The following is a 113502-nucleotide window of genomic DNA, read 5'->3' as shown; positions in this document are numbered from 1 at the left end:
GGACTGCGTCACCCTGGTCACGGTTGAACCTCGTCATTCCGGGGCCACCCTCGCCCAGCATCCAGGGACGCGGCATCCGGTCACCGCGGGTGCGCCCGGAATAGCTATCCAGTCCTCCATGACACCCAAGGAATGGTCCGAGCTCGCGCCTAAGCTCCCCTACCGGCCGGAGGCCGCGGAGGCGCGGCGGCTCGGCTATGCGGCGAGCCATGACGAGGTCATTGCAGGCCTGTCGTCCCTGGCCGCCCCCATCCGGGTTCCGGGCGGCAAGCCGGCGGCGATCGCCGTCGTCTACATCCGCCTGGACCAGGATCCCGATACGGTAGGCGCAGCACTGGCGGCCAGCGCTGCACGAATCGAAGCCCAGCTGGGCTAGGAGTCTTACTCAGCCAGGCGCCTTCGACCTGGCTGCCTGGCTGGGGTGCAGCGGCCACCTGCCCTAGCGACGTTCACGCAGCAACGGTAAGGATGCCGCGCCCAATAGGAACAGAGCACCGGCCGCTGAGACAGACACCATGAAGGCTGCTGCGTAGCCGTGATCCTGTGCCAACTGCCCTGCAAGCGCGGATCCGACGGCCGTCCCGGCCACGATTCCGCTGGCCAGGGCGGTCATGACAGTGGACAGGCGTCCCTCGGGTGCCACGATCCCCCCGATGGCGAAAACGGTAACCATAACGGGCCCGACCGGGACGCCGAGAAGGAGCAGCACCCCAATCATCGTCCCGAGCCCTCCCTGCCACAGGAGCAGCAAGGCAATGCACGCCATGGCTCCGGCAGCAAACAGCCAACGGGCGCCCAGGCCAAAGCGCTGCGGCCAGAAGGCCACAGAGAGCGCGGCCACCGCGCTGCTCAATCCCATCACCGCGTACAGCAGCCCCGCAGCTTCAGCAGTAGCGAACACGGAGGCAAATGCTGTCAGCGCGGTCTGCGTGGCGCCGAAGAAGGATCCCATGAACAGCATGGCCAGGACCGGCAGAGCCACGGCGAGCAAAGCTCTCGATCGGCGAGGACGCTGTTTCCGGGACGCTCCGGCCCCCGGCCCGGACTGCTCGACGGAGGCACGCGCCTTGGGAGGCGTAAGGGTGACGGCTCCTTGTGTGGGATGCACAGCGAACAGGGGAACGAGCGTGATCGTCAGCAGCACGGCGATTGCGAGCGGAAGCCAGGGAGCGACCATGCTTGCCAGAATTCCCACGAGGGCGGGTCCCAGGACGAAGGTAATTTCGTCCGCCGTCCCTTCATAGGCGAGGGCGGTGTCGAGGTCGGCGCGGTTCGAGGCCACGCTGGTCCGCTTGGTCCCCGATGTGAGATTTCTTGTTATCAGGGCCATCCACCGGACGCGCGCCATGGGGCCTACTTGGGGACAGCTGGCGCCGGCAGCGAAAGCCGCTGTCAGCACGAGCCACCAGTCCACCAGGGACGCCGGACCCTGATCCAGGTACGAAATAACCAGAAGGAGAGTAACGGCGAGCGAATTTGCCGCGGCGGACCAAAGCAGCACCGTGCGTTGGCCGGAGCGGTCCGCTAGCGAGCCCAGGACCGGGGCGCCCAGGGCCGACCCAATCCCGACAGCACCGGCAGCCGCGCCTCCAATGGCATAGGATCCGCTGGCTGAGGTAACCAGCGTCAACGTGCCTACCGTGAGCATTGCGAGCGGCAAGCGGGCAAACAGCCCGAGGGGAAGGAAGGTTCGCCCGGCCAGTTCCGGAAGGCGGGCGAAGCGGCCCGGTACGCGTTGCGGCCCGGGCTTCCGGGCTGATTGAGGGGTCTCAGTGCCTGTCGGCGCGAGGGTGGTCCGGGAATCAGCAGGGGAATCAAGGTCCGACGGCGCAGCGCTGGCCGGGGAGGAAGGGTTTGTCATAAATCCGGGCTCGTTCAGTCATGCGCACCGTCCCTCCTCCCGGTGCGCGATACCCGGTAACCATTCCATGGTACCGGAGCAGGACGACTGCCTTGATCGCTACGCGGGGACGGCCTCTGAGACGCGCACGCTGGAACCATGGCGTCCCTTGATGACCTGCAGCTGGGCGCCGATCCGCTGCTTCATTTCGCCCACATGGCTGACCAGCCCCACCACACGACCACCATCCCGAAGGCCCTCGAGGGCATCCATGACCTGTTCGAGCGCTTGTTCGTCCAGGCTTCCGAAGCCTTCGTCCACAAAGAGGGTTTCGATGTCTATCCCTCCGGCCTCCTGCTGCACGACGTCGGCAAGCCCCAACGCCAGGGACAGGGAGGCCATGAAGGATTCGCCACCGGAAAGGGTGGAGGTATCGCGCAGCTGTCCAGTCCACCCGTCCAGCACTTGAAGGCCAAGACCGGACCTGGCCCCTCGGGCGGCTTTGGCATCCGAATGCTGCAATGTGTACCGTCCGTCACTCATGGCTACCAGTCGCTCTGACGCCGCCAGCGCGACCTGTTCGAGCCGCGCTGCCAGGACATAGCTGTTCAGGCTCATGCGGTAGGAATTCTCCCCCGACCCGCGGGCCGTTTCTGCCAGCTGGGATAGCAGTTCCGCCCGCTCCCTTGGTTTCCGGCCCTCCTCCGCGGTTGCCACATACTTGTCCATAATCTCGGCCAGCCGTGAGCCGGCCTTGTCGGCCAATGCAGTGGCGACGTAGAGTCGGCGGCTCTCATCTTCCTTGGCCGATACGGATCGGCGGAGGTCTTCCAGCTCCTGTGCTGCCAGGGGTAACTCGCCGACTTCCACCTCCTTGGCGGCCAGCCCAAGGTCTTCGGAAGAGAACAGCTCCTCGACCCTGGCGGCCTCGGAAGCGTGCGACGCTATGTCATGTTCAAGGGCTCGAGCCTCGTCCTCTGGCAACAGCACGGCCCGCGCCTCCTCGACGGAGGCAAACCCGGCGGCGGGCAGGGATTCCAGAAGTCCCGACTCTGCTTCGGCAAGGGAATCCGCAGCCCGTTGGACGTTCTCGGCGGCCTGAACTGTTTCCTGGAGCAGGAGTTTGTCCACGTGCAGCGCGCCAACCCGGTGTCGAAGGCTTGGATACCCGCACCGCAATGCCGACAGCTGGGCATCCAGGGCATCGCGCTGCTCTGAGAGGGCAGCCAGCAGCGAGGACGTTTGGAGTGATTCGGCCTCAAGCCGGATGAGCTGCTCGTTAAGCGAAGCCGCTTCTTCGGCAAGGCGCGTGCGTTCAGTGAGGATCCTTGCCAGTTCCTCCGACGCGAACCGTGCTGCCTCAACAGCCGCCTGCGCACGCCGTCCGGCCTCGCTGGCTTCCGCGGCATCTGCGGAGCCGCCCTTGCCGGCGAGCAGGGCCACTAGCTGTCGCGCTTCGGAAAGTTCACGGGCCAGCTGCTCAACTTCGTCGCTAGAGGCGTCGAATGCTTCCCGCGCGCGCTGCTCCTCCTCGGCTATGGCCAGGCCATCACCGGCGGCTCCGGCGGGCTGCGGGTGCTCGGCGCTTCCGCAAACGGGGCAGGGCATGCCCTCTTCCAGCAGGGCGGCCAAATCTGCGGCAGCGTTGGCAAGACGCGCCTCGCGGAAGTCCAGCCACTCCTGGCGCAGGGATTGCGAATGCTCTTTGGCCTCAAGATGCCCGAGTTCAACCGCTTTCTCAGCCTCCCTGGCCTGCCCGTAACGGGCGACGGCATCGATGATCAGGCGGGCGTCTGCTGCTGCCCTCTCGGCTTCAGCAAGGCCGCCCGCGCGTCCTTCCAGGGAGTTGATCACTGTTGCAAGCCGGTTTTCCGACAGCTGGATTTCCTTAAGCGCAGCGGCCGACCGTTCCCGGTGTGCCGAGTTGCGGACAGCTTCCGCCTCCAGCTTTCCGATCCTGGCAACGAGATCTTCGAGCTTCCGTTCATCGGGAATCCTGGCCTCCAGGACAGCGATGTCTTCCGTCACCGCCGTCAAGAGAACGGCGGGCTCCGCTGCACCGGGGATCTTCCCGGCAAGCGCGAAGGCTGCGGCCTTGAGCCGCGCCTCAGCCGCTGCACTCTTCTCGCCCGCCGCATCGACTGCGGCAAGCTGGCCGCGGAGCATCAGCGCCTGGCGGTGGCGGTCCAGTCGACGGCGAGAGCTGGCAACAGCGGGTTCGGCCGCTGTCAATGCGGCCCGGCGGTCAGTTGCTGCCGCCAGTTTGAGATGGCGGCCGGCCTTCTCCTGCTCGGACTGGAACCGGCGTGCAAGCCGCTGCGTGTCCGAGGCCACGTCTTCGGCTTCAGCGCGTCGTCGCTCCGCTTCGGCGGCAGCGGCGTCGCGGAATGTCTTGAGCAGTTCTTCGGTGGAATCAGGGCCGGCGCCGGACAGTGTGGAAAGGCCGCCGGACAGTGTAGGGAGATCGTGCTGGGTAGGGAGATCGTGCTCGGCTGACTCGGCTTTCGCCAAGTCGAGCGCAGCGAATTCGGCCTCCGCCTGGTTGGCCAGGAGGCGCAACCTTGCCTCATGGTCCGCAACATCGTTCCTGGCTTCCGCCGCCTCCCGGGAAAGCTGCTGCTCAATCGACTCGAAGCGCTGGGTTCCGAACAGTTTCTGCAGCAGGTCCAGCCGGTCAGCCGCCTTGGCCCGAAGGAATGCAGCGAAGTCGCCCTGCGGAAGCATGACGACCCTGGTAAATTGCTCGCGGTCCATGCCAAGCAGCGCGGTGATTTCACCCCCGGCCTCGTCGTTGCGGCCGGACTTTTCGATCCAGGCGCCGTCCACGCGTTCGCGCAGCAGGGTCTTGGCCTTCTGGGTTGTGAAGCCGCTGCTTCCGCGGGCGCTCGGACGCTCCCAGGCGGGCGAGCGTGTTACCTCGAAGCGGCGCCCCCTCGCCGAAAACTCGCACAGCACGCGGGGTTCTGCGGAGGGGGCGGCGTGATCGCTCCTGAGTCGCTTCCCGTCCTGGCGGGCCCCCGGAACGGAGCCATACAAAGCGAAGCAAATGGCGTCCAGCACGCTGGTTTTTCCTGCTCCAGTTGGGCCGTTCAACAGGAAAAGACCATGGGAGCCAAGTTGATCGAAGTCAATGGCCTCCAGCCCCGCGAACGGCCCGAAGGCCTCGATCTCAAGGCGATGAATCCTCATCGCTCAGCCCCTTCCAGCCGAACAGCGTCCAGTGCCGCACGGAGGGCTGATTCTTCGGCCTCGTTGGCAGGGCGTCCACGGACATGCTCCACGAAGCCGCAGCATATCCCGAGGTCATCCCGCGCCTCGGCCAGTTTGCTGCTGTAGCTCGTCCGGACCCCCTCCACAGCGCCCTCCGGTTCGAATCCCAGGACAAGGGTGTCAGGAAAACGAGCCCGGATGCGGTCCATCGCCCGCACGGGACGCTCCACGTCAGTCAGCGTGACGTGGCAATAGGCCGATTCCGCCCAGCCGTAATCCTCCGCTGCAAGCAGTGTCTCCAGAGGTCCCCGCAGTATCGCGAGCCGGCGCTGCGCCTCCCAGTCAACCTCCCTCACCTCGCGTACGCCTCCGGCGTCGAGATCTATGAGCCAGGCCCCCTTGCTGTGCCTTGCCTCGGAGAAGGAATAGGCAATGGGAGATCCGGAGTACCGCACAGTGGGCGACAAGCTCTGCCGTCCATGGAGATGTCCCAGGGCTGTGTAGTCAAAGCCGTCAAAGAGGTCCAGGGGCACTGCGCCCAGGCCGCCGATGCTGAGCTCCCGCTCGCTGTCCGAGGTGATTCCGCCGCTGGCGAAGGTATGGGCCAGAACAACGGAGCGTACGATGCCCTGCCCGGTCCGTTGCTCGAGATCGGCACGTATGCGTTCGACGGCGGCGGCTGTGACGTCGAAGTGTCCCGGAGCGGTGCCTAAGCGGTCGGCTACCAGGCGGGGCTCGAGAAAGGGGATTCCGTAGACAGCAAGCTGGGCTCCACCGTTGTCCTTCCCATCGGGAATGGACCCGTCGAGGGGCAGCAGGATGGGGCGATCGAGCTCTTCAATGCTGGTCCGCAGATGGACTCCCCCGCGCTCCAGCAAACGGGACGCAAAACCCAGGCGTATGGCGGAGTCGTGATTGCCGCTGGTCATGATCACTTGGGAACCTGCCTCAGTGATCCGGACCAGGGCATCGTCCAGCAGCCTCACGACGTCCACTCCGGGAAGGGCGCGGTCGTAGACGTCGCCGGAGATCAGGACGACGCCTACGGCCTCCTGGCGCACGAGGTCAACCAGCTGGTCGACGAAGTGCCGTTGAGCGTCCAGCATTCCGACGCCATGAAATGACCGGCCCAGATGCCAGTCCGAGGTGTGCAATAACCGCATGTTTTTAAGCTAGCCGGAGCCTGTGACATTCCTGGCGCGGCACGGCCGTGCCGGGATGATCGGGCTACCTGAGTTCGCAGGCGCCGCTAGTTCCGCTTGCCGTCAAAGAAGTCCCGCGCCTCGTCGGTCCCTGAGTCTGCAGGCTTGGACGGGGACGCGTCGCCATGCAACGCACCGGCGTCGGACGTACCGGCGTCGGAAGCCTTGGTCACCGAACCATCTTCCGTGACCCCGAAGTCATCCTGGTCTGCATCCTGAATAGCCGGTTCAGGACGATCCGAGGCAACTTTGGCTGCGGCGGGAGATGCTGCGTCACCAATGCCGCGGAACACTAGTCCGGCGACGGCCGCTCCCACCAGGGGCGCAATCCAGAAAAGCCAAAGCTGCTCCAATGCCCATGACGAGCTGAAAAGTGCCGAAGCCGTGGCGCGTGCAGGATTGAACGGAGCGTTGCCGATGGACTGTCCAATCTGGAGGAGGACGGCGAGGGTCAGACCCACTGCGAACGGCGCCGCCATCCTGTTGCCCGTCCGAGGTGACGATGTTCCAAGGAAAATCGCCACCAGAAGCGCTGCGCCAACGACTTCCAGGAGCAGGACCCCGGCCATTGGCGCCTGGATCGATGAATGCTCACCGAATCCGGCCGTCACGGTGTCGAACGCGGCGCGGCTGTCGCTGATGGCGGGAATTGTGCGGACGACGCCGAACAACGTCAACGCGCCAAACATGGCACCGATAAGCTGCGCCCCCAAGTACGCGGCGCCCTGAAGCGGACTGATCCGGCCGGCAATCAGGTTGCCCAGGGTGATGGCCGGATTGAAGTGTCCACCGGAAACATGCGCGAAGGCCAGCATTGCCGCTGTCACGGCCAGCCCCGCAGCCAGCGCCGCAGGCAACGGATTGGACTGGGGAATCGTAAAGAGGGGAACGCCTAGCGCAGCAATGACAAGGAACAATGTCCCCAGAGCCTCAGCGGACAGCCGGGCTGCAAGTCCGGGACCACGCACGATCGATGGCACAGGGGTAGTCATAGGGAATGCTGATCCTTAGTTCGGGGTCTCGGGAGTTCGGGTCTTGACGTCAAAGCGACCTGCAGTATCCTGCCAGCCCAGTCTGGAAGATTCCTGAATCGAGCTTAGCGTCCAAGGCCATAAGCCGCGATTGTTGGGGCGCCGGACCATAGGGCGTACCCGACTGAATGCGAAGCTGCCCGGAGTGGGCGGTAAATTTAGGCGTATGAGTGTTCACCTCCCCCAGACAGCCATGCCTACGTACCAGTCAAGGGTTCGCGGCTGCCTCCTGGGCGGCGCCCTGGGTGATTCCCTTGGTTACGCCGTTGAATTCGACTCGCTGGAGGCTATCCGCGAGCGCTACGGCAAGGGCGGCCTCACCTCATTCGAACAGCTCGACGGCGGAAGCCACTTCTCGGACGACACGCAGATGACGCTCTACACGGTTGATGGACTCGTGGAGGCGCTCGAGTGGGCCAACGAGGGAGTCGCCGCGGACGAGACAGCATGCCTTTGGCTGGCCTACCTTCGCTGGCTCGCCACCCAAGGTGAGCAAGTGCCGCCGTCGGCCCCTGTTCCCCTGCCCCGCTGGATCGATAGCCACGAAATACTTCGCCACCGCCGGGCGCCCGGCAAGGCCTGCATCAGCGGCCTCGCCGGAGGTCACATGGGAACAGTCGCGAGGCCGGTCAACCCTGATTCCAAGGGCTGCGGCACAGTCATGCGCTCGGCGCCGTTCGGTCTCATCCCCCATATTTCCAGGGAGACGATCTACAAGCTGAGTGCTGACGGCGCTGCCCTGACCCATGGGCACCCATCAGCCCGCCAAAGCGCCGGGGCGTTCAGCCTCATCATCCACGAGATCACCCGCGGCCTGGACGTCCAGTCCGCAGCTACCGCTGCGCTGGACTATGTCTCCGCACGCCCTGATGCCGCCTCCGAATTGCTTGAACGCCTCGCTGCGGCACTGAAGCTGGTACAAAACGGCGCGAAGCCTGCCCCGGAGGAATTGTCCGTGGCCTTGGGTGAGGGCTGGGTTGCTGAAGAGGCTCTCGCCATCGGCACGTATGCAGTCCTCGCCACTGCTGAGGCAAGGGATCCGGAGGAGCATTTCCGGAACGCCATTGCCATTGCCGTGAATCACCGGGGCGATAGTGACTCCACTGCCTCTATCGCCGGTAATATCCTCGGCACGCTCTACGGGGAAGAGGCCCTGCCGGCATCCTGGCTTAGGGAACTTGAAGGAACAGAGATTATCCGAGGAATGGCGGATCGGCTGATAGCGGTCACGTCCGGCTGATGGGCGCCCCTTACAGGGGAAAACCCGAAGCCCCGCAGCCTAGAGGCGGCGGAGGGTGATGTTGTTGCAGGCCTCGCACACGTCCTCGGGAATCAGGCCGTGGCGCTGAAGGTAGCCAAAGATAGCGCAGCCAAGGCAAAAGCCCAGGAAAGCTTCAAGCGAAGCCGCCACGATCAGCACGACGAGCAACGCCCAGGCAGCAGGTGCGGCGCCTGCGAGGAACAGCACGGCAGCCGCCGTCGTCAATCCCGCTCCGATGCCCTGGGCAAAGCGCTTGGGCGGCCCCGGCACGAGCTTCACACGGCCAAGGCGCGGGGCCAGGACCTTGACGGACAACAGCGCCAGGGGCGATATCCGCGGGCCGAAGAGCACGCGCAGCCAGAACCCGGCGGCGATAAGGAGCAGTCCCCAGCCCCAGCCCGTCAGCAAAGTGGCGACGGCGAGGACGACCACGAGCCCGGCAGTGATCCGGGCGGCATACTCGTTGACGGAGTTGGGGAACGCGAAGAGCGCCTTCCAGTCTGGAACCGACACTCCGTCTCGTGCAGTCCGGGTGTCGGCGGCGTTGTTCCCGTTGGTCATCTTCCTAGGCTAGGAGGGACGGTCTGTGGCCTGGAAGCATTGTTGCGCACTATGACCGCATACAGGGGCGGTTCCCCGCTATCCGCCCACCATCTGCAGGAACTCCCCCTCGGAGAGCACCTCGATTTTCTGGCCTTTGCCATGGAGGTCCAGGACCCGCTGTGCCTTGCCCGTGAGTCGCCCGGTCCGCAGGTCGGCGGCAACGAAGCCATCCCCCACCACCAGCACTGTGGTTCGGGCAGTGACGCGGCTTTCAGGCCGTGCACCCATTTCCGCAGCACGAACTTTGGCCTCAGGCCTTGGCATACCAAGGTCCCCGGTGAATACGACGGTCTGGCCGAACAGCGGGTGGCCGGGCTCGGCCGAAGGATTCGGCAGCGGATTGGGACCTTCTTCAGGCCAGCCGGACCGCTTCCGCAGAGGTTCGACGGCGGAGACCACCGAGGTTCCTGCCACCAGGCCGGCGTCGACAGCACCTAACTGGGCTCCGCCGAAACCGGCACCGTCGTGGCGTGCCGCTAATGCCGACGTCGTCGCCTTGGAGAGCCCGCGGAAGGGATCGAACGCCGGCTGCTTCGGAATCGCAAGTCCCAGTGAAAGGTAGAGTTCGGCGATGCTGTTGGCGTTGTTCCTTCTGGCAATATCGATGAGAATGCCGGCGCAGGCACGTGCGTCCTGGGCGGCGTCGTGATGGTTGACCAAGGGCACGCCTGCCTCCTCGGCCGCGTAAGGCAGGGAGTTCGACACCAGCGAATAGCAGCGCCGCGACAGCATGACTGTGCAGACGTACTCATAGGCCGGCCCTGCCAATCCGGAAACTTCGAGCCCCGAACGGATGACGCCCAGGTCAAATGCTGCGTTATGGGCGGCAAGGATGTCATCGCCGATGAAAGCGCCGATTTCGGGGAAGAGTTCGCCAAAGCGTGGAGCATCGGCCACATCTTCAGCGCGAATGCCGTGGACGCGCACGTTGTGGTAGTCAAAATGGTCGTGGTGTTCCGGCGGGCGCATGAGCCAGGAGGCCTCCTCTACGACCACCCCGCCTCGGACTTTGCTCAGGCCCACCGAACAAGGGGAGCCCCGGAAACCGTTCGCTGTTTCAAAATCGATCGCCGTAAAGTCCAAAGCCACAGCCCAAGGCTACCGTCCCATCGCCGTGCCTCCGGTCCACGGGACGGCGAGTCTTCCTGTGCTTCGTATCTCCTTTACACGTGTACGTGGCCTATCCCGCTGGCGGCCTCCAGTACCCTTGGACGGTGACCCTTTCTGCGATAAGTGACTTTGCCGTATCCACTTTGGGGGCAGGACCAGTGCAACCGCACATGGCTTCATTCCTCCCTGACTGGCTGAATCCCCAGGTTTTCCTGGCAGACCCCGCCCTGGCGCCATGGGTCGTCCTGTTGGTGTGCGGCATTGTTTTTGCAGAAACGGGGCTTCTGGTGGGTTTCTTCCTGCCGGGAGACTCGATGCTGTTCACGGCAGGCCTGCTGGTAGCCACTGACACCATCAAATTCAATGTGTGGCTCTTGGCTGCCCTTATCATCGTCTCGGCAATTGTCGGCAACCAGACGGGGTACCTCATCGGTTCCAAGGCCGGCCCGGCTATCTTCAACAAACCCGACTCTCGCCTCTTCAAGCGCGAGAATGTGGAGAGCGCCCACGCGTTCTTCGAAAAGCACGGCGGCAAGGCGCTCATTTTGGCCCGCTTTGTGCCGATCATCCGCACCTTCGTGCCGGTGATTGTGGGTGTAGCCCAGATGGATAAGCGGAAGTTCTTCCTCTTCAACGTCATAGGCGCGGTCCTATGGGGCGGCGGAGTCACGCTCCTGGGCTACCTGCTGGGCGACAGCGTGCCGTGGATCCGGGAGAACCTGGACATTATCTTCATCATCATCGTCCTGCTCTCCGTCCTTCCCATCGGCGTGGAGGTACTTCGCGGCATCTCGGCGAAGCGCCAGGCCGCGCAGTTCGGAACGGACGTCGTGGAGGAATTCATCGAGGAGCACGCTCCCGAAGAGGAGCGCAAGACCAACCCTTAGCTTCACCGCTCTTCTGAGCCACGCTAGTTATACGAGTCTGTCCCGGGCCGCAAGCGCCGGGACAGACTTGTTTAACTACTTGAGTGCCTCCACAATCGCTGGCAGCAGCGCGCGGAACGCCTGGCCCCTGTGGCTGATGGCGTTCTTCTCCTCCGCCGAAAGCTCTGCGCAGCTCCTGTCCATGCCCTTCGGCTGCAGGATGGGGTCGTAGCCAAAGCCGCCGTCGCCTCGGGGTTCCCGCAAGAGGGTACCTTCAAGCTGGCCATACTGCACCACCTCGTTCGCCGGGACAGAATCTGAAGCAGGGGATGCGAGGGCGGCCGCACACACGAACGCGGCTCCCCGATGCTCGTCAGGTACGTCGGCCAGCTGGGCGAGCAAGAGCTGCAGGTTCGCGGCGTCGTCGCCGTGCCGCCCTGCCCAGCGTGCCGAGAAGATTCCGGGAGCCCCGCCCAGTACATCCACGGCGAGACCCGAATCATCGGCGATGGCCACGAGGCCGGTGGCCTCTGCAACTGCCCTGGCCTTGAGCAGGGAGTTCTCGGCAAAGGTCACACCCGTTTCGGCTACGTCGGGAGCACCGGCGGCGGAGGCGTCAATCACCTGGGTGTCGACGTCGAGCCCGGGCACCTGGCCGCGGAGAAGCTCCCTGAGTTCACGCAGTTTTCCCTTGTTGTGTGTCGCGAGGACCAGCCTCGGGCGTGCGCCGTCCGAACTCACGGGGCCCCCTGTGCTCACGGAGCCTCCGCCAGGGTCTCGCGCTGGATGGCTGCGAGCTGGCCTGTGCCGATAAGCGCGAGGTCCAATAGCGCGTTGAGTTCGTCGCGGTCAAAGGGGGCCCCTTCGGCGGTGCCCTGGACCTCAACAAATTTTCCGGACCCGGTGACCACTACGTTCATGTCGGTCTCGGCCCGAACGTCCTCGACGTAGGGCAGGTCGAGCATCGGGATTCCGTCGATGATGCCAACTGAGACGGCTGCAATGGTGTCGATGAGCGGTTCGGCTCCACGCGCGATCATCTTGTTCTCCCGGGCAAAGCGGATGGCTTCGGCCAGGGCGACATAGGCACCCGTGATCGCCGCGGTGCGTGTTCCGCCGTCCGCCTGCAACACGTCGCAGTCAAGGACAATCGTGTTCTCTCCGAGGGCCTTGGTGTCGATAATGGAGCGCAGCGAACGCCCGATGAGCCGTGAGATCTCGTGGGTGCGGCCGCCGATCTTGCCCTTGACGGATTCGCGGTCCGAGCGGGTGTTTGTGGCCCGTGGCAGCATGGCGTATTCGGCAGTGACCCAACCGCGGCCTTCTCCCTTGAGCCAGCGGGGAACGCCCTCTGTCAATGAAGCTGTGCACAGCACCCTGGTGTTGCCGAACTCGATCAGCGCCGAGCCCTCGGCCTGCTTGGACCAGCCTCGCGTGATGCTGATCGGCCGCAGTTGATCAGGGGTGCGGCCATCGGCGCGGATAACGGGGGTGGTTGTAGCTTCAGAAGTCATGAAACCAGCTTATCGATTCCCATGCAGTCTTCGGTGCCGTGCCCAAACAGCACCATACCTAAACCGTGTAGTGCACTCCGGCAACGGCCACCGCAACGTCGCCGTCGAATTCGGGCCTTGCCTCAGCCATGACCTTCGTCTGGGAGGTCCAGACAGGAATATGCGTCAGCAGCAGTCGTCGCGCACCGGCAGCCGTTGCCGCCTCTCCGGCCCGCTTCCCGGTGAGGTGCACGTCCTTGATGCCGTCGTCGCGACCCTCCTCGAAGGCAGCTTCGCACAGAAAGAGATCTGCTTCCTTAGCGGCGTCCTCAAGCCCCTGGCAGGAGTCGGTGTCACCGGAGTAGGTGAGCACCCTGGTCATGGGCCTCCCATCCTTGTCCAGCTCGGTGGCTTCCACCCGCAGCGCATAGGCCTCCTCAACCGGGTGGTTGACCGCGAAGGGCGTCACCTTGAAGGGGCCCACTTCCACGCTGCGCCGCTCCGACCAGTTGCTGAAGTCGAACTCCTCGTGCATTCCCGGATCCAGTTCCAGCCCGTAGGCGGTAGCCATGCGGTCCGCCGTCGCAGCCGGTCCCCAGACCGGAATGCGGTCCCGTCCCCAGCCGCCCGGTTTCCAGCGCACCGCCACGTGCAGGCCACAAAGGTCCATGCAATGGTCGGGATGCAGGTGCGTCAGGAAGATCGCGTCGATGTCTTCCAGGTCTGTGTAGCGTTGGATTGCGCCCAAGGCACCGCTGCCAAGGTCCAGCACAATCTTCCAGACCCGGTTTCCGTCATTGGCAGCCAGCAGGTAGCACGACGCCGGCGAGCCTGGTCCCGGGAATGATCCGGTACAGCCCACAATGGTCAGCTTCACAGGCCAAGGCCTCCCCCGGAAATTTTCGCTCCTGCGGATGGCTCGACGAAGTGGGAACGGCGGGGGCCTCCTGCAGCGGCCGAGCCCGCCCGGGCGGCTTCCAGCATTTCAGGCGTGATCCGGGCCAGGCTGCCGGTGGGATACTGGGCGGCCACGTGGTCCACGTGCCGGACAGTCAGAACTTCCGGTCCGAGGAAGCGGCGGGCGAGGGTTTCGAACTGCACGGCATCGCCCGTGGCAATGAAGTCATGGCTGGGTGGCGTGGCCAGTGTTCTTTGGAGCCGGTTCGTGGCAAGTGCACGGTAGACGTCCTTGGCGGTTTCCTCAGCGCTTGAAACCAGCGTCACGTCCTCCCCCATGACGTAGGAGATGACGCCGGTCAGCAGCGGGTAGTGCGTGCAGCCGAGGACAACAGTGTCCACGCCGGCCTCGCGCAGGGGGGCCAGGTATCCGTCCGCTACTTCCAGGAGTTCAGGTCCGGTGGTGACTCCTGCCTCGACGAAATTGACGAACTCCGGACAGGCCACAGAGGTAATGGTGAGGTCGGGGGCGGCGGCGAAAGTGTCGTCATAAGCCCGGGAGCCTACCGTCGCCGAGGTTCCAATGACACCGATCCTGCCTGTGCGCGTGGCCGAGACGGCCCGACGTACAGCGGGCTGGATTACCTCGATGACAGGGATGCCGTAACGGGCCGTATAGCGTTCGCGCGCGTCACGCAGGACCGCCGCCGACGCCGAGTTGCAGGCGATCGTCAGCAGCTTCACGCCCGAATCCACCAGCTCGTCCATGACTCCGAGGGCGTTGGCGCGCACCTCGGCGATCGGCAAGGGTCCGTAAGGGCCATTGGCGGTGTCGCCAACGTAGAGGATGGACTCGTTGGGCAGTTGGTCGATGATGGAGCGGGCAACCGTCAGTCCGCCGACTCCTGAATCAAAAACGCCTATCGGTCGCCATCCGAGGCTGCCGCCGTCCGGGCTGTCTCCCTGCGGCCCTGCCGCCGGAGGAACGGCGTGATGTGTCCCGGATGCTGAGTTCATGATTATTCGAGAATAAGGCTTCCCCTGTGTTGCAGCCATCACTTGTGTTGTCCGCCTCGTGTCGGCTTGGTCACAAATGAGGGCTGGGTCACAGCCGCCTCAGGCCTTTCGTTCCCTGGCTGCCAGCATGGCCTGCACCAGGGACTCCTGGAGCCATGTGGTGAAGTTGTACACGAGAGCCAGGTAGCTTTCCACGTCCTCAGCCTGCGACCAGTCCTGCATGAGGTGGACGTGATCGGCGTCGGCCTCGTCCCGGATGTCCAGCCGTTCAGCCAGGACCAGCCGGACATCGTTCAGCCCCATGGACCAGTAGCGGGCCTGCTCGGGCGTGAGTACCAGATCGTCCTTGTCCAGCCCAAGGGCGACCGCCCGCAGGGCGCCGATCTTGCCCTCGCGCAGGGAGCGTTCGGTGAGCTGGCGGAATTCCAGCGATCCAGCGTCGTCACCCTTCATCACATTGGGCAGCAGCCGCTGCAAGGCGCGGTCCTTGGGCTCCTTGACCTCCATGTCCAGCCCGATCAGGGCCGCCAGCGGATCCTGGTTCTCCCTGGCTTCCGGTTCCAGCATCGAAATGACGTCGTCCACCAGTCCCCGCAGGAGTTCCCGCTCGGCCGGTTCCAGGTATCCGGTGATGCCCTTGAGCCCGTATTTGAAGGCCTTAGCCACGCTGTACGCCCCCCTTGCCGGGACCGGCGTTGCCGCTGGCGGCCTTTTCGACTGTCGCCCAGAGCCCGTACCCGTGCATGGCGACGGCGTGCTGCTCCACCTGCTCCTTGCTGCCATGGGCCACGATGGAGCGGCCCTTCCTGTGGACTTCGAGCATCAGCTTGTTGGCCTTGGCCTCGGAATAGCCGAAGTAGCTCTGGAAAACATAGGACACGTAGCTCATGAGATTGACCGGATCGTTCCAGATCACGAGGTTCCAAGGGATATCCGGGGCGGCCAGGACATCGGTGGACGACTGTTGTTCGGTGTCCGACCGCTCCTCGATGTCAGTACCAATCGCAACGCTAGGGGTCATCTGTCCATTCTAGGGCGATGCACACTAGAGTGAATCCGTGAGTAGATCCGCCGCCTGGGACCACCCCCGCACGTCCCTCTACACCGATCACTACGAACTGACCATGCTTGAGGCCGCGCTGCATTCCGGTGCCGCACATCGCCGCTCGGTCTTCGAAGCGTTCGCGCGGCGCTTGCCCGACGGCCGCCGTTACGGTGTCGTGGCAGGAACAGGACGCCTCCTGGAGGGCATCGCGGACTTCTCGTTCGGCGAGGAGGAACTGGCGTTCCTGGAACAGACCCACGTGGTGAACAAGGAAACCCTCGAATACCTTGCGGACTTCCGCTTCTCCGGTGATATCTGGGGTTACCCGGAAGGGGAGGTCTATTTCCCCCACTCCCCCGTCCTGATCGTGGAGGCCACGTTCGCCGAGGCCTGCATCCTGGAGACCTACATCCTGTCTGTCCTGAACCACGACAGCGCCATCGCCTCGGCCGCATCCCGCATGACCAGCGCGGCGGGGACACGTCCGTGCATCGAAATGGGATCGCGGCGCACGCAGGAGGAATCGGCGACGGCGGCCGCCCGGGCTGCCGTGATCGCCGGCTTTGCCAGCACCTCCAACCTGGAAGCCGGCCGGCGGTACGGTATCAAGACCGTGGGAACCGCGGCCCACTCCTTCACCCTCCTCCATGACTCTGAACGTGAGGCGTTCGAGGCGCAGATCGCCTCGTTCGGCCCGGAAACCACGCTGCTGGTGGACACGTACGACGTCGAAACCGCCGTGCGGACCGCCGTCGAACTCGCCGGCGACAAGCTCGGCGCTGTGAGGCTGGACTCCGGAGACCTCGTGGCGCAGGCACAATGGGTACGCGAACTCCTGGATGATCTGGGCAATACCAACACCAGGATTGTCGTCACGTCCGACCTCGACGAATTCGCGATCGCGGCGTTGCAGTCCGCCCCAGTGGACTCCTACGGGGTGGGAACGTCCCTGGTCACCGGTTCGGGGGCTCCGACCGCGAGCATGGTGTACAAGCTTGTCAGCCGGGCTGATGATTCCGGCCAGTTCGTCTCCGTGGCCAAGGCAGCGAAGAACAAGGCCAGTGTGGGCGGCCGGAAATACGCGCTGCGCAAACTGGACCACCACGGGATCGCCACCCAGGAAATCGTAGGAATCGGCCAGCGTCCCCAGGACGACGGAAACGACCGCGCCCTGCTGCAGCAGTTCGTCAAAAACGGCGAACTGCTTCCCGGCTGGATAGGGCATGAAGGAGTGATGCGTGCCCAGGAGCGGCACGCAGCCAGCATGCTCGAGCTTCCTCCGGTGGTCAACCGGCTTCAGCGCGGAGAAGCAGCAATTCCCACGGTTTACGAGGAGTACTGATGTCCAAAGCCTTGATAATTGTCGACGTCCAGAACGACTTCTGTGAAGGCGGCGCCCTGGCAGTGGAGGGTGGCGCCGCCGTCGCCGGTGCCATCAGTGACTACCTGGACGCCAACCATCAGCACTTCGACCACATCGTCGCCACGCAGGACTGGCACATCGAACCCGGCGCACACTTCTCCGACGAACCTGATTACGTCGACAGCTGGCCGCCGCACTGCGTCGCCGGAACGAAAGGCGCGGAGCTGCACGAGGACCTCGACGACGAATACATCCAGGCGTACTTCCGCAAAGGGCAGTTCACGGCCGCCTACTCGGGCTTCGAGGGCGTGCTGGCGCCCGAAGACGAGGTTCCCACTGGCGAACTTGCCCCGGGGACGACGCCTGCCAGCCTGCCCGTAACGGGCGTCGACGACGAAGCGATCGGCCTGGACGACTGGCTCCAGAGCCATGATGTGGAGGACGTGGTGGTGGTGGGCATTGCCTCCGATTACTGCGTTCGTGCCACGGCATTGGATGCGGTTCAGGCAGGCTACTCCGTCACGGTCCTGCGCAAGCTCACAGTGGGCATCGCCGAGGACCTCGAGGAGGCCTTCACCGAGATGGAGCTGGGCGGCGTCGACGTCCAGTAGCCTGCCCTGGCCGGGCTACTGGACTTCCTGCCTGCCTGTCTGCCTGCTGCGGCTACTTCCTCCCGACGAACCAGTCCTGGAGCTTGCGGAGCCGGCTCTGGAGTTGATCCTCGCTCGCCTGCGCGACGGCGGGGCCGCCGCAGATCTCGCGGAGCTTGTTGTGGATCACGCCATGGGGCGTACCCGTCCGGGCGGACCAGGCTGCCACGTTCTTGGCGAGCTCGTTCCGCAGGTCCATCAGCATGCGGTGGTCGGGGACGGCCGGCGCCTCCGGAGCGGACAGCGACTGCTTCTTCCTGCGTGACTGCTGCTCGTGCTGGCGCTGGCGCAGGAGGGTGCCCACCTGTTCGGCGTCCAGGAGCCCGGGAATGCCCAGGAAGTCCAGTTCCTCCTCGGAACCGATGTCCCCGCCCGTGCCGAACTCACCGCCGTCGAACAGCACCCGGTCGAAGGACGCCTGCGAATCGAGGGCTTCGAACTTTCCCTTCGTGAGGGCGTCCGAGGCCTTCTCTTCCCTGTTCGCCTCGGCCATCAGCGATTCTTCGGCGTCGAAGAGGCCGTCGCCGTCGCTGTTGTCCGGCCGGTCCAGCGCATGGTCGCGTTCGGCCTCCATGGAGTTGGCCAGGACCATAAGCGGCGGCACCGAGGGCAGGAACACCGACGCCGTTTCACCGCGTTTTCGGGCACGCACAAAGCGCCCCACGGCCTGGGCAAAGAACAGCGGCGTTGAAGTGGAGGTCGCATAGACACCTACGGACAGGCGCGGAACGTCCACGCCTTCGGAGACCATGCGCACCGCCACCATCCAGCGCTTGTCGCCTTCGGAGAATTCCTCGATCTTGCTCGAGGCTTTGGAATCATCGGACAGGATCACGGTGGGCGATTGCCCGGTGATCTTCTTCAGCTGGCCGGCGTAGGCCCGGGCATCTTCGTGGTCGGTGGCAATGACCAGGCCGCCGGCGTCGGGCACAGTGCGCCGCACTTCACTCAGCCGCTTATCTGCGGCAGCAAGGACCGCCGGGATCCATTCACCGGCGGGATTCAGGGCTGTCCGCCAGGCCTGGGAGGTGACGTCCTTGGTGACGGCGGCTTCGCCCAGGGACGCGGCCATCTCGTCACCGCCACTGGTACGCCAGCGCATCTGCCCGGAGTAGGCCATAAAGAGCACCGGCCGCACCACGTGGTCACGCAAGGCGTTGCCGTAGCCGTAGGTGTAATCGGCACGCGAGCGCCGGATGCCGTCGCGGTCCTCCGCGTACTCCACGAACGGGATCGGGGAGGTGTCGGAGCGAAAAGGGGTTCCGGTAAGCGCCAGGCGCCGCACGGCCGGATCGAAGGCCTCCCGCAGGCCGTCACCCCAGGACAATGCTTCCCCACCGTGGTGGATTTCGTCGAGGATGACCAGTGTCCTGGCGGCCTCGGTCTTCGCCCGGTGCAGCAGCGGCTTGCTGGCAACCTGGGCATATGTAACTGCGACGCCGATGAAGCCACGCCCGTGCTGGCCGTCGGAATTCTTGAAGTTCGGGTCGATTGCAATGCCTACCCGGGCTGCAGCATCGGCCCATTGGCGCTTCAAGTGATCCGTCGGAGCCACGATTGTGACGCGATTGATGGTGCCGCTCTCAATCAGGAGGGAAGCCACGCGCAGGGCAAAGGTGGTCTTACCCGCACCCGGCGTAGCTACGGCAAGGAAGTCCCGCGGAGAATTCCGCATGTAGAGGTCCAGGGCCTCCTGCTGCCAGGCACGCAGCTTGGGGGCTGTGCCCCAGGCCGCGCGTTCAGGGTAGGCGGGGGGCAGGGAGGGACCGCCAAAAAGGGTTTCCGTCACGCGGACCCCACCCCCGTCTGCTCCTTGACCCGCCCGGCGGGTCCACCCGAGGCGGGGCCGCTGCGGGCAGCCGCAACAATTCCGAGCAAGGCCGCTGCAGCCAGCGAAACCCAAATAACCACAAAAACACCAATCTGTTCCGGATGCGCCGGATCGCGCAGTGCTGCAAACAATGTTCCGGCGCCGGCTGTGCCGGCGACGGAACCCAGTTGGTCCGACAGTTGCAAGGAGGCCGAGTTACGGCCCCGCTCATTCGCCGTCGACAAGTTCAGGACGAGGACCGACGTCGTTGAGAAGGAGGCCCCGATAGACAAACCTGTCAGCGCCCAGACCACCATGATGAGCCAGAACGGCGTTCCCGAAGCTGACAGGAGCGCCATTGCCGCGATGGAGACGCCGGTGGCCGCCGCAGCAGCAACCAGGATCCAATGCCGTTCAAGCCTAACCCGGCTTTGAAGGAAGGCCCCGATTGACCACCCCAGCGCGCCGCCAGTAAGGGCCAGTCCCGCCATCGCGGGCTGCAGGCCATGGGCGTTTACCAGCATGAGCGGAACAAAGGCTTCGGCCCCAAAAAAGGCCATGGCGAGCAGGCCGCGCGTCATCACCACACTGGGAAGGCCGTGCCCAAGCCGAAAGGCGCCCACGGGCAGCAATCGCGGCGCGGCCCAGGCAACAGCCAGGGCTCCGGCAGCCATAGCCGCTGCGAGCCACCACGACGCCTGCTCTGCGGTGCCGTGCAGCGCCCACTGGAGCACAAAGACGCCACTCCCCAATAAGAGCCCAAGCGTGCTGCGCCTCCTGCCCTGGGACGCGTCCATTGAGGGAGGCTCCGGTGCGCCGAGTTCCCTGATCCGCGGCCACACAAGGGCCAGCGCGCAGACGGTGATGGGAACCACGCCAAGGAAGACCCAGCGCCAGCTCACGCTCTGCGCAAGGTAGCCGGCTACCAGTGGCCCGATCAGTGAGGGAAGTACCCAGGCAGCGGACATCCACCCGAACACGATGGGCTGGAGCTTGCCCGGATAGGCTTCGCCGATAATGACGTAGAGTGCCACCACCAGCAGGCCCCCTCCAAGGCCGGACACCGCCCGGCCCACCGTCATGAGGAGGAAGGCACCGGAGAGTCCTGACACCAGGAGCCCGCCGACAATAAGGGCAAGCCCTGTCAGTAGCGCGGGCCTCGGGCCCTTCAAGTCGCACCAGGATCCGGCAGCTACAGTCGCCACCAGTGCAGCCGTCAGGAACAACGAAAATGCAAGGCCATAGGCGGATTCGCCGTTGAGTTCCCGTGCCACCACCGGCATCGCAGTGGCAACAGCCATGGCCTCAAAGGCGACAGAACCAACCAGGGCGATGATGCCGATGGTCAGGGGCCGGAAGGCCCGTGAAAGCGGCCCGCCCTCCACTACTTGGAGTTGCCCGGTCCGCCGCCTTGGCCGCCGCCGTCATTTCCGGGGCGAAGACCTTTGTAGATTTCCTTGCATGTGGGGCACACCGGGAACTTCTTCGGGTCCCGGCCGGGAGTCCAGACTTTGCCGCATAAGGCGATCACGGGCTCCCCTGTCATTGCCGACTCCATGATCTTTTCCTTGCGAACGTAATGCGAAAAGCGCTCCCGGTCGCCGGGTTCAACTTCCTCGCGGAGTTCCTCGCGCTCAATCGTGGCCGTGGAGTAACCGGCCCCGGGCCGCATGGGGTCATTCTCGAATGGATCCGGAGGCAGGGTAGTCATGCAACCCATCTTAGCCGTTACAGTCCTTGCCACTGGGGCTTGTTGTCATAGGCATGGCGGTAGTAGTCGGCCAGTTTTAGCGAGGATGCTGCCGCCTCATCAATGAGGATTGTGGTGTGCGGATGCATCTGCAGGACGGATGCAGCGCAGATGGCAGCCACGGGCCCTTCGACAAAATCACGGACCGTCTGTGCCTTTTGTGCTCCGGTTGCCACAAGGATCACATGCTTGGCCTCAAGGATGGTTCCCAGCCCCTGGGTCAGGACGTGGTGGGGCACCTCACTGATGCTCCCAAAGAAGCGCGCGTTGTCCTTGCGCGTCTGCTCGATAAGCGTCTTGATGCGAGTGCGTGAGGACAACGAGGAGCCGGGTTCATTGAATCCGATATGACCGTCCGTTCCTACGCCAAGGATCTGCAGGTCCACGCCACCAGCCTCGCTGATGGCCTCCTCGTAGGCCTGGCACGCGGCGGGGATGTCCGCCGCTGAGCCATCCGGGGCGTGCACGTTTTCCGGTTTGATGTTCACGCGGTCGGTAAACTCCCGACGAATGACCTCACGATAGGACTGCGGGTGTCCAGGTTCGAGGCCGACATACTCGTCCAGGACAAATCCACGGGCCTCACTAAAGTCAACGCCGTGTTCCTCATGTCGCCTGGCCAGTTCCTCATAGATGGTCAGAGGCGAGGTTCCGGTAGCGAGTCCGAGCACAGCGTTGGGCTTCCGTTGCAGGAGCAATTCAATGGCATCGGCCGCGAGGGCTCCGATCTGCCTGCTGCCAGGGAGTATGACCACTTCCATCGTCCACGACCTTTCTGTCCCACTAAGAGTGTTCCACGAATTACCGATTTAGCGATTTACCGGTTTACAGTCAGGCGGGCAAAGAGCTCGGGGCCGCGGGCGTCCAGCCACTCGCCGCCCAGCCGCACACCCCCGGCGAACAGAACGAGTCCCAGGGCCGGCCCAAAGAAGAGGTTGGCCCAGCCGGCCACCTGGCTCCCCGTGATGATCTGGGCAACCATCAGGGCCACTTCCGGGGTCACTAGCAGTGCCAGCACGAACATGCCGCCGAACTGGACGGCCAGGGTCTGCGCCACGTTGCCGGGCGGCTTCTTGAAGGGGCTGTCCCCAGGCAGCGGAACAACCACCGTGTAGCGGGCCGACACCACCGAGGACAGCCCCAATCCGGTAAAAAGTACCCCCAGCGACAATCCGAGCTGGTTGGGCAGAAGCTCCCATTGGCCAGTCACGAGCATTGGGAGGACCGTGAAAACCACCACGACGGGAAAGCCGAACGCCAGGCAGGCGAGGGACCGCCCGAGGCGGTCATGCACGCCCTTCACGCCGGTGGCCAAATGCAGCGCGAAGGCGGTGCTGTCGTAGGAAACATCAGCGGATATGGCCCAGGAGAGCAGGAATGCCGTCATGGGCCCCAGCAGGGACAGTGCCTCAAAACTCCCGCCCTGCCGGCCGGAAAAGAACAGGATTACCGGGAGCAGGGGAAGAACCACCAGGGACGCTGCGTAGCGGGGATCCTTCAGCCAATAGATCAAGGCGCGGGCGGTGATGGCGCCGGTCGGAGTGGCCGGCAGGACCCGAAACAGGCCGAGCTTCCCGGAACCCTTCCGCGCAGTTCCCGCATAGGGCGGCGTGACGAGTGCATGCTGCAGAAGCAGCTTCCAGAGCCACAACAAACCAACCAGCGTAGCCAGGGCAACCAGGAGCTTGAGCACGCCGCCACCAAAATCCCCGGCATATAGCTCTCCACCAAGCGACCACGCTGCGCCCAGCGGGGTCCAGGCGAGCGTGTGCGCGAGCCGGGGCAGGAACGCGCCGGAACCCGTGAGGCCTTGGGTGGCCGTGGCGATAAGCGGACCGAGCAGCATCAGCGGAATGAGGAAAACAATGCTGCTGACGTCCTTGAAACGGCGGGAAGACGCCAGGCTGGCGGTCGCCGTCGTCGCTACCTTGGACAGCACCACGCACGTAGTGGCGCCCAGGACCGCACCGATCAAGGCGCCAAAAACCGACGGAACGCTCCGCCACCACGTCGCCGTCGTGGCCAGCGAGATGACGGCTGTGGCCAGTCCGGGGACACCAATGAAGCCGGCAAGGGTCAGCCCGGCCAGGAGCTGTGGCATGGGAATGGCCGCGGTGGTGAAGCGGGCGGGATCCAGGGTCATGTCCGCGGCCGACGCCAGCAGCGGAATCACCAGCCAGCCCAGCATCGCCCCGGCGCCGCCAAGGACCACTACAGCATGCGCGGCACCTGGATCCGCCCAGCGCAGGGCGACGAGGATGGCCACGAGGACAGCGGCTAGGCCCAGCGCGTAGAGTCCGCCTATGACCATGCCGATGACCTGGCCGGGACTGCGGCGAAAGCCATTGAGCAGCAGCCTGAATTTCAGGCTTAGAAGGTGCGCAACCATTCCAGCCCCTCGGTATTGGTGCCGCCTCCTACCAGTTCGACAAACCGCTCTTCAAGGCTTGAGCCGTTTCGCACTTCCTCCACTGTTCCGGCAGCCAGCACCCTGCCTCCCGCTACCACTGCAACGTGGTCGCACATGCGCTGGACGAGGTCCATGACGTGGCTGGAGACAATGACCGTTCCTCCGGAAGCGACATAGCGCTCCAGGATGCCGCGGATGTTGGCAGCCGACACCGGGTCGACTGATTCGAACGGCTCGTCCAGCACCAGCACGCGAGGTGCGTGGATGAGTGCGGAGGCGAGGGCGATCTTCTTGGTCATGCCCGCCGAGTAGTCAACCACCAGCGTGCCCCCGTCCGCCGCGAGGTCCAGGGCCACCAGCAGCTCGGCTACCCGCTCGCGGACCACGTCCCGCTCCATGCCCCGCAACAGCCCGGCGTACGTAACCAGTTGCTCTCCCGTCAGCCTGTCGAACAGCCGGACGCCGTCGGGGAGGATCCCCATGAGCTTCTTCGCCTCAAGCGGATGCCTCCAGACGTCGACGCCGTGGACCACCGCAGTGCCGAAGTCGGGGCGCAAGAGCCCGGTGGCCATGGACAGGGTGGTCGTCTTGCCTGCACCGTTGGGTCCCACCATGCCGTAGAAGGAACCGGCTGGAACGTCCAGGCTCAACCCGTCGACGGCGACCTTGCCACCAAATCGCTTGGCCAGGCCCTGAAGCGAAAGGGCAGGGGCGGGTGCGGAGTCAGAAGTCCCTGGCACGAAGGGCGGGTCGGGATGAGGTTGGCTCATGCCACCACCCTACTGCCGGCTTCAGCAGCTGTGGCGAAGGCTTCAGCAGCTGTGGCGGCCTAGTAGCTGTGGCGGGCAGGGCCCGCTCGTACTGCGGCGGCCACGGCAGCTGGTGTCCGAGTTCAAAGGCGGCACGAAGCCACCAGCGGGGATCGCGCAACGCGGCGCGGGCGATGAAAACGCCGTCGGCCTGGCTCGTGGCGACGGCATGCTCGGCCTGGCCTGACGACGTCAGGAGTCCCACAGTGCCGGTCGGTATCCCGGCCTCACGGCGTATCCTTTCCGAGAAGCCCGTCTGGTAGCCGGGGCCGGCTTTGATCTGCTGGTGCGCGACTGCTCCACCGCTGGAGACATCCACCAGGTCGACTCCGTGTTCGGCAGCCTGTCGCGCCAACCGGACCGACGTTTCCACGTCGACTCCCCCTTCGGCCCAGTCTGTCGCCGAAAGCCGCAACAGCAGCGGCATGCTATCAGGTATCACGGCGCGGACGGCGTCGACAACAGCCAGAACGAGCCGGTTCCGGCCCTCCTCGCTGCCTCCCCAGGAGTCCTCGCGCTGATTGACCAGCGGGCTCTGGAACTGGTGCAGGAGGTAGCCGTGGGCAGCATGGATCTCCACGGTGTCGAATCCGGCGTCTACGGCACGCCGTGCAGCAGTCCGGAAATCGTCAATGACGGCGAGGATTTCACTTTCCGTCATGGCCCGGGGTTGGGCGTAGCCGTCGAACGCGTCGCTTCCAGGACCAACGATGCCCCAGCCACCGTCTGCCGGCGGCACCGAGCCGCGCTGCTCGGCGAAGGGCCAGTAGGTGGAGGCCTTTCGCCCTGCGTGGGCAAGCTGGATGCCGATCTTGCCTCCCACCGCACTGTTGCGGTGAACAAAGGCGATGATCCGTTCCCAGGCTTCAGCCTGCTCGTCAGAGTAGATGCCGGCATCCCGAGGGCTGATCCGTCCCGCCGCGTTCACTGCGGCGGCCTCGGTCAGCATGAGTGCCGCTCCCCCGGTGGCGAAGGAGCCAAGGTGGACCAAGTGCCAGTCGTTGGGGATACCTTCCCCGCCGTCCTCTGGGAGACAGCTGTACTGGCACATGGGAGAGACCCACCCTCGATGCGGAAGCTCGAGGGAGCGCAGCCGCAGGGGCGTGAAGAGGGCAGGTACGGGCATTAGAACAGGACTCGGGCGAGGCCCTGACGCGCCTTGGCAACCCTCGGATCGGCCGTGCCGACGACGTCGAAGAGCTCCAGCAGGCGTACACGCGCGGTCTCGCGTGGTGCCCCGAAGTTGCGCCCTATGAAGGAAATGATGCGGTTGAAGCCGTCCTCGATGTGCCCGCCGGAAATATCGAGGTCGGCCACAGCGAGCTGAGCGTCGATATCATCCGGCTCGTCGGCGGCCCTCTGCCTCAGGGCGTCGGCATCGGCAGCGGAAGGTTTCTCCAGGCGCTGCATGAGTTCGACCTGGGCAAGCCCGGCCTTGGCTTCGGCGTCGGACGGCATCTCCGCCAGCGCCTTCCGGTAGGCTGCGGCTGCTGCCGCATAGTCGCCGGCCTCGATGGCGTCAAAGGCCGCCTGATGGTGGGGCGGAAGAGGAGCCTGCGCAGGCTCGGCGTTGGGCGTTGCTCCGCCCACATTGCCCGTAACGCCGTTGGCGGCGGCGACTTTCAGGAGTTCGTCCATCAGCGGGCGGATCTCGGCCTCGCCGGCGGAGCCTTGGAAAAGGGGCACCGGCTGGCCCTTGACCACAGCGATCGCCGTGGGCACGGCCTGGACCTGGAATGCCTGCGCCAGCTGGGGAAACGCGTCAATGTCCGCGGCCGCGAGGACCAGCCTGCCGCCGTAACTTTCGACGACGGCCTCCATCGACTCCAGCAGGTTGGAAGACTCCGGCGAATAGCGGGCCCACAGAACAAAGACAACGGGAACCTGGCCCGAAAGCTCAACCAGGTCCTGGAAATTGGCTTCGGTGGCGTCCACGCGGAGGGACGGACCCTGGCCGTTGGGAGCATCGTTCCCGCTTTCCGTTCCGCTGACTCCGTTAGCGGCAGTGCGACCGGGCGCCGCAGCAGGTGCGGGTGGTGCCTGGCGCCTCAGGGAGGAGAGATCGACGGCGCCACGCAGGTTGAGATGGCTGGCGGCAGGGGGGACGGGACGTGATCCTGGCGAACTCATAACGTCCACTCTAACCGCTGCCGGCCAACCAGCCCGCGAGCTACTTGAAGCTCGCCCCCACAAGGCCGCGAGTGGCGGCAACGAGCTTCATGGGCTCCTTCGACTCAGCCGGCGGAATGTAGACCGCCACCGACTCGGCGAAGTTCATGACCATGCCCGTGCCGGTCTCCTTGCCGCCCGCGAAGACGGCGGATTCATCGTTCAGCAGCAGCTTGTCACCCTCGGCCTTCGGGCTGCCGTCCAGCGCGAAGTCCAGGCGGCCCACAACGAGCGCCCCTCCATCAGAGGTCCTGAACACCACTGTGGCCTCGGGAATGACCTTGTGGGTGAACGTGAAGTTGCCGTTGACGCCCTTCTCCACAGTGTCTGCCTGATAGGCGAGCGTGCCGGCGATGTAGGGCGAGGAGGTGCTCTCTGCCAGCTTGTCCTTGAAGGCCGAGTCGGCATTGGTCAGGCGATCGGCCAGGCCGTTCAAGGCCTCGCTTCCGCTGTACTGCAACTCGGCTTTGTCGTCGGCAGCAACCGTCGAGGTACCGCCACGGGGAATTGCGGGGAACGACGTTCCGGGCTGCAACGGTGCCGTGCTCGTGAGCTTGTAGTTCTCCCGGGGGGCGGCCTGTACCAGCGTCAGTACCTGGGGAACGACATTGCCCTCGCCTTCGGTTACTGCAATAACGGAGCGCGGCCAGGACCGCTGGCTGCTGACCACACTGGTCAAGAGCTTGCTGGCCCGGACCGGCATACGAGCCTCGTAGCTGCCAACCTGGGAACGGATCTTGTAGTTCTGGGTGCGAACCTGGAGCTCCATCCGGTCTACGCGCGGCTCGAGCTTGGTCGCGTCCTTGGCAGCATCACCGGCTGCGACGGCGCTGGACACCTGTTCCAGGATGCGCTTGAGCTGGGAATCCAGCACAACCGGAGCATCGGCAGGGGCAGGGGATTCGCTCGAATTATTCGTGGGCGACGGCTCGGGTGTCTTGCTTGCCTGGGCAGCCACGGCCGTGCCCGCCACGAGCACGGTGGCAAGGGCAGCCGCCAGGGCAGGAACGCGCCGTACCCTACCGTCCTTGGAGGAAGCGCCCTTGGAAGCGGCGAATCCCGAAGCCGTCTGCACGCCCGAGGTCACCTCGGGATTGAATTCTTCCGGAGTTCCCGATCCGGTTCCCGATCGGCCAGGCGAGCCCGGTCCCCGGCCTTTACCCAGCAGCGATGCGAGGAACGGCAGGGCAGCACCGGCGAGGATGATGATAATGCCAAGCACGATCAGGGGAACGGCCAGCGGAGTGGTCGCATTATTGGGGAACGTCATGGACACCGACGCCGGCGCGGCCTTGGTGCCGTCGCTGGCCAGCAGGAGTGACCACTCGCCGTCGGCCGGCGGATTCCACGTGTAGTCGAGTTCGCCGCTGGCGTTCTCGACGCTGACCCAAAGGTCGGATGCGGCGGGCGACGGCGCTGTGGCCTCGCCTTCGCTATGCCCCACCTGGAGGGCCTTGTTGTCTTCGGATACGCCGGAAACGGTGTTGTGCGCGGTCTTGCCGACCCAGGCGGCGACGTCATCCGGACGCCCGGCCGCCAGGACGAAGTTTCCTTCCCCCTTGACGCTGATCTTGACCGGTTCGCCGTTGAGCGTGCGAAGCTTTTGGTCGATCACCGTCAATGGAGCGGCCTTGGTGTCTGCCGGTGCCGTTGCCGTTACGGTTTCGGCGGGGGCCCAGAAGGTCAGCTGGCCGATACCGGCCAGCAGTGTCAGCAGGCCAAGCAGCACCAGCGATACTGCAGTCTTCAAGCGCACAGGAATCCCTATCATCAGCGGTTGTTGAGGTTCAATAGTAACCGTTTTGTTACCAAGCCCTCAGTTGAGTGTCCCCTTAGGCCCCCTCCAGACCACACCTTCCGGGCTCCCCAGGCCCTCAAATCCGCGGTCCTGATAGTGTTTGCGATGATCATCACACCGGCCTTGCCAAGGCTCCGCGGCGAACTGAAAAGGCAGTAGACACCAGTGACAGAGCAGAGCGATCCGACCCTTCGCGAACGGACCGACGGCGCCACGAATCCTGAGAAGGGTGACGGCCCAAACCACCCTCCCGGAGCCCTCCTGGCCGTACTGCGTCGCCTGCGCCGACCCATTCCCGGCGCCCAGCCCAGGGTGCGCTTCGAGATGCCGCCCGAAGAAGAGGATGGACTCGCGGCGGGGGCCGAGAAGCAGGATTTCGGTTCGCCGGGTCCACGGATGTCCGCCCAGCACCCCGTTTACGTAGGGTTCATGGGAACGGTGGGAGTGGGCGTCGCGCTGCTGCTGTATTACATCGCGATGAACACTACCCAGCTGCTCCTCTGGATCGTTGCAGCCCTGTTCATCGCCCTCGGGCTCGACCCCGTGGTCCGCTGGCTGGAGGGCAAGCGGCTGCCGCGCCCCATCGGCATCCTCGTTTCCGTCTCGGCGCTATTCCTTGCCGTCATCGGCTTTTTCGCCACACTCATTCCCACCATCGTGGAGCAGGTCTCAGAGCTGGTGCGGCAGGCACCGGATTGGATTCGGGGATTCCTGAACTCCGAGTTCTTCCTCACGATCGACGCCCAATTTGGCGTGCGAAACCGCATCACCGAAGAACTGGACAAGTTCGTGAACAATCCCGAAGCCATGGGCGGCATTTTCGGCGGGGTCCTGGGGTTCGGAACCACGGTGGCCAACGCGCTTTTCGGCGCCCTGATCGTCCTGGTCCTGAGCCTCTATTTTCTTGCGGCCCTTCCGGCCATGAAACGGTGGGCTTATCGTCTGGCCCCGCGTTCCCGCCGCTCCCGCGTTCAAGCCCTGTCTGAGGCGATCACGGGTTCAGTGGGAAATTACGTGATCGGCCAGGCCTGCGTTGCCTTGCTGAATGCGACCTTCGCGTTCATCGTGATGTCCATTCTTGGGGTCCCATTCAGCGTGCTGCTGGCCTTCGTTGTGGCCCTGCTTGCCTTCATACCCCTTGTTGGCGGCGTTATCGCGGGCGTAGTGGTGATCCTCGTATCCCTGACCCTCGGCTGGCAGACGGCGCTGGTCTTTGCCATCTGCTACTTCGCCTACCTGCAGTTCGAGGCGTACTTCATCTCACCCCGCATCATGCAGCGGGCCGTTGCCGTGCCGGGAGCCGTAGCCGTGATCTCCGTGATCGCCGGCGGAAGCCTGCTGGGCGTGCTCGGCGCCCTGATCGCGATTCCCACAGCCGCTGCCGTGATGTTGCTGATGAAAGAGGTCTTCATCGCAAGGCAGGACAAGCATTAGGCAACTCGTGCCTAATGCTACGGCGCAAGAAGGTTACGCCGGAGCGGTTGCCACCGCGCCCGTCCATTCCTGGGCGAGACCGCCCGGTCCCGCTCCGGCCTCTGTGACGTCGTCGATAATCTCGTTCAGGACACGGGCGGCATACTTTTCTCCCACCCACAGGTGTTTGGCACCCGCGATGCCCACCACTCGCGCCTGGGGCACGAGGGCAAAGCGTTCGGCAGCTTCAACCGGCCGCAAATAGTCATCGTGTTCAGGAACGAGGACGGTGAGGGGCTTGCCGGCGGCTCCCCACTCCTTCAGGTGGACGTCTGTTGCCCGGTGCAGCGGCGGAGACAGGAGAACAGCGCCCTCAATCGAGGATGCAACAGGCTCTTCGGCCCCGTACATCAGCGCAAGTTCGGTGCCGAAGGACCAGCCCACGAGCCAGCGGTTGGGAAGTCCGCGTTCGACGGCGAAGCGCACCGCGGCCTCGACGTCGTAACGCTCCCCGATCCCCTCTTCAAAGCTGCCTTGGCTGGTGCCCCTCGGCGAGGAAGTGCCGCGCGTGTTGAAGCGCAGGACCGCGATCCCCGTCAGGGCCGGGAGGCGATACGAGGCCTTCCGGTAGACATGGGAGTCCATGAATCCGCCGTGGGTGGGCAGAGGGTGCAGGGTGATCAGGGTCGCCGTAATCGGACCGGACTCGGGGAGCGCCAGTTCACCGACCAGGAGCTTGCCGTCTTCGGTGACAAACTCCACGTTCTCGCGCCGTGCAGGGAGGACCGTTGATGCCCGAATAGGGGTCGGCGATTCCGACGTGCTGAAAACGAGCGAGGAGGGGTCGAAAGTCATGCCTCCAAGCTTAAGCCAAGGATTTAGCGGTAGCGGTAAGTCCTGGACGCCCAGCAGTTCGTGTGCCAGTGCCGGCGTTCGGCCAGGCCGGCCGCCTCACCGAACAGGTGGTCATCGGACCACACAACCAGATGCGCAATTCCCGGGAGGATCGCCGTCGAGCAGCCAGGGCAGATGTATTGCTTCTCTGCGTTCCTGGCGGTCATGGTGCGGACCATCCAGTCGCCGTCGGGGGCGCTTTCATGTCGCGCTATGCCGGCACGCGCCCGCTCAAGGTCCAGTTCCGGAGCAGTTTCCGGGCGGGCCCTTCCGCCCTTTCCGGAAGCGGGACGGCGCGGGCGGTTAGAACGGGGCATTCCTCTATTCTGCCGCAGGCGGGCAGCGGGAGCCGGTAAGGTTGGCCGGGTGCGACTCGTCATTGCCCGTTGTTCTGTTGATTATGTTGGCCGGCTCAAAGCCCACCTCCCGCTAGCTACGCGCCTGCTCCTGGTGAAGGCCGACGGCTCGGTCCTGGTCCATTCCGACGGCGGTTCCTACAAGCCGCTGAACTGGATGAGCCCCCCGGCAACCCTGCGCGTGGCCAGCGCCGACGACAGCGTGGTGGAGGAAGGGGTCGTGGAACAGTGGACCGTCCAGTCCGCCAAGACTGATGACCGGCTCATCATCAACATCCATGAACACCTGCATGACACCTCACATGAGCTTGGCCTGGATCCTGGGCTCATCAAGGATGGCGTGGAAGCGGATCTGCAGCGGCTCCTTGCCGAGCAGATCGAGACGCTGGGGCCTGGCTTTTCACTGATCCGGCGCGAATACTTCACGGCGATTGGTCCCGTGGACATCCTCGCTCGCGACGCCGACGGCGCGACTGTGGCGATCGAACTCAAGCGCCGCGGCGACATCGACGGCGTCGAGCAACTTACGCGGTACCTGGAACTGCTCAACCGGGATCCCCTTCTCGCCCCGGTACGCGGCATCTTTGCCGCCCAGCAGATCAAGCCGCAGGCCAAGGTCCTGGCCAACGACCGCGGTATCGACTGCGTGACCCTTGACTATGACGCCATGCGCGGAGTTGATGACAGCGAATCCCGCCTCTTCTGAAACCGCCCAGGAAAGCCGGTCCTAGAATCGAGTTATGACTCCCCCCGAACAGCCCTCAGCGCCATCTGACGCTACCCGCGAGCTCGTTTTTGGCACGATCGTCACGGACGGGCGGGTGATCGAGGACGGGATCCTCGCGGTCGAGGGCGATCGGATCGTCCATGCAGGACCCGCGACTGATTTCGATATTCCAGCCTTCGGGGATGCCGGCCGAAGGGTCTTCCCGGCGGGCTGCTACATCTTCCCCGGGTTCGTGGACCTGCACTGCCACGGGGGCAACGGCGGAGACTTCCCCGAGGGCGAGGAAACCTCAGCGCGGAAGGCGATCGACTTCCTGCACCGTTCGGGCACCACGACTTTCCTGGCAAGCATGGTGACCGCACCCCGGGAAGACCTCCTGCGGGGCATCCGCCTCTTCGTCAAGCTCGCGGACGAAGGACTCATTGCTGGTATCCATCTGGAGGGACCTTTCCTGTCCCATGCCCGCTGCGGAGCCCAGAACCCGGCCTACCTCCTGGACCCGGATCCTGCCCTCATGGAGGAACTGATTGGAGCCGCCGCCGGAAAGCTGGCCACCATGACATATGCGCCGGAACTGCCCGGAGCCGGAGCATTGGTGGACCTGATGACCTCGCATGGCGTCACTCCCTCACTGGGCCACACAGACTGCGATGACTCTACGGCTGCAGCCTCGCTGGCAGCCGCCAGGGAAGGGCTCGAGTCTGCCGGGTTCGACGGCGTGAGTTCGCTCCCCACCGTGACCCACCTCTTCAACGGGATGCCCCCAATGCACCACAGGGCCCCCGGCCCCGTGGCGGCCTGCCTCCGAACGGCACAATCGGGCAAAGCCGTCGTGGAGCTGATCGCAGATGACGTACACCTTGATCCACGAACAGTCGCCACGGTGTTCCAGCTCGTGGGAGCCGCGAATATCGTGCTCGTGACGGATTCGATGGCAGCCGCGGGCCTTTCTGACGGAAGCTACATGCTTGGCCCCTCCCCCGTAACCGTGCAGAACGGCGTTGCCACCCTTGACGCCACAGGCTCGATTGCCGGGGGCACGGCGACCATGCTGGACGTTGTCCGGTGCACGGTGGCTGCGGGGGTTGGCCTCGCTGATGCGGTCTTCGCGGCCACGGCTGTCCCCGCTGCCGTCCTGGGAGGGTCGGATGAGATCGGGGGCCTTCGGCGAGGACTCTGTGCTGATGCCGTTGTGGTGGACCGGGATATTGCCCTGGCCGGGGTCCTCCGCCACGGCCAATGGTTGTCCTAGGTATTCCGGTTGGCGTTTCCAATCAACAAGCTGCCTGCCGGGTTTACCTTTTCTTTACATAAAATTTAAGTGCTTTTCTGCATTAGACCGTTGACCTCCTGCATTCGCCATGAAAGTCTAAGAGCAGTCTTTGTGTAGGTGTTTTTCATGCTCGCAAGACGTGTTGCGAGCGTGAAGCTCCTGCAACACCAGCCAGTGTTATCTGGTTGGGGGCCAGGTCTTCTCGCGGAGTAACCAAAGTCGGCACGCGGTGTGCTGGACTTAGAAATGTTCCACAATGAGGAGAAATAAATGGCACTGGGAACCGTCAAATGGTTCAACGCCGAAAAGGGCTTTGGCTTCATCACCCCGGACGACTCCGATGGGGATGTCTTCGTTCACTACTCTGAGATCCAGACCGGCGGATTCAAGACCCTCGATGAGAACCAGCGCGTTCAGTTCGAGATCGGCCAGGGCGCCAAGGGACCGCAGGCTACCGGCGTAACTGTCGTCTAGCATGAACCCTTGATTCTGCAACTGCAGATTCATCCAGTACGCAGGTTTCGGCATTTATGTCGGGGCCTGCGTATTGGTTTAAGCGCAGAAACAACACAAACTTTGTCATGAATGTTTACAGGCTAAATTAGTGGGTCAGGCAACAAGCTTCCTCAGCAGGCGTGCTGAATGCCTGACGGAGAGTCCCGGGAGATAGGCCCGGGTCAATGCCCGGCCCATGGCGGGTAATTGCAGCGGGTCCTGATAAAACATGTAGAGCGTCCGATAATCCGGCTGGAAGCGGGACTTGAAAGTCGCCAGGGAACGGAACCCGTAGACGGGTTCCAGGGCGTGCCCCACCACGTCCAGTATCCCGGCCAGGCCCACAGCCTGGCGCTCTATCTCGCCACGTTCACTATCCTCCGGACCCCTCGCCAGCGGAGACCCCGAGAGCGAGATCCTTTCCACAGAGGAACGAAGTTCAAGGACTGCAGACGCGATCAGGAATTCCATGACGCCGGGGAATCCATCGCCCCTCCGCCTCATGAAGTCCAGGGTCCAGCTCACTACTTTGCCCTCTTCATAGACAGGCAGCCAACTGGTGACCCCGTAGACCAGGCCGTCTGCATCCACGGCCAGGCAACAAAGGACGTCCTCGTCCATGAGTTCATCCACACTCCCCAATGTGAAGCCCATCTCGGGGACTTTTTTCTGGGCGGCCCACTCCTCGGACACCTCACTCAGCTGCGCGCGCAGATGCTGTGGCAGGTGGGAGTATTTGCCCCAGACCGCCTCGATCCCCATTTTCCTGGCGCGGTTCAGTGCCGTGCGAACGTTTTGCCACTCCTTGCCCTTGAATTCCAGCGAGCGTATGTCCAGCCGTGTCTCCTGCGCTACGGCAACCCGCTGGAAGCCGCGCGCCCTGAGCATTGGCCAGAGTTCGTCGGTGCAGGAGTAGAAGCAGGGCACAAGGGCATGTTCGGCGCAGTACTCCATGAACTCCGCTGCCGCCGCCGCATGTTGATCGCGTCGGCCGAAGGGTCCGGCCAGGGTCAGCGCCACGTTTCCATGCTGCTGATAGGCGACCGCGGCCTCCCCGCTGCGACTGAACCAGTATTTGTTTGGTTCCCAGAGGGCCATCCAGGACAGCGAGTCACCACCCCGCTTCACGAGGGACCTGGCCCTCGCCCGATCGTCGTCCCCGGACAACGTCCCATGGTGGCGTCGAAGCAGTAACAGCCAGACAGCGGCCAGCGCCACCAGCCAGAAGATTATTCCGGACCAGGAAAACAGAAACGATTCGAGGGGATCCCGGCCGGCGAAGATCCTGTTGTAGGAGCCCGGGATCGGCACGGGCAGGTATTGGCGGGACAGTTCCAAAAGCAGTCCCTGCCAGCCGCCGTCGCGCGTTAAGCCCCCGGCCGCGAACCAGGTAGCTGTGTACGCACCACTCAAGAACAACCATGTTCCCGCTACCAGCCACACCACCCTTCTACGCAGCCGGGCCCCCGATTCCACCCGGAAGTGTCCCCGATACGCAAAGAGGAGGACGGCCAGGACAAGCGGAACCAGGACAAGGGGCAGGATGTGGACAAAACCGGAACTGAGCAAGGCCCGGTGCGGCCGGCCCGAGTAATTGGGGATCATGGCAAATAGCGCGAGATACACGGTGGACAGGGCGACGAGGCCCAGCTGCATAAAGACAGCAATCCGGGCCGCCATCCGACGGCCTCGCCTCATGCCGTCCGCACAAATGAGCAGGAGCACGATGGGAACCACGGCCAAGGCCAGCCCAAAGGGCCCGTTGTAGGGCTGGCGTCCCAGCTCAAGGCAGCTGACGTCGACGCTGCCTCCGCAGTTTGCTTCGAGCTGGGTCAGTGTCGGCAGCGGGTTGAGGACCACGTCACGGAGGAGCGCCAAGGGCCCCGCAGGGCTCTTGGCGACGGCGGTCAAAATAGGGCCTACTGCGAAAATGGCCACCATCAGGGCCAGTAGATTACGGACCTCGCGTCCCGTGGAGCGGTGGAGGTGCAGCGTTCCGTGATCGCTCTGGATCCAGAATCCCACGGCCAGGCCGCTGAGGGCACCAAGGAGCCCGACTACTGTTTCCGCATGGCCGATGTACAGCACAAGCAGGAGGGCTATCGAGACAACAGCCGCGCGGAGCCGGCGTTGCCAGAGCGCCGGAAGCAGGCCGCTGGCGGCGAGCGTGGCGGAAAGGACCGCGGCGTAGGGACCGATCAGGCGCGTCTCTGCCATAGAACCCAGCCACCCGTCGTCGGCGTAACGGGCCAGCTGGGTAATGAGCAGGTAGACAGTAAGACTCACAAACTGGCCACCGAAGAAGGCAGCCGCGGTTGCGACCGTGCCAAGGTTCCGCTCTGCCAACCCCAGCAGGACCAGGATCATCAGGCTTGCCGTCACATAGGCGAGGGGGTTTGTGGCAAAGAACAGGGACGTCCAGATGGACCACCATTCTCCGGCCTTGAGCCCGCCCAGGCTGACGCCCGCATGCCGAAGCAATGACTCTGGAGGACCGCCGAGGAAGCTTCCCGTCACGGCAGCGGTCCCGAGGAAGATGAACAGGACCAGAAGGGTGAACGGTGTGGACCGGAAATGGTCCAGGGCGCGCCGCATCGCCGTCCGGATCATGAAAGAGAGCGATGCCGGAGTTGCCTCGGCCAAACTCATTCCTGGATCCCCCAGCGCGCCGCAAGGAATCCGAGCGCATCCGCCATCCCCATTGATGGCGCATCCCAGGAGTGGCCAGTGTTGGCTATTTCCGTCGTTTTAACGCTGAAACCGGCATTGCGGGCAGCATTCGCCAACAGGTTCATATAGCCGATGAATTCCGGATCCCGGGCTCCGGCGCCGAAGTACACCGCGCTGCCCGGATAGCGTTTCTGCGCCATGAGCGTCAGGGGCGTTTGTTGGTCAAAGGCGGCCTCGTCGTCGCCATACGCAGCCTCTATAGTCTTTCGGCGCTCCTTCGCCAGGGCCGGTTCCTTCTCGCTGGAGAAAGCCAGGATGGAAGTGAAGATTTCGGGATGGCGCGTGCCCATCTGCATGGCACATGTCCCGCCGAAGGAGAAGCCTCCGACAGCCCACTTTCCGGGATCGGCGTCGACGTCAAGGTTCTGCCTGATCCAACTGGTCACGTCCTGGGACAAATAGGTATCGGCCTTCGCGATCCTGCTGTCCAGGCACAGCGTGTTTCCGTCGGGGGTGCCGTTGGGATCGGCCACCACCACCACCGGGGCGATTCCGTTATGGCTGGCCGCGAAGCGGTCCATATGGCTTCGCAGCGCCCCTCCCGTCAGCCAGTCGGACGGCGCGCCGGGTTGGCCCGAGAAGAGCACAAGGACAGGAAGCGAGGGACGCTGGGCAGCCTGGTAGGCCGGTGGAAGGTAGATAAAGGCGTCCCGTGCCTCAAAACCGGAAACAGTCCCGGGAATGGAGGCCTTTCGGAGGATGCCGTCCGTCGGCAGGTCATCAGTGGGATGCCACTGGGAAAGGGGCACTGCTTCGGCCGGCGCAGGCTGCCGCTTGAGGCTTTCCTCGAGGGGTGGAATGCGCGCCACTGCAGTTCCCATCAGGTCACCGAGGGTATGGTGCAGGCCAAAGTACCCATTGATCTGCACCGAAGAAAGGAGCACCACACCGAGGACCGCAACCACACCGGCTGCGCGTCCACGCCAGGAAGCGCGAGGGATCCTCAACAACAACAGGAAGAGGGCGGCCACCGGCGGGATTGACCACGCCAGGACCTCCGGGGGAAGCTCCGCCGGAAAAGTGGAGGTCACGAATATCAGCAGCCAATGGACCAGCAGGACGGTGCCCACTGCCAGCAGCACGGCCGCACCAACGTATAGCGGCCATTTCCCGGACCGGCGCCACAACAGGAAGAGTGCACCGCCAATACCCGCGAGGATGCTGAACCACCACAGCGGCCCGTCCACTAGACTGAGGTCGGCTAGGAAATCCACGGATAAGAAATCCACGCTCAGCGCCAGGTGCCAACACCGATGACGGGACCGGCCTCGAGCCACGACGATAGCCCTGCATAGGCGTCGAAGTTCATGGCCAGCAGCACGGTCTCGCCTTCGTGGCGCAATTCGACAATGACGACGTCGGGCTGCACTTTGACGAGTTCATCGTCCGATGGCTTGCGGCGCCCCAGCAATTCGAGTGAACTCCGGCGGAACCTGTGCTTGGGACGCACACTCAGGGACAGCAGCCGGAACCATTCGAGCTCCGTGTCCTGATAACGACAAACCCCCATCTGCCAGCCATGATTGGCCATGCGGATGGAGGCGTCGACCGTGCCCAGGGCGCGCCGCAGGTTATGGCGGCGCACCCCAAACAGGCACAGTGTAAAAATCAGCAACGAAAGCGCCGTTGCCAGGGCGATGAACGGCAGTAGAGAATCGTCCATCAAGGTAGTGCTATCGGATCCCCGCTGTAGCCGCGTCACCCATATTGGCGTTGTCAGCAACAATGACCACGCGGTTGTTGTCTACGGAGAAGAAGCCACCGTCCACAGCTACCGAGATGCGGTCACCGGAAACCGGCTGGATTGCCAGCTCGCCCTCGGCCAGAATGGCCAGGACGGGCGAGTGGCCCGGCAGGATTCCGATTTCACCATCACTGGTGCGGGCCTTTACCATTTTGGCCGCTCCGGACCACACGAAGTGGTCCGCCGCGACAATCTCAACCTCAAGTTCAGCCATGCTACTTGGTCTGTTCCTGGATCTTGGCCCACTGGCGCTCGACGTCATCCAGGCCACCGACGTTGAAGAACGCCTGCTCCGCGATGTGGTCCAGCTCGCCGTCGCAGATGGCTGCGAAGCCTTCCACAGTGTCCTTGATGGACACGGTGGAACCCTCGACGCCCGTGAACTGCTTGGCAGTGTAGGTGTTCTGGGACAGGAACTGCTGGATGCGGCGTGCACGCGACACGACGATCTTGTCCTCTTCGGACAGTTCGTCGACGCCGAGGATCGCGATGATGTCCTGGAGTTCCTTGTTCTTCTGCAGGATCTGCTTCACACGGACAGCCGTGTTGTAGTGGTCCTTGCCGATGTACTGGGGATCCAGGATTCGCGAGGTCGACGTCAGCGGGTCGACGGCCGGGTACAGGCCACGCGATGCGATTTCACGGGAAAGTTCCGTGGTCGCGTCGAGGTGCGCGAAGGTGGTGGCCGGCGCCGGGTCGGTGTAGTCGTCAGCGGGTACGTAGATGGCCTGCATGGACGTGATGGAGTGGCCCTTGGTGGAGGTGATGCGCTCCTGGAGCAGACCCATCTCGTCAGCCAGGTTGGGCTGGTAGCCGACGGCGGACGGCATGCGGCCGAGCAGCGTGGAAACCTCGGAACCGGCCTGCGTGAAGCGGAAGATGTTGTCGATGAAGAGCAGCACGTCCTGCTTCTGGACATCGCGGAAATACTCCGCCATCGTCAACGCTGACAGCGCGACGCGCAGACGCGTTCCAGGCGGCTCGTCCATCTGGCCGAACACAAGGGCGGTGTCCTTCAGGACGCCTGCCTCTTCCATTTCGACCCAGAGGTCGTTGCCCTCACGGGTACGCTCGCCAACACCGGCGAACACGGAAGTACCACCGAAGTTGCGGGCAACACGGGTGATCATTTCCTGGATAAGAACGGTCTTGCCCACGCCGGCGCCGCCGAACAGGCCGATCTTGCCACCCTTGATGTACGGGGTGAGGAGGTCGATGACCTTGATGCCGGTCTCGAGCATTTCCGTGGAGCCCTCGAGCTGCGCGAAGGACGGTGCCTTGCGGTGGATGGGCCAGTAGTCGGAAGCCTCGATCTCGGATTCAGCAACGTCCAGCGGCTTGCCGAGCACGTTGAAGATGTGGCCCTTGACGCCGTCGCCCACGGGCACGGCGATAGGGGAACCGGAGTCCACGACGGAGGTGCCGCGGACGAGTCCGTCGGTGGCCTGCAGGGCAATGGCGCGGACGAGGTTGTCTCCCAGGTGCTGGGAGGTCTCGAACGTGATGGTCTTGGTCGCACCGTTGAGAGTGATCTCGGTGGTAAGTGCGTTGTAGATCGCGGGGATTGCGTCAGCCGGGAATTCGACGTCGACAACCGGGCCAATAACACGTGCAATGCGGCCGGTGGCACCGGCCGTTGCGGCTACGTGTTCGGTAGCAGTGGCAGTCATCTCTCTCACTTCGCTCAGTAGATGGCGTGGGGTTAAGTTTATCTATTTGGTGCAGGGCGGCTTATAGCCAAAACCTCAACCGGTCAGGACGCCAGGGCGTCGGCACCAGCCACGATTTCGGAAAGCTCCTGCGTAATTTCGGCCTGGCGGGCCGTGTTGCGCAGACGCGTGTACTTCTTGATGAGATCGGTCGCGTTGTCACCGGCCGACTTCATTGCCCGCTGCCGGGCGGCAAGCTCGGAGGCCGCCGCCTGAAGCATGGCTGCGAAAAGTCGGGATTCGATGTAGCGCGGAAGCAGGGCATCGAGGACCTGCTCGGGTTCCGGCTCAAATTCGTACAACGGCAGCAATTCGGCCTCAGAGGCAGCTTCCTCTTCGACAACCTCGAGCGGAAGCAGGCGGATGACCGTCGGCTCCTGCGTCACCATGGACTTAAAGCGCGTGTATACGACATGGATTTCATCCACGCCGCCGTCTTCAAAGCTCGTGGCAAAGTCTTCCAGGAGGGCAGTGCCGATCTCCCGCGCAGTCTCGAACTGCGGTGCATCCGTGCTGCCGGTCCATCCGCGGGCGTACTGGCGGTTCCGGAAGTCGAAGTACGCCTGGGCCTTACGGCCGACGAGGTAAGTCTTCACTTCCTTGCCCTCTGCACGGAGAAGCTCGTTAAGACCTTCAGCCTGCTTCAGCACACTTGCCGAATAGGATCCTGCGAGGCCACGGTCCGAGGTGATTACCAGGACGGCAGCCCGACGGATCTGCTCCGGCTCGGTGGTCAGCGGGTGGTCGATCTCGCTCTGGCTAGCGACAGCAGAAACGGCACGCGTGATCGCGTTCGCGTAAGGCAGTGAAGCTGCTACGCGGGCGCGGGCCTTGCCGATGCGCGAGGTAGCGATCAGTTCCATCGCCTTGAAGATCTTGCGCATCGACGTCGTCGAGCTGATCTTCTGGCGGTAGACCCGGATCTGGGCTCCCATACTTATCCTTTCCTAAGATCCCGTTGGCCGGGACTGCCGGAAACCATCAGGTTTCCGGCAGTCCCTGCCAGCGAAACTAGCGCTTCTGCCTGACGATTTTTTCCTGGTCAACCTGCGCCTCATCGATGGCCTCGTGCTCCTCGTGTCCGGCGCCAACCAGGTGGTTGTCGCCTTCGCCGAAGAAGCCCTTCTTGAAGTCCACGATCGAGGTTTTCAAAGCAGCCACGGTGTCATCGTCCAGCACGTTGGTCTGTGCCAGCGTCGTGAGGATGGAGGACCGGCGCTTCAGGTGCTCAAGGAAGCCGGCTTCGAAGCGGTTGATGTCCTCAACCGGAACGTCGTCCAGGTAACCGTTGGTGCCTGCCCAGATGGAAACAACCTGGTCCTCAATGGGGAACGGCGAGTACTGGCCCTGCTTGAGCAGTTCCATGAGGCGTGCGCCTCGGGTCAACTGCTGGCGGGAAGCGGCGTCGAGGTCCGATGCGAACATCGCGAAAGCCTGCATGTCGCGGTACTGCGCCAGGTCCAGCTTCAAGGTACCGGAGACCTTCTTCATGGACTTGACCTGTGCTGCACCACCAACGCGGGACACCGACACACCAACGTCAACAGCAGGACGCTGGTTGGCGTTGAAGAGGTCGGACTGAAGGAAGATCTGGCCATCGGTGATGGAGATCACGTTGGTCGGAATGTAGGCCGAAACGTCGTTCGCCTTGGTTTCGATCAACGGCAGACCAGTCATGGAACCGGCACCGAGCTCGTCGGAGAGCTTGGCACAACGCTCCAGGAGGCGGGAGTGCAAGTAGAAGACGTCACCCGGGTAAGCCTCGCGTCCCGGCGGACGGCGGAGCAGCAGCGAAACTGCACGGTAGGCCTCGGCCTGCTTGGACAGGTCATCAAACACGATCAGGACGTGCTTGCCGCCGTACATCCAGTGCTGGCCAATGGCCGAACCTGCATAGGGTGCGAGGTACTTGAAGCCGGCGGGGTCCGATGCCGGGGAAGCCACGATGGTGGTGTACTCCAGCGCGCCGTTGTCCTCGAGGGTCTGGCGAATCGCCGCAATTGTGGACGCCTTCTGGCCGATGGCGACGTAGATGCAGCGGACCTGCTTGGTCACATCGCCCGAAGCCCAGTTGGCCTTCTGGTTGATGATGGTGTCGATCGCGATGGCGGACTTGCCGGTCTGGCGGTCACCAATGATCAGCTGGCGCTGGCCGCGGCCGATCGGGATCATGGCGTCGATAGCCTTCAGGCCGGTCTGCATCGGCTCGTGGACCGACTTACGCTGGGTTACGCCAGGAGCCTGGAGCTCCAGGGCACGGGTGGTCTCGGCCTTGATCTCGCCGAGGTCGTCAATCGGAACGCCCAGCGGGTCGACGACGCGACCGAGGAAGGCGTCACCGACCGGAACGGAAAGAACCTGTCCGGTGCGGTGGACTTCCTGGCCTTCTTCAATGCCGGTGAAGTCACCGAGGATAATGACGCCGATCTCGCGGACGTCAAGGTTCTGGGCCAGGCCCAGCGTGCCGTCTTCGAAGCGAAGCAGCTCGTTCGCCATGACCGAGGGAAGACCCTCAACACGGGCGATGCCGTCACTTGCGGTGGTCACGCGACCAACCTCGACGCGTTCTGCGTTTCCGGGTTCGTAGGACGCCGCGAACTCGTTCAACGCATTACGGACGTCGTCGGCGTTGATGGTCAATTCGGCCATCTGCAGTCCCTGCTCTCCTGTTTCGTGATCATCGTTGCTCACGATGACCGGTTTTTTGTATCAGTTAGTTGTGCTTGTCCCGCTAGCCGGCGAGTTGCCGGCGGAGCTCGCTCAGGCGGCCGATGACGGAAGCGTCAAGCACTTCGTCGCCAACCTGCACGCGGATTCCACCAATCAACCGAGGATCAACGTTGATGTTGATCTTCAGCTCGCGGCCGTACAGATTGTTCAGCCCCGCCTGGAGGCGGCTGGCCTGCGCATCCGTCAATGGACGGGTGACAGTGACGGTTGCGATCCAGCGCTGCTGGCGCTTTGCCGCAAGCCCCGCGAAGTTCGCCACAAGCTTTGCCGGCTTATATCCGCGTGGGTTCGATACTGCCTGGGCGATGAGAACCTTGGCTTCCTGGCTTGCGCCAGGAACCAGTTTCTCTGCCAGGGCGATCTTCGCTGCGGCAGATGCCTGCGGCTCAGACAAAGCACGCTGTACCTCGTGGCTGGAAGCAACGGCCTGGTTGAAGGCAAACAGATCGTTTTCCAGCGCTTCCAGCCCCGTGATTCCGGAGGCAGAAACGGCCGACTTGTTTTCAGCTACGGCGATGACCACCGTTGCGGCAAGGGTCTCGAGTGCATCGCCGATATCACGAGCCGAAGCCCAGCGTGAGCTGGCCAGTCCGGCCGCAATGTCCGCAGCATCAGCGGAGACTTTCCCGCTTAGGAGCTGCTTGACCAGCGCCGACTTTTCTTCTCCACTGCGGGAAGGGTCAGTCAGGGCGCGGCGCAAGCCGGCCGAGCTGTCTATTGTGCCCAGGATGCTGAAGAGTTCCTTGGCCAACTGCAGCGAAGCGAACGGAAGCCTCAGTTCCAGCTCGTCCAGCGCCTTGGTCAGCGATTCGCTCGATACGCCTGCCATTATTTAGCTGCACCTGCGCTCTGGGTCTCCAGTTCAGCCAGGAAGCGGTCCACAACACGTGCGGCACGCTCGTCGTCGTCCAGTGCTTCGCCAACGATGCGGCCGGCAAGCGTGGTTGCCAGCGTGCCGACCTCGGCGCGTAGCGCAACAACGGCGGCCTGGCGCTCGGACTCGATCTGCGCGTGAGCCTGCTCGGTGATGCGTGCAGACTCAGCTGCGGCCTTGGCCTTCAGCTCGGCAAGGATCTGGGCGCCTTCGGCGCGTGCTTCCTCGCGGATGCGGTTGGCTTCGGCGCGGGCGTCCGTGAGCTGCTGCCTGTACTCTTCAAGCGCAGCAGAAGCTTCGGCCTGGGCCTTCTCGGCCTTCGCGATGCCGCCTTCAATCGCCTCGGCGCGCTCGGCGAACGTCTTCTCGAACATCGGGACAACAAACTTGACCACGATGTAAAAGAGGACAGCAAAGCCGGCAAGGACGACGCCCATTTCCCAGAGGTTGGGAGCAAGCGGGTTGGCTGCCGCGGCGCCTTCAGTGGCGGCTGAGATGATCAGCTGATTCATATTTCACCCGTCCTATCTACTCGAATGTGGATTTTCGCTTGTTCCGGCTGGCTTAGCCGAGAACGAAGGCGAAGACCAGACCCAGGATGGCGAGGGCTTCAGTCAGCGCAAGGCCAAGGAATGCAATCGGCTGCAGGACGCGCTGTGCTTCCGGCTGACGTGCCACACCGTTGATGTACGCGGCGAACACGAGACCCACACCGATACCACCGCCAATGGCGGAGAGGCCATAGCCGATGAGGTTGAGGGAGCCGTTGATGGTGCCTTCCATTATTCTTCCTTTCAAGATGCCATCTCTGTGGCAGGTTGTTTGGGTTGCTTCATCCCCGCGAGGGGAAGTTTGATGGGTGCCTAGTGGCTTTCGGCGTGCAATGCGCCTTCAATGTAGATGGCGGTCAGCAGGGTGAAGACATAGGCCTGCAGCGCCATGATGAGCGCTTCGAGCATGTACATGGCGATCGCACCGGCAAGGACCAGAACCGACGTGCCCTTGAGAAGGACGTTTTCCTGCATGACGAGGAATTCGATTCCAGAACCCGCGATCATAACGATCAGGTGCCCGGCCAGCATGGTGGCGAACAGACGGAGGCTGTGCGTGACCGGACGGACCAGGAAGTTGGAGATGATCTCGATCGGAATGACGATCGGCAGGATGTACCACGGGACGCCCGAGGGAACGGTAGCCAGCTTGAAGTACTTCAGGCCGTTCTTCTTGATGCCGATGCCGATCCAGGTGACGTAGACAATTCCTGCCAGCACGTAGGCGCCACCGACGTGGGAGAAGCTAGGGAGCTGGAGCAGCGGGACGGCGCCGTAGATGTTGTTCACCAGGATGAAGAAGAACAGCGAGAACAGCAGCGGGACGTACTTCATGAAGTCGCGGCCGCCAATGATGTCCTTGGCGATGCTGTTACGGACAAAGCCGTAAGCCATTTCACCGGCGAACTGCAGCTTGCCGGGAACCAGTTGCTGCTTGCGTGCAGCGAGGATGAAGAATGTAGCGATAATGACGACAGACAGGATGACAAGCAGCATCTGCTTGGAGAATCCGTCGTGTGCACCCCAAGGCAGGATTGCCGGCAGGTGCATTTCTTCGATTCCGGGAGGAGTGAAAGTCCCTGAATCCTGGGCCGGGAGCGCAAGCGCGATCAACGCGTTTCCTCTCTGCTGTGTCCATCATTGGGCGTTGGTAGGATTCGGGCAGCAGTCACTGCAGCCGTCTTCCCTGTGAAATTATTAGGCATTGCTGTTCCCGTCCTGGGACGGATCGCTGTCTGTTTCGCTCTCGCCAGCAGTGGACCGAAGTCTGGTGTGGCCGTGCATATGGGAAAGATAGAACCCTCCTGCAGCTCCAAGCAGAGCGCCAAGGAGCACAATCCAGCGGGTCCCCCACAGATTATCCAGACCCCAGCCTATCAAACTCCAGACTATGATTCCGCCAATTATGTAGCTGAAGACAGCCATCCCGGCGTTGTATCCGGAGTCGTTTTTGGCGTCTCCGGACGACGGTGCGCCCCGCCGGGGCTTGCCGTTCGGGGAGCCGGAACCGCGACCGTTGCTAGGGGTGCTCATCGTCATCCCCTTTGCTCGGTGCGGGGTCGTTATAGAGCTGGAGCTTGGCCTTGCTGAAGCCGTAGATCTCGGTGGCCTGCCAGGCAACGACGGTGACGATGGCGCCGATCAGGAACCAGCGGTCATGCAGCCAGTCCGGCGTGCCCAGGACGAAAAGCACCACGGCGAAGCCGACGACCTTGACGAAGTAGGTAGCGACGAAGAGTCCCACTGCTCCAGATGGATTGTTCCTGCCGACGTAGTGGCCGATCAGGAGGCTGATGGCGAAGAACAGCATGACGAGGGCAGCGCCAAAGGCGGCGGACAGCGTTCCTTCAACCCCGTTCAGGAAGGCGGCAACAACGGAGGTGGCCGCAACGGCGATGACTGCCGCCGTCGAACTTAGGACCAGCAGCCCCATCCATAGCGATTTAGCGGTTCCGCGAACGCCGACACCGCGTGGACGGGACTGCTGTCCGTCGGCGCTGGAAGTCATGGGGGTGCCAATCGTCGTGGCTGTAAGCCAGTTCTCAGTTGTGGGGAGCGAGCGAGTGAATGTCCGCCCTTGAATTCTACATGAGATAGAAGACATCCGGGAACGAATGACGGTGAAGCCCGGCCCAGCGCTAGCCTCCCGCCGGAGTTCCTCGCCGCGTGAAGTACGGCCACGCCGTCACGACTGCCATCACCAGGGCTGCTGCAATCACAACGGTGACGACCATCTGCCACGGGAAGATCGCAAGGGAAACACCGCCAAAGGCGAGGATGCATGTCCACACGTACATCATCAGCACAGCTGTTCGGTGTGAATGGCCGATGTCCATGAGCTTGTGATGGAGGTGTCCGCGGTCTGCGGACCATGGGGAGCGCCCCTTGGCTGTGCGCCTGACTACGGCAAGGCCCAAATCAAGCAAGGGCAGGGACAGGACAGCGAACGGCAGGAGGATCGGAATGATTGTGGGAATACCGTTTGCGCGGTCGTAAAGGCCCGAGCTGATCTGGCCTGTGGACACGATACCGGCCGAGGCCATAAGCAAGCCGATCAGCATGGCACCCGAATCACCCATGAAGATCTTTGCCGGAAACCAGTTGTGCGGCAGGAAACCCACGCAGCTGCCCACCAGCACTGCCATCAGGAGCGTGGCCAGGTCGGAGTAATCAAGCAGGACTGCGTTCCTGTGCACCCAGTAAGCGGCAATGAAGAACGCGATTCCGCCGATCGCCGCCACGCCCGCAGCGAGCCCGTCCAGCCCGTCAATGAAGTTCACCGCGTTCATCGTGGTGACGATCAAGACAGCGGTCAGCACGATCCTCAGCAGCTCCGACTCAATCCTGATGGGCTCAGGGATGAACGGGATGATGGACATTCGGACACCCCAGACGGCTACGATTGTTGCCGCCGCGGCCTGTCCAAGGAGCTTGATCCACCAGCGGATGTCCAGGATGTCATCCGCGACTCCCACGATTACGATGACTACTGCGCCGATGAGGATGCCCCACGGGGCGAAATTGTTTCGGAAGATGTCCTTGACGAAGAACGAGTTACTCGCCACGACAAGGGCCACGAGGCAACCGGCGAACATTCCCAGCCCCCCCAGCCGGGAGATCGGCTTGGAATGCATGTCACGGCTGCGGATGGGCATGAACAGGCGGAACCGTTCGCCCAGAAGGCGTGCGCCCCACGTCGCGAAGTAGGACACCACAGCCGCGGTGAGCATCATGAGGGAGTACATGATCACAGGGCGGCTCCTGGGGAGTTGGTGTCGGAAGGATCTGCCCAGGACTGAACGGTACGGGCTTTCGGTCGCGGCATGGCTGTGCCATGTGTCTGATCTGGACTCAATTTTGTGCGAATCGACTTTCGATGGATGACTCGGCTGCCGGCCAGGGCCCGCGCCCCCTGCGCACCGCCGAATATTGCTGTACTACAGTTGGACTCTGTCAAGATACTAGCGCCAACGGCAGCCTGACTTAGTGTCACGCGCCTCAGGGCGAGCCGCATTGAGCTCCCCAGCGCGCCTGGAAGGAACCCCCATGACATCGTCAGTTGCTCTGGCTGCCGTGACTTTTGACCGCCCTGATGAGCTGGCCGTGCTGCTTGACCTCGTGGGGCAGCAATCGCTCCCGGTGGACACAATCTGCCTTGTAGACAGCGGAACGACGCCGGCCAGGGACATCGCTGCTGCCCATGGAAATGTCGATTACGTGCGTTCCGAGGCGAACCTGGGCGGTGCCGGCGGCTTCGCCCTGGCCATCCTGAAGGCGGTTGCCAGCGGAGCCGAATGGATCTGGATTATGGACGACGACGCCGAGCCTCGCGATACCGAGTGCCTCGCGACGCTAGTCCGTGAGGCAGAGTCGCGCGGCCTGGACGCGGTGGTTCCCCTGGTAGTCGCTCCCGACCACCCGGACCAGCTCTCCTTCTTCTTCCGGATCGACGGAAAAGTCACCCATGACCGCACCCAAGTAGAGAAGGCCGGGTTCCTGCCCGACGTCGGGCATTTCTTCAATGGCGCGCTGATCCGCTCGGATGTGTTTTTCAAAGTGGGCCTGCCCGATATCAGGCTGTTTATCCGAGGGGACGAGGTGGACTTCATGCTCCGCCTGCGAAAGGCCGGCATCCGCTTTGGTACGGTGGCGACGGCGTCGATCACGCATCCCCATGCCTTCGACGAAACCAGGCACGTCTTCGGCGCCCGGTGGCATGTCATCATTCCCGGGACGGCCTTCAAGAGGCACTTCTACTATCGGAATCGCGGGTACCTGATCCGCCGCTACAAGCGGGGAAAGTCGCTCATTGCCGACGTCGGCGGCTACTTGGGCTATTTCCTGCCCCGCGGTGACTTCCGCGGCCTGGCCGAATGGTTCAAGGCTTTCTCGTCCGGGCTGCGGGCGAAGGGTTTTGGTCCCCTCAAGGACCAGGAATTCTAGGCGCGGGCAGGAATTCCAGGCGGGGGCAGGGTTCTACCTGCGGCCCGTGCTACCCGGACGGCCCTTGAAGCGGCGTTTCGCCAGGAGTCCGAGGAGCACCCAGGGCTCGACGAACACTCGATAAGCCACCCTGCCCGGATGCAGGACCAGTCGCCAGGCCCACTCAAGGCCCAGCCTGCCCAGCCAGCGCGGAGCCAGCTTCTGGATTCCGGCGAGCTGTTCTATGGCGCCGCCAACCGTGCAGTAGACGGACGGCGGCAGTTCCTCGAGCCGATTGCCAAGCACTGTTTCCTGCAATGGCATCCCAAGGCCGAGCAGGACGAGCTGCGGCCGGAATTCCCTAAGCCAGGAGATGGCTTCCTCCTCTACTCCCCCAGCCCAGTTTTCGCCCGGCATTCCTGCAACCTCGGCCTTGGGAACAATGCCCTTCAGCCTCTCCACGGCTTTGGCGTTGGCCTCCGCTCCGGCGCCGATGACCGCGATTCGGCGCAGGTCAGTCACGCCTCCGAGGGCAGGAAGCCAGTCCGTCGACCCAAGCCTATAGGCCATAGCGCCATTCCCGGGCGCCTGCGGTCCACGCCGGTGAGCCATTCCCCAGAGCATCACTACGGGAGCTCCGTCGAGCAGGATGACGTCGCTGTTCTCATACAAAGCCCGGAAAGCCGGCCTGGAATGGTACAAGGTGACACTGTGCAGGTTATGTCCCAGAACGGTCCGCGTCCTGCCGTCGGACATGAACTCGCTGAGGATGCTCACAAGCTCCCCTACGCGCAAGGGAGTTGCGTCGACGTCGAGGACGGGGACGCGTTGGCGGCGAAGGTTCATGCGGATTCGGTCTCACCGTTGGGCGAGCTTGGCGCCTTTCCGGCGGGCTCCGCCGCCTTGTCGCCCGCGGCCTCCTGCTCGCCCTCCCCCAGGATGTCGGGGACGATTTCGCGTAGCCGTTCAAGGGAAATCGCGCCTGAACGAACAACCCGGAAGGGCCTGGACGTGGCGTCCACGATCGTCGAGGGAACGGCGTCCGTCCCCTCCACGGGGCGGAACCCGTCCTCAAGATAGACCTCCACGGACTCCGCCAGCTGCTCCCGTGCCTGGGAACCGGTTTGGGCCGGGGCTTGGCCGGTGCGATTGGCGGAAGAGACGGCAAGCGGCCCGGTCAGGGCAAGCAGTTCCAGAGCGACTTCATCTTCCGGGATGCGCAGCGCGACAGTCCCCTTGGTTTCGCCAAGGTCCCAGTTCAGCGAGGGCTGCGCGTGCAGGATCAGGGTGAGCCCGCCCGGCCAGAATTCCTCCGCCAGTTTCCGGGCCTCCTCCGGCACATCTGTAGCAAGGCCGTCCAGGGCGCTCAGCCGCGGAATGAGGACCGGCGGGGGCATGCGCCGGCTGCGGCCCTTTGATGCGAGCAGGAGCGTGACCGCCTGGGGGGAAAATGCATCGGCAGCAATGCCGTACACGGTGTCCGTAGGCATCACCACGCACATCTTTTCGTTGATGGCCCGCTGTGCGTGTTCGAGGCCTTCGGAGCGTTGTTCGGGCAGGGTGCAGTTGTAGGTTGTGGTCACAGCGTTATTCTTTCACTACTCGACTCAGTGACTTGGCGACGGTTCCCCTGGCTGGACTGCAAGGACGGCGCTGGTGGCCCGTTCCTTCCCGTTCAGGTCCAGGTGGCTGGTAATTCCAGACCACATCCCCATCCGAGCCATCATGGAGGAGATCCATTCAGCCTGCACTTCGGCGTGCTCCATCACGAAGTAGCCGCCGGGCTTGAGGAGCCGGGCTGCCGTGGCCGCGGCCGCCGTCGGAAGTTCCATGCCGTCCGCTCCGCCGCCATACAGGGCTTCCGGCGGGTCGTGGAGGGCAACCTCGGGCTCGTTTGGGATCGCCTCCGCGGGAATGTAGGGAGGATTGGAGACGACGGCGTCAAAGCTTCCGTTGTGTTCCGGCAGTGCATCCCGGAGGTCTCCCTGGATGAGCTTCACGCCGAGCGGAGCCAGGTTCCGGGCGGCCCAGGCATGGGCAAAGGCGCTGAACTCGACGGCATACACTTCGGCGCCCGGAATTTCATGCGCCAATGAACCAGCGATTGCGCCGGAACCCGTGCCAAGGTCAACTACCTTCGGCCGGGCCGCCCCGGCCAGGGCATCGATGACCAGCTGGACCACGGACTCGGTTTCCGGGCGCGGAATGAAGACGCCAGGCCCCACTTGCAGTTCGAGGTAGCGGAAATACGACACGCCGGTGATGTGCTGGAGCGGTACGCGCTGGGCACGCTCGGCCACAAGTTCGGCATAGCCGGCAGGTGCCATCACGTCGCCAAGCAGGAGGGCGCGCAGTCGCCCGGGTCCTACGCCCAGCAGGTGGCCGGCCAGCAGTTCGGCATCCACCCGAGGGGAGGGCACCCCCGCCTCCGAAAGGATTTCGGCAGCCTCGCGCACGGCGTCGGCAAGGCGCTGCCCTGAAGAAAGCGGCTGTCCTGAAGAAGGCGTCATGGAAAAGCCGGTTCCCGCTATTCGCCGATGGCGGCCAGGCGCGCCTGCTCGTCCATTTCAATGGCCGACTGAATCACCGGTTCCAGGTCGCCGTTCATGACGGCGTCAAGGTTGTAGGCCTTGTAGCCCGTGCGGTGGTCGGCGATCCGGTTCTCAGGAAAGTTGTACGTCCGAATGCGCTCCGAGCGATCCATAGTGCGGATCTGGGACTTGCGCTGTTCGGCGTTTTCGGCGTCGATCTGTTCCTGCTGGTGGGCCAGGATGCGGGCGCGGAGAACGCGCATTGCGGCTTCACGGTTCTGCAGCTGCGACTTTTCGTTCTGCATGGCCACCACAATGCCCGTAGGCAGGTGGGTAATGCGGACGGCGGAGTCCGTGGTGTTAACGGACTGTCCACCGGGGCCGGACGAGCGGTAAACGTCAATCTTCAGATCGTTCTGGTTGATCTCGATTTCTTCCGGTTCATCCACCTCGGGGAACACCAGCACCCCGGCCGCGGAAGTGTGGATGCGGCCCTGCGACTCGGTGGCGGGAACGCGCTGGACACGGTGCACGCCACCCTCGAACTTGAGCCTCGCCCAAACACCTTCAGCAGGGTCGTTGGAGGATCCCTTAATGGCCATCTGCACGTCCTTGTAACCGCCAAGATCGGATTCAGTGGCGGAGATCAATTCAGTCTTCCAGCCACGGGTCTCGGCGTACCGGCTGTACATACGCAGCAGGTCACCGGCGAAGAGTGCAGCCTCCTCGCCGCCTTCACCGCCCTTGACCTCGATGATCACATTGCGGGCATCATCAGGATCCCGCGGGATCAGCAGGCGCCGCAGCCTCTCTTGGGCAGCCGGAATCTGCGCATCGAGCTCGGCTACCTCCTCGGCAAAATCGGGATCCTCGGCGGCCATTTCCTTGGCAGCTTCAAGATCGTCATTGAGTCCGCGCCAGCGGTTATAGGCTTCCACGATGCCCTGCAACTGGGCAGACCGCCGCCCCAACTTCCGAGCCTGCGACTGATCGGCATAAACAGCAGGATCGCTGAGCTGCTTCTGGATATCGGCATGCTCATCGAGCAACCCCTGTACGGACTCAAACATTCAAAACCTCTTTCGACTCGGAGATAAGTCTAGTTGTGACTACAAAAACAGGACCGCACGAGGCGGGTTAACGACGAAGCCGCACGGAATTTCCGCCCCGGGAGTGGCATCGGGCCTGCCGGAGCCGGGTGGCTTGCGATCGTAGATCGAAAGCCACCCGGCGGAGGGGCGGGGGCGGAAATTCCGTGCGGCGTTAGCGAGCAGGGACCGCCGGATTCAGCGGCTCAGCAAAACAGCTACTTGTCGTTATCCGACTTCGCTCCAAGCGTCGTCTTCTGTACCTGCATGAGGAACTCGACGTTGCTCTGGGTCTCCCGGATCTTGTTGGTCAGCAGCTCAAGGCTCTGCTGCTGCTCGAGTCCGGAGAGGACGCGGCGCAGCTTCCACATGATCTTGACCTCTTCAGGCGAAAGCAGGTTCTCCTCGCGGCGCGTGCCTGAGGCGTTGACGTCCACGGCGGGGAAGATGCGCTTGTCGGCCAGTTGGCGGGACAGTCGCAGTTCCATGTTGCCGGTGCCCTTGAACTCTTCGAAGATGACCTCATCCATCTTGGAACCGGTCTCCACGAGGGCGGTTGCCAGGATGGTCAGCGAGCCGCCGTTTTCGATGTTGCGGGCTGCGCCGAAGAAACGCTTGGGCGGGTACAGCGCGGCCGAGTCGACACCACCGGACAGGATGCGGCCGGAGGCCGGAGCTGCCAGGTTGTAGGCGCGGCCCAGACGGGTCATGGAGTCCAGGAGCACCACAACGTCCATGCCCATTTCCACGAGGCGCTTGGCGCGTTCGATGGACAGTTCAGCAACGGTGGTGTGGTCGTCAGCGGGACGGTCGAAGGTGGAAGCAATCACTTCACCCTTAACGGTGCGCTGCATATCCGTGACTTCTTCGGGGCGTTCGTCAACAAGCACCATCATGAGGTGGACCTCAGGATTGTTGGTGGTGATGGCGTTGGCGATCGACTGCAGGATGAGGGTCTTGCCGGCCTTGGGCGGGGAGACGATGAGTCCACGCTGGCCCTTGCCGATCGGAGCCACGAGATCGATGACGCGGGGACCGATCTTCTTGGGGTCGGTCTCCAGGCGCAGGCGCTCGGACGGGTAGAGCGGGACGAGCTTGGCAAACTCGACGCGGTCCTTCAGCTCCTCCGGAGTCTTGCCGTTCACCGTAGTGACGCGGACAAGGGCGTTGAACTTCTGGCGCGCGTTTTGCTGGCCGCGGTCTTCGCCGTCGCGCGGTGCACGGATGGCACCTACGACGGCGTCGCCCTTGCGCAGGTTGTACTTCTTGACCTGTGCGAGGGACACGTAGACGTCGTTGGCTCCAGGGAGGTATCCCGAGGTGCGGATGAATGCGTAGTTCTCCAGGACATCCAGGATGCCGGCGACCGGTAGGAGGACGTCGTCCTCGGTGATCTCGATATCGTCGACATCGGGTCCCTGGCTACGCCCACGACGGCGTTCGCGGAAGCGGTCGGTGCGGGCGTTGCCGTCCCGGCCGTCGCCGCGCTCAGTGCGGTCGCTGCGGTCACCGCGGTCGCTCCGCTCATTGCGGTCCCGACGGTTGCGGCGGCTGCGGCGGCTTCCGCCGTCTTCGCCCTCGCCCTCGTCGCGACGGTTGCGTGAGTCACGGCGGTCAGTACGCTGGCCGGCCTCGACGCCGCCCTGCTCGCCGGCACGCTCCCCGCGCTGCTCGCCGGCACGTTCACCGCGCTGCTCGCCGGTGCGTTCCTCGGTAGCGCGTGCCTCAGCCGGCTGGGCTTCGGCGGGCTGTTCGGCAGGCTGTGCCTCGCCGGCTTCGACGCCCTGTGCAGCAGCTTCGGCACGACGGCGGTTGCGTGTGCGCGGCTGGCGCCGCTCACCGGCCTCAGCCTGCGGAGCTTCCATGGCGGCCTGGCCGGCCGTGCCAGCTTCTGCCGCCGGAGCCGCTGCAGCGGGTGCTTCAACCGAGGGGGCTTCGGCGCCTGCTACGACACCGTCGCTGGTGGCGCGGCGGCTGCGTCCGCGGCCACGACCACGGGTTGCTTCCTGTGCGGGGGCCTGGGCGGCCTCCGCTGCGGGAGCTGCTTCCGGGGCGGGAGCTGCTTCCGGGGCGGGAGCTGCTTCCGGAGCGGCGGCGGAGGGTGCAGCAACCTTCTGCGTGGCCCTCCCGGCCCTGGCAGGGGCCTTTGCCGGCGACGAACCGGCCCGATGGGCGGAAATTGCAGCGACAAGGTCCCCCTTGCGCATGCGGGAACCGCCGGAAATACCAAGCTGACTGGCCAGAGCCTGCAGCTGGGCGAGCTTCAGGCCGGCAAGGCCGCTGCTCTTGGCGGGTGCGGCCGTTGACGATTCGGCAGCAGAAGTTGTTGTGTCCACAGCTGGTGTCAGCTCAGTGGTTTCTGTCACGAAGGATCCTTCCCCCTCGACGGCGTCCGGACCAGAAGCTGGACGCGATGATTTGTTCTGGGCTGCAGTTCAGATCTGTAGCCGGAATTTCGGCCTTGCCGACGATGTCGGCCAGCAGGGCCGGATACTGATACGCCTTCAACGCCCCCGAAAAACCTGGGAGCGGCGGGCTGACGGTTTCAGGATACGGAGAGCTATCTGCGGATACCTGCGACAGGCCGAAAGGAGACGGCACCGGAGACTACGGCGCAGTAAAACAGGGGGAAGGACGATGCGGCCCGAATCCTTGTCTGGGAACTGCCCGCGGCATTACCGCCGGTGCATCTCCACTCTAGCACCTTCAACGTCCACTGCCAGCTTCATCACTCGCCACCGGACATCCGGAGTGTTGTCTGCCGTAAAGGCTTCAATGAAGTCCACGACGTCGGAGGCTTCAGTTTCGCCGTTGGCAAGGGTGAGGACCGTGGGTCCCGCGCCGGATACGACGGCGGCATAACCCCTGCTGCGCAGTGCCGTGATGAGGCTCGCGCTGGGCCGCATGGCCTCGGCGCGATAGCTCTGGTGCAGGAAGTCCTCGGTGCCCGGGAGGAGGAACTCGGGCTGAGTGGTCAGCGCATGGATCAACAAGGCCGCGCGGCCGGAGTTCATGGCTGCAGCATGGTGCCCGATCGATGCAGGCAGCAGGGCGCGTGCCGCTTCGGTAGACAGCTCATAGTCCGGAACGGCGACGATCGGCACCACGGAGGGAACGACGTCGGCGCGGGTGCTGCTGTACTGCTCGCTGTCCTGCCATGACAACGCCAGTCCGCCGAAAATCGCGGGGGCGACGTTGTCCGGGTGGCCTTCCATTTCACTGGTTACCTGAAGGATCCAGGCGGAATCCCTCCGCAAATCCTCGGGCACCAACTGGTTGGCGGCCGCCACTGCGGCGACGACGGCCGAGGCAGAGGAGCCCAGGCCGCGGCCATGCGGATTGACGTTGTCGGCAGTGATCTTCAGGCCGGTGTGCTGGAAGCCCAGGAGCGCCAAGGCGTTGGTGATCGCGCGGACCACAAGATGGCTCGCGTCCCGGGGAAGGGTATCGGCGCCCTCTCCGGAGAGCTCAAAGATGAGCTCTCCGGAGTCCAGGGTTTCAACCGTCAGGGTGTCATAGAGCGACAGGGCCAGGCCAAGGCTGTCATAACCAGGGCCGAGATTGGCGCTTGTTCCAGGGACCCTGACAGTTAGCTGCTGTCCTGCCGCAACGCTTTTGAGTACTGTCGCGGCGGGCTGCGTGGTGTCCACTCTTACTTTTCTTCCAGTCCCAGCTCGGCGGCGACGGTAACGACGTCGTTGGGCACCTTGACCGGCTGCACATCGCTTCCGTCTTCGGTGCGGAGGGCCCACTGGGGGTCCTTGAGGCCATGGCCCGTAACGGTGATGACGATCGTCTTCCCGGACGGCACCTCTCCCGCCTCGTGCTTCTTGATCAGTCCGGCCACGCCTGCGGCCGAACCTGGCTCAACGAAGACACCCTCCTTGGAGGACAGCCAGCGGTGTGCGGCCAGGATCTCGTCGTCGGTCACTGCCTCGATCAGTCCGCCGGACTCGTCGCGGGCTTCGACGGCCGTGTCCCAGGAAGCGGGGTTGCCGATCCGGATGGCGGTGGCGATCGTGTCCGGCTCAGTGATGGGGTGGCCGGCGACAAAAGGCGCAGCGCCGGCAGCCTGGAAGCCCCACATGGCTGGCGTCTTGGTGGAGACGGCGGGAAGCGTGCCTGTGGAAGTCTCGAACGGAGCCGAGTACTCCTTGTAGCCCTTCCAGTAGGCACTGATGTTCCCTGCGTTACCTACCGGGAGGATGTGGATGTCCGGAGCATCGCCAAGGGAGTCGACGACCTCGAAGGCACCCGTCTTCTGACCCTGGATTCGCGCCGGGTTGACGGAGTTGACCAGGAACACCGGATAGGAATCACCCAGTTTCCGGGCGATGTCCAGGCAGTTGTCGAAGTTGCCGTCAACCTGCAGCAAAGTAGCGCCGTGGGCGATGGCCTGGCTCAACTTGCCCATGGAGATCTTGCCCTCGGGTACCAGCACGGCGCATTTCAGGCCAGCGGCGGTGGCGTAGGCGGCCGCGGAGGCCGAGGTGTTTCCGGTGGATGCGCAAACGACGGCCAGCGCGCCGGCCTCGACGGCGGCGGTCATGGCCATGGTCATGCCCCGGTCCTTGAAGGAGCCGGTGGGGTTCATGCCCTCCACCTTGAGGTACACCTGCGATCCGGTGAGCTCGGACAGCTTCTGTGCATGCACCAGCGGGGTGCCGCCTTCACCGAGGGTAATGACCTTCGTGGCTTCCGTTACAGGCAAACGATCAGCGTATTCGCGGATTACTCCGCGCCATTGGTGAGCCACTTAGACCCCTTCTACCCGCAGTACGGATGTGACGGAATTGATGACGTCCAGGCCCTTGACGGCCTCGACGGTTGCCGCCAGCGCGGCTTCGGATGCCCGGTGCGTGATGATCCGCAGTTCGGCGGATTCAACATTGGACTGAGCATCGCGGTGGATTGTCTGGCGCAGGATTTCAATCGAGACCCCGTGCTCGGCGAAAATGTGCGCGATCCGGGCCAGCACGCCGGGCTGGTCAGCCACATCGAGGCCGATGTAGTAGCTGGTGCTGGAGGCGTCGATTGGCAGGGGAGGCACGTGGCCGGTGGTGGTTTCGGTCCGGCCGGGACCGCCGAGGACCACGCGGCGGGCGGCAGACACGAGGTCGCCCAGGACTGCGGAAGCGGTGGGAGTTCCACCGGCGCCCTGGCCGTAGAACATCAGTTCCCCGGCGTTTTCCGCCTCAACGAAAACCGCGTTGAAGGCTCCATGGACTGCGGCGAGCGGGTGTTCCCGCGGCAGCAGCGTGGGGTGCACCCGGACCGAAACGCCCTCGCCGCCATTGCCGGCGGCAGAACCCTGCACTTTCTCCGCGATCGCCAGCAGCTTGATGACAAACCCGGCTTCCTTCGCAGCGGCGATGTCGGAGGCGCTGACAGCCGTAATGCCTTCGCAGTAGACGTTCTCAAGGGCGAAGCGGGTGTGGAAGGACAGCGAGGCGAGGATGGCGGCTTTCGCGGCGGCGTCGTGGCCCTCGACGTCGGCAGTCGGGTCCGCTTCCGCATAGCCGAGCCGCTGGGCTTCAGCCAGGGCATCGGCGAACTGTGCACCGGTGCTGTCCATCTGGTCGAGGATGAAGTTGGTGGTGCCGTTGACGATGCCGAGGACGCGGGTGATCCGGTCGCCGGACAGGCTGTCGCGGATGGGACGGATGATCGGGATGGCACCTGCCACGGCCGCTTCGTAAGAGAGTTGGACGTGCGCCTTGTCGGCCTCTTCGTAGAGGGTGGGACCATCCTGGGCCAGCAGCGCCTTGTTCCCCGTGACGACGCTGGCACCGTTCTGCATGGCAGTGACGATCAAGGTGCGGGCCGGTTCGATGCCGCCCATGAGCTCGATGACGAGGTCCGCATCCTTGACGAGTGTCTCGGCGTCGGTGGTGAAGAGTTCGCGCGGGAGTTCGACGTCGCGCTCGGTGTCCAGGTTCCGGACGGCGATGCCGCCCAGTTCGAGGCGGGCACCCGTCCTCGCTGCAAGGTCCTCGGCGTCGTCAATTAGAATCCGCGCGACCTGGGCCCCAACGTTGCCACAGCCCAGCAGGGCCACCTTCAGGGTTCGCACTTCAGACATTCGCCACTCCCATGTCGCGGTTCAACAGATCTTCTTCGGTTTCCCCGCGGACGATGAGCCGGGCGGAGCCGTCGCGCACAGCGACAACGCCCGGTCGGGCCAGATAGTTGTAGTTGCTTGACAGGGCCCAGCAGTAGGCGCCGGTTCCCGGTACAGCGAGCAGATCACCGGCTGCCACGTCCTCGGGCAGATATACATCTCTAACAACTATGTCGCCGCTCTCGCAATGTTTGCCCACTACTCGGGACAGTTGCGGGGCGGATTCGGTGGCGCGGGAGGCCAGGACGGCCGAATAATCCGCGTCGTACAGCACGGGACGGGCATTGTCGCTCATGCCGCCGTCCACCGAAACATAGCGGCGCGGGAACGTAACGTTTCCGTTGGCGCCCTCTGCCCCTTTCGCTGCCGTCGCGGCGGGTGCATCCACCCGGACAGTCTTCAGGGTGCCTACCTCGTACAGGGTGAACGTGCTGCTGCCAACAATCGCACGGCCCGGTTCGATCGAGATCCGCGGCGGCGTGATTTCCAGGGATGCGCAGGTGGAACGCACGACGGCGGCCATCGCATGGGCGATTTCGGCCGGCGGGCGAGGGGTGTCCACCGGGGTGTAGGCGATGCCGTAGCCACCGCCGAGATCCAGCTCGGGCAGCACGATGGAGTACTTGCGCTGCATGGAATCCAGGAAGGTCAGGAGCTTCTCCGCGGCAAGAGCGAAGCCGTCCGGTTCGAAGATCTGCGAGCCGATGTGGCAGTGCAGGCCAAGGAGTTCGATGCTGTGATAGGTGGTTGCGGCGGCAACAGCCTCCTCGGCTGCCGAAAGCCCCTCCTCATCCGTGGTGTCCCCTGCCATGGACAAGCCGAACTTCTGGTCCTCGTGGGCGGTCGCGATGAACTCGTGGGTGTGGGCGTGCACGCCCGGCGTCAGCCTGAGCATGACCTTGGCGGCCTCCCCGCGGCCTTCGGCGATCTTGGCTACGCGATCCAGTTCGTCGAGGCTGTCCACAACGATCCGGCCCAGCTTCATGTCAAGGGCACGCCTGATTTCGGCGTCGGACTTGTTGTTGCCATGCAGGCTGAGGTTGGCGCCCGCGATGCCGGCCCTGGCTGCGACGGCCAGTTCGCCACCGGAACAGGTGTCCAGGCGCAACCCTTCCTCGGCGACCCAGGAGGCCACGGCAGTGCACAAGAATGACTTACCGGCGTAGTAGACATCTACGCCGGCGCAGATGTCGGCGAAGGCGTGGTCGAACGCGTCCTTGAAGGAACGGGCGCGGGCACGGAAGTCAGACTCGCTCATCACGAACAGCGGGGTTCCGAACTGTTCCTTGAGTTCGCTGACGGGAATGCCGTCGATGGCTAGCATCCCGGCGTCGTTGCGTTCAACTCCTGCGGCCCACATCGGAGCGTGCAGGGCGTTGAGGTCCTCGGGAACCGCAAGCCAGTCCGGGGCCAGGGGCGAAGCGGAAGCGTTGCGTTGCATATCAATCACATCCGTTCCGGTGCTGAAACGCCCAGCAGCCCTAGTCCGTTTGCCAGTACCTGGCTGGTTGCGTCGTTGAGCCACAGACGCGTGCGGTTGGTGTCGGTCACGGGTTCGTCGCCCATGGGCGCAACGCGGCAGGCGTCGTACCAGCGGTGGTAGGCGCCGGCGATGACTTCGAGGTGGCGCGCCACCCGGTGCGGCTCCCGCAGCTCGGCCGCCTTGGCCACAATGGACGGGTAGCTGCCCAGGTAGGACAGGAGTTCGTTCTCGGTCTCGTGGTCCAGCAGCGAAGCATCGAAGGCGCTGCGGTCCACGCCGGCGTCGATCGCGTTGCGTGCGGTTCCCCGCGAACGTGCATGCGCGTACTGCACATAGAAGACCGGATTTTCGTTGCTGTTCTTCTTCAACAGTTCCGGATCCAGCGTCAGCGGCGAGTCCGCCGGGAAGCGCGCCAGCGAATAGCGCACGGCGTCCTTCCCGAGCCACTCAATGAGGTCCTTGAGCTCGATGATGTTGCCCGCGCGCTTGGACAACTTGGCGCCATTGACGGAGACGAGCTGGCCGATGAGGACCTCGATGTTCCTCTCGGGGTCGTCGCCGGCACAAGCGGCAATGGCCTTGAGCCTGTTGATGTAGCCGTGGTGGTCTGCACCCAGGAGGTAGATCTTCTCGGTGAAGCCCCGGTCTTTCTTTGACAGGTAGTAGGCGGCGTCTGCGGCGAAGTAGGTAGGTTCGCCGTTGGCACGGATCATCACCCGGTCTTTGTCATCGCCGAAGTCGGTGGTGCGCAGCCAGACCGCGCCGCCGTCGTCGAAGACGTGGCCCTGCTCGCGCAAGCGCTCGACGGCAGCCTCAATGGCGCCGGCGTCGTGCAGTTCCTGCTCGGAGAAGTAGACGTCAAAAGTCACGCCGAATTCAGCGAGCGTCTCCTTGATGTCCTTCATCTGGGCCTCGTAGGCAGCCGCGCGGATCACGGGCAGGGCAGCCTCGTCCGTGAGCTCGCGGATGGCCGGGTGCGCCTTGAGGACCTCGTCGCCAAGTTCCCTGATGTACTCTCCGGGGTAGCCGCCCTCGGGCACATCGCGGCCGTGAAGCCGGGACAAGACGGAATTGGCAAAGACGTTCATCTGCGAGCCGGCGTCGTTGATGTAGTACTCGGCTGTCACGTCGGCACCGGAAGCACGCAGTACCCTGGCGATGGAATCGCCCAGGGCGGCCCAACGGGTGTGGCCGATATGCAGGGGGCCGGTGGGGTTAGCGGACACGAACTCCATGTTGACCACCCGGCCGGCGAGCGCCGTGTTGGTTCCGTAGTTCCGGCCTGCCTCTACGATTGCCTTGGCCAGGGCACCTGCGGCCGCGGCTTCCACCGTAATGTTCAGGAAGCCCGGACCCGCGATTTCAATGTTTTCGACGCCGGGAATCGCCTTGAGCCGAGTGCTGAGGACTTCTGCGAAGGCACGGGGATTGGTTCCGGCCTGCTTGGCGAGCTGCAGGGCGATGTTAGTGGCCCAGTCACCGTGTTCCCGGTTCTTGGGTCGCTCCACGCGCACGTCCTGCGGGACAGCAGTTTCTGAAAGAGCTATCTCGCCGGCGGCGACAGCGTCTTTGAGGCAGGAGGATATGGCAGTGGAAAGTTCTTCGGGAGTCACCCTTCTAGCCTACCGGTGGCCTGCAAAGTGACGGAATCGAGGACGTCCACACTTCAATCACCCAGCGCACAGGTGACACAGGAAGATACGAACTTCGGCACCGAGTGAACCGATAGCCTGAATCGAACGTTGTGAAAAGCGTAATTGCGCCATTCACTGTCCATGAGCCTGAACATCCTTAGAAATGAGTAGACGCATGACTTCCTCGACAATCCGCAAGAACGTCTTCGCCGGTATCGCCGGACTTTCCCTTGCCGGTGCCGCCGCAGGCTGTGCTCCCTCCCCCCAGGCCACTCCCACAGAAACCACGGTTCCCACTACCGGAACGACGCTCGCCACCACGCAGTCTTCACCCCAGGGAAGCACCGCGGGGCAGGCAACTATATACAAGGACGGCACGTACAGCGCGGACGGCATGTACACCTCGCCTAACGGACAGGAAACGGTAGGGGTTGAGCTGACACTCAGCAATGACACCGTTTCGGCAGTGAACATCACCGTCCACCCCTCGAACCCCAACACCCGCAAGTTCCAGGGAGAGTTCAAGGACGGCATTGCCGCACAGATCGTCGGCAAGAAGCTCGATGAGCTGAACGTTTCCAAGGTCTCGGGCTCCTCTTTGACCAGTGGCGGCTTCAACCAGGCCGTGGAAGAAATCAAAGACCAGGCCAAGTAGCGGCAGTGGCAGTTGCTGGCTGGTCGGATTTCCGCTTTGAAGGAATCGGGACGCAGTGGGAAATCTCGACGGCGGACCCGCTGGAGGCGGCGGTCGGCAGCCGACTGCTCGAGATCGTCGAGGAGTACGACCACAACTATTCAAGGTTCCGTTCAGATTCCCTGGTGACGCGCATCGCGAGGGATCCCGGCCACTACAGCCTGCCGTCGGGGTCTGAGGACCTTGCCCGGATCTATGCCTCCCTTTACCGAATGAGCGGCGGCCGCGTCACCCCGCTGATCGGCGGAAGCCTGGAACGGCTGGGCTATGGGGCGGATTATTCGCTGCGAGCTGAAGGCGCTCCGCTGCCAGCCCCACGCTGGGAGGATGCACTGCAATGGGAAGACCGTTCAGTGACAACCAGGCAGCCGGTGGTCCTCGATATCGGAGCCGCCGGCAAGGGGCAACTGGTAGACCTGCTGTCGGCTGAACTCGAGCGCTCCGGACATCATGATTTTGTCGTAGACGGCAGCGGGGACATGCGACATCAGGGAGGGACACCCATAACCGTGGCGCTCGAGCACCCTTATGACGCCAGCCAGGCGATCGGAACCCTGGAACTCGCGGGCAGGGCCCTGTGTGCCTCGGCCGCCAACCGGAGGGCGTGGGGTGACGGACTGCACCACGTCCTGGACGGTGCCACCGGCGCCCCGGTGCAGACCGTCGTCGCCACGTGGGCCATGGCATCGACCGCCCTGGAGGCGGATGCCCTGGCAACGGCCCTGTTCCTTGTGGAATCCACGCTGCTGGAAAACGAATTCGAGTTCGATTGGCTTCTGGTCTATTCGGATGGTCGTGCACGGTATTCCGATGCCTTTAAGGGGAGACTGTTCGCATGAATGCCGCCTTGATCAAGACAAAGGCCCGGATGGATACATGGCTGGGCCGCTTCACGATGTACCGGCTGATCCTATGGGTCCTTGGAGTGCTCGCGGCCTACAGCATGCTCCTGGATGTATTGGGCTGGCTCACGTTCGGCCTCGCCGAAATGATGGTCCACCTGGCTCTCTGCCTGGGCCTTACATACGGTTCCAACCGGCTGCTTGCAACTTTGTTCCGGATCACGCCGCATTCGGAGTCCTCCCTGATCACAGGCCTGCTGCTGTATTTCCTCTTTTGGCCGTCGCTGGGGGCTCTTGACCTGGCCGGCATCGCACTGGCCTGTGTCATCGCTTCCGCCTCCAAATACGCCCTCGCTTTCCGCGGCCGCCACATCTTCAACCCGGCGGCGACAGGGGCCTTCGTTACATCTTTGACTGGCCTGAACGTTGCAACCTGGTGGGCCGCGACCCCGGCTATGCTGTGGCTTCTTGTTCCCGGCGTGTTCCTGATCGTGTACCGGACCCGCAAGATGCTCATGGCTGGAGCGTTCCTCCTGGTCGCCACGTCCATCATCTGGGTGGAACTGCTGAGGGTGGGCATGACCTTCGGTTCCGCCCTCTGGCAGGCGCTCGCGCAGCGCCCGCTCCTGTTCTTCGTCGGCTTTATGCTCACCGAACCGCTGACCCTGCCGCCGCGCCGCTGGCAACAGCTGGCGCTGGCCGCCGTCGTCGGGGTTGTCTTTGCCGTACCGTACAACCTCGGCTTCGTCGCGAATTCTCCCGAGCTTGCCCTGCTGGTGGGGAACGCACTGGCCTTCCTGGCAGGGCAGCGCGGTGGAGTGGCCCTGAAGCTGCTCGGCTCCCGACCGCTGTCCCCCGTCGCCACGGAATTCCGCTTCGCGCCCACCCGGCCCCTCCGCTACTCCCCCGGGCAGTTCGTGGAACTCAACCTTCCGCACACGCCCAGTGACGGCAAGGGCCGGCGTCGGGTGTTCAGCATCACGAGCCCGCCCGAGGCATCGGAAGTGACCCTGGGAGTGGGAACAGCGGATCCGGTTTCGGCCGCCAAGCGCGCCCTGCTCGCCCTGACTCCGGGCGAGACAATCCATGCAACCGCAATCGGCGGGGATTTCGTGCCCCCCAGGGATCCGGAACGTCCGGTGCTGCTGATCGCCGCCGGAATCGGCATCACACCCTTCCTGGCCCACTTGGCGTCGAACACCAAGGAAAGGCGCGACACCGTTCTCCTGTACCTGGCCAAGAACCGGGACGAGCTGGCCTACGCCGATGTCCTGGAAGCCTCCGGGGCGCGCATCATTGCACGGCTCTCCGATGGCTCAACTCCTCCGGATTTTATGGAGGACGCCGGAAGGGCAAGGATCAATTCCGATCGCCTGCTGGAACTGGTGCCCGATATCGGCGTCCGGGACGTCTACGTTTCCGGCTCGCCGGCCAGCGTCGAGAGCCTCCGATCGGCCGCCCGGAAGGCCGGTGCGCGCCGAGTGCACGTCGACGCCTTCGCCGGGTACTGACGACGGCGGTAGACCGGCCGTCCGTTTTACATTGCCCCCCATCAACCTGCTAAGCTCTAGGACGTCCCACCAGCAACGGCGGGAACCCTGAATGCCCTCGTAGCTCAGGGGATAGAGCGTCTGCCTCCGGAGCAGAAGGCCGTAGGTTCGAATCCTATCGAGGGCACAGACAACACCCCGCCAGCCCAGCTGGCGGGGTGTTTTTGTTGGGACATGCAGGCGCCTTTCGAAAATTGTCGGTGCCCGCTCCTAAGCTGGTTGTGAAGGCAGGTTCGGAACGTGTTCCCGCCAGCAGACAGGAAGGGCAAGCATGCACATCTCCCCTGTATCCGCGTTTGGATCTGAGGCTGTTTTCCGGGACAACCACAATCAATCCCGGGCATCCGGTGGACCCGGCACGGCTCCGCTGTGCTCTATTGTTCCCCCCTACCTGCTCCGCCGCCTGGCCGCGCAGCACACTCCGCGGCTGTCTGTCGTAGCGCGGGCAGCCAAGGAGGCTCTGCTGCATGTACAGACCGTGCAGGCCGCGCGAGCCGTCCGGACACCCGCTGCTCCCCCAAGCCTGCGGGAAGCCACGCCCTCTCCGCCCAAGCGGACGGTGTTCGATGCCGGCAATGCGGAAGTACTGCCAGGTGTTGTGGTCCGGAAGGAAGGCGAGCCGCCCACCGGAGATGCCGCAGCGGACGAGGCCTATGAAGGGCTGGGGCATACGCATCGGCTCTATGCGGATGCTTTTGGGAGAAACTCGATCGACGGCGGCGGGCTCGCCCTGGATGCCACCGTGCACTTCGGCAATCTCTACGACAACGCGTTTTGGGATGGACAGCAGATGGTGTTCGGCGACGGGGACGGCGAGATCTTCCAGCGCTTCACCCGGTCCCTGAGCGTAATTGGCCACGAGCTTGCCCATGGTGTCACCCAATACACGGCCGCCCTGGCTTACCGGAACCAGGCCGGCGCCATCAACGAATCCATGTCTGACGTCTTCGGAGCCCTAGTGGAGCAGTATTTCAACGGCGAGTCTGCAGCAGAAGCGAGCTGGCTAATCGGCCAGGGGCTTTTCACGGACCAGGTGCAAGGCAGTGCCCTGCGGTCACTGAAAGCCCCGGGAACCGCATACGACGACGACATCCTTGGCAAGGACCCGCAGCCAGATTCCATGGACTCCTATGTCAGGACCAGCACGGACAACGGCGGTGTCCACATCAACTCCGGGATCCCCAACAAAGCCTTCTACCTCGCAGCCAGCGCCATCGGTGGAAACGCGTGGGAGGCACCGGGCCAGATCTGGTACGGCGCCTTGACCAGCGGTTCCCTCCCGACGACCTGCACTTTCAGCCGCTTTGCCAAGGCGACGCTTTCAGCAGCAGAAGAGTTGTTCGGCGAGGATTCCGCGGAACATGACGCCGTCAAAATGGCGTGGGACACTGTCAAGGTAAAGGTTTAGACGCCCTGTCGGTGCCTGTGTCCGCCGGGCGGAACCAGCCAGCAAGGGAAACAGCGCCGTCATGAAAATCATCGTCCAGCGCAGCGGAGGCATCGCAGCGATGAACCGCGTGTGGACGGTCGAAGCCGTGACGGACGACGACAAGCGCCGCTGGTTGCCCATTCTTGATGCCTGCCCATGGGATGCCGCCCCAGCGAGGGCAAATAGCTCGCAGCCTCAGCCCGACCGTTTCACGTACTCGATTCGGGCGGGCCAGCGCCGCGCCACGCTGCCGGAGCAGGCCGTCACGGGACCTTGGCGGGTGTTGGTCGACTCTGCAAAAGCGGAGGGCGAGCCCCGAAGGCGTTAGCTATTTCGAAGTCGCTGGCTTTTTCCTGAGCCGCTAGTTGGCATCCAGCAGCTGGCCCCGGAAGGTCCTGCGGTAGGACTGCGGGCTCGTGTCCAGGACCCTGCTGAAGTGGTGGCGCAACAGTACAGAATGTCCAAATCCCGCTTCCCGGGCTATTTCATCGATGTTGAGGTCGGTGCTCTCCAGGAGCTCCTGCGCGCGCAGGACCCGCTGCGAATTGAGCCAGGCGGCGGGTGTGGCACCAGTCTCCGCCCGGAATCGCCGGGCGAACGTCCGCGGCGACATGTGCACGCGGGTCGCGAGCTCGTTGACGCTGTGGTCCTGGTGCAGGTTGTGCACCATCCATCGCAGCAGTTCCTCCATGGGCTGCGAACCACATTTCGGCATGGGCCTGTCGATGAATTGCGCCTGGCCTCCATCGCGATGCGGCGGAACCACCATGTCCCGCGCAATGGCGGCTGCCACGTTGGCGCCCAGCTCCACCCTTACGAGGTGCAGGCAGGCATCAATGCCTGCCGCCGTCCCTGCACTGGTGATGAGGCGATCGTCCTGGACGTAGAGGACGTCCTCGTCAACCAGGACCTTGGGATAACGGCTGGCGAGTTCCTGCGAATAGTGCCAGTGGGTAGTGCAACGGCGGCCATCCAAAAGACCCGCACGGGCAAGGGCAAAGGCTCCCGAGCAGATGGACATGACCCACGCACCCCCTTGATGCGCCTGACGGAGCGCTTCCAAGACTGCTTCCGGCACATCCTCATCCCGGCCATATGGCGCCATGATCACCAGATCCGCGTCTTCGGTGGCCTCCAGTCCAGTGGCGACGTGCATGGAGAGGCCGGATTTCATAGGAACCTCTCCCGGCACCGGCGTGCATACGCGGAAGTCGAAGGCCGGGACGCCGGTTCCCCTAGCGGAGCGATCGATGCCGAAAACTTCGAAGACGGTGCCGAATTCGAAGATCGAAAAGTTGGGAACGACGATGACTGCGACGCTTTTCAACATGCCTCCATTGTGGCAGAAAATTGTCTAAAAGGGGCATTTCTGCCACTATTTCTTCTCGCCAGGCAGGAACACCATGGAGTCATGGAACTCATCGGAATTGCAGTCATCGTGCTCCTCACCGTCGCCGCCTCGGCAACCGTATCCCTGCTCCGGGGAGACGGCAGGGGCCACACCCCGCCCGTCGTTTCAGAAGAACCATGGAAGGCCCTGGACCTCCCCAGCAGCGCGTACTCCTCAATGAGGATCTTCTAGGCCAACCTTCCCTGCCGGGACCCGTCCTGTGTCTTATGCGGCCAGGAACCAGATTCTTTGATCGCATAAGACACTAGATTGGGTCCCATGATCCAAACCTCCGCGCGGCTGCTCCAGCTGCTCTCCCTCCTGCAGGTCCGCCGGGAATGGACGGGGCCGGCACTAGCCGAACGGATGCAGGTCACAGAAAGAACCATCAGGCGGGACATCGACAAGCTCCGCAACCTCGGCTACCCCATCCATGCCTCCCCTGGCACGGCAGGCGGCTACCAGTTGGGCGCAGGGGCGAAGCTCCCCCCGCTCCTCCTTGACGACAATGAGGCCCTGGCAGTCGCACTGGGCCTGAATTCTATGGCGGCAGGCGCGGTAGCCGGCCTTGGTGAAGCGTCTGTCCGGGCCCTGGCCAAGCTTGAGCAGGTGCTTCCCTCCAGGCTCCAGCCGAAATTTGCCATGTCGAGGGCGGCGGTCACCACGCTGCCCAACCCAGCTGCATCAGTAGACCCGAAGCAGCTGACAGTGGTGTCCTCAGCCATTGCGGACAGGCGCCAGATCAGCTTCGACTATCAGAAGCAGGATGGTGAATCCGCCCGTCGCCTCGTGGAGCCCTACAGGCTTGTGGACACCGGACGCCGTTGGTACCTCGTGGCCTGGGATGTTGAACGGGAAGCGTGGCGTACCTTCCGGGCGGACAGGATCCAGTCCCTTCCGTCCGAGCGGAAAAAGTACGTACCCCGGCCGTTGCCCGCGAAAGACATTGGGGCCTACGTCCAGCAGTCCATTTCCAGGTCCCCCTACCGTTATGAGGTGGTCGTGCGGCTCTATGCTCCGCTGGACCAGGTGGCCGCGATGGCGGGTCCCCAGGCCGCCGCGCTAAGCGCCGACGGAGCCGACTGCACCATCCTGAGGGGTGGCTGGGACCGCCTCGAGTATCCGGCCGCCCACTTGGCGTCCTTGGACCTGGATTTTGAGATCCTCGAACCGGAAGAATTCAAAGGCTATGCCCTCGGCCTTGCTGACCGCCTGGCGAGGGCAGCCTCAGGCGCAGGCCGCACGGCAGCCGATAGGAACGGCACGCCAACGCCGCAGTAGACTTGCTGCAGCCATGACTCTTCATATCTCCTACCCCGCAGAGCTGCCGGTCTCCGAGCGCCGCGAGGACCTGATGGCAGCCATTGCCGCTAATCAGGTGACCATCATCGCCGGCGAAACAGGCTCCGGGAAGACTACCCAGATCCCCAAGATGTGCCTCGAACTCGGCCTTGGCGAGAAGGGCCTGATCGGGCACACCCAGCCGCGTCGCCTTGCCGCGCGCACCGTAGCCGAGCGCATTGCCTTCGAACTTGGCGTGGAGCTGGGCCAGGAAGTGGGATTCCAGGTCCGCTTCACGGGCGAAGTCAGCAAGGACACCAGGATCAAGCTAATGACCGACGGCATCCTGCTGGCTGAAATCCAGCGGGACAAGCTGCTGCGGAAGTACAGCGTTATCATCGTCGACGAAGCACACGAGCGTAGCCTCAACATCGACTTCATCCTGGGGTACCTGAAGCGCATTCTGCCGCAGCGGCCGGACCTGAAGGTCATCATTACCTCGGCAACGATCGACCCCCAGCGTTTTGCACGCCATTTCGGCAGCGAGGAAGCACCAGCCCCCATCGTCGAGGTCTCCGGACGGACCTACCCGGTGGAAATCCGCTACCGCCCGCTCTCCCAGCCGGCCGGCGGTGCTGCCGTAGGCGAGGACGGCGTCGAGGATTCCGACGACGAGCTCGAAGAAGACCGCGACCCGCTGGACGCGGTCTGCGACGCCGTCGACGAACTTGCCCTCGAAGCCCCCGGCGACATCCTCGTGTTTTTCTCCGGCGAACGGGAGATCAGGGACGCGGCGGAGGCAATCAACGCCCGAATCCAAACGAACCGCCGCCTCGCCGGCACCGAAGTGCTTCCGCTCTTTGCGCGCCTGAGCCTGCAGGAGCAGCACCGCGTGTTCAACCCGGGCAGCAAGCGCCGGATCGTGCTGGCCACCAATGTCGCCGAAACCTCCCTCACCGTGCCCGGCATCAAGTACGTCATTGACACTGGAACGGCACGCATCTCACGCTATTCGCACCGGACCAAAGTCCAGCGGCTGCCTATCGAGCGGGTTTCGCAGGCCTCAGCCAGCCAACGCTCCGGGCGCTGTGGTCGCGTGTCCGAGGGCATCGCTATCCGCTTGTACTCAGAGGACGACTTCGAGTCCCGCCCGCTGTTCACGGATCCCGAAATCCTGCGCACCAACCTTGCCGCCGTCATCCTGCAGATGACCGCCATGGGCGTGGCGAGGGGACCCAAGGATGTGGAGAACTTCCCGTTTGTCGAGCCACCGGACTCCCGGGCAATCAACGACGGCGTGACCCTCCTGCGCGAACTCGGCGCCCTGAGCACTCCAAAGGCGGCGAGCCCAGAGGCCGACATGTCGAAGGCAGGCACTGCCAAGGCGGGCGACAAGGCCCGTGGCGGGCTCACCGCCGTCGGGCACAAGCTCGCCCAACTTCCCGTCGACCCGCGGCTGGGCCGCATGATTGTCGAAGCGGGCAGACGCGGCTGCGTGAAGGAAGTCATGATCCTCGCGGCTGCCCTGACTATCCAGGATCCGCGCGAGCGCCCCCAGGGGGACGGCTCAGGCAAGCAGCAGCTGGCTTCGGAGAAGCATGCCCGCTTCCGGGACGAAAACTCGGACTTCACGGGGTACCTGAACCTCTGGAACTATATCCAGGACAAGCAGCGCGAACTGTCGTCAACCCAGTTCCGCCGCTTGTGCCGGAATGAGTTCATCAACTACCTGCGCATCCGTGAGTGGCAGGATCTCTTCACCCAGCTGCGGCAGCTTGCCAAGCCCTTGGGCATCACCATCGACAACAAGCGCCAGGCCGATCCGGTGGGGAACCACGAGGGCATCCACGTCAGCCTGTTGTCAGGCCTGCTAAGCCACATCGGGCTGTACGACGAGCGGAAGCGGGAGTACGTCGGCGCACGCGGCACGCGGTTCGCGATTTTTCCTGGTTCGGCACTGTTCAAGAAGTCGCCGGCGTTCGTCATGGCGGCTGAACTCGTGGAGACGAGTCGGCTGTGGGCGCGAGTTGCTGCCAAGTTCGATCCTCTGTGGGTCGAGCAGGTGGCGCCGGACCTGGTGAAGCGCTCCTACAGCGAGCCGCACTGGTCCAGCAGGATGGGCGCAGTGATGGCCCACGAAAAAGTCACGCTCTACGGTGTTCCGATTATTCCCGGTCGCCGCGTGAACTACGGCAGGATCGATCCCGAGCTTTCCCGGGAGTTGTTCATCCGCCACGCGCTCGTAGAAGGCGAATGGAAGACGCACCACAAGTTCTTCCACCGCAATCGGGCGCTGCTGCAAGAGATCGAGGAACTTGAGACGCGCATGCGGCGGCGGGACATCCTGGTGGACGACCAGGCGCTGTTCGAGTTCTATGACGCTCGAATCGGCCCCGATGTGGTCTCCGAGCGCCACTTCGATAAGTGGTGGAAAGAAGCACGCCAGAAGGACCCTACCCTGCTGGACTTTGACGAGTCCCTGCTCATTAGCGAGGACGCCGAGTCGCTTGATGACTCCGCCTATCCCAAAACCTGGCTGCACAAGGGCTTCGAGCTTCCCCTCAGCTATGAGTTCCACCCCGTCGCACCAGGATCGCCGCCTAATCCTTCGGACGGGGTGACCGCCGAGGTTCCGGTCCTTTTCCTGAACCAGCTTGAGGATGGAGCGTTCCGCTGGCAGATCCCGGGGCAGAGGGTGGAGCTCGTGACGGCGCTGATCAAGTCCCTGCCCAAGCAGATTCGCAAGAACTTCGTCCCGGCGCCCGATGTGGCCCGCCAGGCAGTCGCGGCTTTGGAGTCGGATTTCGATCCGGCCACCGATGACCTCGAAGCGTCCCTGGAACTCGTGCTGCGCAGGCTCCGCGGCCACATCATTCCCCCGGGTTCCTGGAATTGGGAGGCCGTACCACCGCACCTGCGGGTGAGCTTCAAGGTGGTAGACAGCAAGGGCAAAGTCCTTGACGAAGGCAAGGACCTGGCTGCCCTGCAAGAGCGCCTGGCCCCTGCTACCCGACGCGCCATCGCGGAATCCCTTGGGGCGACACCTGCCACGGCACTGCCGGGTTCCTCGCGGAAGCCCGCCAAGGCTTCTGCCAGCTCCGATGGACGGCGTGGTGGCGGCAATAGCCAGGCCGCGGATTCTGGAAGGAGTCTGCGTGCGGCGGACAACACCCGTGGTTTCGCGGAGCAGTCCGGGCTCAAGGAATGGTCGTTTGGCACCATTGACCGCCAGGTTACCCGCATCGTGAACGGCCATGAAGTGACGGGGTTCCCGGCTATCGTCGACGACGGTGACTCGGTCTCCCTGCGCGTCTTCCAGAGCCGCTCCGAGCAGGAAGCCGCCATGCGGGCAGGCGTGATCAGGCTTCTGGCACTCCGGGTTCCCGCACCTGACCGCTACATCCTGGAGCACCTTAACAACACCGAAAAACTCACCTTCAGCCAGAACCCGCATGGCTCGGTCAGCGCTTTGATCGCCGACTGCGCCCTGGCTGCCATCGATAAGCTAACCCCCGCTGAATTGCCATGGGACAGGCAGTCATTCGACGCCCTCTACGAAGTGGTCCGCGCCGAGCTGATCGATACCGTGTTCAAGGTGACCGCAGTCGTCGAACGCATCCTGGCCAGCACCCGCAGGATCGACAAGCAATTGAAGGCGACGGCAAGCCTGCCGCTGATCAGCGCGCTGAACGACATCCGAAGCCAGCTGGAACAACTGGTGTTTCCCGGTTTTGTAGCACGCACGGGTTACGCACAGCTGAACCAGCTCCCCCGCTACCTCGCGGCCATTGAGAAGCGGCTGGAAAAGCTTCCCGGCAACGTCCAGCGGGATGCCCTGAACATGGCTATAGTCCAGGCACTGGAGGACGACTACGACGACGCCGTGGCAGCCCTGCTGCCGGGGCGCCGCGCGGGCACCGAATTAACCCGCGTGCGCTGGATGATCGAGGAACTGCGAGTCAGCCTGTTCGCCGTCGAGCTGGGCACGGCGTATTCGGTGTCCGAAAAGCGCATCCGGGCGGTCCTGAACCAGGCGCTGGCCCCGGCATAACCATCGGCGTAACTGCCACGACCGGGTAGCTACGGCGTCAGTCTGTGGGAACCTCGCTGCCGTAACCGGCGGCACGCAGGCCGTTCCGGAGCTTTTCGGCGTTGGCATCCAGCACGGCTGGATCGGGATCATGGTCCGCAGTGGCGAAGTCGTAGTCAGCCATGGAATTGGAGGGCCAGACGTGGACGTGAAGGTGGTGGATCTCGTACCCGGCGATGGTCAGGCCTGCCCGTGCCGAGTTGAAGACCTCGACCTGAGCGGCGCCAATCCTGCGTGCCACCTCCATCACCCGCGACAGCAGTTCGGGCGAGGCGTCGGTCCAGCGATCCACCTCTTCCACTGGAACCACCAGGGTGTGGCCGTCTGCAAGTGGCCCCATGGTCAGGAAGGCGACGACGTCGTCCTCCCGCCACACAAACCGTCCCGGAATTTCGCCGTTGATGATCCTGGTGAACACGCTGCTCATGCGTCTGCCTTTCCTGCGGGGGCCTGGAGGGTGCTGTTGTCCAGCACGAAGCGGTATTTCACGTCGCCGGCAACCATGCGGTCGTAGGCTTCATTCAGCTGTTCCGCCTTGACGATCTCAATGTCGCTTACCACACCGTGCTCGGCGCAAAAGTCCAGCATCTCCTGGGTCTCGGCGATGCCACCAATGAGGGATCCCGCGTAGGAGATACGCCGACGGATCAGTGAACCGGGGTTGACCGGCGGCATTGCCTCGGACGGCAACCCCAACTGGAAGAGCGCACCATCCCGGCGCAGGGTACGGAAGTACGGATTGAGGTCGTGGGGGGCAGCAACGGTGTCGATAATGACGTCGATGCTCCGGTTGGCCTTGTCCATGGCATCGGTGTCAGTGGAGAGCAGCACGTGGTCGGCCCCCAGGTCCCTGGCAGCGGAAATCTTGGAATTTGAGGTGGTGAATACTGTGACCTCGGCGCCCATCGCCTTGGCGATCTTCACCGCCATGTGCCCCAGCCCGCCGAGTCCGACGACACCAACGACATCGCCCTCCCCGACAGCGAAGTGGCGCAGCGGCGAATAGGTGGTAACGCCGGCGCAGAGCAGCGGTGCAGCGGCGGCCGGATCCAGGCCTTCGGGTACGCGGAGCACAAAGCGGCGGTCGACGACGATTGACGACGAGTAACCGCCCTGGGTGATGGCGTTCCCGTTGCGAGGATCCCTGGCTCCGTAGGTTCCAACGTTTCCCTGTTCGCAGTACTGCTCCAGCCCCTCAAGGCAGCTTTCGCACTCCCGGCAGGAATCCACCATGCAGCCAACCCCCACGAGGTCGCCGGGGCTGAAATCGTTAACTGCGGACCCCACCCTGCTGACGCGGCCAACGATTTCGTGGCCGGGGATCAACGGATAGTCAGGGGTGCGCCACTCGCCCCGTGTAGCGTGGACGTCGGAGTGGCACAAACCGCAGAAATCAATGGCGATCTCGACGTCGTCCGGCTTCGGCTCCCGCCGGGCAATGGTCAGGGGCACCAGCCCGCTCTCCGGAGATGTGGCGCCGTAGGCGCCCGAGAGGTGTCCCGAGACGTGGGCGCCTTCGAAGTGTCCAGAGCCGTGGGCGCCGGCCAGGTGTTCAGCTCCATACTGGCGAGAGTCAGCGGTGGGCAGCGGCTTGGCAAGCGGAGGGGGAACAGGTCGTCCTGGCGTCATGCCTCGACGCTACCCTCGGCCGACGACAATTTTCCACTTGGCATACGGGCGACTCCGGCCGCGGCCCCGGTATTGTCGGGATCGGCTCTATCTTCGGCATCCCAAGGACCTGGTCCTGTCGCCACGGGGTTGGCCGTGTGATTGGACCACTGGGAAAAGGACCCAGGGTAGAGGGCAGCCTGGAAGCCTGCGATCTCAAGGGCCGCGATCTGGTGTGCAGCGGTGACTCCGGAACCGCAGTAGACAGCAACCTTGCTCTCCGGGCGCAGCCCCAGCCGTTCGAAACGTGCACGCAAGATCCCGGGAGGGAGGAACTTTCCCTCCGGCGTGAGGTTCTCCAATGTTGGTGCGCTGACGGCTCCCGGGATATGCCCGGCCCGCGGATCGATGGGTTCCAGCTCGCCCCAATACCGCTCTCCGGCGCGGGCGTCGAGGAGGATTCCTGCCTCCGGCCAGTCCGCTGCCTCCGCCATCGTGACCGCCCCCATTTGCCCCTGGCCAAGGACAACATCCCCGGGCGCCGGTTCTTGCTCGTCCTGGGCCAGCGGAAGGCCTGCCTCGCGCCAGGCCCGGAGGCCGCCGTCGAGCAGGTACACCGATCTCAGTCCTGCATTCCGCAGCATCCACCACACACGGGCCGCAGCGGTACTGCCGGCGTCGTCGTAAGCCACCACCGTATCGCCGTCCCGGATTCCCCAGGCCCGGGCATGTTCCTGAAAAGTCCGCGTGGGCGGCAGCGGATGACGGCCGCGTGCCGGTTCGGCAGGATCGGCAAGTTCTGTGGGAAGGTCAACGTACACGGCCCCGGGAATGTGGCCCTGGCGGAAATGGGCATGGCCATGGGGATCCCCCAGGACCCACCGGACGTCCAGCAGCACGGTACGCTTCCCCGCGGCCAGCCGCTGGCTGAGTTCGGTCACGTCAATGATGGTCGGCATCGCTCTCCTCTGTCGTGTGGCCAGCACCACACTAACCCGGTCCCGCGAATCAGGCCGGTAGGCTGGGGCGGTGAATAACGCGGTGAACCATGTTGTGGACAGTGTCTGCGGGCCGGAGAGGGCCTGGGCCGATGAGGCCATCCGCCGGATCGCAGCTGAAAACAATCGCTCTGCCGACACCCATCTTTATGCCGTACCGCTGCCGGAAGACTGGGGAGTCCAGCTGTACCTCAAGGACGAGTCCACGCACCGTTCCGGCAGCCTCAAGCACCGCCTGGCCCGCTCCCTCTTCCTCTTTGGCCTCGTCAACGGGTGGATCAAGGAGGGCACCACCATCGTGGAGGCTTCCAGCGGCAGCACCGCTGTTTCGGAAGCGTACTTTGCCCGCCTGATCGGCCTGCCCTTCATTGCCGTGATGACCAGGACCACCAGCCCCGAAAAGATAGCCCTCATTGAGGAGTTCGGCGGAAAGTGCAAGCTTGTGGAGCACGCCTCCGAAGTCTATGCCGCTGCCGAGGAGCTCGCACGGAGCACCAGGGGCCACTACATGGACCAGTTCACCTATGCGGAGCGCGCAACGGACTGGCGCGGCAACAACAACATTGCGGAGTCCATCTTCGACCAGCTCGCCCTTGAGCCCCATCCGGTTCCGTCCTGGATAGTGGTCGGCGCCGGCACCGGTGGAACCAGCGCAACCATCGGGCGTTACCTTCGCTACCATTGCCATGACACCGGTCTTGCGGTGGTTGACCCTGAGAATTCGGCGTTCTACCCGGGGTGGCTTAACCGCGTCGGGAATTACAGCACGGGGAAGCCGTCCCGGATTGAAGGCATTGGCCGTCCCCGCATGGAGCCGAGCTTTATTCCGGCGGTCATTGACCGCATGATCCAGGTCCCCGACGCCGCTTCCGTCGCCGCAATGCGGCACCTGCATCGACTCGCGGGCCTCCATGCCGGGCCTTCGACCGGGACGAACCTCTGGGGCGTCTGGCAGCTCGTTTCGGAGATGGTGGCAGAGGGCCGCCGGGGAAGCATCGTGTCTTTGATGTGCGACGGCGGAGACCGCTACACCGGCAGCTACTACAATCCCGAATGGCTTGAACGGCAGGGCCTGGACCCCGCCCCTTACGAGGCACTCATCGAGCGGTTCTTTGAGACTGGCAGGTGGGCGGCCTAGACCTCCACCGATTCCAGCGGAGCGAGCCTCTCATAGCTCGTACCGTACCTGGCGCCCAGCCGCGTGAGGTGGCCCTCGACGATGCCCCTTCCCAGCTCGTTGAGCAGCGCGTCATGGACCGGATAGGCCTTCGGCGCCCGGACCCCGATAACGAAATCCACCACTTCGCCCACTTTGGACCACGGAGCATGGATGGGCACCAGCAGGGTCCGCACACTGACGCCGTCGGGAACGACGAAACTGTCACCCGGGTGGTAGACATTCTCGTCCACGAGGTACCCGATGTTGGCCACCAGCGGAATATGGGGGTGGATCAGGGCGTGCTGCCCGCCAAAGGAGCGGATAGCGAAGCCGGCTGCTTCAAAGGAGCTGCCGGGCTCGACTACGTGGATGCGGCCGTCGTCGTCCCCTGCCTTTTCCTTGAGCCGGGAAGCAACAGAAGCCGGTGCATGCACCTGGAGGTCCGTGTTGTCCCGCAGCGCCCCGGCCACGGCGGGAACATCGAAGTGGTCAGTGTGTTCATGGGTGATCAGCACGGCGTGCGCTCCGTTAAGCGCGTCCTCGGTCTCCGAAAATGTTCCCGGATCGATCACCAGCACTTGCCGGTTCTTCTCCAGCCGGACACAGGCATGCGTGAACTTAGTCAGCTTCATGGGGCCAGCCTAGGTTCCCCTCCCCGAGGTGTCCACGAGGCAGGTGTCCCCGACGCAGGTGTCCCCGACGCCCCGGCTGGTAACCTAGTACATTGCAAATGATTCCGGGGAAATGAGTTAGTCAATGCCACAAGGCACCAAAGCCGCCGCTACAGGGCAGGCCGCGACGGGGCCAAAGGAGCAGCGCGTCACCAAGCAGCGGCTGGCAGTAAGCGCCGCCCTGGACGACCTGGATGACTTCGTCAGCACCCAGGAGCTCTACCGCATCCTGCAGAACCGGGGCATCTCGGTTTCCCTGGCCACCGCCTACCGCATCCTTCAGTCCCTCGCCGACGACGGACTGATTGACGTCCTCCGCAATGCCGACGGCGAAGCGGTCTACCGACGCTGCACCGTGACCGGCCATCACCACCACCTGCTCTGCCGGAACTGTGGAAAAGCCGTCGAAGTCGAGGCACCGGCGGTGGAGACGTGGGCGGCGCGCATCGCCGTCGAACACGGCTTCACCGAGGTAGCCCACACCGTTGAAGTGTTCGGGCTGTGCCCGGAGTGCACCGCGCAAAAGGCTGCCGAGAGGCAATAGGCCCGCGGAGGCGACAGGCCGCAGACTAGCCGGGCTTGGCGCTAGGCAGAAGCAGGTTCCGGCAGCCGCGCAGCAACCCTGCCGCTCATGCCGCGCTTGGCCCGCACCGTTCCAATCACCCGGCACGCAACGTAGATCAGGAATGACAGCGTGGTCACGTAGGGGCTGATAGGAATCCGGCTGCCCAGCGCCAGGAGGATTCCCCCCACCGTAGCGGTCACCGCGAAGGCCACGCTCAGGAGTACCACAAGGCGCGGCGAGGACGTCACCCGCAGCGCGGCCGCGGCCGGGGTGATCAGCAGGGCAAGGACCAGCAGGGCCCCCACAATCTGGATCGACAGCGCAACGCTGATGCCCAGTAAAACCATAAAGGCAATGGCCAGCCCGCGCACCGGCACGCCACGTGCCTCGGCAAGTTCGGGGTCTACGGACGCGAACGTGAGGGGCCGCCACATTGCGGCCAGGGCAACCATGACCACGACGGCGGTTCCCGCCAGCGCCTGCAGCTGCACCGTGTCCACTGAAACGATCTGGCCGGTCAGCAGGCCGAATTTGTTGGCCGCCCGGCCTTCATAAAGCGCCAGGAACAGGATGCCAAGGCCCAGGCCAAAGGGCATGATGACGCCGATGATCGAATTCTTGTCCCGTGCCCTGACGCCCATCAGCCCGAGCAGGAGGGCGGCAGCCACCGAACCGATGAGGGAGCCGAAGATGATGTCGGCCCCGATCAGCAGGGCGAATGCAGCTCCGGCGAAGGACAGCTCCGAGATCCCGTGCACGGCAAAAGCCAGGTCACGCTTCATGACGAAGGTTCCCACGAGGCCGCCCAGCAGCCCAAGGACCGCGCCCGCCCAGATGGAATTTTGGACCAGCTGCAACAATTCGCCGTAGTTGTCGAAGTTGAAGATGGTCGACCAGATGCTTCCAAGGTCCATTAGAGTTCCGTGCCTGCCGTCACATGGGAGTCGTGGTGGTGCGTCGTGGCATCGGGAAGGCCAACCACAACAATCCTGCCGTTGGTGTGGATAACCTCCACATTGCTGTCATACAGCCCGGAGAGAACCTCTGTGGTCATGACTTCCTGCGGCGTACCCACTCGGAACTGGCCGCCGGCCAGGTAGAGCACCCTGTCCACGTACTCGATGATCGGATTGATTTCATGGGTTACGAACACCACGGCACTGTTATGTTCGCGGCACTGCTTGTTGATCAGGGCGCTGACGGCCTGCTGGTGATGCAGGTCAAGGGACAGCAACGGTTCGTCGCAAAGGAGGAGCTTGGGGTCCGTGGCCAGGGCCTGCGCCACGCGAAGCCGCTGCTGCTCACCGCCGGACAGGAGGCCTACGGGCACCTTGGCATACTCGGTGGCCCCCACGAGTTCGAGCAACTCATCAATTTGGCGGTTCAGCCGGGTCGTCGACAGGCGCAATCCCCAACGGTGGCCGTCCAGCCCCAGCCCGACGAGGTCCCGTGCCCGCATGGGCGTGTCCGGCGCGAACGACTTCTGCTGCGGGATATAGCCCACTAGCCGACTTCCGCGTTCTACGGCATGACCGTCAAGCGAGGCATGGCCTGAGTGAAGCTCCTGCAGCCCCAGCAGCACTTTCAGGAAGCTCGTCTTCCCGCTCCCGTTCGGCCCGAGCACCGCGAGGAACTCCCCCGGGTTGATGTCCAGGTCGAGCCCCTGCCAGAGTACCCTCTTGCCGAATTGGAGGCTCGCCCCCTGGAGGCTCACTACCGGTTTCAAATAATTGTCCTTGTCACGGTGCACTAATGATGAAACATCGGGAACGCCCCGCATCCGTCCTAACATCTTAGGACGGATACGGGGCGTGGATATTGAGAGCTAAAGGCCCAGCGCCTTTGAGATGTTTTCCACATTGGCCTTCATCCACTGCACATAGCCTTTGCCGTCCGGACTGATGCCGTCCGGAAGGGTCTCGGTGAAGTCAACCACCGGAACCGCACCGGCGATTGCAGCCCTCTTCACAGCCTCAGTCTGGGTGCCTTCCGTCTGGTTGTTGTAGGCCAGCAGCCTTACTTCCTGCGAGCCCGCGAGGTCCTCCGTTTCCTTTAGCACGGAAGGCGGCACGTCGGTGCCCTCTTCGATGGCCGTGGTAAACGCCTCAGGGGTCTTGTTCTCCAAGCCGGCTGACTCGAGCAGGTACACCGGGACGAGCTCGCTCACGACGACAGGGGTTCCGGAGACGGTCTTCTTCATCTCGTCCAGGCGCCCGCGCAGCTCTCCAAGGGAGGCCTTGAAGGCTTCGGCATTCGCGGTAAAGGTCGACGCGGACGCGGCATCCAGCGTGGAGAGCTTCCCAGCCAGTGCGTCGGCGAGCGCCGCCATGGCGTCAAGGTTGTACCAGACGTGCTCATTGAAGTCGCCGTGGTCGTGGTGGTGCTCCTCAGTGCCGGACGTTTCCCCTTCGGTGTGGGAAGCCACCCCCTCCGGCGCCAGGCCCGAAACCTCGACGGCACTCACGATGTTGTCGTGGTCGACGTTGGCGTCGTCCGCGAGCTTGTGCAGGAAGCCGTCGTAACCACCGCCGTTTTCAACCACAAGCTTTGCCTTGGAGACCTGCAGCTTGTCCTGGGCGCTTGCCTCATAGGAGTGGGGGTCCTGGCTGGTCTTGCTGATAATCGCGTTCACCGTAACCTTGTCCCCGCCCACGGCCTTGACGATGTCGCCATATACGTTGGTGGACGTGACGACGGAAATCCTGTTGTCGTCCGTGGGGGCGGAGGAGGAGCCCGCCGGTGTCGCGCAGCCCGTCAAGAGGAGGGCGATGGCGGCCGTGGCGGCGAGCGTTACGGAGAATGAGCGGTGCAGCACAGGTACCTCTGATCTTTTCGAATGGGAATCAAGAAAACTTGTCGCTGTCCAGTCTAAGCCTTCTTGCGAATGATTCCTATTTGCTTGCTATTCGTGACACCAACCCGGCCGCGCACTTTGGGTCACGAGCTACGCTTTCGGACTCGCCTGGCCTCCCAGACGGCGAATCCCCCGCGCCTGCGTGGCATCCCGGATTTCGCCGACCAGTTGCTCGATCACATCTTCGAGGAACAGCACGCCCTGGGTCTGCCCGTCCGGCCCGATAACCCGCGCAAGGTGTGAACCCGACCGCTGCATAACGGACAGGGCATCTTCGATCTCATCGTCCGGCGAGAGGTTGGCGAGGGAACGGATCCTGCTTTCCGCTATCGGATACTGGTGCCCCGGCTCCGGAATGGCCAGGACATCCTTGATGTGCAGATAGCCTGCCAGGACTCCGTCGTCGTCAAGCATGGGGAAACGGGAGAACCCGGTCCGGCTTACCGCCTTCTCAAACTCCCCCGGCGTGGTTGAAGACTTCAGCATGACGAGCTTGTCCAACGGCACCATAATGTGGGCCGCGGTGTGTTCGGAGAACTCCAGCGCACCACTCAATAGTCCTGCCTCATCATCAACGAGCCCATGACGCCTGGACTCCTGGACGATCGACTGCACCTCCTCCAGGGTGAACGACGACGACACCTCGTCCTTCGGTTCGATCCGCATGACCCTAAGGATGTGGTTGGCCGCCCAGTTAAGGGTCCAGATCACGGGCTTGACCAGGCCCGCTATGAACATGAGCGGAGGAGCCAGGAGCAGCGCGGCCTTGTCCGCAACAGACACGGAGATGTTCTTAGGCACCATTTCACCAAAGGTCACGTGCAGGAACGTCACCAACGCCAGCGCCACACCGAAGGCAATGACGTCGGACAGCTCCATCGGAAGGCCGGCAGCCTCCAGGGGAACCACCATGAGGTGGTGAATGGCGGGCTCCGCCACCTGAAGTATCAACAGCGAGCACACGGTGATGCCCAGCTGCGCACAGGCGAGCATCAGGGAAACGCTCTCCATAGCCCGCAAGGTTGTTTGCGCGGCCTTGGATCCCGCCTCAGCCAGCGGCTCGATCTGGCTGCGCCGAGCGGATATGACGGCGAACTCCGCGCCAACGAAGAAGGCGTTGCCGATCAGCAGGAAGATCAACCAGAGAATTCCGGCCCAGTCACTCATGAGGCACCCCCGCCGGTGCTGGCAGCTATATTGTCGCTGCCAGCCTCGGCATCCTTAGCCGGACGGAAGCAGATACGGTCTATCCGGCGCCCATCCATCCGGGTCACGGTGAGGGTTCCACCGCCGGTCTCGACGACATCGCCGACAGCTGCGATCCTTCCCAGCTTGCTCATCACGTAGCCGCCCACGGTTTCGTAGGCCGCTTCATCAGGAACGGTGAGTCCGGGAATCTGCTCGGTCACCTCGTCCGGGCGGAGCAGCCCCGGGAAGTACCAGTCGCCCGAAGCGCTCTGCAACAGCCCCGGCCTGACCTTGTCGTGCTCGTCCGCCACTTCACCGACGATCTCCTCTACAAGGTCCTCAAGCGTTGCAATGCCGGCGGTTCCGCCGTATTCGTCAAGAACGACGGCGAGCTGCAGGTTGCCTTCCCGCAGTTCGGAGAGCAGGGCGTCAAGGTGGATGGTTTCGGGGACACGCAGGACGTCGGTCATGATGGCACCTGCTTCGAGGTTCGCCCTTCGGTCGGAGGGCACTGCCACGGCCTTCTTCACATGCACCACGCCCCTGATGTCGTCGGCTGAATCGCCGATAACCGGGAATCGCGAATAGCCTGTGCGACGAGCGGCCTCAATGATGTCGCTGACCGGCTGGTCGGCGTCGATGGTTTCCATCCTGATGCGGGGCGTCATGACGTCGGCCGCGGACCTTCCCGCGAAGTTCAGTGTTCTGGCAACAAAGTTGGCGGTGCCGGCGTCGAGGGTTCCCATTTCGGCCGAACGACGAACCAGTGACGCCAGTTCGGCCGGTGTCCGGGCTCCCGAGATCTCTTCCTTGGCCTCAAGGCCAAAGATGTTCAGGACTCTATTGGAGAAACCATTGAGGACGAGGATGGCTGGCTTGAAAATCGCGGTGAACAGAAGCTGCGGCCGGGCAAGGGCCTTGCCAAGGGGGAAAGCCAGGGCGATAGCCATATTCTTGGGCACAAGCTCGCCCAGCAGCATGGACAAGAGAGTGGCAAGCGCCATGGCGATGACAAGGGAAACCGAGTGGGCCGCCGCATCGGGAATCCCGACGGCGGCAAGAGGATCCTCAAGCAGCGCTCCGACCGAGGGTTCCATCACGTAACCCGTCAGGAGGGTGGTGAGGGTAATGCCCAGCTGGCAACTGGACAGCTGGGTAGAGAGCGATTTGAGGCATTTGAGGAGAGGTGCGGCGGCGTGGTCGCCGTCGTCCACGGCACGCTGCACGGCTGCCTGGTCCAGGGCAACCAACGAGAATTCAACGGCAACGAAGAAACCTGTTCCCATGATGAGGAGGAAACCGGCGACGAGAAGGAGCCATTCCATCTAGGTCGTGGCCCCCATACGGCTGAAGGTTATTCGGCCCTTGTGCCGGGCGATGGCTGAAGATCGGCCCGGCGGAGGATGATCGGCAGATGCCGATACTAAGTCTTTGGCAGCTCCGGCATTGCACGCCGAAGTGTGATGGGCACGTGAACGGGGTTTGCCGGCTCTGTGGGTAAGCTGCGCGGAGTTCCCTGCGATATCCCGCTGGGGGCTCCGGCGACAGCCCCCAGGCCGGCACCTAGAATTACTGTCCATAAGGATTTCAGTCTACAGGCAGGGCTTTGGCCGAACATCATCAGGGGCTCCTCATGGCCTCCTTCGGGCACCGCGTCAGCATGTGTCCGATGTGGGCATGATTTGCGTCACCACTATTGGCAGTTACCTGTGCATCGTCACTAGACTGGCATGGGTCTGAGTTCGCAGACCCGGACCCTGGATCATGGTTTGCCAAGGCGACTTTGATGCCAGCTGGAAATCAAACTCATGGAAGAGGCGTATTTCAAGTGCCAGAGCAGCCCAGCCACCGTCTACCCGAAGAATTTGGCGGCAACGAGTGGCTCGTTGACGAACTGTACGAGCGGTACCAGCAGGACAAGAATTCGGTCGATTCCAAGTGGTGGCCTTTGTTCGAATCCTTTGAAACCGTAGACGGCTCTTCTTCCAACGGAACCTCAGCAGCCACTCTCGCTGCCAATCCCCCTACCCGTGAAATTCCTGTCGTGGAGCAGGCTCCCGCTGAACCGGCACAGGCGCCGGCCCAGCCGACTGCGCCTCCGGCATCTGCAGCCCCGGCCCCCGCCGCTCCTGCCCCTGTCAAGAAAGCCCCGGCTACTGTCGCCAAAGACGGCGCCAAGCAGACGGGCACCGCGGTCCAGCCCATTCCGGCCCAGCTGCCCAAGAACGTCAAGGCACCCACCGCGCCCGAGGAAGACGTCGTCTCCGTCCTCCGCGGACCTGCAAAAGCCATTGCCTCGAACATGGTCACCAGCCTCGAGGTTCCGACGGCTACCAGCGTGCGGGCCATCCCGGCAAAGCTCCTGATCGACAACCGCGTCGTCATCAACTCCAACCTGGCACGCGCCCGTGGCGGCAAGGTCTCCTTCACGCACCTGATCGGCTATGCAGTAGTCAAGGCCCTCTCCCAGTTCCCTTCCATGAACGTCTACTACGACGAAGTGGATGGCAAGCCTGTGGCCGTCCAGCCTGCGCACGTCAACTTCGGCATCGCCATCGACATGCCCAAGCCTGACGGCACCCGCCTGCTGATGGTTCCGAACATCAAGAAGGCCGAGACCATGAACTTCGCGGAGTTCTGGCACACGTATGAAGACCTCATCAAGCGGGCCCGCAACGGGAAGCTGACGGCGGACGACCACGCCGGCACCACCGTTTCCCTCACCAACCCCGGCGGCATTGGCACAGTCCACTCAGTGCCGCGTCTCTCCAAGGGACAGGCCGCCATCATCGGCGTCGGCGCCCTTGACTACCCGGCCGAATGGCAGGGTGCCAGCGAGAAGATCATTGCGCAGAACGCCATCAGCAAGATCCTCACGCTGACCTCCACCTACGACCACCGCGTCATCCAAGGTGCGGGCAGCGGCGAGTTCCTGAAGCTCGTCCACCAGCTCCTCCTTGGCGCGCAGGGTTTCTACGACGAAATCTTCGAAGCCCTGCGCATCCCGTATGAGCCAGTCCGCTGGAGTCCCGACCTCCAGGTTGACCCTGCCGACCAGATCAACAAGGTCGCCCGCATCCAGCAGCTGATTCACTCGTACCGTGTTCGTGGCCACCTCATGGCGGACACCGATCCCCTGGAGTACGTCCAGCGCAAGCACCCCGACCTCGATGTGCTGACCTACGGCCTGACGCTGTGGGACCTTGACCGCGAGTGGCCCACCGGCGGCTTCGGCGGCAAGTCCGTGCTGAAGTTCCGTGACATCCTCGGTGTCCTGCGCGACGCCTACTGCCGCACCACAGGCATTGAGTACATGCACATCCAGGAGCCCGCGGAACGCAAGTGGTTCCAGGACCAGTTGGAGCACCCTTATTCGAAGCCGAGCCGCGAAGAGCAGCTGCGCATCGTCTCCAAGCTCAATGCTGCCGAAGCCTTTGAGACCTTCCTGCAGACCAAGTTCGTGGGCCAGAAGCGCTTCTCGCTGGAGGGTGGCGAGTCCCTGATTCCGCTGCTGGATGCCATCATCTCGGACGCAGCCGACGACGGCCTGGACGAGGTGGCCATTGGCATGGCCCACCGCGGCCGCCTCAATGTGCTCACCAACATCGCCGGCAAGACCTATGCCCAGGTGTTCCGCGAATTCGAAGGCACCCAGGATCCCCGCTCCGTTCAGGGCTCCGGCGACGTGAAGTACCATCTTGGCACCGAAGGCACCTTCACCTCGGACAACGGCAAGGAGACCAAGGTCTACCTCGCGGCCAACCCGTCGCACCTCGAAGCAGTCGACCCCGTACTTGAGGGAATTGTCCGCGCCAAGCAGGATCGCCTCGACCAGGGAACGTCCTTCCCGGTCCTGCCGATCATGATCCACGGCGATGCAGCCTTCGCGGGCCAGGGTGTAGTGGCGGAAACCCTCAACCTGTCCCAGCTGCGCGGCTACCGTACAGGTGGCACCGTGCACATCATCGTGAACAACCAGGTTGGCTTCACCACTGCTCCTTCCTCGTCACGGTCCTCCACGTACTCCACCGACGTGGCCAAGATGATCCAGGCTCCGGTATTCCATGTGAACGGTGACGACCCCGAGGCTGTTGTCCGTGTGGCACAGCTGGCCTACGAGTTCCGCCAGCGGTTCCACAAGGATGTTGTCATCGACATGGTGTGCTACCGCCGCCGTGGCCACAACGAGGGCGATGACCCCTCGATGACGCAGCCGCTGATGTACAACCTGATCGAGGCCAAGCGCTCGGTCCGAAAGCTCTACACGGAATCCCTCATCGGTCGTGGCGACATCACCGAGGACGAGGCCGAGCAGTTGCTTCGTGACTACCAGGAGCGACTCGAGCGTGTCTTCGCCGAAACCCATGCGGCACAGACCTCCCCGATTCCGATCATCACAGCCGATTCCGCCGCCGTGTCCGACATCGAGCGCCCCATCGCGCAGCAGTCGGACTCCGGCACGAATGCTCCGGATTCCACTGCCATCTCCGCGGAAACCCTGGCCCTCATCGGCCAGGCGCACCTGAACATCCCGGAGGGCTTCACAGTCCACTCCAAGCTCAAGCAGCTCCTGGAGAAGCGTGAGCAGATGTCTCGGGAGGGCGGCATCGACTGGGGTTTTGGCGAGATCGCGGCTTTCGGCTCCCTCATTATGGAGGGCGTGCCCGTCCGCTTGGCCGGGCAGGATTCGCGTCGCGGCACGTTTGTGCAGCGGCACGCGGTGTTCCACGACCGTGCCAACGGCAGCGAATGGGTCCCGCTGGGCAACCTGTCTGACAAGCAGGCCAAGCTGTGGATCTACGACTCCCTGCTATCGGAATATGCGGCAATGGGCTTCGAATACGGGTACTCCGTGGAGCGCCCGGATGCCCTGGTGCTCTGGGAAGCCCAGTTCGGCGACTTCGTCAATGGCGCCCAGACCATCATTGACGAGTTCATCTCCTCGGCAGAGCAGAAGTGGGGACAGCGTTCCTCCCTCGTGCTCATGCTGCCGCATGGTTATGAAGGCCAGGGTCCTGACCACTCGTCCGCCCGCATCGAGCGTTTCCTCCAGCTGTGCGCCGAGGACAACATGGTTGTGGCAAACCCGACGACGGCGGCCTCGCACTTCCACCTGCTGCGCCGCCAGGCGTACAGCCGCCCGCGCAAGCCGCTGATCATCTTCACCCCGAAGCAGCTTCTCCGCCTCAAGGGTGCGGCCTCAGCCGTCGAGGACTTCACCACCGGCAGCTTCAGGCCCGTCATCAGCGAGCACGAGGCACTCTCGGGCCAGGACGTCAGCCGGGTCATCCTCGTCTCGGGTCGCCTGTACTACGACCTCCTGTCTTCACGGCAGAAGTCCGGTGACACCTCGACGGCAATCATTCGGGTCGAGCAGCTCTACCCGCTGCCGCTGGCCGAGATCGACGCCGAACTGGCCAAGTACCCGAACGCCGACGTCGTCTGGGCCCAGGACGAGCCCGCCAACCAGGGACCGTGGCCGTTCATCGGCCTCAACCTGGCTCCGGCCCTGGATCGCAAGGTTACCCTCGTGTCCCGTCCGGCCTCTGCCTCCACCGCGGCGGGATCCATGAAGCGCCACGCGCTGGAACAGGACACCCTGATCAAGCAGGCCTTCGCCCGCTAGCAACACCATGGCTGCCCGGCCGGAGGTGCAAATGCACCATACCGGCCGGGCAGTTCTGTTTAATGGAAGCAGTATGGGCTTTAGGCAGCAAAGCGTGGTGCCTTCGCTTGGATTCGATACCGAAGTAATGAGGTCAGTGTGGAAGACAGGAAGCTGCGCATCGCAGCTGTTGGTGACGAGCTGCTGGCAGGACTGGGCGACCCAAGGGCGCTGGGCTGGCTTGGTCGTGTCCTCGCGCGAACCCCCCAGGATGCCGTCGCCGTAGAAAGCTACGCCCTTCCATGCCCGCAGGAAGGCACCGAGGGCCTGGCCGCCCGCTGGTTCGAAGAAGCGGGCCGCCGCTTCAGCGATTCCCACGAGAACCGGCTGGTCATTGGACTGTCCGGCCGTGACATCGAATTCGGTCTTTCAACCGCCCGGAGCCGCCTCAACCTCGCCAATATCCTGGATGGTGCGTCGCAGAACAACATCGAGGTATTTGTTGTGGGGCCCCCTCCCACCCTCGACCCTGCCAAGAATCGCAGGCTCGCTGATATCAACACTGCCTTCGCAGACGTCACCACGCGTCGCAACCACCACTACGTGGACACCTTCTCACCCCTTTTGAACCATGAGCAGTGGCGGACAGACCTTGCTGCCAACGGCGGGACTCCCGGCCAGGCGGGATACGGGCTCATCGCTTGGCTTGTGCTGCACCGTGGCTGGTTCCAGTGGCTCAAAATCGCCCAGCCTGAGTAGGAACCGGACAGCCTAAACCTCCTGGCTCCAAAGCGTTACCTCGGCCTATTGCCCTCTCCACAAACACGATATATCGTGTTCGCATCGCGATATATCGTGATTTGGCTTTGAGACCGTGCGTTTTGCGAGACCGTGTAAGAGGAGAGGTCATGTCAGAGGAAACCTGGACCGTCACCGGCCCACAAACCATTGAGGTCGAGGGCGTCCGCTCCCTGAAGCTGGGCATCGTTAAGGGGCGCTTCGACGTCGTTACTCATGACGAGGCCGTGACGCGCATTGAAGTGTCCGAGATCGACGGTGATCCGCTCAGCATCAGCCTCAGCGACGGCAAGCTCGAAGTACGGCATCAGCTGCATGGCCCCCAAGGCTGGTTCCGGAACCTTATGGGCACGGTGAACAACACCAGCGCGAACTCGGTGGTGGTCAGCATTGCCGTGCCGCACAACGTCAAGGTCGAGGCCGGCACTGTTAACGGCGACGGCCTGCTTTCCGGGGTCAGCGGCCACACCAGGCTGAGTACCGTATCCGGATCTGTGATGGCCGATGGCACCCGAGGACAGCTCCAGGTCAGCACGGTCAGCGGAGAAGTGATTGTCCGTAATCACGAAGGAGTCCTCACCGCAAAAAGCGTCTCGGGCGAAGTCACAGCGTCAGGCGATTTCAGCAATGTGCGGGCAATCACCGTAAGCGGCGACCTCAGCTTCGACCTGCACGGCTTCACTGCCGACTTCGGCGCCAACTCTGTTTCAGGGGACCTGACCATTAGGCTGCCGCACGACGTCGGCGTCGATATCATTGCGAAGTCTGCCAGTGGCAGCGTGATGATCGATGACCAGCTCTATGCACAGCCCGGGGGCAAAGTGGAGACGATCGTCGGCCCCGACCTCAAGCTCATGCTGCTACGCACCAACACCGTCTCCGGAAAGACCTCAGTACTGCACTCCATTGGCCCGGACACAGGCGGTAGCCGGTCCACTTCGGGGGAAGCAGGCCGCTGATGCCCCCCGTCTTCGCCCATGGCGCCCTTCGGCTCTACATCCTGGCGCTGCTGGAATCCGGCCCAAGGCATGGCTATGAATTGATCAGGGCGCTCAGCGACCGTTTTGGCGGGACCTACTCCCCCAGTGCCGGTACTATCTACCCCCGTCTCGGAAAGCTCGAAGAGGAAGGCCTCGTGGCAACCGAGAGTGAAGGGCGGCGCACCAAATATTCCATCACTCCGGCGGGGCTTGCCGAGCTTGAGAGCAGGCGCGAAGAGCTTGCCGGCGTCGAAGAGAACATATCAGCCTCCGTCAGGCGGCTCGCCGACCAGTTGAGGGCGGATATCAGCAACAATATCCGGGGGCTTCGGGCCGATCTTGCGGCGACGGCGGAAGCGGTCCGATCATCCGCCCGTTCGGCGGACACTGTCCGTTCGCCGGACACTGTCCGTTCAGCGGACATTGCCCCTTCAGCCAACACCAAGGCACACGACCCTGCGTCCCCGGCTGCTCGTCCGGCGAACCAGCGGATGCTGAAGGAAGCGGAGATGCTCGTCCAGGCGTTCCGCGACGACCTGAGAATCGAACTTCGCCTTCACACAAGCAGGAATGAACTGACTCCATTGGCCCTCGAGACCGTGCGCACGGTCCTGGACCAGGCACGAAGCTCCATCCGCAACTCCCTGCAGTCCTAGAATTCCCTGCGGCCCGGCTGTCCGGGCGGCGATGACGCGCCGGTTCGCAGGCGTCTGGAGGATGTGGGAGACTGGAGGGCAGCTCTTTTGAGTATCGAAGATAAGGAGGCCAGCTATGAGCAAGCGTGCACGCAAGCGTCGTGACCGTAAGCGTGGCGGCGCGAACCACGGCAAGCGCCCCAACACCTAAGCCACCGGCTTAGCGTTACGGCTTGAATGAAGAGGACCCCGGAAACCAACGGTTTCCGGGGTCCTCTTCATGTGTATCCAGACGACGCCTGCTGTCCGGGCGGCGCCGTGAATTCAGCCGACGCCGGGCGGTTGCCTCAGGCTTCGACAGGCTTGATGGAATGGATCCTGTCCAGGATGGAGTTCTTGAGGTTTTCAGGCGCGGCCTCGGTGCAGGAGCGCTTCACCATGGACCGTATGAGGCATTCAAGGTCGTATTCCTCACTGCACTCGGGGCAATCCGCAAGGTGATCCTTGATCTCGGTGATGTCCTTCTTAGTCAGCGCGCCGTCGAGGTACTCGTAGATGCGCTGCATCCGCGCGTCATCGCAATCGCCCAATCCCTGGCAGTTGCTCATTTCCTTTTCTCCTGTGTGTTGCTTTCGGCCGCTGTCTGTTCCGCCGGCGCGGCGCTGAATCCCCGGTCCGCCGCATAATCGGCGAGGAGGTCCCGCAGCATCTTCCTGCCGCGGTGAAGGCGTGACATCACAGTCCCGATGGGAGTGTTCATGATGTCCGATATTTCTTTGTAGGCAAAGCCTTCTACGTCCGCGAAATACACGGCGAGCCGGAATTCCTCGGGGATGGCCTGGAGTGCCCTCTTGACGTCGGAATCCGGCAGGTGGTCCAGCGCTTCGGCTTCAGCTGAGCGAAGGCCGTTGGACGTGTGTGATTCCGCCCTGGCAAGCTGCCAGTCCTCGATCGTGTCCGAATTGGACTGGAGCGGCTCGCGCTGACGCTTCCTATAGAGGTTGATGTAGGTATTCGTCAGGATCCGATAGAGCCAGGCCTTGAGGTTCGTGCCGGGCTTGTACTGGTGGAACGCGGAGAAGGCCTTGGTGTAGGCCTCCTGGACGAGGTCCTCGGCATCCGAAGGGTTGCGCGCCATCCGCATGGCAGCCGAATACAACTGGTCGACGTACTGCATGGCGTCCCGCTCGAAGCGGATCCGCCTGTCTTCGGCGGTCTCCGCGGCCAAGTCGACGGCAGGCTCATCGACGGCAGGCTCATCCGCCGCCGGCGCCTCCTGCTGGAGGTCGTCGTCGTCGGCTGCTTCGTACAAGGCCGCTACGGCCGGATCAACGCTGCTCATTGCGTTCAAGTCTACTGTCACCCTCCGGCCGGCCGGGGGACCAACAGCGGGATGGGTCAATGCCTCCACGCCGTCCTTCACCAAAGTCAATCCAGGCTCCGCTCTATTTGTGCACCTACATCACGCCTTTTTGTTGCAACTGCGGGCGGCAGGCAAATATTCCGCAAAAGTGCAAGACTAGATCCGACTGAACCCCTTGAACGTTATGGCAAGCCATCCAGGAGGAAAGACATGTCCGTCATCCGTTTTCTCGCTCGACCCATGTTGGCCTCCAGCTTCGTAGTTGCGGGCCTGGACAAGCTCAAGAATGTTGATGACACTGCGCAACAGCTTTCTCCCTTGCTGCGCCGCACCTCGCAGGCGCTGCCGTTCAAGACTGACGAAAAGATGCTGGCACGAGTCATCGGCGGCGCCCAGGTGGGTGCCGGTGCCCTGTTGGCCCTCGGCAAGTTCTCGCGCTTTTCGGCCACCGTCCTGGCGCTCACCTCTGCTTTGAACGCCTATGTGGAGTGGCGCTCAGCTGACTCCGCCACCACCGAGGCACGCACTGCCAGGCGTTCCAGGCTGCTGAAGAACCTGTCCCTTGGCGGAGGCGTCCTGCTGGCCGCGGTGGACACCAATGGTCGCCCCAGCATCGCCTGGCGCGCAGAACACCTCGCTGCCGATGCTCGCAAAGTAACAGGCAAGCAGTTCAGGAAGGCCGACCAGGCCGTACGCAAAGCCGTCGACACTGCAGTTGGAGCATAAAGCAAGCATGACAGGACCCACCGCCGCCCATCAGTCCGCCAACGTAGCTGCCCTCCCACTGTGGCCGGCGCCCTTCGCCCGCCGTCCCGTGGATGCCACCGTCACGGTGCCCGGTTCAAAGTCCCTGACCAACCGCTACCTGGTGCTGGCGGCCCTCGCCGATGCTCCGTCCCGACTCCGTGCGCCCCTTCACTCACGGGATTCCGCCCTGATGATCGAAGCACTGCGCCAGCTCGGCGCCACCGTCACTGAGGTGCCGGGTGACGGCGACTATGGCCCGGACCTCGAAATCATCCCCATGACGGCGATTGATTTGAGGGCTACTGATTCAACGGCGGCCGGGACATCTGACACCACCGTTGACTGCGGACTCGCCGGAACGGTGATGCGTTTTGTGCCTCCCCTCGCAGCGCTCCTTAACGGCACCACAGTGTTCGACGGCGACCCCCACGCCCGCAACCGCCCGATGGGCACCATCATCGAAGCGCTGAGCGCCCTGGGAGTCGAAGTTGCAGGGACCGACGGCCGCCCGGCGTCGTCCCTGCCGTTCGTGGTTTCCGGCCATGGAGAGGTGCGCGGCGGACACCTCGTCATCGACGCAAGTGCATCCTCACAGTTTGTTTCGGCGCTGCTGCTCGTGGGCGCGCGCTTCACTGCGGGCCTTCACCTCGAACACGTTGGCAAGCCGGTGCCGAGCCTTGACCACATCAACATGACCATAGCCGTCCTCCGCGGCGTTGGCGTGCAGGTGGACGACTCCGTCCCGAACCATTGGGTCGTCGCCCCCGGGCCCATTAGGGCGTTCGACGAACGGATCGAGCAGGACTTGTCCAATGCCGGCCCCTTCCTGGCCGCCGCGCTCGCGACGGGCGGCACCGTGCGGATCCCGAACTGGCCAAGCAACACCACCCAGGTGGGGGACCTCTGGCGTGAAATCCTGGCCACTATGGGCGCCACGGTGACCCTGGAAAATGGCACGCTCACGGTAACGGGCGGCCCGGTGATCAAGGGCGCCGATCTTGCCGGCACCAGTGAACTTGCCCCCACCGTTGCGGCCCTTTGCGCCTTGGCTGAAAGCCCGTCCCGGCTCAGTGGCATCGCCCACCTTCGCGGCCACGAAACCGACAGGCTCGCGGCCCTCGTAGCCGAAATCAACAGACTCGGCGGAGACGCGGAGGAGACAGCCGACGGGCTCCTGATCCGCCCCGCTCCGCTGCATGGAGGAACGGTCCACAGCTATGCCGACCACCGCATGGCCACTGCAGGCGCCATCCTAGGGCTGGCCGTTGAGGGGATCGAGGTGGAGGACATCGCCACCACGTCCAAAACCATGCCGGAATTCCCGGAGATGTGGCAGTCGATGCTCGCCCAGAATGCGGGCAGCACGGACGCTAGCAGCTGATCGTGGGGCGCAGTACAAGTTCCTGGGACGAGTCCGATGTCCGGATTCGTCCCAACAAGAAGGGATCACGCCCACGCACGAAGGATCGTCCCACCCACGAGGACGCGGTCATCGGCCGGATCATTACGGTAGATCGGGGCCGCTACACGGCGGTGGTGGGCGAGGATACGGACAACGAGCGCATCGTTATCGCGGCCCGAGCCCGTGAGCTGCGCCGGTCCCCAGTAGTCCCCGGCGATTTCGTTGCCCTTGTCGGAGACGTCTCGGGCCTTCCCGACACACTCGCGAGATTGGTTCGGGTGGAGGAACGCAGGACTGTCCTCCGGCGCAGTGCCGACGACACCGACCCCATCGAACGCGTCGTCGTCGCCAATGCAGACCAGCTGGTCGTGGTGGTTGCAGCCGCGAACCCGGAGCCCCGGACCGGCTTCATCGACCGTGCCCTGGTGGCTGCCTACGACGCCGGCATCGACCCCCTCCTGCTCGTCACCAAAGCGGACGTCAAGGACCCTACGGAGCTCCTCGCGAACTACCGGAACCTGGATTTTCCCATCATCATCAGTCGCACCGCTGACGCCGGCGCCTCAGGCATCGATGCACGCTCCGATGAAGGGCTGTCCGCACGGCTCGACGTCGAGGCCGTCAGCGAGCTACGCGCCTTCCTCAACGGGAAAGTCAGCGTCATGCTCGGCCACTCCGGCGTCGGTAAATCCACTATGGTCAATGCCCTCACAGGGGCCGAACGTGCTACCGGCGGCGTCAATGCCGTGACGGGACGTGGTCGCCACACCTCCTCGTCGGCCCTGGCCCTTAAGCTAAATGACGCTCCTGTAGGAAGCTGGATCATCGACACCCCGGGCATTCGCTCATTCGGACTCGCCCACGTGGATCCCGACCGTATCCTGCACGCCTTCCCGGACCTTGAACCCGCCACGGAAAGATGTGAACGGGGTTGTAAACACGATGCCACCGCCGTCGGATGCGGGCTGGACAGCTGGGTGGCAGAAGGCCACGCCGGCCAATCGGGTCCGGCACGGCTGGCCTCGCTGAGGCGGCTCCTGGGGGCCGATCCGCGGCTTGAGGCGAAGGAAACAAAGGAACTGGGCACTGTCTCCTAGCGGCTGCTAGGGCAGAGATGCCGGGTGAGCAGCCGTTTTGCCGGTAGTTTGGAACCATGATTCAAGCTGCTTCGAGCTACAACGATGACCTGCGACTCGCCCACGTGCTGGCCGATTCCGTTGACGACCAGACCATGAGCCGGTTCAAGGCCCTCGATCTCCAGGTTGAAACCAAGCCGGATCTCACCCCGGTTACCGATGCTGACAAGGCCGCGGAAGAGGCCATTCGCGGCCAGCTGTCCCGGTCAAGGCCTCGGGATGCCGTCCTCGGGGAGGAGTTTGGCAGCACCGGTCATGGTTCGCGGCGCTGGATCATCGACCCCATCGACGGAACCAAGAACTTTGTGCGGGGCGTCCCTGTGTGGGCGACGCTGATTGCCCTCGTCGACGAAGGCGAACCCGTGATCGGAGTGGTCAGCGCCCCTGCACTGGGAAAGCGCTGGTGGGCGGCCAAGGGCGCCGGAGCCTACATGGGCCGCTCCCTGGCCGCAGCAACAAGGTTGAAAGTCTCCAATGTCTCCCAGCTGGCTGACGCTTCCCTGTCCTATTCCAGCCTCTCCGGTTGGAAGGAGCGCGGAAACCTGGATGAATTCCTCGGCTTGACCGAGGAGGTCTGGCGGACCCGCGCCTACGGTGACTTCTGGTCCTACTGCCTGGTCGCCGAGGGCGCCGTGGACATCGCCTGTGAACCCGAGCTGAACCTTTACGACATGGCGGCCCTCGTTCCGATCGTTACCGAAGCCGGTGGCAGGTTCACGTCGCTGGAGGGAGTGGACGGGCCCTTCGGCGGCAATGCGCTGGCCACCAACTCCATCCTGCATTCAGAAGTTCTCAAGAAGCTCAATCCCGGTATGGACGACCTCCTCTAGGACCACCTCCTTCAGGGCTTAACCTGAATATTCGACGGCGGACACCTTCCCTGGACGGTGTCCGCCGTCCTTTTATTCGAGGGAAAGGCACTTTGTCGAGCCGCCGTAACAAATGCCTTAACAATCAGGTGTGCTTTGAAAGGCCCCGCGATCATGTCCTAATCTCGAATTAGGTCACGAGTGCCAGCGCTAAACCCCGGTTTGCTGGCCGGCAACCCTCTTTCGCGGTGGGGTGCCCCGGGTGACGACCAGGCCGGTCCGGAGCGGATGCGGCAAGCGCGGATCCCATGATGTGGGGTCCTTCCCAAGTGAGGTCCCATGAGCACTGCCACCTTCACCCCCAATGCCGCAGCTACCCTTCCGGCAGCAGCCAGCGCCGATGTTGCCCGATCGGTCGCGGCACGTCCCCTCGCAGCCGTCACCGGTGCGGAGCTCCAGGCACCGCTGATCCAGGGCGGCCACGTCCGCTATGCAAATCTCGACTACGGAGCCTCCGCACCTGCGCTGACCATTGTCTCGGCGTACCTCAACGAAATCCTGCCGTTCTATGCAAGCGTCCACCGTGGCGCAGGCTACGCCTCACAAATCAGCACCTCGGTGTATGAAAACTCCCGGAACATCGTGCGGGATTTCGTCGGAGGGCGTCCGGACGATTCCGTCATTTTCACCCGCAACACCACGGACTCCCTGAACTTGCTGGCAGGGTGCCTGCCAGTGGAGGATGGCCGGCACGCAGGCGAAGTCCTTTACCTGGACATTGAGCACCATGCGAACCTGCTTCCCTGGCAGGGCGTGCCGCACCGCAGCATTGTCGCTTCCAACACCCTTGCAGAGACCATCGCCAACGTGCGTGATGCACTGTCCCAAGGCGGGGTCAGCCTCCTGGCCGTCACCGGCGCGTCCAATGTCACGGGCGAAATCCTGCCAATCCGCGAGCTGGCGGACCTGGCCCACGAGTTCGGTGCACGGATCCTCGTCGACGCGGCCCAGCTCGCCCCGCACCGCCGCATCAACATCGCGGATTCCGGGATCGACTACCTCGCCTTCTCCGGGCACAAGCTCTATGCCCCGTTTGGTGCCGGAGTTCTCGTTGGGCGTCCGGACTGGCTCGACGCCGGCACACCCCACCTCGCCGGAGGCGGCGCCGTCCGGGAAGCACGGCTGGATTCGGTGAACTGGGCAACCGGGCCCGCCCGACACGAAGGCGGCTCACCGAACGTGCTGGGCGCCGCGACACTCGCGCGTGCCACGCAGGTTCTGGCCGGGCTGGACCAAGACGACTGGCACGCCCATGAGTCGGGAATTCGCGCCCACCTTGTGGAGGGCCTGCGCAAGATCGACGGCGTGACCGTCCACCAGATCTTCAGTGACACCGATCCGGACAAAGACACGATCGGCGTCGTCAACTTCTCCATAGAGGGCTACGACGCCGGCCTCGTCGCCGCATATCTGGCCGCCGAGCACGGAATTGGCCTAAGGGACGGCCGTTTCTGCGCGCACCCCCTGCTCAAGCGCCTGGGCCTGCCGTCGGGTTCCCTGCGCGCCAGCTTCGGCGTGGGTTCCCGGCTCGAAGATGCCCAGCGACTCCTCGCCGGCATCGAGGAACTCAAGCGCACAGGGCTGGGCTGGGACTACGTAGTCGACGCAGGCCGCTGGGTTCCCGCCAACGACCACCGCAGCTACCCGGAGTGGGCGCCCAATACGCCCGGAACCGCTGGCGCCGCTCCCTGCAGCACCGACTAGCGCTGCAGCACCGCCTGGCCCGGCAGCAGCGACCTGCCCTGCCATACCTCTAGATGCGGGCACCGACCAGCGGAACCCTGCGGTAGATTCGAAGGGTAGTTAAGCACCGGTATCGCTGTAAGGAGTTTGTTGCGTGGCACTGCAACCAGGACGCAGGCCAGGCGGGCCGAAACTTGCAGCCCATCGCCGTCGGGAACTTGGCCTAAGCTTCCAGGACGGTGGCGAGCATTATCATCGGGTCCGTCCGGGCTACCCTGGGGACTCGGTGGACTGGCTGCTTCCGGATAACGCCAGGCAGGCCGCCGACGTCGGAGCGGGAACCGGAAAGTTCACGGAACTCCTGGTGTCGCGTGGCCTGGAGGTGACCGCCGTCGACCCTTCAGCGGACATGCTTGAGCAGCTTCGCAGGGACCTTCCCACCGTTACCGCGCTGGAGGGCACTGCCGAGGCGACGGGACTGGCGGACTCAGCATTCGACGTCGTCAGTGTCGCCCAAGCCTGGCATTGGTGCGATCCGCTCCGGGCAAGCAGGGAGATCTCCCGCATCCTACGGCCGCAGGGTGTGATCGGGTTGATCTGGAACCAGTTAGACACCTCTGTCCCCTGGGTCCACCGGCTTTCCCGCATCATGCATGCAGGCGATGTTCACAAGCCCGGGTTTAAGCCCGTTATCGGTTCGCAGTTCAGCGGCTTGGAAAGCCATCTGACTTACTGGGAAGATGCGGTCACTCCGGAGGACATCATCGAGCTGTCCAAGTCCCGCAGCTACTATCTGGCGGCCAATGACCATACGCGGGCCAAGGTCATCGGCAACCTCGAATGGTACCTCCTTGATCACTTGGGACACGGCGCGGGCGAGCTGCTGCCGCTGCCCTACCTGACCCAGACGTGGCGGGCGTGGAAATCTCATTGACGGAGCGTTCACGGTAGGCTTGGACGCGTGAAGACCTACACGCCATCCTCCTCGATCGAGGACTACGTCAAGGTCATTTATTCCTTCACTGAATGGCAGGACAAACCCATTACGTCCTCGCAGTTGGCACAGCGGCTAGGAGTAGCCAACTCCTCGGTTTCCGAGATGGTGCGCAAGCTCAAGGACCAGGGGTTGGTCCACCACAGGCCCTATAGCGCTATCACCCTCACCGCCGATGGCGTGAGGCTTGCCCTCGCGATGGTGCGCCGCCACCGCCTGATCGAAACGTTCCTCGTCCAGGAAATGGGCTACCGCTGGGACGAGGTCCATGACGAGGCGGAGATGCTGGAGCATGCGGTGTCGGATACCTTCATCGAGCGCCTGGCAGCCAAGCTGGGCGATCCGCAGAGGGACCCCCACGGCGACCCGATCCCCGCCGCCGACGGCTCGGTCCTGCTCCCTGTCGCACACCGAATGATTGAACTCGACGAAGGACACTCCGGCCGAATCACGCGCATCAGCGACGAAAACCCGGATCTCCTGCGGTATCTTGCCTCGGAAGACATCGAACTCGACGCCGACATCACCGTCCTGGGCCGGAAGCCCTTCGGGGGTGCTCTCATGGTCCGCATCCGCGGCAACCAGGACAGCCGCGACTTCGATCTCGCGGACGAAGTCGCCTCAGCCCTATGGATACACAGCGAGACCGTCCATGAAGGCTGCACCCTGGCGGACGGCTGAGTGGCTCCGGCGCGCGAAGCGGCCTGGAAGGCGTGGCTTGCTGTGGCAGTCGGAGGCCTTGCAGGAACAGAACTTCGCTATGGCCTTGGCCTGCAGTTTCCGGAAGCACCGGGCGCTGTTCCCTGGACCACGCTGGGGATCAACGTTGGCGGCAGTTTCATCCTGGCCGCCCTGACCACTATCTGGATCGCAAGGCCCCTGACAGCTTTCTGGATCCGGGCCGGAATTGGACCCGGCGTCCTGGGATCATTCACCACTTTTTCCGCGGTGGTCCTTGTCCTTGACCAGCTAGCCAGGGATGGCGACTATGTCACGTGGCTGCTGTATCTGTTGCTTTCACTGGTGCTCGGCCTCGCGGCGGCGGGCGGGGGCTGGAGGGTCGGGAAAGCGATCGCCGACCGCCTGGAGAAGTCAGCATGCTGACGGCAGCCCTCGTGGGACTTTTCGGGGTTGCCGGTGCCCTGCTCAGATTCTCGGTCGATGCCTGGTTCGCGCGAAGGACCTTCTCCGGAAGGACAGAGGCCCGACGACATTGGCCGTGGGCAACCCTGATAGTCAATGTGGCCGGCTCGTTCATCATCGGAATCTCGATCGGGCTGAGCAAAGTTTGGCAGCTTGACCCGGTCTGGCACACCGCCGTCGCCACTGGCCTTGCCGGCGGGCTGACGACGTTCAGTTCCTGGACCACCGCCACAGTTCGGCTGGTATCTGAAAACCGCTATTCGGCGGCCGGCCTGAACGTGGCCATGAACCTGGTGGCCGGCCTGGGTGCAGCGGCGCTGGGCATCACCCTGGCGGGTTGACCGCCCGGGCGCCTTCCGCCGTCGAATCCTCCAAAGGCGGCGGGTTCCGAATACCGACCGCCGAGGCCAATGCCCCGAGCAGCAGCAGCACAGCGATAACCACCATGCTCCGGTGGAGGCCCGGCGTCGTCACTTCGGGACCCAGGATGACCCCGGCGAAGGCGACACAAATGAGACCTGCGCCCCTCGCTACGGCGTTGTTAATTGCGGAGCCGATGCCCGCCAGTTCCGTGGGCACAGCCCCCAGGATGGCAGAAGTCAGCGGGGCAACGGTCATTGCGAGTCCAAGGCCGAAAACGAGGAGCCCAGGAAGCACCTGGCCCACGTAGTCCAAGGGCTCCCGCACTGCGAGCAGCAGGAGGAATCCTGCGGCGCATAAGGCCGGGCCGCCTGTCATGAACCAGCGGGCTCCATACTTGCCCGCGAGTCCGCCGAAATAAGTGGACGCCAACATCAGGATCAGCGTCGACGGCAGCAGGAGGATGCCGGCGAGGGTAGCACCCATTCCTCCTACCTGCTGCAGGTAGATCCCAAGGATAAAGAAGCCGTAAGTGAAGGCTGCGTAGATTGCCGTCGTAGCGATGTTGCCCCAGCCGAAGTTGCGGATCCAAAAGAGCGACAGCGGCAACATGGGGGCCGCCGTGCGGCGTTCATGAATGACGAACAACAGCAGTGCCAGGAGCCCCAAGGCCATCGGCAACCACACGGCTGGATTCTGCCAGCCAAGGTTGCTGTGTTCGATCAAGGCGTAGACGGGTCCGCCAAGGCCAATGATCGCCAGGAAAGCCCCCAGGAAGTCGATGCGCTCGGCGCTGGTCCCGGCCGTATCTTCGTGGCGCACTTCCAACAGGACTGGCCAAATCGCAGCCAAGGGCACCACGTTGATAAAGAAGATCATCCGCCATGACAACAGGTCTACCGCCACTCCACCCACGAGTGGCGCCACAATCGCCGCCCCGCTGGTCCAACCGGACCACTGGCCAATGGCCCGCGACTGGGCGGGGCCGGAGTAGAAGCTGATGATCATGGCCAGGGAACTCGGCACCAGCAGCGCGCCCGCTACACCCTGCAGGGCACGGGATACGACGAGGACCTCACCGGACCAGGCGAGCCCGCACATTACCGAAGTGACCGCGAAGCCGCCCAAACCCCATTCCATCACCCGCGTGCGGCCAAAGTGGTCCGACAGCGAGCCCGCGACGAGGATCAGGGCACCAAGAGTGAGCAGGTACGCGTCAATGACCCATTGCTGGATGACCAGGCCGCCCCCGATGTCGCGGCTGATGGCAGGGAGAGCCAGGTTGACTACGAAGCCGTCCAGGAAAGCGATGAATGATGCCACGACTGCGACGACGAGAACGCGCTTCTGCAAGGGGGTGCTCGGCGCGATTTCCGCTGCTTCCGCCATGTGGACAGCCTACGCCCGCAGCCGCTGTTAACTTCAGGGGGAATTGGGCGTAATTTACAAGGAGGGGCCACACCGGCCCCTCCACGAGGAGCCCAAAATGCCAGACAAGTCGCCGCATCAGCACCAGGAAAAGAAGAGCAAGAATATCAAGGCTAAACGGGCGGAGAAACGCGCCAAGGGCGCACCCGGAGCTCCGGCCGACCCCGTTGCCCATCTCAAGAAACGCTGAACGGAGCCGAGGCTACATGGCCTCGGCTTCATCCATTTAGCTCTATAGCTGCTCCATCATCTCGCTGGGAATCGCCACGATATTGGCCACTTTGCCCTCGCGAAGGACGGTCAGCGGGAACGGCTCCCCGATCGCCTCGGCGAACAACAGCTTTTGCAGGCTCTCGGCGCTGGAAACGGGCCGTCCCTGGGCGCTCAACACCAAGTCATCCGGCCTGAGCCCCGCGTGCTCCGCCGGGGAATCCGGAATCACTTCGACAACACGGAGCGCCTCCCGCTGTCCGGTTCGCATCACCGCACTGGCATCCAAAGGAATAGGGGTGCTCACCAAGCCCAGGTAAGCACGCCTCACACGACCGTCGCCCAGGAGCGCGGCGATGATTCGCATCGTTGTGCTGTTGATCGGCACGGCAAGTCCCAGCCCCATCCCCGCCACGGCCGTGTTGATGCCCACAATCCGCGCGCTGGTGTCCGCCAAGGCACCACCCGAGTTGCCGGGATTCAGGGCGGCATCGGTCTGGATGACGTCCTCGATCACCCTGCGATGCCGTCCCGCCCACACCGGAATGGATCGTCCAAGTCCGCTGACCACGCCGGCTGTCACGGAACCTGACAATCCCAGCGGGTTACCCACGGCAATGACCATTTGTCCCACCCTCAGGGTCTCGGCGTTACCCAGGGTCGCGGGCGCCGCCGTCGAACGTCGCCCGTGCACGATGGCGAGGTCGGACAGCGGATCGGCGCCAACGAGCTCTACCTCCGTGTGCGTCCCGTCCGCAAAGACGGCGCGGCCTGACTTGATGCCGGCAACAACGTGGGCGTTGGTCAGCATGTAGCCGTCCTCGGTGAAGAGTACGGCTGAGCCACTCCCCATGCGGACTTGTCCATTGCGACGGGTGCCGGTCATCTCGATGGCTGCGACGTGTGGCGTGACCAGTTCAGCCACGTGGATGACAGACCGTGAGTAGGCGTCCAGCACGTTCTCCGCGCCGCTGTCAGGCACTTCCTGTTCCGATAGCGTTCCCACGGCAGACCTCCCTGATAAAACAACCGCTTTCGTCTATTACAACTGCCGGGGACGTGGTCCTACTCCGTCTTGGCCTACGCCTTGAGTGAACGGGCGAACGTGAGTGCGAACTTCAGTGACGGCTTAACGAAAAAACACCCCGGTCCGAAGACCAGGGTGTTCTCTGTGGAGATGGGGGGAATTGAACCCCCGTCCGATGTCGTGTTGTCAGGGCTTCTCCGGGCGCAGTTTGCGTCGGATTTTCTCGGCCCCAGCCATCCTGCAAACAGGTGGCTGATCCGGGCCCAGTCATCTAAGAGTCCCGTTTACCCCGATGACGAAGGCAAACAGCAGTGGCTATCTAAATGACGCCAGGATCCGGGGCGATAGCAACCCCGGGCTGACGGACTGTCTTACTGCTTAGGCAGCGAGAGCGAAGTCAGTGCGCTTAGATTCGGCACTTATTGGTTTGCAGACAGCGTTTACGAGATAATTCTGCATCCTCGGCCCGCTTCACCTGTCGCGACTAACATCGTCGAAACCGATCATCCCCATATTTTGTTACCAAACCGGCTGGCCATGCCTGCCGGACTATCAATTGTAACGCATGCGCCCGACGATTCATTCCAGCCTAGCGACGATTGCGTTCGCGCATGACCCGCAGGGCTTCGCGCTTATCCTGCTGCTCCCGCAGGGTCTGCCGCTTGTCGTAGTCCTTCTTGCCGCGGGCGATGGCGATTTCCACCTTGGCGCGGCCATCCAGGAAGTACAGCTGCAAAGGCACCACCGTAAAACCGGATTCCCGAATCTTGTGGGAGATCTTGTTGAGCTCCTCACGGTGGAGCAGGAGCTTCCGACGACGGCGGGCGGCGTGGTTGGTCCAGCTGCCCTGGTTGTACTCCGGGATGTGGATGCCTTCCATCCACAGCTCGTCATTGTAGAAAGTGCAAAAGCCATCCACCATCGAGGCGTGGCCCTCGCGGAGGGACTTCACTTCGGTCCCCATCAGCGCGATGCCTGCCTCGTAGGTATCCAATACGTGGTAGTCATGCCGGGCCTTGCGATTGGTGGCCACTACCTTACGGCCACTTTCCTTGGGCACGGTAGAACTCCTTGCTCGATGCGGATTTCCAATAGTCTACGCCAGCGAAGGCAGGCGGAAGCTCCCTACAAGAGGGACATTGGGTCTACTGTCGCACCGTTCAGCCAGGTCTCAAAATGGGAGTGGCAGCCCGTGGAGTTTCCGGTGGTGCCGGAGTAGGCGATGAGCTGTCCCTGGCTGACCTGGGTACCCGGCCGGACCGTGACGCTGCTGTTGTGATAGTAGACAGTGGTCAGGGAGTTGCCTTGGACAACTCCGTGCGAAATCATCACGGTATTGCCGCCTCCCAGGCTGGTCCAGCCGCCTACCGTGACAGTTCCTGAGGCGGCCGCGTAGACCGGAGTCCCGCACGGTGCCCCGAAGTCTATCCCGGTGTGCATGTAGCCGCCGGTTCCGTAGAAGTCGATAGTGCCGGGCGGCGTCGCGCGCCAGCCGAAGCCGGAAGTGATGGGGATGTTCCCGGCAAAAGGATGCCGTAGCCCAAACGCCGACGGCGGTCCAGGCTGGGGAACGAAATTCTTCTGTCCGGCAATTTCGGCGAGCCTGCGCTGCTCAGCCTCCCAGGCTTCCCTGAGTTTGCGGTCACGTTCCACGATCTGCGCAGCCACCGCCTCCTGCAGGGCCTTGACCTTCTGCAGCTGGCTCTGGATTCCGGGCTTTGCAGCCTGGAGTTCACCGTTGAGCCTGGTGGTGTCCGCGATGAGCTTATCCACCTGGGCTTTCTTTGCTTCGGCCTCGTCGCGCGCTGCTTTTTCCCTCGCCAGGGCAGCATCAGCCTTGGCCTTGAGATCCTGGATTTCGGCTTCGACGGCGGCCAGCCGGGCCTGGGCGTTGACGTTGCTGGCATTCTGCTGGGTCAGCTTTTCCATGGCGGCGTTCTGGCTACGCAGGGCCTGGTCGGCGAGATCCATGCTGTCGGTGAGGCTTCCGCCGTCGTTGACTCCCAACAGGAGCGTAAGGTTCGATGGCACGCCCCCTGACTTATAGGCCTGGGTTGCAATTTGGCCGATCAGCTTCCGGGTGTCCGCGATCTTCTGCTTGTCATCCTCAAGCTGCTGGGTGATCTTCGCCTTGTTCTGCTGGGCGAGTTCAACCCGGGCGGCGAGTGCCTCGACTTCCTTCACTGCAGTGGCTACCCGACCCTGCGCTTCAAGGAGGGCTTGTTGGGCGCCGGGCAGCTGGCCCTGGTAAATGACCAGATCGGCCGCTGCTTGGGCGATGCGGGAGTCCACGAATTCGAGGGACTGCTGTACCCGTGCTGCCTCGGCTTCGAGTGCCGCCTGCTGGTCTTCGAGTTCATCGGCCTGAACCGCGGGGGCGGAACCCAGGGTGGCGGCAAGGACAAGGATCAACGCCCCGCAGAGAGCCCGGTTCCGATACCCGGAAATCCTTGACCAGAGGGGTGTCCGGCTGGCTGTGCTCATCTGGCTTCCTTTTCGCTTGGGTCCGTCGCTCCTCCTTGTTCCCTCCACGGTTACACCTTCAGGTAACGGCGGAGGGTTAGAAGCGACGACAAACCTGCGAGCCCGCCCCCCAGCGCGATGAGCACGGGAGCAATGATAAGGGCTTGGGTGGCCGAGATAAAAGGCGTGTCCGGAATCTGTTTGGACAACGTCTCTCCTAGCCAGAAATGCGCCACCAGCCACAGCGTGAGCGATGCGAGCATAGCGCCTACGACGGCGGCAATGACGCCCTCCATGATGAACGGCAACTGAATCACTGTTTTGGACGCCCCAACAAGTCTCATGATGCCGGTCTCACGGCGCCGGCTGAAGGCCGACAGCCGAATCGTGGTCGCGATAAGCAGGACAGCGCAAATGATCATCACAGCGGCAATGCCGACGGCGGCCAGCGACGCGGTGTTCATCCAGGAGAAGAGCCGTTCCAGCAGCTTCCGCTGATCCGTCACAGATTCGACGCCAGGCTGGGAAGAGAAGGTCTCGCTGATGATCTGGTACTTCTCGGGATCCTTCATACTCAGGCGGAAGGAGGCCGGCAGTTGGTCCGGAGTCACTGAATCGACGATCGGTGAATTGGAGAACTGCTCCTTGAAGTGCGCATAGGCCTCGGAGCGGGACTCGAACTGGAAGTCACTGATGTACTGCTTCACCGACGGCGATTCCAGCAGCTTTTGCAGGTTCGCCTGCTGCTCGTCGGTGACGGGCCCGGAGGCGCAGCCGGCCGCCGTCGAGGTGTCATTGCAAAGGAAGATGGCCACCTGGACTTTGTCGTACCAGTAGCCCTTCATTTGGTTGATCTGCATCTGCAGCATGCCCGCGGCACCGACAAAAGTCAGGGAAACAAAAGTCACCAGGATGACCGAAACCACCATGGACAGGTTTCGCCGGAGACCGCTGCCGATCTCACTCAGGATGAAGGCGAGCCTCACTGCTGCTCCCCCTGCGCCCGGCTGATTTCCTGGCCGCTGGCATCCTTCAGCCGTCGCGACTCCCCCACCACCGGAATCATTGACGTGTACAGCGCCTTGGCCTCATCGCGGATAACCCTGCCGTTCTTGAGCTCCACCACGCGTTTGCGCATCTCGTTGACGATGTCGTCGTCGTGGGTTGCCATGACTACCGTGGTGCCGTTCTGGTTGATCTTGTCCAGGACGCCCATGATGCCCATTGACGTGATGGGGTCCAGGTTGCCGGTGGGCTCATCCGCCAGCAGGATTCCAGGCCGGTTGACGACAGCGCGTGCGATTGCCACGCGCTGCTGCTCACCGCCTGAGAGTTCGTGGGGCATGCGCTTCTCTTTGCCTTCGAGTCCAACCGTCTTGAGGACCTCGGGAACCGTCTCGCGGATGATGCCGCGGCTTTTGCCGATCACCTGCATGGCAAAGGCGACGTTGGCGAAGACGTTCTTCTGCGGCAGCAGCCGGAAGTCCTGGAACACGACGCCGATACCGCGACGGAGCCTTGGGACACGCCAGCTTGGAATGTTCGCTACGTTTTGTCCGGCAACGTACACAGAACCCGAGGTTGCATGGTCTTCCTTCAGCACCAGACGCAGGAAGGTGGACTTACCCGAGCCTGAGGCTCCAACGAGGAACGTAAATTCACCACGTTCGACCTCAAGGCTGACCGAGTCCAGCGCCGGCCGGGCCTTCTGGTCGTAGACCTTGGTGACATTTTCAAAACGGATCATGACTCTTCAGAACCCCGCCGGATGCGCCTAAATGGCCCCGTCCAACAGCCGGCGCACGGGCTTTCGTTGGGGGAAGTAGAGCACCGGCCTCTCGACTATATGCACGGTCTCTCTTGAAAGACCGGGAGCTCGGGCGCGTGTCGCCCAATCAGCCCTTGGAAGTTCCGGTCCTGGACGCCCTACGCTGCCGAGTTGCGGTTGCCGGTGCGCCAGCGGATGCCGGCGTCGATGAAGTCGTCGATGTCCCCGTCAAGAACGGCGGAGGTGTTGCCCACTTCGTGCTCGGTGCGGAGGTCCTTGACCATCTGATAGGGGTTCAGGACGTAGGAGCGCATCTGGTCACCCCAGGATGCCTTGACGTCACCGGCAAGAGCCTTCTTGGCGGCGTCTTCCTCTTCCTTCTTCAGGAGCAGCAAACGCGACTGCAAAACACGCATCGCAGCGGCACGGTTCTGAAGCTGGGACTTTTCGTTCTGCATGGACACCACGATCCCGCTGGGGATGTGCGTAAGGCGCACGGCGGAGTCTGTTGTGTTGACCGACTGGCCACCCGGTCCGGACGAGCGGAAGACGTCGACACGGATTTCGTTGTCCGGGATGTCGATGGAGTCGGTCTGCTCAATCAGGGGAATGACCTCGACGGCGGCGAAGGACGTCTGTCGACGTCCCTGGTTGTCGAAGGGGCTGATCCGGACCAGGCGGTGCGTTCCGGCCTCTACGCTGAGGGTGCCATAGGCATACGGTGCCTTGACCTCGAAGGTGGCCGACTTCAAGCCCGCTTCCTCCGCGTAGGACGTATCCATGACTGTTGTGGGATACCCGTGCCGTTCCGCCCAACGAAGATACATGCGCATTAGCATCTCGGCGAAGTCGGCGGCATCGACGCCGCCTGCTCCCGCCCGGATGGTCACAACCGCTTCTCGCTCGTCGTATTCACCGGAAAGGAGCGTGACTACTTCAAGTTCGGCCAACGCCTTGCGAATAGACGCGAGTTCATTGGCTGCCTCGGTCATTGAGGCGTCATCGCCTTCATCCTGCCCGAGCTCCACGAGTACTTCGAGGTCGTCGATTCGGCCGGCCAGCTTGTTGAGTCTCTCGAGTTCCGACTGCCGGTGCGATAGTCGAGAGGTGACTTTCTGCGCCGACGCGGGATCGTCCCACAGATCAGGTGCACCGGCTTGTTCGCTCAAATCGGCGATCTCTGCTTTCAACGCGTCGACGTCGGAAACCTGCTCTATGGAGCTGTAGGTGGCGCGAAGTGCGCGGATTTCTGCGGGAAAATCAATTTCTGCCATGGTGTTTCCAGCCTACGCCATTGGCCGCAATCCACTCGGAGTGTGTCTGCCCGTCTGCATACTGGCCTTGTCTATTTGGCTTGTCTACCTTGCCGGTCTACCTCGTCAGGCGGGAGCGCGCGCTCGAGGACGCCTCAATCAGCACACCCTCCGGCAAGAGGAAGTTCACAATCGGAGGCTGGACGACCGCGGAAAGAACCACCTCGGCCGTAGACGAATCGGGAGTTCCAGTCCCGGGCGCAACGGCCAGACCATCAAAGCGTGCAAAGGCAGCGTTCCTGTTGAGGTAGGACTGCGTCTCGTTCCGGACCCTTTCGGCGGTGAGCACCGCCGTCGGACTTCCCAAGCCGGCTTCCACTGCTCCCAGCGTGTAGCTATCGGCGGCGGCCGCGGCCGCACCGTCCGCAAGCGACAACAGCTTCTTGTGTTCTATATAAACCGCCGAAACGGCCATGATCACGGTAGCCAGGAGTAGTGAGAGAAGCACAAAGCCAACGATCATCACCATCATTTGCCCTTCCTCGCTGGACGCAGCCTGCCCCTTCGCGTCGATCTGCCTGATAGTCACGGTCACCGGAACCTCCCGACAATTTGAGTGGCCGTTCCGCTAAGGTGTGCCGCATCCAGCCGCAATGTATCGGAGAAGGGAAGAAGTGGAAGAGGCACTCTCAAATCAACCGTTGCCGTCACAGCAGTGCCTGCAGAGAGGCAGTCTTCGCGGTCGCAGACAATCGTGATCGTGGCGTGGCTTGCGGTATGTCCGTGATCGGCGAGCGCAATGAGAGCTGCCTTCTCTGCCGCTGCCGTCGCAGACTGGTGATCGTCCTGCATCACATACACTTTGGCGGCCTGATCAGCCGCACCCACTACAGCGAAGGACCCTCCCTGGATCTGACCGATGGTGACCACAAAATAGACAACGGGGACCATGAGCAGCAGAGCGAGGAAAGTGAACTCGACGACAGCGCTGCCTTCCTCCCCTGCAAGCATGACTTCGCCTTTGCTGAGTGATCCCGGATGAAGAGCACTCCTGAACCACCTACTTGGCGAAGGCAGCATGGCCTTTTACCTCCAGCAAAGCGCTCGGGCCGATCAGGCCGATCACAGGCAGTGGAGCCCTGACCGTCACCTCCAGTGTCCTCATTCCCTGAAAGTCCGCTTCCGTCGTCGTGATGTCCTGGGTGAACCCCGAGTTGAGGGCTGAATCTATGAGTTCTGCAGTCCTCAAGCGGGCATCCGCCTCCGTCCGGTCCGCAAGCGTCCCGTACCGTGCTCCGGAGGCAGCGGCGTCGATGAGCGTGTTCCGGACGTGAAGCACCAGGGTCAGCTGGATGATGGCCATAAAGAACATCGTCAAGAGTCCCCCAACCAGCACAAAGTCGACCACGGCTGAGCCTTGTTCATCCGATTCCGATCGTCGATTCCTCAGCCGCCATCCGCAGCGCAGGCCGCGGAGGACTCGCCCGCCCATGGACTAATTGCCGACCTTATCCATAGCTTGGTTGAACAGGCCCTCAAGGGCGGGGGTGGCCAACGCAAGCAACGCTGCCACGAGGACCGCCGACATGAGCGTGATCATGACCCAACCGGGAACGTCTCCGCGTTCCCTGTGGTCTCCCTGCTTGTCAGCGTCGTGCCAGGCCTTCCTAAGCAGCCCCACAAGCCTGCTAAATCCGAACTTCTTCATACCATTCCCCGTTCCTACGCTGTTGCTGTCTGTTCCAGATTTCGTTTCTATATCCTGCGTCCAGGCCCGTCCGATCCTTAGAAACCCAGCCGAAGCGCCGCGATTCCGGGATACACCGCAAAAATGACGGTCAAGGGCAGCACCCCGAAGACCAGCGGCACCATCATTCCGATTTCCTTGCGACCCGCAGACTCCATGAGTTCTCGCTTGGCAGCGTCCCGTACATCCTGGGCCTGGGCCCTGAGCACATCGGCCAGTGGAGTTCCGCGTTCCACGGCCACAACGATTCCGTCGACAAATCGGATCAATGGTCCAAGATCCGTCCGCGAAGAAAACTCCTGGAAAGCCTGCACCAGGGGTTTGCCTGCCCTGGTGTCAGCGAGGACCCTGGAAAATTCCTGCGCCAACTCTCCCCTTGCGCTGTGACATACACGATCCAGCGCACCCACAGCGCTCATACCTGCATTGACCGCGAGTGCCATGAGCTCTGCAAGGCTTGGAAACTCAGCGAGCATTCGCGCCTCGCGTCGGCGGATTTGTTGACCCAACAGGTAATCCCGCAGCAGGAATCCTCCCGCGGCACTACCGAAAACGGCAACTACGGCAAGAACAGGACTCAACCGGCCGGCTGAGGCATTCAAGATAACGAACACAATCGCCGTGAGGAAGCCAAGGGCGGACCAGAGAAGCTGCTCGGCGCGAAAATCCAAGGCAGTCTTGGAGGAGCCTGCTTGCGCCAGCCTCCTGTTCAAGGACTTCGAGCCGAGATTGAGTCGTCCCAGCTGGTGCATGGCGTCATTGACCACGGGGAGCAGGATCCTGCCCAAAGGACCAAACGGGGTCACATTGTGACTCGGCGCGCGGAGCAGGCGCGATTCGAGGTTCTGGGATTTCAGCTGCGGCTCGACCCTGTCGACAAATCGCCGCCTCCGCATAAAGGGCATTCTCAGTAGTGTCAGCCATAGCCCGGCACCCAGCAGGAGCCCGCAAAGGACAGTTGCGGCGTTCAGGGTGTTCATCTCAGGACCCGCTCGTCCTCGGGCAGCGCACCAATTCGCAACATGGCGGAGTAACAGAGGAGGGAAACAACAAGCCCGCCTAAAAGCACCGCCGCCCCCATGGCTGTGTTGTATGCGAGCACAGCCTCGGGGCGGGAGGCCAGCAACACAAGTACGATCCAGGGCGCGGCAACAGCCAAGCGCGCGGCATTGATCGTCCAGGACTGACGCGCTTCGAGTTCACTGCGAGTCCTGGCACTTTCGCGGAGGAACTCGGCCAGAGTGCCCAGGAGTCGGCCGAGGTCCGAACCGCCGACCTCCCGCGTCAGACGCAGAGCCTCAATGATGCGATCGGCAACAGGATCCGCAAGGCGCTCCTTGAGCTTCGTCAGTGATGAGTCGAAGTTACCTCCGGAGCGATAATCGGCTCCGAAATCCCGAAAGACGTGGCGCAGTTCCTCAGGGCCATTTCCCGCCAGCTGAATGAGGGCCTCGGGAAGCGACAAGCCTGCCCTGATGGCGGAACGGAGATGGTCAACCACGTCAGGCCAGAGCTGTCGCAGAACCGCCGCACGTCGCCGAGCCCGCCACCTGACCACTGCGAACGGAAGCCATGTGGCGAACAAGCCGAAGCAAACAGCTATTGGCAGTGACCCGGAAACGACAAAGAAGGCCAAAGTTGTAAACAGTCCCAGGCCGAGGCACGAGGCCACAAGGCCTGCGGCGGAGACCTTCTCGATTCCGGCAGTTCGAAGCAGGTCCTCGAGGCGATTCGGCTTCGGTTCGGGAACGCGCCTGCTTGGTTGCTCCTCCCACGCGGACCACCACACCAGGAATAGCCCAACTCCCCCAAGTATTCCCAGTAGGGGCGCCATCAGCCCTCCCCCAGGAGGGAGGCGACATCGAAACCCGCCCGGGAAAATTTCTCGACCGCGGGCATTGAATTGGCCATGGGTTGCAGGACGTCGTCCTGCAATCCGAAGACCATCGAGGATTCGATGATGCCGTTCTCAACCCGGCGGCCAAGGGCAAGGATTTCAGTGACCTGGCGCCTCCCGTTGGACAGGCGGCTGCAATGAACTACGAGGTCAATACAGGACGCGACTGTCGGAAGGACAAAGGAACTTGAGATGTTCTCTCCGGCGAGCAAGGGGAGAGTGCAGATTTTGGTGACGGCGTCGTGAGCCGAATTGGCGTGGACGGTGCACATGCCTGGCAAGCCCGAATTCAAGGCAATCAACATATCCAGGCTTTCTGCTTCCCGCACCTCACCGACCACCAGCCGGTCCGGGCGCATTCGCAGGGCTTCCTTTACCAGGCGACGCAACGGAATCTCGCCTTCCCCCTCAAGGTTCGCCTGGCGACATTGGAGGCCGACGACGTCCCGAAGAGGAAACTGCAGTTCGAAGATTTCCTCCACCGTTACAACCCGCTCGCGCGAGCCGATGCTGGCTGCCAGGCAATTGAGCATGGTGGTCTTCCCTGCCTGGGTGGCTCCGGATACGAGGATGTTCAATCCGCTCGCAACGGCTGCTCCCAGGAACCGCGCCGCATGGGGCGTGAGGGTGCCCAGCTCAACCAGGTGCTCAAGCCTGCTTGCTTTCACCACGAACTTGCGGATATTGACTGCCCAGTTACGCCTGGTGACGTCGGGAATGACGACATGGAGCCGGGAACCGTCCGGCAGGGCAGCATCTACGAACGGCGAGGACAGGTCCAGCCTTCGTCCGGAGCTTTTCAACATGCGCTCAACGAGATCCCTCACCTGCTGTTCGCTGAGGCTCACCGAGGTTAGCTCGGATTCGCCGTTCCTGGCCACGTACACCTCGTTGGGTGCATTCAGCCAGATTTCCTCAATGGCAGGGTCATCGAGAAGTGGTTGAAGGGGGCCAAAACCCGCTATCGCATCAAAGACGTGCTTTCGTGCATTCTCCAGCTGGCCGATAGGCGGCAGAGGTCCAAGAAGTGCCCGCTCGTCGTAATCCAGCACGGCCGCCTCAACAAGCCGACGGACTTCAATAGTTTGGTGAAGGGGATCAAGACCGCGTCTCCGGATGAGCTCCCGCACCTCGTCCTCGACAATGCGAACAGCATCCATGTTTTCCCCAATACTCTGTCCCTTGCCCTGTCGCAAAGAGAAGACCCGCCAATTGGAGCCAACGCTAGGGCAGAGCAGCGTATGCCTCCAAGTCACATGGGTCGGCTGTGGACAACCAGTAAAGGCAACACCACGTGTAACAACAGAACCACTAGCCTCACCAGTTCGCTGATGTTATGGTAGGGCGGTTAGAGCCGGCTTCTGGGGGGCAACGATGAGCGGCTCGGGGTGCCTCTACAGAGCCTTCCGCCGGCATGCGCGCTTCGAAAGGCGGCCCCTTCCATGCCGAAACCGACCACGACAGACACCATGGAGCCTCGGAATTTCAGACTCCATGAGGCCATCTTGTCCGTGTCGGCAGGGTTGCTCGCCCTCATTTTCATGATTACCGGTATTGGACCCGCCTCGGCGCAGCCGACGCCCTTGCCAACACCATCGCCGAACGGTAACTCGCCTTCCCCGGGGCCAAATGGACAGAAAACTCCGCGCGAGGGTGGGTCCCCCGTCGCGGAGGCCATGAAAGAAGCAATGCGCCGTGAGATGCCTCGCGGCGGTGCGGAAATGGGCCAGAGATCTGCCAGGGTCCTGGAAGAGAAGGGGAACGCTGCGATCAGCCTGCCGGCCGCCGGTTCAATGGCAAAGGGCGGAATTCTTCCCCTGGTCCTTGCGGCGGCCCTGGATCCCAACCATTGGCGACCGTCTTTTGGCGTCCAAGGGCAGGACGTCAGCTCCCATCAGGGCAATGTCGACTGGGCAAGCCAATGGAACCAAGGGTCGCGCTTTGCCTACGTCAAGGCAAGCGAGGGCAACTACTACCTCAATGAGAATTTCTCCCAGCAATACAACGGATCCCGCAACGTGGGCATGCTGCGGGGGTCCTATCACTTTGCGATTCCCAACTGGTCCTCGGGAGCGGATCAGGCCCGATACTTCATAGCCAACGGTGGCGCCTGGGCGGCGGATGGAGCCACGCTGCCGCCGGTCCTGGACTTTGAATTCAATCCCTACGAAGGCAGGACAATTGGAGGGTTCTATTTCGGAGATACCTGCTATGACATGTCGCCGTCGCAATTGGCTTCGTGGGTACGCGATTTCGGCAATACTGTACGCTCCCTGATCGGCCGATACCCGGTCATCTACACCAACACGGCCTGGTGGAACCACTGCACCGGGGACGCCCCTGGATTCGGAGAATACCCGTTGTGGGTGGCCCGGTATCCCAGCTCCCCAACAAATGATGCGGGCCCGCTTCCCTCAAGTTGGAGCAGGTACAGCATGTGGCAGTACAGCAGCACAGGGCCATTCGCCGGGGACTCAAACATCTGGAACGGGTCCTACGCGGACCTAGGCGCATTCGCCCGAAACGGCGTTCCGAGTGCAGCGTTCCAGGCTATTTCGGGGTTGCG

General features: G+C 63.3%; 109 protein-coding genes, 1 tRNA gene, 1 other RNA gene and 1 riboswitch (1 of these 112 only partly in view). Of the genes, 37 read left to right on the top strand and 74 right to left on the bottom strand.

Annotated elements, in window-relative coordinates; all coding sequences use genetic code 11:
- A protein-coding gene (locus J7E82_RS10780) for an IclR family transcriptional regulator (RefSeq protein ID WP_214862602.1) crosses the window boundary here: on the top strand, positions 1–376 show its final stretch. Its footprint begins 398 nt before the window's first position; the window shows 376 of its 774 coding nt (coding positions 399–774); the start codon falls outside the window, past its left edge; its stop codon occupies positions 374–376.
- Between the two features lie 63 nt (positions 377–439).
- Here J7E82_RS10780 and J7E82_RS10775 read toward each other — a convergent pair whose 3' ends face one another.
- The 4 genes from J7E82_RS10775 to J7E82_RS10760 form a co-directional block, all read right to left on the bottom strand.
- Positions 440–1861: an MFS transporter gene (locus J7E82_RS10775; RefSeq protein WP_214862601.1), complete on the bottom strand. Its 1422-nt coding sequence runs from the start codon at positions 1859–1861 to the stop codon at positions 440–442.
- Positions 1862–1960: 99 nt separating this feature from the next.
- Entirely contained in the window at positions 1961–5029 is a 3069-nt protein-coding gene (locus J7E82_RS10770) for an AAA family ATPase (protein WP_214862600.1), read from the bottom strand.
- Positions 5026–6213, bottom strand: coding sequence for an exonuclease SbcCD subunit D (locus tag J7E82_RS10765; RefSeq protein WP_214862599.1), 1188 nt, complete (start codon positions 6211–6213; stop codon positions 5026–5028). The genes J7E82_RS10770 and J7E82_RS10765 overlap by 4 nt, the downstream gene beginning before the upstream one ends.
- 86 nt (positions 6214–6299) lie before the next feature.
- Positions 6300–7244, bottom strand: coding sequence for an MIP/aquaporin family protein (locus tag J7E82_RS10760; protein WP_214862598.1), 945 nt, complete (start codon positions 7242–7244; stop codon positions 6300–6302).
- A 205-nt stretch (positions 7245–7449) separates the two neighbouring features.
- Between J7E82_RS10760 and J7E82_RS10755 the strand changes: the two genes are divergently transcribed.
- A complete protein-coding gene (locus tag J7E82_RS10755; protein ID WP_214862597.1) occupies positions 7450–8523 on the top strand; it encodes an ADP-ribosylglycohydrolase family protein in 1074 nt (357 codons plus the stop codon).
- Positions 8524–8562: 39 nt separating this feature from the next.
- Here J7E82_RS10755 and J7E82_RS10750 read toward each other — a convergent pair whose 3' ends face one another.
- Both J7E82_RS10750 and J7E82_RS10745 read right to left on the bottom strand, forming a co-directional pair.
- Positions 8563–9105, bottom strand: coding sequence for a DUF4395 domain-containing protein (locus J7E82_RS10750; RefSeq protein WP_214862596.1), 543 nt, complete (start codon positions 9103–9105; stop codon positions 8563–8565).
- 78 nt (positions 9106–9183) lie between these two features.
- The gene (locus J7E82_RS10745) at positions 9184–10236 is read right to left on the bottom strand and encodes an exonuclease domain-containing protein (RefSeq protein ID WP_214862595.1); all 1053 of its coding nucleotides are present in this window, start codon (positions 10234–10236) and stop codon (positions 9184–9186) included.
- Positions 10237–10376: 140 nt separating this feature from the next.
- On the opposite strand from J7E82_RS10745, the gene J7E82_RS10740 reads away from it, so the two are divergent.
- Positions 10377–11144, top strand: a complete 768-nt coding sequence (locus J7E82_RS10740; RefSeq protein WP_214862641.1) for a DedA family protein — start codon at positions 10377–10379, stop codon at positions 11142–11144.
- 75 nt (positions 11145–11219) lie between these two features.
- On the opposite strand, the gene rdgB is transcribed toward J7E82_RS10740, so the two are convergent.
- The 6 genes from rdgB to clpS form a co-directional block, all read right to left on the bottom strand.
- Entirely contained in the window at positions 11220–11864 is a 645-nt protein-coding gene (gene rdgB, locus J7E82_RS10735) for an RdgB/HAM1 family non-canonical purine NTP pyrophosphatase (RefSeq protein WP_214862594.1), read from the bottom strand.
- Positions 11865–11878: 14 nt separating this feature from the next.
- Entirely contained in the window at positions 11879–12637 is a 759-nt protein-coding gene (rph, locus tag J7E82_RS10730) for a ribonuclease PH (RefSeq protein WP_251041735.1), read from the bottom strand.
- A gap of 58 nt (positions 12638–12695) precedes the next feature.
- Positions 12696–13493, bottom strand: coding sequence for an MBL fold metallo-hydrolase (locus J7E82_RS10725; protein WP_214862593.1), 798 nt, complete (start codon positions 13491–13493; stop codon positions 12696–12698).
- Positions 13490–14530, bottom strand: coding sequence for a glutamate racemase (gene murI, locus J7E82_RS10720; protein ID WP_374223609.1), 1041 nt, complete (start codon positions 14528–14530; stop codon positions 13490–13492). The genes J7E82_RS10725 and murI overlap by 4 nt, the downstream gene beginning before the upstream one ends.
- Positions 14531–14629: 99 nt before the next feature.
- Positions 14630–15196, bottom strand: a complete 567-nt coding sequence (locus J7E82_RS10715) for a DUF2017 domain-containing protein (RefSeq protein ID WP_214862591.1) — start codon at positions 15194–15196, stop codon at positions 14630–14632.
- Positions 15189–15551: an ATP-dependent Clp protease adapter ClpS gene (gene clpS, locus J7E82_RS10710; protein WP_214862590.1), complete on the bottom strand. Its 363-nt coding sequence runs from the start codon at positions 15549–15551 to the stop codon at positions 15189–15191. The genes J7E82_RS10715 and clpS overlap by 8 nt, the downstream gene beginning before the upstream one ends.
- Before the next feature lie 37 nt (positions 15552–15588).
- Here clpS and J7E82_RS10705 point away from each other — a divergent pair, with 37 nt between their 5' ends.
- Together J7E82_RS10705 and J7E82_RS10700 are read left to right on the top strand one after the other, a co-directional pair.
- On the top strand, positions 15589–16917 hold the full coding sequence (locus J7E82_RS10705; RefSeq protein WP_214862589.1) for a nicotinate phosphoribosyltransferase: 1329 nt from the start codon (positions 15589–15591) through the stop codon (positions 16915–16917).
- Complete coding sequence (locus tag J7E82_RS10700) at positions 16917–17549, top strand: isochorismatase family protein (RefSeq protein ID WP_214862588.1); 633 nt, start codon at positions 16917–16919, stop codon at positions 17547–17549. Before J7E82_RS10705 ends, J7E82_RS10700 begins: the two co-directional genes overlap by 1 nt.
- Positions 17550–17601: 52 nt before the next feature.
- On the opposite strand, the gene J7E82_RS10695 is transcribed toward J7E82_RS10700, so the two are convergent.
- From J7E82_RS10695 to J7E82_RS10655, 9 genes are read right to left on the bottom strand one after another with little or no spacing between them, the layout of a single operon-like run.
- Positions 17602–19377 carry a DEAD/DEAH box helicase gene (locus J7E82_RS10695; protein WP_214862587.1) on the bottom strand — a complete coding sequence of 592 codons (1776 nt, stop codon included), beginning with the start codon at positions 19375–19377 and terminating at the stop codon, positions 17602–17604.
- A complete protein-coding gene (locus tag J7E82_RS10690; protein ID WP_214862586.1) occupies positions 19374–20783 on the bottom strand; it encodes an MFS transporter in 1410 nt (469 codons plus the stop codon). Before J7E82_RS10690 ends, J7E82_RS10695 begins: the two co-directional genes overlap by 4 nt.
- Positions 20783–21118: a DUF3039 domain-containing protein gene (locus J7E82_RS10685; RefSeq protein WP_214862585.1), complete on the bottom strand. Its 336-nt coding sequence runs from the start codon at positions 21116–21118 to the stop codon at positions 20783–20785. Before J7E82_RS10685 ends, J7E82_RS10690 begins: the two co-directional genes overlap by 1 nt.
- Before the next feature lie 8 nt (positions 21119–21126).
- The gene (nagB, locus tag J7E82_RS10680) at positions 21127–21909 is read right to left on the bottom strand and encodes a glucosamine-6-phosphate deaminase (protein WP_214862584.1); all 783 of its coding nucleotides are present in this window, start codon (positions 21907–21909) and stop codon (positions 21127–21129) included.
- 56 nt (positions 21910–21965) lie between these two features.
- Positions 21966–23537, bottom strand: coding sequence for a transporter (locus J7E82_RS10675; protein ID WP_214862583.1), 1572 nt, complete (start codon positions 23535–23537; stop codon positions 21966–21968).
- Positions 23519–24328: an ABC transporter ATP-binding protein gene (locus J7E82_RS10670; RefSeq protein WP_214862582.1), complete on the bottom strand. Its 810-nt coding sequence runs from the start codon at positions 24326–24328 to the stop codon at positions 23519–23521. The genes J7E82_RS10675 and J7E82_RS10670 overlap by 19 nt, the downstream gene beginning before the upstream one ends.
- Complete coding sequence (locus tag J7E82_RS10665) at positions 24282–25493, bottom strand: NADH:flavin oxidoreductase/NADH oxidase (RefSeq protein ID WP_214862581.1); 1212 nt, start codon at positions 25491–25493, stop codon at positions 24282–24284. The genes J7E82_RS10670 and J7E82_RS10665 overlap by 47 nt, the downstream gene beginning before the upstream one ends.
- Positions 25493–26497, bottom strand: coding sequence for a tetratricopeptide repeat protein (locus J7E82_RS10660; RefSeq protein ID WP_214862580.1), 1005 nt, complete (start codon positions 26495–26497; stop codon positions 25493–25495). The genes J7E82_RS10665 and J7E82_RS10660 overlap by 1 nt, the downstream gene beginning before the upstream one ends.
- Before the next feature lie 40 nt (positions 26498–26537).
- Positions 26538–28307 carry a hypothetical protein gene (locus J7E82_RS10655; RefSeq protein WP_214862579.1) on the bottom strand — a complete coding sequence of 590 codons (1770 nt, stop codon included), beginning with the start codon at positions 28305–28307 and terminating at the stop codon, positions 26538–26540.
- A gap of 288 nt (positions 28308–28595) precedes the next feature.
- Here J7E82_RS10655 and J7E82_RS10650 point away from each other — a divergent pair, with 288 nt between their 5' ends.
- Positions 28596–29768 carry an AI-2E family transporter gene (locus J7E82_RS10650; protein WP_251041751.1) on the top strand — a complete coding sequence of 391 codons (1173 nt, stop codon included), beginning with the start codon at positions 28596–28598 and terminating at the stop codon, positions 29766–29768.
- 33 nt (positions 29769–29801) lie between these two features.
- On the opposite strand, the gene J7E82_RS10645 is transcribed toward J7E82_RS10650, so the two are convergent.
- Positions 29802–30602, bottom strand: a complete 801-nt coding sequence (locus tag J7E82_RS10645; protein ID WP_214862577.1) for an alpha/beta hydrolase — start codon at positions 30600–30602, stop codon at positions 29802–29804.
- 23 nt (positions 30603–30625) lie between these two features.
- Entirely contained in the window at positions 30626–30958 is a 333-nt protein-coding gene (locus J7E82_RS10640; RefSeq protein WP_214862576.1) for an ATP/GTP-binding protein, read from the bottom strand.
- Between the two features lie 49 nt (positions 30959–31007).
- Between J7E82_RS10640 and nucS the strand changes: the two genes are divergently transcribed.
- The 3 genes from nucS (at position 31008) to J7E82_RS10625 (ending at position 33471) form a co-directional block, all read left to right on the top strand.
- Positions 31008–31703, top strand: a complete 696-nt coding sequence (gene nucS / locus J7E82_RS10635) for an endonuclease NucS (protein WP_214862575.1) — start codon at positions 31008–31010, stop codon at positions 31701–31703.
- Between the two features lie 34 nt (positions 31704–31737).
- Positions 31738–32976, top strand: a complete 1239-nt coding sequence (locus tag J7E82_RS10630) for an N-acetylglucosamine-6-phosphate deacetylase (RefSeq protein WP_214862574.1) — start codon at positions 31738–31740, stop codon at positions 32974–32976.
- Between the two features lie 291 nt (positions 32977–33267).
- Entirely contained in the window at positions 33268–33471 is a 204-nt protein-coding gene (locus J7E82_RS10625) for a cold-shock protein (RefSeq protein ID WP_018776337.1), read from the top strand.
- A gap of 135 nt (positions 33472–33606) precedes the next feature.
- Here the strand turns inward: J7E82_RS10625 and J7E82_RS10620 are convergent, their stop codons facing one another.
- From J7E82_RS10620 to J7E82_RS10555, 14 genes are all read right to left on the bottom strand, one after another.
- Complete coding sequence (locus J7E82_RS10620; protein WP_214862573.1) at positions 33607–36141, bottom strand: bifunctional lysylphosphatidylglycerol flippase/synthetase MprF; 2535 nt, start codon at positions 36139–36141, stop codon at positions 33607–33609.
- Positions 36138–37436 (bottom strand): alpha/beta hydrolase family protein, encoded by a 1299-nt coding sequence (locus J7E82_RS10615; protein ID WP_214862572.1) that lies wholly within the window; start codon positions 37434–37436, stop codon positions 36138–36140. The genes J7E82_RS10620 and J7E82_RS10615 overlap by 4 nt, the downstream gene beginning before the upstream one ends.
- A gap of 17 nt (positions 37437–37453) precedes the next feature.
- Positions 37454–37885 carry a DUF2550 domain-containing protein gene (locus tag J7E82_RS10610; RefSeq protein ID WP_214862571.1) on the bottom strand — a complete coding sequence of 144 codons (432 nt, stop codon included), beginning with the start codon at positions 37883–37885 and terminating at the stop codon, positions 37454–37456.
- Positions 37886–37895: 10 nt separating this feature from the next.
- Positions 37896–38180, bottom strand: coding sequence for a F0F1 ATP synthase subunit epsilon (locus J7E82_RS10605; protein WP_214862570.1), 285 nt, complete (start codon positions 38178–38180; stop codon positions 37896–37898).
- 1 nt (position 38181) lies between these two features.
- A complete protein-coding gene (gene atpD / locus J7E82_RS10600; protein WP_214862569.1) occupies positions 38182–39636 on the bottom strand; it encodes a F0F1 ATP synthase subunit beta in 1455 nt (484 codons plus the stop codon).
- A gap of 83 nt (positions 39637–39719) precedes the next feature.
- Positions 39720–40610, bottom strand: coding sequence for a F0F1 ATP synthase subunit gamma (locus J7E82_RS10595; RefSeq protein WP_214862568.1), 891 nt, complete (start codon positions 40608–40610; stop codon positions 39720–39722).
- 76 nt (positions 40611–40686) lie between these two features.
- Positions 40687–42324, bottom strand: coding sequence for a F0F1 ATP synthase subunit alpha (atpA, locus tag J7E82_RS10590; protein WP_214862639.1), 1638 nt, complete (start codon positions 42322–42324; stop codon positions 40687–40689).
- Between the two features lie 82 nt (positions 42325–42406).
- Complete coding sequence (locus J7E82_RS10585) at positions 42407–43234, bottom strand: F0F1 ATP synthase subunit delta (protein WP_214862567.1); 828 nt, start codon at positions 43232–43234, stop codon at positions 42407–42409.
- Positions 43234–43791, bottom strand: a complete 558-nt coding sequence (locus J7E82_RS10580; protein ID WP_214862566.1) for a F0F1 ATP synthase subunit B — start codon at positions 43789–43791, stop codon at positions 43234–43236. The genes J7E82_RS10585 and J7E82_RS10580 overlap by 1 nt, the downstream gene beginning before the upstream one ends.
- A 52-nt stretch (positions 43792–43843) precedes the next feature.
- Entirely contained in the window at positions 43844–44062 is a 219-nt protein-coding gene (locus tag J7E82_RS10575) for an ATP synthase F0 subunit C (protein ID WP_214862565.1), read from the bottom strand.
- Positions 44063–44142: 80 nt separating this feature from the next.
- The gene (gene atpB, locus J7E82_RS10570) at positions 44143–44943 is read right to left on the bottom strand and encodes a F0F1 ATP synthase subunit A (RefSeq protein WP_214862564.1); all 801 of its coding nucleotides are present in this window, start codon (positions 44941–44943) and stop codon (positions 44143–44145) included.
- Between the two features lie 84 nt (positions 44944–45027).
- Positions 45028–45363: a hypothetical protein gene (locus J7E82_RS10565; RefSeq protein WP_251041734.1), complete on the bottom strand. Its 336-nt coding sequence runs from the start codon at positions 45361–45363 to the stop codon at positions 45028–45030.
- On the bottom strand, positions 45350–45838 hold the full coding sequence (locus tag J7E82_RS10560) for a hypothetical protein (protein WP_214862563.1): 489 nt from the start codon (positions 45836–45838) through the stop codon (positions 45350–45352). The genes J7E82_RS10565 and J7E82_RS10560 overlap by 14 nt, the downstream gene beginning before the upstream one ends.
- A gap of 130 nt (positions 45839–45968) precedes the next feature.
- Positions 45969–47081 (bottom strand): MraY family glycosyltransferase, encoded by a 1113-nt coding sequence (locus J7E82_RS10555; protein WP_214862562.1) that lies wholly within the window; start codon positions 47079–47081, stop codon positions 45969–45971.
- A gap of 295 nt (positions 47082–47376) precedes the next feature.
- Between J7E82_RS10555 and J7E82_RS10550 the strand changes: the two genes are divergently transcribed.
- Complete coding sequence (locus J7E82_RS10550; RefSeq protein WP_214862561.1) at positions 47377–48273, top strand: glycosyltransferase; 897 nt, start codon at positions 47377–47379, stop codon at positions 48271–48273.
- Positions 48274–48306: 33 nt separating this feature from the next.
- Here J7E82_RS10550 and J7E82_RS10545 read toward each other — a convergent pair whose 3' ends face one another.
- The 10 genes from J7E82_RS10545 to argS form a co-directional block, all read right to left on the bottom strand.
- Positions 48307–49098, bottom strand: coding sequence for a WecB/TagA/CpsF family glycosyltransferase (locus J7E82_RS10545; RefSeq protein WP_214862560.1), 792 nt, complete (start codon positions 49096–49098; stop codon positions 48307–48309).
- Positions 49095–49835 carry an L-threonylcarbamoyladenylate synthase gene (locus J7E82_RS10540; protein ID WP_214862559.1) on the bottom strand — a complete coding sequence of 247 codons (741 nt, stop codon included), beginning with the start codon at positions 49833–49835 and terminating at the stop codon, positions 49095–49097. Before J7E82_RS10540 ends, J7E82_RS10545 begins: the two co-directional genes overlap by 4 nt.
- A gap of 24 nt (positions 49836–49859) precedes the next feature.
- Positions 49860–50762: a peptide chain release factor N(5)-glutamine methyltransferase gene (gene prmC, locus J7E82_RS10535; RefSeq protein WP_214862558.1), complete on the bottom strand. Its 903-nt coding sequence runs from the start codon at positions 50760–50762 to the stop codon at positions 49860–49862.
- Between the two features lie 17 nt (positions 50763–50779).
- A complete protein-coding gene (gene prfA / locus J7E82_RS10530; RefSeq protein ID WP_214862557.1) occupies positions 50780–51853 on the bottom strand; it encodes a peptide chain release factor 1 in 1074 nt (357 codons plus the stop codon).
- 236 nt (positions 51854–52089) lie between these two features.
- Entirely contained in the window at positions 52090–54237 is a 2148-nt protein-coding gene (gene rho, locus J7E82_RS10525; protein ID WP_214862556.1) for a transcription termination factor Rho, read from the bottom strand.
- Positions 54238–54546: 309 nt separating this feature from the next.
- Entirely contained in the window at positions 54547–55521 is a 975-nt protein-coding gene (gene thrB / locus J7E82_RS10520; RefSeq protein WP_214862555.1) for a homoserine kinase, read from the bottom strand.
- A gap of 2 nt (positions 55522–55523) precedes the next feature.
- Positions 55524–56627, bottom strand: coding sequence for a threonine synthase (gene thrC, locus J7E82_RS10515; protein WP_214862554.1), 1104 nt, complete (start codon positions 56625–56627; stop codon positions 55524–55526).
- A complete protein-coding gene (locus J7E82_RS10510; RefSeq protein WP_214862553.1) occupies positions 56628–57953 on the bottom strand; it encodes a homoserine dehydrogenase in 1326 nt (441 codons plus the stop codon).
- On the bottom strand, positions 57946–59433 hold the full coding sequence (gene lysA / locus J7E82_RS10505) for a diaminopimelate decarboxylase (protein WP_214862638.1): 1488 nt from the start codon (positions 59431–59433) through the stop codon (positions 57946–57948). The genes J7E82_RS10510 and lysA overlap by 8 nt, the downstream gene beginning before the upstream one ends.
- A 5-nt stretch (positions 59434–59438) precedes the next feature.
- Positions 59439–61088, bottom strand: a complete 1650-nt coding sequence (gene argS / locus J7E82_RS10500) for an arginine--tRNA ligase (protein ID WP_214862552.1) — start codon at positions 61086–61088, stop codon at positions 59439–59441.
- A 196-nt stretch (positions 61089–61284) separates the two neighbouring features.
- Here argS and J7E82_RS10495 point away from each other — a divergent pair, with 196 nt between their 5' ends.
- From J7E82_RS10495 to J7E82_RS10470, 6 genes are all read left to right on the top strand, one after another.
- On the top strand, positions 61285–61764 hold the full coding sequence (locus tag J7E82_RS10495) for an FMN-binding protein (protein WP_214862551.1): 480 nt from the start codon (positions 61285–61287) through the stop codon (positions 61762–61764).
- 5 nt (positions 61765–61769) lie between these two features.
- Positions 61770–62642 (top strand): FAD:protein FMN transferase, encoded by an 873-nt coding sequence (locus J7E82_RS10490; RefSeq protein ID WP_214862550.1) that lies wholly within the window; start codon positions 61770–61772, stop codon positions 62640–62642.
- Positions 62639–64156: an FAD-dependent oxidoreductase gene (locus J7E82_RS10485; protein ID WP_214862549.1), complete on the top strand. Its 1518-nt coding sequence runs from the start codon at positions 62639–62641 to the stop codon at positions 64154–64156. The genes J7E82_RS10490 and J7E82_RS10485 overlap by 4 nt, the downstream gene beginning before the upstream one ends.
- 93 nt (positions 64157–64249) lie before the next feature.
- A tRNA-Arg gene (locus J7E82_RS10480) sits at positions 64250–64322 on the top strand.
- 144 nt (positions 64323–64466) lie between these two features.
- Positions 64467–65603 carry a M4 family metallopeptidase gene (locus tag J7E82_RS10475; protein WP_214862548.1) on the top strand — a complete coding sequence of 379 codons (1137 nt, stop codon included), beginning with the start codon at positions 64467–64469 and terminating at the stop codon, positions 65601–65603.
- 61 nt (positions 65604–65664) lie between these two features.
- On the top strand, positions 65665–65952 hold the full coding sequence (locus tag J7E82_RS10470) for a protealysin inhibitor emfourin (protein ID WP_214862547.1): 288 nt from the start codon (positions 65665–65667) through the stop codon (positions 65950–65952).
- A 33-nt stretch (positions 65953–65985) separates the two neighbouring features.
- On the opposite strand, the gene J7E82_RS10465 is transcribed toward J7E82_RS10470, so the two are convergent.
- Complete coding sequence (locus J7E82_RS10465) at positions 65986–66954, bottom strand: GlxA family transcriptional regulator (RefSeq protein ID WP_214862546.1); 969 nt, start codon at positions 66952–66954, stop codon at positions 65986–65988.
- Between the two features lie 81 nt (positions 66955–67035).
- On the opposite strand from J7E82_RS10465, the gene J7E82_RS10460 reads away from it, so the two are divergent.
- The 3 genes from J7E82_RS10460 to hrpA all read left to right on the top strand — a co-directional run bounded on the left by J7E82_RS10460 (position 67036) and on the right by hrpA (position 72346).
- Positions 67036–67206 (top strand): hypothetical protein, encoded by a 171-nt coding sequence (locus J7E82_RS10460; RefSeq protein WP_214862545.1) that lies wholly within the window; start codon positions 67036–67038, stop codon positions 67204–67206.
- An 87-nt stretch (positions 67207–67293) separates the two neighbouring features.
- A complete protein-coding gene (locus J7E82_RS10455) occupies positions 67294–68295 on the top strand; it encodes a YafY family protein (RefSeq protein ID WP_214862544.1) in 1002 nt (333 codons plus the stop codon).
- Positions 68296–68308: 13 nt separating this feature from the next.
- On the top strand, positions 68309–72346 hold the full coding sequence (hrpA, locus tag J7E82_RS10450) for an ATP-dependent RNA helicase HrpA (RefSeq protein WP_251041733.1): 4038 nt from the start codon (positions 68309–68311) through the stop codon (positions 72344–72346).
- Positions 72347–72383: 37 nt separating this feature from the next.
- On the opposite strand, the gene J7E82_RS10445 is transcribed toward hrpA, so the two are convergent.
- Genes J7E82_RS10445 through J7E82_RS10435 form a run of 3 tightly spaced genes read right to left on the bottom strand, consistent with a single transcriptional unit; the run spans position 72384 to position 74952 of the window.
- Entirely contained in the window at positions 72384–72812 is a 429-nt protein-coding gene (locus J7E82_RS10445) for an HIT family protein (RefSeq protein ID WP_214862542.1), read from the bottom strand.
- Positions 72809–74014 (bottom strand): NAD(P)-dependent alcohol dehydrogenase, encoded by a 1206-nt coding sequence (locus tag J7E82_RS10440; protein ID WP_214862541.1) that lies wholly within the window; start codon positions 74012–74014, stop codon positions 72809–72811. Before J7E82_RS10440 ends, J7E82_RS10445 begins: the two co-directional genes overlap by 4 nt.
- Positions 74011–74952 (bottom strand): sulfurtransferase, encoded by a 942-nt coding sequence (locus tag J7E82_RS10435; protein WP_214862540.1) that lies wholly within the window; start codon positions 74950–74952, stop codon positions 74011–74013. The genes J7E82_RS10440 and J7E82_RS10435 overlap by 4 nt, the downstream gene beginning before the upstream one ends.
- 70 nt (positions 74953–75022) lie before the next feature.
- On the opposite strand from J7E82_RS10435, the gene J7E82_RS10430 reads away from it, so the two are divergent.
- Positions 75023–76129 (top strand): PLP-dependent cysteine synthase family protein, encoded by a 1107-nt coding sequence (locus J7E82_RS10430; protein ID WP_308113755.1) that lies wholly within the window; start codon positions 75023–75025, stop codon positions 76127–76129.
- Here J7E82_RS10430 and J7E82_RS10425 read toward each other — a convergent pair.
- Positions 76126–76782 (bottom strand): MBL fold metallo-hydrolase, encoded by a 657-nt coding sequence (locus J7E82_RS10425; RefSeq protein WP_214862539.1) that lies wholly within the window; start codon positions 76780–76782, stop codon positions 76126–76128. The two genes, J7E82_RS10430 and J7E82_RS10425, sit on opposite strands and share 4 nt — an antisense overlap.
- A gap of 124 nt (positions 76783–76906) precedes the next feature.
- Here J7E82_RS10425 and J7E82_RS10420 point away from each other — a divergent pair, with 124 nt between their 5' ends.
- Positions 76907–77365 carry a Fur family transcriptional regulator gene (locus J7E82_RS10420; RefSeq protein ID WP_214862538.1) on the top strand — a complete coding sequence of 153 codons (459 nt, stop codon included), beginning with the start codon at positions 76907–76909 and terminating at the stop codon, positions 77363–77365.
- A 41-nt stretch (positions 77366–77406) separates the two neighbouring features.
- Here the strand turns inward: J7E82_RS10420 and J7E82_RS10415 are convergent, their stop codons facing one another.
- The 5 genes from J7E82_RS10415 to J7E82_RS10395 form a co-directional block, all read right to left on the bottom strand.
- Positions 77407–78300: a metal ABC transporter permease gene (locus J7E82_RS10415; protein WP_214862537.1), complete on the bottom strand. Its 894-nt coding sequence runs from the start codon at positions 78298–78300 to the stop codon at positions 77407–77409.
- A complete protein-coding gene (locus J7E82_RS10410) occupies positions 78300–79112 on the bottom strand; it encodes a metal ABC transporter ATP-binding protein (protein WP_214862536.1) in 813 nt (270 codons plus the stop codon). Before J7E82_RS10410 ends, J7E82_RS10415 begins: the two co-directional genes overlap by 1 nt.
- A 99-nt stretch (positions 79113–79211) precedes the next feature.
- Complete coding sequence (locus J7E82_RS10405; RefSeq protein WP_214862636.1) at positions 79212–80198, bottom strand: metal ABC transporter solute-binding protein, Zn/Mn family; 987 nt, start codon at positions 80196–80198, stop codon at positions 79212–79214.
- Positions 80199–80330: 132 nt separating this feature from the next.
- A complete protein-coding gene (locus J7E82_RS10400) occupies positions 80331–81407 on the bottom strand; it encodes a hemolysin family protein (protein ID WP_214862535.1) in 1077 nt (358 codons plus the stop codon).
- Positions 81404–82753: a hemolysin family protein gene (locus J7E82_RS10395; RefSeq protein ID WP_214862534.1), complete on the bottom strand. Its 1350-nt coding sequence runs from the start codon at positions 82751–82753 to the stop codon at positions 81404–81406. The genes J7E82_RS10400 and J7E82_RS10395 overlap by 4 nt, the downstream gene beginning before the upstream one ends.
- 503 nt (positions 82754–83256) lie before the next feature.
- Here J7E82_RS10395 and J7E82_RS10390 point away from each other — a divergent pair.
- The 5 genes from J7E82_RS10390 (at position 83257) to J7E82_RS21310 (ending at position 89657) form a co-directional block, all read left to right on the top strand.
- Positions 83257–87054 (top strand): multifunctional oxoglutarate decarboxylase/oxoglutarate dehydrogenase thiamine pyrophosphate-binding subunit/dihydrolipoyllysine-residue succinyltransferase subunit, encoded by a 3798-nt coding sequence (locus J7E82_RS10390; RefSeq protein WP_214862533.1) that lies wholly within the window; start codon positions 83257–83259, stop codon positions 87052–87054.
- A 138-nt stretch (positions 87055–87192) separates the two neighbouring features.
- The gene (locus J7E82_RS10385) at positions 87193–87792 is read left to right on the top strand and encodes a GDSL-type esterase/lipase family protein (RefSeq protein WP_214862532.1); all 600 of its coding nucleotides are present in this window, start codon (positions 87193–87195) and stop codon (positions 87790–87792) included.
- A 149-nt stretch (positions 87793–87941) separates the two neighbouring features.
- Positions 87942–88790 carry a DUF4097 family beta strand repeat-containing protein gene (locus J7E82_RS10380; RefSeq protein ID WP_214862531.1) on the top strand — a complete coding sequence of 283 codons (849 nt, stop codon included), beginning with the start codon at positions 87942–87944 and terminating at the stop codon, positions 88788–88790.
- Positions 88790–89467, top strand: coding sequence for a helix-turn-helix transcriptional regulator (locus J7E82_RS10375; RefSeq protein WP_214862530.1), 678 nt, complete (start codon positions 88790–88792; stop codon positions 89465–89467). Before J7E82_RS10380 ends, J7E82_RS10375 begins: the two co-directional genes overlap by 1 nt.
- A 115-nt stretch (positions 89468–89582) precedes the next feature.
- Positions 89583–89657 (top strand): 50S ribosomal protein bL37, encoded by a 75-nt coding sequence (locus J7E82_RS21310; protein ID WP_369299106.1) that lies wholly within the window; start codon positions 89583–89585, stop codon positions 89655–89657.
- A gap of 136 nt (positions 89658–89793) precedes the next feature.
- On the opposite strand, the gene rsrA is transcribed toward J7E82_RS21310, so the two are convergent.
- The gene (gene rsrA, locus J7E82_RS10370) at positions 89794–90054 is read right to left on the bottom strand and encodes a mycothiol system anti-sigma-R factor (RefSeq protein ID WP_214862529.1); all 261 of its coding nucleotides are present in this window, start codon (positions 90052–90054) and stop codon (positions 89794–89796) included.
- The gene (locus J7E82_RS10365) at positions 90051–90878 is read right to left on the bottom strand and encodes a sigma-70 family RNA polymerase sigma factor (RefSeq protein ID WP_374223608.1); all 828 of its coding nucleotides are present in this window, start codon (positions 90876–90878) and stop codon (positions 90051–90053) included. The genes rsrA and J7E82_RS10365 overlap by 4 nt, the downstream gene beginning before the upstream one ends.
- A gap of 141 nt (positions 90879–91019) precedes the next feature.
- Here J7E82_RS10365 and J7E82_RS10360 point away from each other — a divergent pair, with 141 nt between their 5' ends.
- From J7E82_RS10360 to J7E82_RS10320, 9 genes are all read left to right on the top strand, one after another.
- Positions 91020–91535, top strand: a complete 516-nt coding sequence (locus J7E82_RS10360) for a DoxX family protein (protein WP_214862527.1) — start codon at positions 91020–91022, stop codon at positions 91533–91535.
- A 7-nt stretch (positions 91536–91542) separates the two neighbouring features.
- On the top strand, positions 91543–92937 hold the full coding sequence (aroA, locus tag J7E82_RS10355) for a 3-phosphoshikimate 1-carboxyvinyltransferase (RefSeq protein ID WP_214862526.1): 1395 nt from the start codon (positions 91543–91545) through the stop codon (positions 92935–92937).
- 2 nt (positions 92938–92939) lie between these two features.
- Entirely contained in the window at positions 92940–94055 is a 1116-nt protein-coding gene (gene rsgA, locus J7E82_RS10350) for a ribosome small subunit-dependent GTPase A (protein ID WP_214862525.1), read from the top strand.
- 56 nt (positions 94056–94111) lie between these two features.
- On the top strand, positions 94112–94924 hold the full coding sequence (hisN, locus tag J7E82_RS10345) for a histidinol-phosphatase (protein WP_214862524.1): 813 nt from the start codon (positions 94112–94114) through the stop codon (positions 94922–94924).
- A 172-nt stretch (positions 94925–95096) separates the two neighbouring features.
- Positions 95097–95209, top strand: a riboswitch (SAM riboswitch).
- Between the two features lie 33 nt (positions 95210–95242).
- A complete protein-coding gene (locus tag J7E82_RS10340) occupies positions 95243–96667 on the top strand; it encodes an aminotransferase class V-fold PLP-dependent enzyme (protein WP_214862523.1) in 1425 nt (474 codons plus the stop codon).
- Positions 96668–96800: 133 nt separating this feature from the next.
- The gene (locus tag J7E82_RS10335) at positions 96801–97580 is read left to right on the top strand and encodes a class I SAM-dependent methyltransferase (protein ID WP_308113752.1); all 780 of its coding nucleotides are present in this window, start codon (positions 96801–96803) and stop codon (positions 97578–97580) included.
- 27 nt (positions 97581–97607) lie between these two features.
- Complete coding sequence (locus J7E82_RS10330; RefSeq protein WP_214862522.1) at positions 97608–98321, top strand: metal-dependent transcriptional regulator; 714 nt, start codon at positions 97608–97610, stop codon at positions 98319–98321.
- A gap of 42 nt (positions 98322–98363) precedes the next feature.
- Positions 98364–98744 carry a CrcB family protein gene (locus J7E82_RS10325; RefSeq protein WP_308113751.1) on the top strand — a complete coding sequence of 127 codons (381 nt, stop codon included), beginning with the start codon at positions 98364–98366 and terminating at the stop codon, positions 98742–98744.
- On the top strand, positions 98738–99124 hold the full coding sequence (locus J7E82_RS10320) for a CrcB family protein (RefSeq protein ID WP_214862520.1): 387 nt from the start codon (positions 98738–98740) through the stop codon (positions 99122–99124). The genes J7E82_RS10325 and J7E82_RS10320 overlap by 7 nt, the downstream gene beginning before the upstream one ends.
- Here J7E82_RS10320 and J7E82_RS10315 read toward each other — a convergent pair.
- Positions 99108–100532: an MFS transporter gene (locus J7E82_RS10315; RefSeq protein ID WP_214862519.1), complete on the bottom strand. Its 1425-nt coding sequence runs from the start codon at positions 100530–100532 to the stop codon at positions 99108–99110. The genes J7E82_RS10320 and J7E82_RS10315 overlap by 17 nt on opposite strands.
- Positions 100533–100629: 97 nt before the next feature.
- Between J7E82_RS10315 and J7E82_RS21025 the strand changes: the two genes are divergently transcribed.
- Entirely contained in the window at positions 100630–100761 is a 132-nt protein-coding gene (locus J7E82_RS21025) for a hypothetical protein (protein ID WP_285289722.1), read from the top strand.
- 42 nt (positions 100762–100803) lie between these two features.
- On the opposite strand, the gene J7E82_RS10310 is transcribed toward J7E82_RS21025, so the two are convergent.
- From J7E82_RS10310 to J7E82_RS10245, 14 genes are all read right to left on the bottom strand, one after another.
- A complete protein-coding gene (locus J7E82_RS10310) occupies positions 100804–101787 on the bottom strand; it encodes a S1C family serine protease (RefSeq protein WP_214862518.1) in 984 nt (327 codons plus the stop codon).
- Between the two features lie 163 nt (positions 101788–101950).
- Positions 101951–102319, bottom strand: a transfer-messenger RNA (tmRNA) gene (gene ssrA, locus J7E82_RS10305).
- 78 nt (positions 102320–102397) lie between these two features.
- The gene (smpB, locus tag J7E82_RS10300) at positions 102398–102868 is read right to left on the bottom strand and encodes an SsrA-binding protein SmpB (protein WP_214862517.1); all 471 of its coding nucleotides are present in this window, start codon (positions 102866–102868) and stop codon (positions 102398–102400) included.
- A 65-nt stretch (positions 102869–102933) separates the two neighbouring features.
- Complete coding sequence (locus J7E82_RS10295) at positions 102934–104292, bottom strand: M23 family metallopeptidase (protein ID WP_214862516.1); 1359 nt, start codon at positions 104290–104292, stop codon at positions 102934–102936.
- A gap of 50 nt (positions 104293–104342) precedes the next feature.
- Positions 104343–105257, bottom strand: coding sequence for a permease-like cell division protein FtsX (gene ftsX / locus J7E82_RS10290; RefSeq protein ID WP_214862515.1), 915 nt, complete (start codon positions 105255–105257; stop codon positions 104343–104345).
- A complete protein-coding gene (gene ftsE / locus J7E82_RS10285) occupies positions 105254–106018 on the bottom strand; it encodes a cell division ATP-binding protein FtsE (RefSeq protein WP_214862514.1) in 765 nt (254 codons plus the stop codon). Before ftsE ends, ftsX begins: the two co-directional genes overlap by 4 nt.
- A gap of 179 nt (positions 106019–106197) precedes the next feature.
- The gene (gene prfB / locus J7E82_RS10280; protein WP_214862513.1) at positions 106198–107313 is read right to left on the bottom strand and encodes a peptide chain release factor 2; all 1116 of its coding nucleotides are present in this window, start codon (positions 107311–107313) and stop codon (positions 106198–106200) included.
- A 97-nt stretch (positions 107314–107410) separates the two neighbouring features.
- Positions 107411–107824: a pilus assembly protein TadG-related protein gene (locus J7E82_RS10275; RefSeq protein ID WP_214862634.1), complete on the bottom strand. Its 414-nt coding sequence runs from the start codon at positions 107822–107824 to the stop codon at positions 107411–107413.
- A 59-nt stretch (positions 107825–107883) separates the two neighbouring features.
- A complete protein-coding gene (locus tag J7E82_RS10270; protein WP_214862512.1) occupies positions 107884–108303 on the bottom strand; it encodes a hypothetical protein in 420 nt (139 codons plus the stop codon).
- 49 nt (positions 108304–108352) lie between these two features.
- Positions 108353–108700: a pilus assembly protein gene (locus J7E82_RS10265; protein WP_308113747.1), complete on the bottom strand. Its 348-nt coding sequence runs from the start codon at positions 108698–108700 to the stop codon at positions 108353–108355.
- A gap of 87 nt (positions 108701–108787) precedes the next feature.
- A complete protein-coding gene (locus J7E82_RS10260) occupies positions 108788–109000 on the bottom strand; it encodes a hypothetical protein (protein WP_214862510.1) in 213 nt (70 codons plus the stop codon).
- A 77-nt stretch (positions 109001–109077) separates the two neighbouring features.
- Positions 109078–110019: a type II secretion system F family protein gene (locus tag J7E82_RS10255; protein WP_214862509.1), complete on the bottom strand. Its 942-nt coding sequence runs from the start codon at positions 110017–110019 to the stop codon at positions 109078–109080.
- Positions 110016–110873 carry a type II secretion system F family protein gene (locus tag J7E82_RS10250; protein ID WP_214862508.1) on the bottom strand — a complete coding sequence of 286 codons (858 nt, stop codon included), beginning with the start codon at positions 110871–110873 and terminating at the stop codon, positions 110016–110018. Before J7E82_RS10250 ends, J7E82_RS10255 begins: the two co-directional genes overlap by 4 nt.
- On the bottom strand, positions 110873–112096 hold the full coding sequence (locus tag J7E82_RS10245) for a CpaF family protein (protein WP_214862507.1): 1224 nt from the start codon (positions 112094–112096) through the stop codon (positions 110873–110875). The genes J7E82_RS10250 and J7E82_RS10245 overlap by 1 nt, the downstream gene beginning before the upstream one ends.
- 633 nt (positions 112097–112729) lie before the next feature.
- Between J7E82_RS10245 and J7E82_RS10240 the strand changes: the two genes are divergently transcribed.
- Positions 112730–113502, top strand: a 773-nt coding sequence (locus tag J7E82_RS10240) for a lysozyme (protein ID WP_374223610.1), incomplete at its 3' end; no start/stop codon positions are given.

It is taken from the genome of Arthrobacter sp. ISL-30 (genome assembly GCF_018613855.1).
Classification (GTDB): Bacteria; Actinomycetota; Actinomycetes; order Actinomycetales; family Micrococcaceae; genus Arthrobacter.
Note: the sequence above shows the minus strand (reverse complement) of the source record. Positions and strands in the feature narration are given on the sequence as shown.

What these genes read in the sequence shown, in the direction of transcription:
- J7E82_RS10475 (WP_214862548.1), top strand. Translation starts at nt 64,467, where the DNA reads ATGCACATCTCCCCTGTATCCGCGTTTGGATCTGAGGCTGTTTTCCGG.
- J7E82_RS10560 (WP_214862563.1), bottom strand. Translation starts at nt 45,838, where the DNA reads ATGACTTCCAGCGCCGACGGACAGCAGTCCCGTCCACGCGGTGTCGGC.
- ftsE (WP_214862514.1), bottom strand. Translation starts at nt 106,018, where the DNA reads ATGATCCGTTTTGAAAATGTCACCAAGGTCTACGACCAGAAGGCCCGG.
- J7E82_RS10575 (WP_214862565.1), bottom strand. Translation starts at nt 44,062, where the DNA reads ATGGAAGGCACCATCAACGGCTCCCTCAACCTCATCGGCTATGGCCTC.
- J7E82_RS10580 (WP_214862566.1), bottom strand. Translation starts at nt 43,791, where the DNA reads ATGAATCAGCTGATCATCTCAGCCGCCACTGAAGGCGCCGCGGCAGCC.
- J7E82_RS10550 (WP_214862561.1), top strand. Translation starts at nt 47,377, where the DNA reads ATGACATCGTCAGTTGCTCTGGCTGCCGTGACTTTTGACCGCCCTGAT.
- J7E82_RS10340 (WP_214862523.1), top strand. Translation starts at nt 95,243, where the DNA reads ATGAGCACTGCCACCTTCACCCCCAATGCCGCAGCTACCCTTCCGGCA.
- J7E82_RS10770 (WP_214862600.1), bottom strand. Translation starts at nt 5,029, where the DNA reads ATGAGGATTCATCGCCTTGAGATCGAGGCCTTCGGGCCGTTCGCGGGG.
- J7E82_RS10585 (WP_214862567.1), bottom strand. Translation starts at nt 43,234, where the DNA reads ATGGCAGGCGTATCGAGCGAATCGCTGACCAAGGCGCTGGACGAGCTG.
- atpD (WP_214862569.1), bottom strand. Translation starts at nt 39,636, where the DNA reads ATGACTGCCACTGCTACCGAACACGTAGCCGCAACGGCCGGTGCCACC.
- J7E82_RS10665 (WP_214862581.1), bottom strand. Translation starts at nt 25,493, where the DNA reads ATGCCCGTACCTGCCCTCTTCACGCCCCTGCGGCTGCGCTCCCTCGAG.
- J7E82_RS10460 (WP_214862545.1), top strand. Translation starts at nt 67,036, where the DNA reads ATGGAACTCATCGGAATTGCAGTCATCGTGCTCCTCACCGTCGCCGCC.
- hrpA (WP_251041733.1), top strand. Translation starts at nt 68,309, where the DNA reads ATGACTCTTCATATCTCCTACCCCGCAGAGCTGCCGGTCTCCGAGCGC.
- J7E82_RS10660 (WP_214862580.1), bottom strand. Translation starts at nt 26,497, where the DNA reads ATGAGTTCGCCAGGATCACGTCCCGTCCCCCCTGCCGCCAGCCATCTC.
- J7E82_RS10295 (WP_214862516.1), bottom strand. Translation starts at nt 104,292, where the DNA reads ATGAGCACAGCCAGCCGGACACCCCTCTGGTCAAGGATTTCCGGGTAT.
- J7E82_RS10625 (WP_018776337.1), top strand. Translation starts at nt 33,268, where the DNA reads ATGGCACTGGGAACCGTCAAATGGTTCAACGCCGAAAAGGGCTTTGGC.
- J7E82_RS10630 (WP_214862574.1), top strand. Translation starts at nt 31,738, where the DNA reads ATGACTCCCCCCGAACAGCCCTCAGCGCCATCTGACGCTACCCGCGAG.
- J7E82_RS10320 (WP_214862520.1), top strand. Translation starts at nt 98,738, where the DNA reads ATGCTGACGGCAGCCCTCGTGGGACTTTTCGGGGTTGCCGGTGCCCTG.
- J7E82_RS10260 (WP_214862510.1), bottom strand. Translation starts at nt 109,000, where the DNA reads ATGAAGAAGTTCGGATTTAGCAGGCTTGTGGGGCTGCTTAGGAAGGCC.
- J7E82_RS10425 (WP_214862539.1), bottom strand. Translation starts at nt 76,782, where the DNA reads ATGAAGCTGACTAAGTTCACGCATGCCTGTGTCCGGCTGGAGAAGAAC.
- J7E82_RS10270 (WP_214862512.1), bottom strand. Translation starts at nt 108,303, where the DNA reads ATGCTTGCAGGGGAGGAAGGCAGCGCTGTCGTCGAGTTCACTTTCCTC.
- J7E82_RS10485 (WP_214862549.1), top strand. Translation starts at nt 62,639, where the DNA reads ATGAATGCCGCCTTGATCAAGACAAAGGCCCGGATGGATACATGGCTG.
- J7E82_RS10255 (WP_214862509.1), bottom strand. Translation starts at nt 110,019, where the DNA reads ATGAACACCCTGAACGCCGCAACTGTCCTTTGCGGGCTCCTGCTGGGT.
- J7E82_RS10360 (WP_214862527.1), top strand. Translation starts at nt 91,020, where the DNA reads ATGTCCGTCATCCGTTTTCTCGCTCGACCCATGTTGGCCTCCAGCTTC.
- prfA (WP_214862557.1), bottom strand. Translation starts at nt 51,853, where the DNA reads ATGTTTGAGTCCGTACAGGGGTTGCTCGATGAGCATGCCGATATCCAG.
- clpS (WP_214862590.1), bottom strand. Translation starts at nt 15,551, where the DNA reads ATGACCCCTAGCGTTGCGATTGGTACTGACATCGAGGAGCGGTCGGAC.
- lysA (WP_214862638.1), bottom strand. Translation starts at nt 59,433, where the DNA reads ATGCAACGCAACGCTTCCGCTTCGCCCCTGGCCCCGGACTGGCTTGCG.
- nagB (WP_214862584.1), bottom strand. Translation starts at nt 21,909, where the DNA reads ATGGAAGTGGTCATACTCCCTGGCAGCAGGCAGATCGGAGCCCTCGCG.
- J7E82_RS10495 (WP_214862551.1), top strand. Translation starts at nt 61,285, where the DNA reads ATGACTTCCTCGACAATCCGCAAGAACGTCTTCGCCGGTATCGCCGGA.
- J7E82_RS10435 (WP_214862540.1), bottom strand. Translation starts at nt 74,952, where the DNA reads ATGCCGACCATCATTGACGTGACCGAACTCAGCCAGCGGCTGGCCGCG.
- J7E82_RS10250 (WP_214862508.1), bottom strand. Translation starts at nt 110,873, where the DNA reads ATGGCGCCCCTACTGGGAATACTTGGGGGAGTTGGGCTATTCCTGGTG.
- J7E82_RS10315 (WP_214862519.1), bottom strand. Translation starts at nt 100,532, where the DNA reads ATGGCGGAAGCAGCGGAAATCGCGCCGAGCACCCCCTTGCAGAAGCGC.
- J7E82_RS10440 (WP_214862541.1), bottom strand. Translation starts at nt 74,014, where the DNA reads ATGACGCCAGGACGACCTGTTCCCCCTCCGCTTGCCAAGCCGCTGCCC.
- J7E82_RS10655 (WP_214862579.1), bottom strand. Translation starts at nt 28,307, where the DNA reads ATGATAGGGATTCCTGTGCGCTTGAAGACTGCAGTATCGCTGGTGCTG.
- murI (WP_374223609.1), bottom strand. Translation starts at nt 14,530, where the DNA reads ATGAACTCAGCATCCGGGACACATCACGCCGTTCCTCCGGCGGCAGGG.
- rph (WP_251041735.1), bottom strand. Translation starts at nt 12,637, where the DNA reads ATGACTTCTGAAGCTACAACCACCCCCGTTATCCGCGCCGATGGCCGC.
- rsrA (WP_214862529.1), bottom strand. Translation starts at nt 90,054, where the DNA reads ATGAGCAACTGCCAGGGATTGGGCGATTGCGATGACGCGCGGATGCAG.
- J7E82_RS10245 (WP_214862507.1), bottom strand. Translation starts at nt 112,096, where the DNA reads ATGGATGCTGTTCGCATTGTCGAGGACGAGGTGCGGGAGCTCATCCGG.
- J7E82_RS10380 (WP_214862531.1), top strand. Translation starts at nt 87,942, where the DNA reads ATGTCAGAGGAAACCTGGACCGTCACCGGCCCACAAACCATTGAGGTC.
- aroA (WP_214862526.1), top strand. Translation starts at nt 91,543, where the DNA reads ATGACAGGACCCACCGCCGCCCATCAGTCCGCCAACGTAGCTGCCCTC.
- J7E82_RS10510 (WP_214862553.1), bottom strand. Translation starts at nt 57,953, where the DNA reads ATGTCTGAAGTGCGAACCCTGAAGGTGGCCCTGCTGGGCTGTGGCAAC.
- prmC (WP_214862558.1), bottom strand. Translation starts at nt 50,762, where the DNA reads ATGACGCCTTCTTCAGGACAGCCGCTTTCTTCAGGGCAGCGCCTTGCC.
- J7E82_RS10755 (WP_214862597.1), top strand. Translation starts at nt 7,450, where the DNA reads ATGAGTGTTCACCTCCCCCAGACAGCCATGCCTACGTACCAGTCAAGG.
- J7E82_RS10620 (WP_214862573.1), bottom strand. Translation starts at nt 36,141, where the DNA reads ATGAGTTTGGCCGAGGCAACTCCGGCATCGCTCTCTTTCATGATCCGG.
- J7E82_RS10645 (WP_214862577.1), bottom strand. Translation starts at nt 30,602, where the DNA reads ATGACTTTCGACCCCTCCTCGCTCGTTTTCAGCACGTCGGAATCGCCG.
- J7E82_RS10545 (WP_214862560.1), bottom strand. Translation starts at nt 49,098, where the DNA reads ATGAACCTTCGCCGCCAACGCGTCCCCGTCCTCGACGTCGACGCAACT.
- J7E82_RS10610 (WP_214862571.1), bottom strand. Translation starts at nt 37,885, where the DNA reads ATGGACGATTCTCTACTGCCGTTCATCGCCCTGGCAACGGCGCTTTCG.
- J7E82_RS10675 (WP_214862583.1), bottom strand. Translation starts at nt 23,537, where the DNA reads ATGGTTGCGCACCTTCTAAGCCTGAAATTCAGGCTGCTGCTCAATGGC.
- hisN (WP_214862524.1), top strand. Translation starts at nt 94,112, where the DNA reads ATGATTCAAGCTGCTTCGAGCTACAACGATGACCTGCGACTCGCCCAC.
- J7E82_RS10420 (WP_214862538.1), top strand. Translation starts at nt 76,907, where the DNA reads ATGCCACAAGGCACCAAAGCCGCCGCTACAGGGCAGGCCGCGACGGGG.
- J7E82_RS10670 (WP_214862582.1), bottom strand. Translation starts at nt 24,328, where the DNA reads ATGAGCCAACCTCATCCCGACCCGCCCTTCGTGCCAGGGACTTCTGAC.
- J7E82_RS21025 (WP_285289722.1), top strand. Translation starts at nt 100,630, where the DNA reads ATGCCAGACAAGTCGCCGCATCAGCACCAGGAAAAGAAGAGCAAGAAT.
- J7E82_RS10445 (WP_214862542.1), bottom strand. Translation starts at nt 72,812, where the DNA reads ATGAGCAGCGTGTTCACCAGGATCATCAACGGCGAAATTCCGGGACGG.
- J7E82_RS10605 (WP_214862570.1), bottom strand. Translation starts at nt 38,180, where the DNA reads ATGGCTGAACTTGAGGTTGAGATTGTCGCGGCGGACCACTTCGTGTGG.
- J7E82_RS10700 (WP_214862588.1), top strand. Translation starts at nt 16,917, where the DNA reads ATGTCCAAAGCCTTGATAATTGTCGACGTCCAGAACGACTTCTGTGAA.
- J7E82_RS10400 (WP_214862535.1), bottom strand. Translation starts at nt 81,407, where the DNA reads ATGAGTGACTGGGCCGGAATTCTCTGGTTGATCTTCCTGCTGATCGGC.
- J7E82_RS10565 (WP_251041734.1), bottom strand. Translation starts at nt 45,363, where the DNA reads ATGAGCACCCCTAGCAACGGTCGCGGTTCCGGCTCCCCGAACGGCAAG.
- J7E82_RS10595 (WP_214862568.1), bottom strand. Translation starts at nt 40,610, where the DNA reads ATGGGAGCCCAGATCCGGGTCTACCGCCAGAAGATCAGCTCGACGACG.
- J7E82_RS10775 (WP_214862601.1), bottom strand. Translation starts at nt 1,861, where the DNA reads ATGACAAACCCTTCCTCCCCGGCCAGCGCTGCGCCGTCGGACCTTGAT.
- J7E82_RS10275 (WP_214862634.1), bottom strand. Translation starts at nt 107,824, where the DNA reads ATGATGGTGATGATCGTTGGCTTTGTGCTTCTCTCACTACTCCTGGCT.
- J7E82_RS10395 (WP_214862534.1), bottom strand. Translation starts at nt 82,753, where the DNA reads ATGGAATGGCTCCTTCTCGTCGCCGGTTTCCTCCTCATCATGGGAACA.
- atpA (WP_214862639.1), bottom strand. Translation starts at nt 42,324, where the DNA reads ATGGCCGAATTGACCATCAACGCCGACGACGTCCGTAATGCGTTGAAC.
- prfB (WP_214862513.1), bottom strand. Translation starts at nt 107,313, where the DNA reads ATGGCAGAAATTGATTTTCCCGCAGAAATCCGCGCACTTCGCGCCACC.
- J7E82_RS10765 (WP_214862599.1), bottom strand. Translation starts at nt 6,213, where the DNA reads ATGCGGTTATTGCACACCTCGGACTGGCATCTGGGCCGGTCATTTCAT.
- J7E82_RS10750 (WP_214862596.1), bottom strand. Translation starts at nt 9,105, where the DNA reads ATGACCAACGGGAACAACGCCGCCGACACCCGGACTGCACGAGACGGA.
- J7E82_RS10375 (WP_214862530.1), top strand. Translation starts at nt 88,790, where the DNA reads ATGCCCCCCGTCTTCGCCCATGGCGCCCTTCGGCTCTACATCCTGGCG.
- J7E82_RS10685 (WP_214862585.1), bottom strand. Translation starts at nt 21,118, where the DNA reads ATGGGTTGCATGACTACCCTGCCTCCGGATCCATTCGAGAATGACCCC.
- J7E82_RS10470 (WP_214862547.1), top strand. Translation starts at nt 65,665, where the DNA reads ATGAAAATCATCGTCCAGCGCAGCGGAGGCATCGCAGCGATGAACCGC.
- J7E82_RS10465 (WP_214862546.1), bottom strand. Translation starts at nt 66,954, where the DNA reads ATGTTGAAAAGCGTCGCAGTCATCGTCGTTCCCAACTTTTCGATCTTC.
- J7E82_RS10415 (WP_214862537.1), bottom strand. Translation starts at nt 78,300, where the DNA reads ATGGACCTTGGAAGCATCTGGTCGACCATCTTCAACTTCGACAACTAC.
- J7E82_RS10455 (WP_214862544.1), top strand. Translation starts at nt 67,294, where the DNA reads ATGATCCAAACCTCCGCGCGGCTGCTCCAGCTGCTCTCCCTCCTGCAG.
- J7E82_RS10640 (WP_214862576.1), bottom strand. Translation starts at nt 30,958, where the DNA reads ATGCCCCGTTCTAACCGCCCGCGCCGTCCCGCTTCCGGAAAGGGCGGA.
- J7E82_RS10760 (WP_214862598.1), bottom strand. Translation starts at nt 7,244, where the DNA reads ATGACTACCCCTGTGCCATCGATCGTGCGTGGTCCCGGACTTGCAGCC.